General features: G+C 66.5%; 90 protein-coding genes and 1 tRNA gene (1 of these 91 cut by a window edge). 40 read left to right on the forward strand and 51 right to left on the reverse strand.

Going from position 1 to position 92,441, the window contains the following annotated elements; translation table 11 throughout:
- On the forward strand, nucleotides 1-406 hold the final stretch of the coding sequence (locus tag ACWJIO_RS08085) for an efflux RND transporter permease subunit (RefSeq protein ID WP_480312670.1). The gene continues 2,741 nt to the left of window position 1, outside the view; 406 of the gene's 3,147 nt are visible here — the last part of the coding sequence; the start codon falls outside the window, past its left edge; the stop codon is at nucleotides 404-406.
- Nucleotides 407-545: 139 nt separating this feature from the next.
- On the opposite strand, the gene ACWJIO_RS08090 is transcribed toward ACWJIO_RS08085, so the two are convergent.
- Nucleotides 546-1,406, reverse strand: coding sequence for a potassium channel family protein (locus ACWJIO_RS08090; protein WP_480312672.1), 861 nt, complete (start codon nucleotides 1,404-1,406; stop codon nucleotides 546-548).
- A gap of 65 nt (nucleotides 1,407-1,471) precedes the next feature.
- Nucleotides 1,472-2,218, reverse strand: a complete 747-nt coding sequence (locus ACWJIO_RS08095; RefSeq protein WP_480312674.1) for an SDR family NAD(P)-dependent oxidoreductase — start codon at nucleotides 2,216-2,218, stop codon at nucleotides 1,472-1,474.
- A 79-nt stretch (nucleotides 2,219-2,297) separates the two neighbouring features.
- On the opposite strand from ACWJIO_RS08095, the gene ACWJIO_RS08100 reads away from it, so the two are divergent.
- The gene (locus ACWJIO_RS08100) at nucleotides 2,298-3,497 is read left to right on the forward strand and encodes a DUF389 domain-containing protein (protein ID WP_480312675.1); all 1,200 of its coding nucleotides are present in this window, start codon (nucleotides 2,298-2,300) and stop codon (nucleotides 3,495-3,497) included.
- On the opposite strand, the gene ACWJIO_RS08105 is transcribed toward ACWJIO_RS08100, so the two are convergent.
- Both ACWJIO_RS08105 and bchL read right to left on the reverse strand, forming a co-directional pair.
- A complete protein-coding gene (locus tag ACWJIO_RS08105) occupies nucleotides 3,485-5,098 on the reverse strand; it encodes a bifunctional aminoglycoside phosphotransferase/ATP-binding protein (protein WP_480312676.1) in 1,614 nt (537 codons plus the stop codon). The two genes, ACWJIO_RS08100 and ACWJIO_RS08105, sit on opposite strands and share 13 nt — an antisense overlap.
- A gap of 38 nt (nucleotides 5,099-5,136) precedes the next feature.
- Nucleotides 5,137-6,051: a ferredoxin:protochlorophyllide reductase (ATP-dependent) iron-sulfur ATP-binding protein gene (bchL, locus tag ACWJIO_RS08110; RefSeq protein ID WP_480312678.1), complete on the reverse strand. Its 915-nt coding sequence runs from the start codon at nucleotides 6,049-6,051 to the stop codon at nucleotides 5,137-5,139.
- A 173-nt stretch (nucleotides 6,052-6,224) separates the two neighbouring features.
- On the opposite strand from bchL, the gene ACWJIO_RS08115 reads away from it, so the two are divergent.
- The gene (locus ACWJIO_RS08115) at nucleotides 6,225-6,497 is read left to right on the forward strand and encodes a hypothetical protein (protein ID WP_480312680.1); all 273 of its coding nucleotides are present in this window, start codon (nucleotides 6,225-6,227) and stop codon (nucleotides 6,495-6,497) included.
- Here ACWJIO_RS08115 and ACWJIO_RS08120 read toward each other — a convergent pair.
- The 3 genes from ACWJIO_RS08120 to ACWJIO_RS08130 all read right to left on the reverse strand — a co-directional run bounded on the left by ACWJIO_RS08120 (nucleotide 6,467) and on the right by ACWJIO_RS08130 (nucleotide 11,640).
- Complete coding sequence (locus tag ACWJIO_RS08120) at nucleotides 6,467-8,119, reverse strand: ferredoxin:protochlorophyllide reductase (ATP-dependent) subunit B (RefSeq protein ID WP_480312681.1); 1,653 nt, start codon at nucleotides 8,117-8,119, stop codon at nucleotides 6,467-6,469. The two genes, ACWJIO_RS08115 and ACWJIO_RS08120, sit on opposite strands and share 31 nt — an antisense overlap.
- Complete coding sequence (locus tag ACWJIO_RS08125) at nucleotides 8,119-9,429, reverse strand: ferredoxin:protochlorophyllide reductase (ATP-dependent) subunit N (protein WP_480312683.1); 1,311 nt, start codon at nucleotides 9,427-9,429, stop codon at nucleotides 8,119-8,121. Before ACWJIO_RS08125 ends, ACWJIO_RS08120 begins: the two co-directional genes overlap by 1 nt.
- A 129-nt stretch (nucleotides 9,430-9,558) precedes the next feature.
- Nucleotides 9,559-11,640 carry a transglutaminase family protein gene (locus tag ACWJIO_RS08130; RefSeq protein WP_480312684.1) on the reverse strand — a complete coding sequence of 694 codons (2,082 nt, stop codon included), beginning with the start codon at nucleotides 11,638-11,640 and terminating at the stop codon, nucleotides 9,559-9,561.
- A 176-nt stretch (nucleotides 11,641-11,816) separates the two neighbouring features.
- Here ACWJIO_RS08130 and ACWJIO_RS08135 point away from each other — a divergent pair, with 176 nt between their 5' ends.
- Complete coding sequence (locus tag ACWJIO_RS08135; RefSeq protein WP_480312685.1) at nucleotides 11,817-12,944, forward strand: NAD-binding protein; 1,128 nt, start codon at nucleotides 11,817-11,819, stop codon at nucleotides 12,942-12,944.
- A 30-nt stretch (nucleotides 12,945-12,974) separates the two neighbouring features.
- Here ACWJIO_RS08135 and ACWJIO_RS08140 read toward each other — a convergent pair whose 3' ends face one another.
- A complete protein-coding gene (locus ACWJIO_RS08140; RefSeq protein WP_480312687.1) occupies nucleotides 12,975-13,586 on the reverse strand; it encodes a hypothetical protein in 612 nt (203 codons plus the stop codon).
- 120 nt (nucleotides 13,587-13,706) lie between these two features.
- On the opposite strand from ACWJIO_RS08140, the gene ACWJIO_RS08145 reads away from it, so the two are divergent.
- Complete coding sequence (locus ACWJIO_RS08145) at nucleotides 13,707-13,922, forward strand: hypothetical protein (protein ID WP_480312689.1); 216 nt, start codon at nucleotides 13,707-13,709, stop codon at nucleotides 13,920-13,922.
- Between the two features lie 27 nt (nucleotides 13,923-13,949).
- Here the strand turns inward: ACWJIO_RS08145 and ACWJIO_RS08150 are convergent, their stop codons facing one another.
- Nucleotides 13,950-14,897, reverse strand: coding sequence for an EamA family transporter (locus ACWJIO_RS08150; protein ID WP_480312808.1), 948 nt, complete (start codon nucleotides 14,895-14,897; stop codon nucleotides 13,950-13,952).
- Nucleotides 14,894-15,436, reverse strand: coding sequence for a DUF3122 domain-containing protein (locus ACWJIO_RS08155; protein ID WP_480312690.1), 543 nt, complete (start codon nucleotides 15,434-15,436; stop codon nucleotides 14,894-14,896). The genes ACWJIO_RS08150 and ACWJIO_RS08155 overlap by 4 nt, the downstream gene beginning before the upstream one ends.
- A gap of 166 nt (nucleotides 15,437-15,602) precedes the next feature.
- Here ACWJIO_RS08155 and psbA point away from each other — a divergent pair, with 166 nt between their 5' ends.
- From psbA to ACWJIO_RS08170, 3 genes are all read left to right on the forward strand, one after another.
- Nucleotides 15,603-16,682 carry a photosystem II q(b) protein gene (gene psbA / locus ACWJIO_RS08160; protein WP_480312691.1) on the forward strand — a complete coding sequence of 360 codons (1,080 nt, stop codon included), beginning with the start codon at nucleotides 15,603-15,605 and terminating at the stop codon, nucleotides 16,680-16,682.
- A gap of 78 nt (nucleotides 16,683-16,760) precedes the next feature.
- A complete protein-coding gene (locus ACWJIO_RS08165) occupies nucleotides 16,761-17,405 on the forward strand; it encodes a Tll0287-like domain-containing protein (protein ID WP_480312692.1) in 645 nt (214 codons plus the stop codon).
- A 2-nt stretch (nucleotides 17,406-17,407) separates the two neighbouring features.
- Nucleotides 17,408-18,679: an NAD(P)/FAD-dependent oxidoreductase gene (locus ACWJIO_RS08170; RefSeq protein ID WP_480312694.1), complete on the forward strand. Its 1,272-nt coding sequence runs from the start codon at nucleotides 17,408-17,410 to the stop codon at nucleotides 18,677-18,679.
- 10 nt (nucleotides 18,680-18,689) lie between these two features.
- Here the strand turns inward: ACWJIO_RS08170 and ACWJIO_RS08175 are convergent, their stop codons facing one another.
- The 5 genes from ACWJIO_RS08175 to ACWJIO_RS08195 form a co-directional block, all read right to left on the reverse strand.
- Nucleotides 18,690-19,463, reverse strand: a complete 774-nt coding sequence (locus tag ACWJIO_RS08175; protein WP_480312696.1) for an amino acid ABC transporter ATP-binding protein — start codon at nucleotides 19,461-19,463, stop codon at nucleotides 18,690-18,692.
- Nucleotides 19,464-19,496: 33 nt separating this feature from the next.
- Entirely contained in the window at nucleotides 19,497-20,750 is a 1,254-nt protein-coding gene (locus ACWJIO_RS08180; protein ID WP_480312698.1) for an amino acid ABC transporter permease, read from the reverse strand.
- A gap of 1 nt (nucleotide 20,751) precedes the next feature.
- Nucleotides 20,752-21,810, reverse strand: coding sequence for an ABC transporter permease subunit (locus ACWJIO_RS08185; RefSeq protein ID WP_480312700.1), 1,059 nt, complete (start codon nucleotides 21,808-21,810; stop codon nucleotides 20,752-20,754).
- Nucleotides 21,810-22,844: an amino acid ABC transporter substrate-binding protein gene (locus ACWJIO_RS08190; RefSeq protein ID WP_480312809.1), complete on the reverse strand. Its 1,035-nt coding sequence runs from the start codon at nucleotides 22,842-22,844 to the stop codon at nucleotides 21,810-21,812. Before ACWJIO_RS08190 ends, ACWJIO_RS08185 begins: the two co-directional genes overlap by 1 nt.
- 212 nt (nucleotides 22,845-23,056) lie before the next feature.
- A complete protein-coding gene (locus ACWJIO_RS08195) occupies nucleotides 23,057-23,395 on the reverse strand; it encodes an ArsR/SmtB family transcription factor (RefSeq protein ID WP_480312701.1) in 339 nt (112 codons plus the stop codon).
- A gap of 171 nt (nucleotides 23,396-23,566) precedes the next feature.
- On the opposite strand from ACWJIO_RS08195, the gene ACWJIO_RS08200 reads away from it, so the two are divergent.
- Genes ACWJIO_RS08200 through ACWJIO_RS08210 form a run of 3 tightly spaced genes read left to right on the forward strand, consistent with a single transcriptional unit; the run spans nucleotide 23,567 to nucleotide 26,113 of the window.
- Nucleotides 23,567-24,679 carry a rhodanese-like domain-containing protein gene (locus ACWJIO_RS08200; protein WP_480312811.1) on the forward strand — a complete coding sequence of 371 codons (1,113 nt, stop codon included), beginning with the start codon at nucleotides 23,567-23,569 and terminating at the stop codon, nucleotides 24,677-24,679.
- Nucleotides 24,680-24,734: 55 nt separating this feature from the next.
- On the forward strand, nucleotides 24,735-25,289 hold the full coding sequence (locus tag ACWJIO_RS08205) for a rhodanese-like domain-containing protein (protein ID WP_480312702.1): 555 nt from the start codon (nucleotides 24,735-24,737) through the stop codon (nucleotides 25,287-25,289).
- Nucleotides 25,286-26,113 carry a sulfite exporter TauE/SafE family protein gene (locus ACWJIO_RS08210; RefSeq protein ID WP_480312704.1) on the forward strand — a complete coding sequence of 276 codons (828 nt, stop codon included), beginning with the start codon at nucleotides 25,286-25,288 and terminating at the stop codon, nucleotides 26,111-26,113. The genes ACWJIO_RS08205 and ACWJIO_RS08210 overlap by 4 nt, the downstream gene beginning before the upstream one ends.
- On the opposite strand, the gene ACWJIO_RS08215 is transcribed toward ACWJIO_RS08210, so the two are convergent.
- Nucleotides 26,107-27,153 (reverse strand): lytic transglycosylase domain-containing protein, encoded by a 1,047-nt coding sequence (locus ACWJIO_RS08215; protein WP_480312705.1) that lies wholly within the window; start codon nucleotides 27,151-27,153, stop codon nucleotides 26,107-26,109. The genes ACWJIO_RS08210 and ACWJIO_RS08215 overlap by 7 nt on opposite strands.
- 34 nt (nucleotides 27,154-27,187) lie before the next feature.
- On the reverse strand, nucleotides 27,188-28,975 hold the full coding sequence (locus ACWJIO_RS08220; protein WP_480312706.1) for a mechanosensitive ion channel family protein: 1,788 nt from the start codon (nucleotides 28,973-28,975) through the stop codon (nucleotides 27,188-27,190).
- Between the two features lie 83 nt (nucleotides 28,976-29,058).
- Between ACWJIO_RS08220 and ACWJIO_RS08225 the strand changes: the two genes are divergently transcribed.
- Together ACWJIO_RS08225 and def are read left to right on the forward strand one after the other, a co-directional pair.
- The gene (locus ACWJIO_RS08225; RefSeq protein WP_480312707.1) at nucleotides 29,059-29,478 is read left to right on the forward strand and encodes a hypothetical protein; all 420 of its coding nucleotides are present in this window, start codon (nucleotides 29,059-29,061) and stop codon (nucleotides 29,476-29,478) included.
- Between the two features lie 34 nt (nucleotides 29,479-29,512).
- The gene (gene def, locus ACWJIO_RS08230) at nucleotides 29,513-30,055 is read left to right on the forward strand and encodes a peptide deformylase (protein ID WP_480312708.1); all 543 of its coding nucleotides are present in this window, start codon (nucleotides 29,513-29,515) and stop codon (nucleotides 30,053-30,055) included.
- Nucleotides 30,056-30,064: 9 nt separating this feature from the next.
- Here the strand turns inward: def and ACWJIO_RS08235 are convergent, their stop codons facing one another.
- The 13 genes from ACWJIO_RS08235 to ACWJIO_RS08295 all read right to left on the reverse strand — a co-directional run bounded on the left by ACWJIO_RS08235 (nucleotide 30,065) and on the right by ACWJIO_RS08295 (nucleotide 47,146).
- Nucleotides 30,065-30,577, reverse strand: coding sequence for a hypothetical protein (locus tag ACWJIO_RS08235; protein ID WP_480312709.1), 513 nt, complete (start codon nucleotides 30,575-30,577; stop codon nucleotides 30,065-30,067).
- Nucleotides 30,578-30,674: 97 nt separating this feature from the next.
- Nucleotides 30,675-31,523 carry a hypothetical protein gene (locus ACWJIO_RS08240; RefSeq protein WP_480312710.1) on the reverse strand — a complete coding sequence of 283 codons (849 nt, stop codon included), beginning with the start codon at nucleotides 31,521-31,523 and terminating at the stop codon, nucleotides 30,675-30,677.
- 162 nt (nucleotides 31,524-31,685) lie between these two features.
- On the reverse strand, nucleotides 31,686-35,924 hold the full coding sequence (locus tag ACWJIO_RS08245; protein ID WP_480312711.1) for an AMP-binding protein: 4,239 nt from the start codon (nucleotides 35,922-35,924) through the stop codon (nucleotides 31,686-31,688).
- A gap of 1,058 nt (nucleotides 35,925-36,982) precedes the next feature.
- On the reverse strand, nucleotides 36,983-37,492 hold the full coding sequence (locus tag ACWJIO_RS08250; RefSeq protein ID WP_480312712.1) for an FUSC family protein: 510 nt from the start codon (nucleotides 37,490-37,492) through the stop codon (nucleotides 36,983-36,985).
- Between the two features lie 40 nt (nucleotides 37,493-37,532).
- On the reverse strand, nucleotides 37,533-39,353 hold the full coding sequence (locus ACWJIO_RS08255; RefSeq protein ID WP_480312713.1) for an alpha/beta hydrolase family protein: 1,821 nt from the start codon (nucleotides 39,351-39,353) through the stop codon (nucleotides 37,533-37,535).
- Complete coding sequence (locus tag ACWJIO_RS08260; RefSeq protein ID WP_480312714.1) at nucleotides 39,354-40,328, reverse strand: hypothetical protein; 975 nt, start codon at nucleotides 40,326-40,328, stop codon at nucleotides 39,354-39,356.
- 76 nt (nucleotides 40,329-40,404) lie between these two features.
- On the reverse strand, nucleotides 40,405-41,082 hold the full coding sequence (locus ACWJIO_RS08265) for a TIGR02117 family protein (RefSeq protein WP_480312715.1): 678 nt from the start codon (nucleotides 41,080-41,082) through the stop codon (nucleotides 40,405-40,407).
- Between the two features lie 108 nt (nucleotides 41,083-41,190).
- The gene (locus tag ACWJIO_RS08270; RefSeq protein ID WP_480312812.1) at nucleotides 41,191-41,829 is read right to left on the reverse strand and encodes a DUF1349 domain-containing protein; all 639 of its coding nucleotides are present in this window, start codon (nucleotides 41,827-41,829) and stop codon (nucleotides 41,191-41,193) included.
- Between the two features lie 706 nt (nucleotides 41,830-42,535).
- Nucleotides 42,536-43,000: an Hsp20/alpha crystallin family protein gene (locus ACWJIO_RS08275; protein WP_480312717.1), complete on the reverse strand. Its 465-nt coding sequence runs from the start codon at nucleotides 42,998-43,000 to the stop codon at nucleotides 42,536-42,538.
- 702 nt (nucleotides 43,001-43,702) lie between these two features.
- Entirely contained in the window at nucleotides 43,703-44,911 is a 1,209-nt protein-coding gene (locus ACWJIO_RS08280) for an FAD-dependent oxidoreductase (protein WP_480312718.1), read from the reverse strand.
- Nucleotides 44,908-45,954 (reverse strand): glycosyltransferase family 2 protein, encoded by a 1,047-nt coding sequence (locus tag ACWJIO_RS08285; protein ID WP_480312720.1) that lies wholly within the window; start codon nucleotides 45,952-45,954, stop codon nucleotides 44,908-44,910. Before ACWJIO_RS08285 ends, ACWJIO_RS08280 begins: the two co-directional genes overlap by 4 nt.
- A complete protein-coding gene (locus tag ACWJIO_RS08290; protein ID WP_480312722.1) occupies nucleotides 45,951-46,409 on the reverse strand; it encodes a sugar 3,4-ketoisomerase in 459 nt (152 codons plus the stop codon). The genes ACWJIO_RS08285 and ACWJIO_RS08290 overlap by 4 nt, the downstream gene beginning before the upstream one ends.
- On the reverse strand, nucleotides 46,406-47,146 hold the full coding sequence (locus tag ACWJIO_RS08295) for a phytanoyl-CoA dioxygenase family protein (protein WP_480312723.1): 741 nt from the start codon (nucleotides 47,144-47,146) through the stop codon (nucleotides 46,406-46,408). Before ACWJIO_RS08295 ends, ACWJIO_RS08290 begins: the two co-directional genes overlap by 4 nt.
- Nucleotides 47,147-47,253: 107 nt before the next feature.
- On the opposite strand from ACWJIO_RS08295, the gene ACWJIO_RS08300 reads away from it, so the two are divergent.
- The 3 genes from ACWJIO_RS08300 (at nucleotide 47,254) to ACWJIO_RS08310 (ending at nucleotide 49,782) form a co-directional block, all read left to right on the forward strand.
- A complete protein-coding gene (locus ACWJIO_RS08300) occupies nucleotides 47,254-48,045 on the forward strand; it encodes a prohibitin family protein (protein ID WP_480312725.1) in 792 nt (263 codons plus the stop codon).
- Nucleotides 48,046-48,061: 16 nt separating this feature from the next.
- Complete coding sequence (locus ACWJIO_RS08305) at nucleotides 48,062-49,012, forward strand: hypothetical protein (protein WP_480312727.1); 951 nt, start codon at nucleotides 48,062-48,064, stop codon at nucleotides 49,010-49,012.
- A gap of 182 nt (nucleotides 49,013-49,194) precedes the next feature.
- Nucleotides 49,195-49,782 carry a phosphate-starvation-inducible PsiE family protein gene (locus ACWJIO_RS08310; protein ID WP_480312728.1) on the forward strand — a complete coding sequence of 196 codons (588 nt, stop codon included), beginning with the start codon at nucleotides 49,195-49,197 and terminating at the stop codon, nucleotides 49,780-49,782.
- On the opposite strand, the gene ACWJIO_RS08315 is transcribed toward ACWJIO_RS08310, so the two are convergent.
- Complete coding sequence (locus tag ACWJIO_RS08315) at nucleotides 49,769-52,015, reverse strand: FdhF/YdeP family oxidoreductase (RefSeq protein WP_480312729.1); 2,247 nt, start codon at nucleotides 52,013-52,015, stop codon at nucleotides 49,769-49,771. The genes ACWJIO_RS08310 and ACWJIO_RS08315 overlap by 14 nt on opposite strands.
- Nucleotides 52,016-52,169: 154 nt before the next feature.
- Here ACWJIO_RS08315 and ACWJIO_RS08320 point away from each other — a divergent pair, with 154 nt between their 5' ends.
- Entirely contained in the window at nucleotides 52,170-53,462 is a 1,293-nt protein-coding gene (locus ACWJIO_RS08320; RefSeq protein ID WP_480312731.1) for a chloride channel protein, read from the forward strand.
- A gap of 141 nt (nucleotides 53,463-53,603) precedes the next feature.
- On the opposite strand, the gene ACWJIO_RS08325 is transcribed toward ACWJIO_RS08320, so the two are convergent.
- Nucleotides 53,604-53,846 carry a high light inducible protein gene (locus tag ACWJIO_RS08325; RefSeq protein ID WP_480312733.1) on the reverse strand — a complete coding sequence of 81 codons (243 nt, stop codon included), beginning with the start codon at nucleotides 53,844-53,846 and terminating at the stop codon, nucleotides 53,604-53,606.
- Nucleotides 53,847-53,952: 106 nt separating this feature from the next.
- Between ACWJIO_RS08325 and ACWJIO_RS08330 the strand changes: the two genes are divergently transcribed.
- Nucleotides 53,953-54,924: a glutathione S-transferase family protein gene (locus tag ACWJIO_RS08330; RefSeq protein WP_480312734.1), complete on the forward strand. Its 972-nt coding sequence runs from the start codon at nucleotides 53,953-53,955 to the stop codon at nucleotides 54,922-54,924.
- On the opposite strand, the gene ACWJIO_RS08335 is transcribed toward ACWJIO_RS08330, so the two are convergent.
- Nucleotides 54,921-55,697 carry a sterol desaturase family protein gene (locus ACWJIO_RS08335; protein WP_480312735.1) on the reverse strand — a complete coding sequence of 259 codons (777 nt, stop codon included), beginning with the start codon at nucleotides 55,695-55,697 and terminating at the stop codon, nucleotides 54,921-54,923. The genes ACWJIO_RS08330 and ACWJIO_RS08335 overlap by 4 nt on opposite strands.
- 408 nt (nucleotides 55,698-56,105) lie before the next feature.
- Between ACWJIO_RS08335 and ACWJIO_RS08340 the strand changes: the two genes are divergently transcribed.
- Both ACWJIO_RS08340 and ACWJIO_RS08345 read left to right on the forward strand, forming a co-directional pair.
- The gene (locus ACWJIO_RS08340) at nucleotides 56,106-56,495 is read left to right on the forward strand and encodes a hypothetical protein (RefSeq protein ID WP_480312737.1); all 390 of its coding nucleotides are present in this window, start codon (nucleotides 56,106-56,108) and stop codon (nucleotides 56,493-56,495) included.
- A 195-nt stretch (nucleotides 56,496-56,690) separates the two neighbouring features.
- Nucleotides 56,691-56,876 carry an ATP-binding cassette domain-containing protein gene (locus ACWJIO_RS08345; RefSeq protein WP_480312740.1) on the forward strand — a complete coding sequence of 62 codons (186 nt, stop codon included), beginning with the start codon at nucleotides 56,691-56,693 and terminating at the stop codon, nucleotides 56,874-56,876.
- Between the two features lie 23 nt (nucleotides 56,877-56,899).
- Here ACWJIO_RS08345 and ACWJIO_RS08350 read toward each other — a convergent pair whose 3' ends face one another.
- The 4 genes from ACWJIO_RS08350 to ACWJIO_RS08365 all read right to left on the reverse strand — a co-directional run bounded on the left by ACWJIO_RS08350 (nucleotide 56,900) and on the right by ACWJIO_RS08365 (nucleotide 59,595).
- Nucleotides 56,900-57,547, reverse strand: a complete 648-nt coding sequence (locus ACWJIO_RS08350) for a hypothetical protein (protein ID WP_480312742.1) — start codon at nucleotides 57,545-57,547, stop codon at nucleotides 56,900-56,902.
- A gap of 110 nt (nucleotides 57,548-57,657) precedes the next feature.
- Nucleotides 57,658-58,995: a DUF6880 family protein gene (locus ACWJIO_RS08355; RefSeq protein WP_480312744.1), complete on the reverse strand. Its 1,338-nt coding sequence runs from the start codon at nucleotides 58,993-58,995 to the stop codon at nucleotides 57,658-57,660.
- Between the two features lie 4 nt (nucleotides 58,996-58,999).
- Entirely contained in the window at nucleotides 59,000-59,311 is a 312-nt protein-coding gene (locus ACWJIO_RS08360) for a hypothetical protein (protein ID WP_480312816.1), read from the reverse strand.
- Entirely contained in the window at nucleotides 59,218-59,595 is a 378-nt protein-coding gene (locus ACWJIO_RS08365) for a type II toxin-antitoxin system Phd/YefM family antitoxin (protein WP_480312745.1), read from the reverse strand. The genes ACWJIO_RS08360 and ACWJIO_RS08365 overlap by 94 nt, the downstream gene beginning before the upstream one ends.
- Before the next feature lie 161 nt (nucleotides 59,596-59,756).
- On the opposite strand from ACWJIO_RS08365, the gene ACWJIO_RS08370 reads away from it, so the two are divergent.
- Nucleotides 59,757-59,957, forward strand: coding sequence for a hypothetical protein (locus ACWJIO_RS08370; RefSeq protein WP_480312746.1), 201 nt, complete (start codon nucleotides 59,757-59,759; stop codon nucleotides 59,955-59,957).
- A gap of 1,354 nt (nucleotides 59,958-61,311) precedes the next feature.
- Here ACWJIO_RS08370 and ACWJIO_RS08375 read toward each other — a convergent pair.
- The 3 genes from ACWJIO_RS08375 to ACWJIO_RS08385 all read right to left on the reverse strand — a co-directional run bounded on the left by ACWJIO_RS08375 (nucleotide 61,312) and on the right by ACWJIO_RS08385 (nucleotide 63,294).
- A complete protein-coding gene (locus tag ACWJIO_RS08375) occupies nucleotides 61,312-62,100 on the reverse strand; it encodes a hypothetical protein (RefSeq protein WP_480312748.1) in 789 nt (262 codons plus the stop codon).
- Between the two features lie 75 nt (nucleotides 62,101-62,175).
- Nucleotides 62,176-62,874 carry a LuxR C-terminal-related transcriptional regulator gene (locus ACWJIO_RS08380; RefSeq protein ID WP_480312749.1) on the reverse strand — a complete coding sequence of 233 codons (699 nt, stop codon included), beginning with the start codon at nucleotides 62,872-62,874 and terminating at the stop codon, nucleotides 62,176-62,178.
- Between the two features lie 349 nt (nucleotides 62,875-63,223).
- Nucleotides 63,224-63,294: transfer RNA gene (locus ACWJIO_RS08385), tRNA-OTHER, on the reverse strand.
- A gap of 159 nt (nucleotides 63,295-63,453) precedes the next feature.
- Between ACWJIO_RS08385 and ACWJIO_RS08390 the strand changes: the two genes are divergently transcribed.
- The 8 genes from ACWJIO_RS08390 (at nucleotide 63,454) to ACWJIO_RS08425 (ending at nucleotide 69,243) form a co-directional block, all read left to right on the forward strand.
- Nucleotides 63,454-64,629, forward strand: a complete 1,176-nt coding sequence (locus tag ACWJIO_RS08390; RefSeq protein WP_480312751.1) for a hypothetical protein — start codon at nucleotides 63,454-63,456, stop codon at nucleotides 64,627-64,629.
- 238 nt (nucleotides 64,630-64,867) lie between these two features.
- Complete coding sequence (locus tag ACWJIO_RS08395) at nucleotides 64,868-65,329, forward strand: mobile mystery protein A (RefSeq protein ID WP_480312753.1); 462 nt, start codon at nucleotides 64,868-64,870, stop codon at nucleotides 65,327-65,329.
- Complete coding sequence (locus ACWJIO_RS08400; protein ID WP_480312755.1) at nucleotides 65,320-65,913, forward strand: mobile mystery protein B; 594 nt, start codon at nucleotides 65,320-65,322, stop codon at nucleotides 65,911-65,913. Before ACWJIO_RS08395 ends, ACWJIO_RS08400 begins: the two co-directional genes overlap by 10 nt.
- 434 nt (nucleotides 65,914-66,347) lie before the next feature.
- Entirely contained in the window at nucleotides 66,348-66,869 is a 522-nt protein-coding gene (locus tag ACWJIO_RS08405; RefSeq protein WP_480312756.1) for an SLOG family protein, read from the forward strand.
- A 51-nt stretch (nucleotides 66,870-66,920) separates the two neighbouring features.
- On the forward strand, nucleotides 66,921-67,532 hold the full coding sequence (locus tag ACWJIO_RS08410; RefSeq protein WP_480312757.1) for a siphovirus Gp157 family protein: 612 nt from the start codon (nucleotides 66,921-66,923) through the stop codon (nucleotides 67,530-67,532).
- Nucleotides 67,533-67,617: 85 nt separating this feature from the next.
- Complete coding sequence (locus tag ACWJIO_RS08415; RefSeq protein ID WP_480312759.1) at nucleotides 67,618-68,613, forward strand: RAD52 family DNA repair protein; 996 nt, start codon at nucleotides 67,618-67,620, stop codon at nucleotides 68,611-68,613.
- A gap of 58 nt (nucleotides 68,614-68,671) precedes the next feature.
- Nucleotides 68,672-68,950 (forward strand): galactose oxidase, encoded by a 279-nt coding sequence (locus ACWJIO_RS08420; RefSeq protein WP_480312760.1) that lies wholly within the window; start codon nucleotides 68,672-68,674, stop codon nucleotides 68,948-68,950.
- 209 nt (nucleotides 68,951-69,159) lie between these two features.
- The gene (locus ACWJIO_RS08425; RefSeq protein WP_480312813.1) at nucleotides 69,160-69,243 is read left to right on the forward strand and encodes a hypothetical protein; all 84 of its coding nucleotides are present in this window, start codon (nucleotides 69,160-69,162) and stop codon (nucleotides 69,241-69,243) included.
- 49 nt (nucleotides 69,244-69,292) lie between these two features.
- Here the strand turns inward: ACWJIO_RS08425 and ACWJIO_RS08430 are convergent, their stop codons facing one another.
- The 4 genes from ACWJIO_RS08430 to ACWJIO_RS08445 are packed head-to-tail and all read right to left on the reverse strand — an operon-like array spanning nucleotide 69,293 to nucleotide 75,266.
- Nucleotides 69,293-70,372 (reverse strand): DMT family transporter, encoded by a 1,080-nt coding sequence (locus ACWJIO_RS08430; RefSeq protein ID WP_480312762.1) that lies wholly within the window; start codon nucleotides 70,370-70,372, stop codon nucleotides 69,293-69,295.
- A 21-nt stretch (nucleotides 70,373-70,393) separates the two neighbouring features.
- The gene (locus ACWJIO_RS08435) at nucleotides 70,394-71,563 is read right to left on the reverse strand and encodes an efflux RND transporter periplasmic adaptor subunit (RefSeq protein ID WP_480312764.1); all 1,170 of its coding nucleotides are present in this window, start codon (nucleotides 71,561-71,563) and stop codon (nucleotides 70,394-70,396) included.
- Complete coding sequence (locus tag ACWJIO_RS08440) at nucleotides 71,560-74,691, reverse strand: efflux RND transporter permease subunit (protein ID WP_480312766.1); 3,132 nt, start codon at nucleotides 74,689-74,691, stop codon at nucleotides 71,560-71,562. Before ACWJIO_RS08440 ends, ACWJIO_RS08435 begins: the two co-directional genes overlap by 4 nt.
- A complete protein-coding gene (locus tag ACWJIO_RS08445; protein WP_480312768.1) occupies nucleotides 74,688-75,266 on the reverse strand; it encodes a hypothetical protein in 579 nt (192 codons plus the stop codon). The genes ACWJIO_RS08440 and ACWJIO_RS08445 overlap by 4 nt, the downstream gene beginning before the upstream one ends.
- A gap of 109 nt (nucleotides 75,267-75,375) precedes the next feature.
- Between ACWJIO_RS08445 and rppA the strand changes: the two genes are divergently transcribed.
- Both rppA and rppB read left to right on the forward strand, forming a co-directional pair.
- Complete coding sequence (rppA, locus tag ACWJIO_RS08450; RefSeq protein WP_480312815.1) at nucleotides 75,376-76,080, forward strand: two-component system response regulator RppA; 705 nt, start codon at nucleotides 75,376-75,378, stop codon at nucleotides 76,078-76,080.
- Nucleotides 76,077-77,438, forward strand: coding sequence for a two-component system sensor histidine kinase RppB (gene rppB, locus ACWJIO_RS08455; RefSeq protein ID WP_480312769.1), 1,362 nt, complete (start codon nucleotides 76,077-76,079; stop codon nucleotides 77,436-77,438). The genes rppA and rppB overlap by 4 nt, the downstream gene beginning before the upstream one ends.
- A gap of 65 nt (nucleotides 77,439-77,503) precedes the next feature.
- On the opposite strand, the gene ACWJIO_RS08460 is transcribed toward rppB, so the two are convergent.
- Nucleotides 77,504-78,325, reverse strand: coding sequence for an alpha/beta fold hydrolase (locus ACWJIO_RS08460; RefSeq protein ID WP_480312771.1), 822 nt, complete (start codon nucleotides 78,323-78,325; stop codon nucleotides 77,504-77,506).
- A gap of 126 nt (nucleotides 78,326-78,451) precedes the next feature.
- Here ACWJIO_RS08460 and ACWJIO_RS08465 point away from each other — a divergent pair, with 126 nt between their 5' ends.
- From ACWJIO_RS08465 to ACWJIO_RS08485, 5 genes are read left to right on the forward strand one after another with little or no spacing between them, the layout of a single operon-like run.
- A complete protein-coding gene (locus tag ACWJIO_RS08465) occupies nucleotides 78,452-78,655 on the forward strand; it encodes a hypothetical protein (protein ID WP_480312773.1) in 204 nt (67 codons plus the stop codon).
- Between the two features lie 3 nt (nucleotides 78,656-78,658).
- Entirely contained in the window at nucleotides 78,659-79,627 is a 969-nt protein-coding gene (locus tag ACWJIO_RS08470; RefSeq protein ID WP_480312774.1) for a cation diffusion facilitator family transporter, read from the forward strand.
- A gap of 18 nt (nucleotides 79,628-79,645) precedes the next feature.
- Nucleotides 79,646-80,332, forward strand: coding sequence for a response regulator transcription factor (locus ACWJIO_RS08475; RefSeq protein ID WP_323243580.1), 687 nt, complete (start codon nucleotides 79,646-79,648; stop codon nucleotides 80,330-80,332).
- Complete coding sequence (locus tag ACWJIO_RS08480; RefSeq protein WP_480312776.1) at nucleotides 80,298-81,683, forward strand: sensor histidine kinase; 1,386 nt, start codon at nucleotides 80,298-80,300, stop codon at nucleotides 81,681-81,683. The genes ACWJIO_RS08475 and ACWJIO_RS08480 overlap by 35 nt, the downstream gene beginning before the upstream one ends.
- Nucleotides 81,684-81,715: 32 nt before the next feature.
- Complete coding sequence (locus ACWJIO_RS08485; protein ID WP_480312777.1) at nucleotides 81,716-82,369, forward strand: TMEM165/GDT1 family protein; 654 nt, start codon at nucleotides 81,716-81,718, stop codon at nucleotides 82,367-82,369.
- A gap of 522 nt (nucleotides 82,370-82,891) precedes the next feature.
- On the opposite strand, the gene ACWJIO_RS08490 is transcribed toward ACWJIO_RS08485, so the two are convergent.
- Together ACWJIO_RS08490 and ACWJIO_RS08495 are read right to left on the reverse strand one after the other, a co-directional pair.
- A complete protein-coding gene (locus ACWJIO_RS08490; protein WP_480312778.1) occupies nucleotides 82,892-84,202 on the reverse strand; it encodes an Nramp family divalent metal transporter in 1,311 nt (436 codons plus the stop codon).
- 101 nt (nucleotides 84,203-84,303) lie between these two features.
- Nucleotides 84,304-85,146 (reverse strand): vitamin K epoxide reductase family protein, encoded by an 843-nt coding sequence (locus ACWJIO_RS08495; protein ID WP_480312779.1) that lies wholly within the window; start codon nucleotides 85,144-85,146, stop codon nucleotides 84,304-84,306.
- A gap of 202 nt (nucleotides 85,147-85,348) precedes the next feature.
- Between ACWJIO_RS08495 and cadR the strand changes: the two genes are divergently transcribed.
- Nucleotides 85,349-85,765 (forward strand): Cd(II)/Pb(II)-responsive transcriptional regulator, encoded by a 417-nt coding sequence (cadR, locus tag ACWJIO_RS08500; RefSeq protein ID WP_480312780.1) that lies wholly within the window; start codon nucleotides 85,349-85,351, stop codon nucleotides 85,763-85,765.
- 16 nt (nucleotides 85,766-85,781) lie between these two features.
- Here cadR and ACWJIO_RS08505 read toward each other — a convergent pair whose 3' ends face one another.
- The 3 genes from ACWJIO_RS08505 to ACWJIO_RS08515 form a co-directional block, all read right to left on the reverse strand.
- Nucleotides 85,782-87,884 (reverse strand): heavy metal translocating P-type ATPase, encoded by a 2,103-nt coding sequence (locus ACWJIO_RS08505; RefSeq protein ID WP_480312782.1) that lies wholly within the window; start codon nucleotides 87,882-87,884, stop codon nucleotides 85,782-85,784.
- A 198-nt stretch (nucleotides 87,885-88,082) separates the two neighbouring features.
- Nucleotides 88,083-88,493, reverse strand: coding sequence for a hypothetical protein (locus ACWJIO_RS08510; RefSeq protein ID WP_480312784.1), 411 nt, complete (start codon nucleotides 88,491-88,493; stop codon nucleotides 88,083-88,085).
- 108 nt (nucleotides 88,494-88,601) lie between these two features.
- The gene (locus tag ACWJIO_RS08515) at nucleotides 88,602-88,769 is read right to left on the reverse strand and encodes a multicopper oxidase domain-containing protein (protein WP_255460007.1); all 168 of its coding nucleotides are present in this window, start codon (nucleotides 88,767-88,769) and stop codon (nucleotides 88,602-88,604) included.
- Nucleotides 88,770-88,911: 142 nt separating this feature from the next.
- Here ACWJIO_RS08515 and ACWJIO_RS08520 point away from each other — a divergent pair, with 142 nt between their 5' ends.
- The 3 genes from ACWJIO_RS08520 (at nucleotide 88,912) to ACWJIO_RS08530 (ending at nucleotide 91,881) form a co-directional block, all read left to right on the forward strand.
- Complete coding sequence (locus ACWJIO_RS08520; RefSeq protein WP_480312787.1) at nucleotides 88,912-89,649, forward strand: DUF305 domain-containing protein; 738 nt, start codon at nucleotides 88,912-88,914, stop codon at nucleotides 89,647-89,649.
- Nucleotides 89,650-89,957: 308 nt separating this feature from the next.
- The gene (locus ACWJIO_RS08525; RefSeq protein ID WP_480312789.1) at nucleotides 89,958-90,344 is read left to right on the forward strand and encodes a DUF411 domain-containing protein; all 387 of its coding nucleotides are present in this window, start codon (nucleotides 89,958-89,960) and stop codon (nucleotides 90,342-90,344) included.
- Nucleotides 90,345-90,351: 7 nt separating this feature from the next.
- Entirely contained in the window at nucleotides 90,352-91,881 is a 1,530-nt protein-coding gene (locus ACWJIO_RS08530) for a multicopper oxidase family protein (RefSeq protein ID WP_480312791.1), read from the forward strand.
- 35 nt (nucleotides 91,882-91,916) lie between these two features.
- On the opposite strand, the gene ACWJIO_RS08535 is transcribed toward ACWJIO_RS08530, so the two are convergent.
- A partial coding sequence (locus ACWJIO_RS08535) for a cupredoxin domain-containing protein (protein WP_480312793.1) occupies nucleotides 91,917-92,441 on the reverse strand: 525 nt, incomplete at its 5' end.

Here is a 92,441-nt window from a genome sequence, read left to right on the forward strand (position 1 = left end):
CGCCGGCCTGGCGATCCGCGATTTGCCCCTGGATGTGTATGGCCGCGTGGGCCTGCTGGTGCTGGTGAGCCTGGCGGCCAAGAACGGCATCCTGATCGTGGAGTTCGCCAACCAGCGCCTGGCGGCGGGCCTGCCTCTGGATGAGGCGATCCACGGGGCGGCCGTGGCGCGGCTGCGGCCGATCCTGCTCACGGCGATTTCCTCGCTGGCGGGCTTCCTGCCCCTGCTGTTCGCCAGCGGCGCCGGAGCGGCCAGCCGCACCAGCATCGGCACGGTGGTGTTCGCCGGCTTGCTGGTGGCCACGGTGCTGAGCCTGTTCGTGGTTCCGGTGGTGTACCGGATCGTCAAGGGCTGGGAGCTGGGCCGCGCCGAGCGTCTGAAGCCCGCGACTGAAGCCCGCGACTGACGGAGGCGACTGACGGAGGCGACTGAGGGAGGCGACTGATGGCGCTGACTGATGGCGCTGACGGGGCTTACGCGGCCAGGGGAGCAGCTGGCTGGTCTGATCTCAGGGGGCTGGCTGACCTCAGGGGGCTGGTCTGATCTCAGGGGTAGGGTCTCTCCGGCGGGGGTTCAGCCGCTGGTGGCTCCTTGGGCGGTGATGGCCTGACCCTGGCCTGGGGGAAATGGGGGGCCTGCACCGACGGCAGCGTCGGCTCCAGGGGGAGGGGGGGCTCAGCCGCAGGAGGCGATTCGCTGGCCGAGAACCGACTCACCAGCAGCCCCATCACCGCAGCGATGTAGAAGGTGCCCACGATCGCCAGGCCGACGCTGATCATCTGGGCGACGGGCGTGAGTGGAGTGATGTCTCCATACCCCGCGGTGGTGAGGCTCACGAAGGCGAAATAGTTCAGTCGCACGAAGTTGAGGCTCCACACCGGATACAACTGGCCTTCGCCGGTGACGACGGCTGCGGGGAAGCTGGCGTTGCTGAAGCTGTTCGGCTGGATCGTTTCCAGGGCTGAACAGATCAGGCCACCGGCCAGGCCCAGCATCAGATACCCCGCCACACAGCCCCGCAGCACATCGGAAGTCACCCGGCGCTCGAGGGCCAGCCCCCGGATCAGCCGCACCGCACTCCAGAGGCTGAACAGGGCCCAGAGGATCAGCACCGGCAACCCCGAATGCCGCAGTTGCACCGGCGTGAGATACCAGAGCAGGCCGCTGCCGAGGGCTGCCCAGCCCAGCAGCTTGAACAGCTTCCGCGGCATCGCCCCGAAGCGCAAGCGCTCCACCGGATCCCCCAGCCCCAGGATCATCACCACCCCCAGGCCCAGATACCCCACCGATGACAGCCGGTACCACGGCGGCGGCAGGGCCAGGCAGGCCATCACCTGCAGGCAGATCCCGAGCAGCAGCTTGTAGGTGAGGTGCAGCCGCAGCAGTCGGGTGCGCTGGCGCGTCATGACGACCTGGGGAGCAGTCCCCATGCAACACCCGGGCGGGGGCCGCCGCCACAGCCAGGCCGGCCTCAGGGGCTGCTCTCCAGCAGGCAGTTCACCGCCAGCTCAAACGGCACCGCCGAGGCGGGCAGGGCCAGCAGGTGGGCCACGGTGGTGGCGAGATCCTCGGGCTGGGTCATGGCCTCCCTGGCGATTGAGCTCACGGCGGCGGCCATGGCGGTGTTCACCCAGCCGGGGCACAGGGCCGTGACCCGGATGCCTGAGTCCCAGCCCTCGTTGCGCATCGCCTGGCAGAGGCCCATCAGGGCGAACTTGCTCACGCCGTAGGCGGCCAGGCTGCCCTTCACCCGCTTGCCGCTCATCGACACCAGCACCACCAGGCGCCCGTCGCCGCAGGCCTGCAGGTGGGGCCAGGCGGCGCGGCCCAGGCGCCAGGGGCCCATCAGGTTCACATCGAGCAGGCGGGCGATCTCAGCCTCCTCGCCCGGGGCGTAGCGGACCCCGGCCCGCGACAGGAGACCGGCGCTCGGCACCAGGGCCTCCACCCCACCCCAGTGCTCGGCCGTGGCGGCCACCCAGGTCTCGGCGCTGTCGGGCTGATCCGGGGCGGCCAGGGCGTCGTAGGCGTGGATCGAGAGGCTGCCGGCGTCCTCGCTCCAGCCCAGCTGCTGCAACGTGTCGCGCACGGCGGCCGGATCGCGCACCCCCAGGCTGAGCCGGTGTCCCTCAGCGAGCAACTTCAGGGCCACGGCCAGGCCGATGCCGCGGCTGGCCCCACTCACCATCACCGTTCGCTGGGAGGGGGCTGAGGCCATGGAGCAGGGGATCTCTCAGCACCAATCCTCCCCGAGCAGCCACAGCTGACGGATGATGGGCTGCTGGCCCTGCGTCTCCATGACGTCCGAATTTCCTGCCGCCGAACTTCCTGCCGCCGTTCTTCCTGCTGCCGTTCTCACCAGGCAGTTCCGCGCCGAGGCCAGCCTGGATCAGGAGTTCGTGGTGCTCACCACGGCCTCCAGCCTGATCGCCAGCCTCGGCCTGCTCGCCAACAGTGCCGCCGTGGTGATCGGCGCCATGTTGATCGCCCCCTGGATCCTGCCCCTGCGCGCCACCGCCTTCGCGATCCTGCAGGGCCGGCTGTCGCTCGTGGGTCGCGGTCTGCTCACCCTCGCCATCGGGGTGGCCACCACGGTGGTGCTGTCGGCCGGGTTGGGCCTGATGGTGGGGCTGCCGGTGTTCGGCTCCGAGGTGATTGCCCGCACCAGCCCCAACCTGCTGGACCTGGCCATTGCCATCGTGGCCGGGGCCATCGCCACCTACGCCAAGGTGCGCATCAAGGCGGTGGGCTCCCTGGCCGGCACCGCCATCGCCGTGGCCCTTGTGCCGCCGGTGTGTGTGTTCGGGTTGCTGGTGGCGGCCGGCGAATGGCAGCGGGCCCAGGGGGCCGGACTGCTGTTCGCCGCCAACCTGCTGGGCATCCTCAGTGGTGCCCTGGTCACCCTGGGCGTCACCCGGCCGGAACTGCGCCAGCGGTTGCTGAGGAGCCGGCTGGGCTTCGTGAGCCTGCTGCTCACTGGCCTGCTGCTGGTGCCGCTCAGCACCAGTTTCGTGGGCCTGATCGGTCAGGCTCGGCGCCAGGCCTCGCTCAACCGGGTGGAGGTGGCGATCGCCGAGAGCCTGCGCAGCGAAACCATCACCCTCGGCCAGGATTCCGAGCTGGTGGGCATCAGCATCGACTGGGAGCAGAACCCGCCCCTGATCCGTGCCTCGGTGCGGGTGAGCAAGCCCAACCTGCCCACGCCCGAGCAGGTGGCCGCGGTGCAGGACTTCATCAATGAGCGCCAGACGATCCGCTACCGGCTGCTGGTGCAGCGCTCCTCCATCGACGTGATCGGTCCGGAGACCGCCCCCAACCCCAGGGCCGTGGAGGTGCCTCCCGAGCAACCCTCCACCCCCTTCGTGCCCTCTGTGCCGCCCCTGCCGGACGACATCACGCCCGGCACCGAGGCCGACGACCCCAAACTCCCCGACCCCCTCCCGCTGAAAGCACCTGGCCCGAGGCTGCCGGGGGCTGCTGAGCCTCAGGTGCCCTGAAGCAGGCGGCTCTCCAGGTTGGCTGCCAGCCGCGCGATGGCCTCGCTGGCATCGCCTGCCTCTCCCGCCCAGGACATCGGCGGCACCACCAGCACCAGCCGCTGCTCTTCAGCATCGAGGGGCTCCGCCTGGCGCCACTGGGAACGCAGCACGCCGGGGTCGGCATCGGAGGGGTCGCGGCCCTGGCGCAGCCGATCACGCAAGCGCCGCTCCGCCAGCTGCGCCGGAACCGAGAAGCTCAGGATCACCAGGGGTACAGCGGCGGCCCCGGCCACGGCGGCCATCGCCTGGCGGTGGCTGCGGCGCAGGAAGGTGGCATCCACAATCACCCGGAAGCCGGCTGCCAGCAGCGGCGCCACCAGCCGGGGCAGCCGCTGCTCGAACAGCTCGGCCGTGACCTCAGCGGTGTAGAGCTCGCCGCTGCGGCTGGCGGAGCCATCGGGCTGGGGATGGCCCTGCCGCTGGACCCCCCATTGGCCGAACAGGCGCTTGCGCTCCACATCTGAGCGCAGCCGGATGGCGCCGAGCCGCTCCAGCAGCAGGCCGCTGCTGTGGGACTTCCCCGATCCCGACACCCCATGGCAGAGCACCAGGCCCGCCGCAGGCGGCTGGCAGAGGTGCTCGGCCAGCTGCAGATAGCGCTCCACCCGCGCGCTCTCCCCAGCCAGGGCGGCCACCTTGGCCCGCACCAGGGCCCGGTAGCTGCCATACCAGGGCCAGAGCCGCAGGCCGGTGTAGTCGCCGCTCTGATCCAGCCAGCCGTTCAGCAGCCGGAAGGCCAGGGCCTGCTCGCCGCGCTCCTGCAGGTCCATCACCAGGAAGGCCAGGTCGCTGATCGGATCGATCCAGCGCAGGGCGGCGCTGAACTCCAGGCAGTCGAACACCTCGATGCGCCCCTGCCGCAGCAGCATGTTGCCGAGGTGCAGATCGCCGTGGCCTTCCCGCACCTGTCCCCGGGCCAGGCGTTCGCTGAAGCGCTGCCGCAGCTGGCCGAAGCTGCTGCGGATCCAGCCCTGCAGCTGCAGCAGCCGCGGCGCCAGGGCCGCATCGCCGTGCTGCAGCAGGCTGGTGATGTTGGCCTGCACCGGCTCCAGCACCGCCTCTGGGGTGCCGTAGGGCCCATCGGGCGCCGCCTGGGCCGCCTCGGCGTGGAAGCGGGAAAGCCGCTCGGCCAGGGCATCGATCTGCTCGGGGCCCACGGCGCCCCGGGCCAGGGCCGCCGGCAGCAGGGCGTCCTGGGGGAATTCGGCCATGCGCACGGCGTACTCCAGGCTGGCGGGCCCCGGGGATCCAGCCGCATCAGGCTGGGCTCCTGGGCCGGGCTCGGCCTCCACGCCGGCGGCCAGGCGCGGCTGCTCCTGGCTGCCGCCGATGGCCACCACCCCCTGGTAGAGCCCGGGGCTGAGGCGGCGGTTGAGGCGCACTTCTTCGTGGCAGCACTGGCGCCGCCGCTCCAGGCTGCTGAAATTCACGAAGCCGAAATCCACCGGCTTCTTCACCTTGTAGGCGATGTCTCCGGTGAGCAGCACCCAGGAGATGTGGGTCTGCAGCAGCCGGATCGGGCCCACCACCGGATGGGGGTAGGCCTCGGGGCGCAACAACCCCTGGATCAGGGGCGGCAGGGAGCCGTGCTGGTCGATCAGTCGAAACCGAGCAGGTCGAAGATCTCGCGGTCCTTGAGGGATTCGGCCTCCAGGGGCTCCACGTTCTCGAGCATGGCCTGGGCCAGGCGCAGGTATTCCTTCTGCACTTCCTCCACCTCAGGCGTGGGCTCCATCTCGAAGATCGTGCACTTCTTCAGGCGCGACTTGCGGATCGCATCGACGGTCTTGAAGTGGGCCATGGTGCGCAGACCGGTGCGCGCGTTGAACTTGTCGATCTCGTCGGTCTGCTCGGAGCGGTTGGCGATCACGCCGCCGAGCCGCACCTTGTAGTTCTTGGCCTTGGCATTGATGGCCTGCATGATCCGATTCATGGCGAAGATCGAATCGAAATCATTGGCCGTCACGATCAGGCAGTAATCGGCGTGCTGCAGGGGCGCGGCAAAACCGCCACACACCACGTCGCCCAGCACATCGAAGATCACCACATCGGTGTCCTCCAGCAGGTGGTGCTCCTTGAGCAGCTTCACCGTCTGCCCGGTCACGTAGCCGCCACAGCCGGTGCCGGCCGGAGGGCCGCCCGATTCGACGCACTGCACGCCGTTGAAGCCCTCGAACACGAAGTCTTCAGGGCGCAGCTCCTCGCTGTGGAAGTCCACGGTTTCGAGGATGTCGATCACCGTGGGCACCATTTTCTTGGTGAGGGTGAAGGTGCTGTCGTGCTTGGGATCACAGCCGATCTGCAGCACCCGCTTGCCCAGCTTCGAGAAGGCGGCCGAGAGGTTCGAGGAGGTGGTGCTCTTGCCGATCCCCCCCTTGCCGTACACGGCGATCACGAGGGCGCCGGTCTCGATGTGCATGGCCGGGTCCTGATGCACCTGCACACTGCCCTCCCCGTCCTGTCCGGGCGCTTTGGGGGTGGAGGCGGGTGGAGGCGTGAGCGTGCTGGTCATGGAAGCTCCTCGGCAGAAGATTGCCGTTGCTTCCATGCAAGACAGGGCTGGCTGCTGAGAGGGCCTTGAGGCCCCAGGATCACGCAATCCGACACATGGGGGTTCCCTGACAGTGGGGCTGCGATGCAGCCCCTGCCCTGCTGCCAGCGAAAGCCCAGAACGCTGTCATCGCAGTGATCCAGGCCACCCTGATCTGCGACCTGGAGGCCATCGGCGGCGCCCCCGTGGTGAGCAAAACCATCCACTTCGCGTCCTCCTCCGCCAAGCCAGGCCCCGATCCGATCCGGGCGTTCCTGAAGTTCAGCGATGGCCCCAACCTGCAGGTGCTGAACGAGACGCTCAACGCCAAGGCCACCGGCTTCAGCTCCACCATCTCGGCCAAGGGTTGCCCCTGGGCTGTGATCCTGAGCGCAGATCAGCGGCTGAGCTGGGCCTTGGCGTCGTAGAGCGTCTCGGCGTCGATGGCGCCAAGGCCGCGGGCGCGGGCGAAGGCCTCGGTGTTGCGTCGCACCTTGCTGCGCACGAAGAAGGGGATCTTCTGCAGCTCGGCCTCTCCATCGGCGGTCCAGCTCAGCTCGCCTGCGGGGATCTGTTCAGCAGAGCCCTCCTGAGCCACTCCCGCTTCGGCCACCCCCTCCCGAGCCACTCCCACTTCAGCCACCGCCTCGGCCGCAGCGGCTGTTTCGGTCGCGTTTGCGGGACTGGAGGCTCCCCCTCCCAGGTGGCTGCGGTGGCCCTCCACGAATTCGAAGTCGTGGCGGAACATGCCGATCAGGTGCTCCTCCAGACCCATCATCAGCGGGTGCACCCAGCTGTCGAAGAGCTCGTTGGCGCCCTCCCAGCCCATCTGGGGGGCATGGCGGGCCGGCACATCCTGCACATGCAGGGGTGAGCTGATCACGGCACAGGGAATGCCGAGCCGCTTGGCGCTGTGGCGCTCCATCTGGGTGCCGAGCACCAGCTCCGGCATGGCCTCGGCCATGGCCCGCTCCACCTCCAGGTAGTCGTCGCTGATCAGGGCTTCGAGGCCCAGCTCCCGGGCGGCGGCCCGCACATCCCGGGCCAGCTCGCGGCTGTAGCTGCCCAGGCCCACCACCTCAAAGCCCAGCTCCCGGCTGGCCACCCGGGCGGCGGCAATGGCGTGGGTGGCATCGCCGAAGATGAACACCCGCTTGCCGGTGAGGTAGGTGGAGTCGACCGAGCGGGAGTACCAGGGCAGTTGGGAGGAGCTCTCCGGTGCCATCGGCTGCTCCTCGAGGCCGAGCACCTGGCGCAGCTCGCCCAGGAAGTCGCGGGTGGCGCCGATGCCGATCGGCACCGTGCGCACCACCGGCTGGCCGAAGCGCCGCTCCAGCCAGCTGCACACCGGCCCGGCCACCTCCGGATAGAGGCAGACATTGGCATCGGCCGCCGGGATGCGCAGCAGGTCGGCCGGGTGGGCTCCCAGGGGCGCCACCACCCCCACATCGATGCCTTCAGCGCCCAGCAGGCGGGTGAGCTCGCGCACATCGTCGCGGCAGCGGAAGCCCAGCAGGCTGGGGCCGAGCAGGTTGACCCGGGGCCGCCGGCCCTCGGCCCGCCAGCGCTGGGGTGACGGCGGCGGCGTGCCCGGGGCCGGCATCTGGGCCTTGAGCAGGTGCCGCACCAGTTGGTAGAAGGTCTCCGCCGCTCCCCAGTTCTCCTTCTTGGAGTAGGCGGGCAGCTCCAGGCTCACCACCGGGGTGCTGCCCAGGTCCATGCCGGCCGCCAGGGAGCCCGGCTGGTCCTGGATCAGCTCGGCGGTGCAGCTCTCACCCACCAGCAGGGCCTCGGGCTGGAAGCGGTCCACCGCCTCCTGGATCGAGCGCTTCACCAGCTCGGCGGTGTCGCCGCCCAGGTCGCGGGCCTGGAAGGTGGTGTAGGTGACAGGCGGACGCCGCTGTCGCCGCTCGATCATCGTGAACAACAGGTCGGCATAGGTGTCGCCCTGGGGCGCGTGCAGCACCAGGTGCACCCCCTCCATCGAGGCGGCGATGCGCAGGGCCCCCACGTGGGGAGGGCCTTCGTAGGTCCAGAGGGTGAGTTCCATCAGGAAAAACGCAGCAGGTTGCGGCGACGCAGGGGACGGGAGAAGAGCTCGGCCAGATCGCCGGCCTGGTCGCAGCCGTGGATCGGGCTGAACACCAGCTCGATCGACCACTTGGTGGCGATGCCCTCGGCCTCCAGGGGATTGGCCAGGCCCAGGCCGCACACCACCAGATCGGGCCGGGCGGCGCGCACCCGATCGAGCTGGTTCTCCACGTGCTGGCCCTCGGTGAGGGGGGTGCCGGCGGGCAGCAGGGCCAGCTCCGATTCGAGCAGGGCGCGATCCAGATAGGGCGTGCCCACCTCCACCAGCTCCATGCCGCACTCGCGCTGCAGGAAGCGGGCCAGGGAGAGCTCCAGCTGGGAGTCGGGCAGCAGGAACAGCCGCTTGCCCTCAAGGATCTCGCGGTGCGGCGCCACGGCCCGCCGGCCCCGCTCCACCAGGGGATCGATCACCGCGGCCACCCGGGCGTCGTCCAGGCCGAAGGCGGCGGCGGCGGCGGCCATCCAGGCGGCGCTGCCCTCGACGCCGAGGGGATAGGGGGCGGAGATCAGCTGGGCGCCGAGGGCCGTCAGGGCCCGGGCGGTAGCCGAGAGGAAGGGTTGGGCCAGCAGCACGCGCGTGCCGGGGCCGATGGCGGGCAGGTCCCGGGAGTTCCGTGGCGGCAGGCTGCGCACCCGCTCGATGCCCATGCGGCCGAACAGGCTGATCAGCCTGTCTTCCACGGCGTCGGCCAGGGTGCCCACGATCAGCAGTTCCTGCGCTGCTGTGGGGGCCGCCCCCTCAGCGGCAGGGGCGGCCGGCGCCCTGGGCATCAGCGGCACCATCGCCAGCAGGGCCTGGTCCTCGCCCTGGGTGAAGGTGGTTTCGATGCCGCTGCCGGTGTAGTTCAGCACCCGCACCTGGCCAGCGAGGCGCGAGTTGAGGCGCTCGGCGGCCTTGGCCAGGTCGAGCTTGATCACCTCACTGGGGCAGGAGCCCACCAGGAACAGGGTGCGGATCTCGGGGCGGCGCTGCAGCAGGTCGGCCACAAGCCGATCCAGCTCCTCGTTGGCATCGGCGAGGCCGGCCAGGTCGCGCTCCCCCAGGATCGCCGTGCCGAAGCGCGGCTCGGCGAAGATCATCACGCCGGCGGCGCTCTGGATCAGGTGGGCACAGGTGCGCGACCCCACCACCAGAAAGAAGGCATCGGGCATGCGGCGGTGCAGCCACACGATCGAGGTGAGGCCGCAGAACACCTCGCGCTGCCCACTCTCCCTGCGCACGTCCAGGGCCGCCGCTGTGGCCGCCGCCACTGTTGTCGATCCACCCATGCGGTGATCCACTGCTGCGTTGCTACCCACTGCTAGGGGGAATCGGCTCGATTGGCAGCGCCCGGGGCCCCGATTGGCCGGGGATCAGTGGGGTTTGTGATGTGGGCGTGGCCGTGCCAGGGGGCAAGGTCAGGGGACCAGGTCAGGGCCCAGACGCAGGTCCACCGTGCAGGGCCGCTCGCTTCCTGGTTTCCAGGGCGCTGCCAGGGGCCAGGCCAGCGGGGTGGGTTCCACCGGTGTGAAGCTGAGGGCCTCGGGCTCCAGTTCCCACTGGGCCAGGGGCCAGGGGCCAAGGCCTTCGCCGGCAGGGCTGCCGGGGAGCGGCACCAGTTGCAGCACCAGGGGCATCTCGGGCTCGATGCCGGGGTGGAAGCAGGGGTAGAGGGCGCTGGCGCGGTAGCGCACCGCCAGGGGGCCGGGCTGCTGCAGGGGCAGGGGGCGGCCGTTCAGCACCAGGACGTAGTGCTCGGCCAGGGCGCCGGCGCCCAGCAGCTCGAAGCGGCGCAGGGAGCCGTCCACGAAGCGGCTGGTGAAGCCCCCTTCCCGCGGGGTGTCGCAGATCAGGGGCCAGGGCTCCAGGGCCGGCAGCAGAGCGAGTTCGGGAGCGTCCGGCGCGGCGGGGTCGCGCCAGCGCAGCAGCGGCGGGAAGCGCCACTCCCAGATCGTGCGGTAGGGGGCGGCATCGAGGGGCAGGCCGGCAGCCTCCAGATCGGCGAACACGGCCTCGAGGTCGGCCCAGAGCTGGCTGGGCAGCAGCATCCGGTCGTGCAGCGCTCCGCCCCAGGGGCGCAGCTGGCTTGGCCGCCGGGCCGGATCCAGCTGCAGGGCCGCCAGATGGGTCCAGAGCAGGGCGATGGCGGCCATCCAGTCGGCCTGGGGCAGGCTTTCCAGGGCCCGGAACTCGATCAGCCCCAGGCAGCCGGCCGGGGCGCCCGGATTCCAGAACTTGTCGAGGCTGATCTCGCTGCGGTGGTTGTTGCCGGAACGATCGGCATGCAGATGGCGCAGGGTTTCGCCGATCAGCTGGCGCTGCTCGCCGCGGGCCCGCTCCAGCACGGTGTAGGCCAGCTCCAGGTCGAACAGCTCGCCGAGGGCCTCATCGGGCCGGGGAGCCTGGGAGGACGGCCCCACGCTCGAGCCGCTGAACAGATAGGCGAGGCTGGGGTGGTGCTGGAAATAGCGCAGGATTCCCACCAGCCAGTCGGGCCGCGGGAAGAAGGGATGGCGCTGCAGGTCGCGGCTGCCCCAGAGCAGGTGGTTGCCGCCGCCCGTGCCCTGCTGGCCGCCGGCCTCGGTGAGCTTCCAGCTGCGCAGGCCCACCGCGGCGCCGGCCGCCTCGATCAGCCGCAGCCAGTCGCGGTAGGCGCTCCAGCTGTCGCACACGGGCAGGTTCACCTCCAGCACGCCCGGATCGGCGGTGAGGCCCAGCACCTCCCAGCCTTCGCTGGCATCCACCGGCAGCAGGCCGCTGAGATCGGGTTCAGCCAGGGCTGCGGCCGTGAGCGGACAGCTGGCCTCGGCGCTGATGGCCTGCAGCAGTTCCTCCGTGGGCTGCCGCTCCAGGGGCGGCAGGAACAGGCCCCAGCCGGCGGCTCCAAAGCCCCCGTGGCCGATCTCCAGGGTGAGCAGCTGGCAGGGCAGGTCGTCGGGGAAGTGCTCCAGCGGCAACCGCAGGCCGGCCGGCCCCGGGGCGGCGGTGAGGCGACGCTGCTCCAGGGGCAGCTCCCAGCCAGCGCTGCTCCAGCCCTCCTCTTCCTCCCAGGTGAGTGGCACCGCCCAGACGGCGCGCTCTGGATCGCTCTCATCCAGCAGGCGCAGGGGCGCCAGGGCAACGCCAAGGCGATCGCCCAGCCGCTGCAGCCAGGGCTCCCCGGCCGGGGCCGTGAGCCCTGCGCCCGTGGCGGCTGGAGTGGGCCAGGGGGCGATGGGAGCGCCGTGGCGGCCGGTGATCAGCCGCAGCGCCCAGCGGGGGTTCACTTCGCCTTCGTAGCGCTTGCCGCTGCAGTAGAGCAGCGTGCTGCCGGGCCAGGTGCGCTGCTGGATCGCCGCCGCCAGGGCGCGGGCCACGGGCAGCTTGGTGGGGCCATCCGCCGCCACCGACCACTCCAGGCCCTCAGGGTCCAAGGGCACCAGGGTGGGCTCCCCGCCGAGGGTGAGCGCGATTCCGGCAGTCTCCAGCCGCCCCTCAGCCCGCCGGGCGGCTTCCTCCATCCAGGACATCGTGGCGATCGGCGGTGCGGTGGGTGAGGAGAGGGCGCGGCTCCAGGCCGTACCACCGCTCCATCCTGCGCTCTGGCCTGACCGCGTCCTGCTACGACCGTGACCTGCAGCGGCAGCGCACCATTGGTTTAATGGCGCAGCGATCCGGCCCTCGGATCCAGATCTCCATGGCCAGCCTTCGCTGGCGCCCCTGGCGCCGACGCCGTCCACCATCCACCCGGATTCGCCGGCCCTGGCGGGCCCCGCTCGCCCTGGTGGTGCTGGTGAATCTGGCTGCCCTGGGCTATCGCCTCACGGAGGGCTGGGGCTGGGCGGACTGCTACTGGATGGTGGCGATCACGATCAGCACGATCGGCTTCGGCGAGGTGCAGCCCCTCTCGCCAGCCGGCCGGCTGGTGACGGTGCTGCTGATCCTGGGCGGCCTGGTGGTGGTGCAGATCAGCATCCAGGGAGTGCTCGGCCTCTCCGAATCGGGCTATTTCAGGCGCCTGCGTGAGCGCCGTTTCCGCCGCTGGGTCAAGACCATGCAAGACCATGTGATTCTCTGCGGCTACGGCCGCATCGGCCGTGAGATCGCCGAGCAGCTCAGCCGCGAGCGGGTGCCGCTGCTGGTGGTGGAGTTGGACCAGGAGCGCAGCACGGCCGCCCAGGACCGCGGTCTGCCGGTGCTGGTGGCCGACGCCACCCTCGATGAAACCCTGGTGGAGGCGGGCATTCACCAGTGCCGCTCCCTGGTGGCGGCCCTGCCCAGCAACGCCGCCAATCTCTACGTGGTGCTGAGCGCCCGCGGGCTGGCCCCCTCCTGCCGCCTGATCGCCCGCTCCGACAGCGATGAGGCGGAGCGCAAGTTGCGCCTGGCCGGGGCCGACCAGGTGGTGAGCCCCTACGTGAGCGGCGGCCGCACGATGGCCGCCACCGCCCTGCGGCCCCTGGCCGTCACCTTCATGGATCTGCTGGCCGGCAGCGATTGCGAGGTGGAGGAGTTCCGGCTCAGCGCTGAGCCGGGCGACCTGGGTCGGCTGCTGGGCATGAGTCTGGGGGAGCTGCAGCTGGGGCGGCGCACCGGCGCCCTGGTGCTGGCCGTGCAGCCGGCGGCTCCGGCCCAGGAGGTGGTGCGCCAGTACCGGGGCACTTCCTACAAGCTCGAGGAGCAGAGCCTGATCGCCAATCCGGGCAGCGATCACCGCCTGGCGCCGGGGCAGATGTTGGTGGTGATGGGCAGCAAGAACCAGCTGCACGAAGTCACCAGCCTGCTGGGCACCGCCCTGATCAGCATCGAGCACATGGCGAGCTGAGGGTCAGGCTGGCTCAGGGGCGGGCTGCTCTCAGCTCTCGGCCTCTTCGAGGATCTGGCGCTGCAGCTCGATCTGATAGCCCTCCACCATCGCCTCCAGGGAGGCTTCCTCCTCGTCGTCCACCTGCAGGGCTTCCGCCAGGGTGAGATCGGGCACCTGGGCGGTGCCGATCGCGGTGAGGGCCACCCCCAGGGAAGCGCTGTCGCGGTGCCAGATCGAAGCGGCCTCAGCCAGCTTGGTGAGCACCTCGTCGTCCATGGGGTCGCCGCGGCGCTGGGCCAGGGCCACCGCCAGGCGCCGGTCGTCGAACACGGCCGCGGCGGCGAGATGGGCTGCGTGCAGGGCCCCCAGGCTGTAGACGGCCTCGGAGCGGAGGGTGAGCAGGCTCTTGCTGAGCGCCCGCTCCCGCACCCCCTGCCAGGGGGCCGAGGGCAGGCTGTCTTCGTTGGCGCCGGGGGCCTCATCCAGCCCCGCCATCGAGGGCAGCTTGGGGTTGGCCAGGCCGATGCTGGTGAGGGCGGACTCGCCCGGCGCCGCGGCGCCGGCCAGCAGCGCCGGCTGGCGCTCCGCAAGCATGGGATCGCGCTCGGGATCGAGCCGATCGCCAACGCGGCGCAGCCACTGGCCCAGTCGTGCGCGCATGCCCATGCCCTGTTTTGCCTGCCGCTGCCCTCCACTGTGCCCCTCCCGGGCCGGAAGCGCCCGTTGGGGGTCGCTTCGGAGACCCGCACCCCACAACCGGCGGCAGCTTTGTAACGTGTTGTGAACGAACGCGAAAACGACGCCATGGAGACCCTTTCCCTCAGCCGCCAATTCGCCATGGAGGCCCATGCCAGGGCGATCGATTCCTGCGACAACGTCGAGGAGCTGCGCACCGTGGCCAAGAGCCTGCTCCAGGCCTGGCAGCTGCAGGCCTCGATGAGTGAGGACCTCGTGGCCCAGCTGATGGGCCTGCAGCCCCGCCCCGCCGGCCTCTGAGCCCGGCGGCTGGTTCCCAGCCTGGCCTCAGGGCAGCGCGCTCCACAGCACGGTGGCGGCGCCCAGCACCATCACTGCGGCGGCGAGCAGGCGGCGGCGCCCTTCGGCCTCGCCCAGGGCCACCACGCCGATGCCGCTGCCGAACAGGGTGCTGAGCCGTTTGATGGCGATCACATGCACCACGGCGGTGCTCCGGATCGCCTCCATCTGCCACACCGTGCCCACGGCCCCGGCCAGGGCGGCCACCAGCAGGAACGGCAGCACCCGTCCCCAGCCGATCCGGGCTTGGCCGCTGGGCATAGCACTAGCTGGGCCGCTGGCCTGGCCGCCTGGCAGCGACAGCCCCAGCAGGCTGCCGCCGATCACCAGCTGCAGGGAGAGCACCCACAGCACGCTGCCGCCCGCCTGCACCCCCAGCTTGTCCATGGTGGCGGCCACCCCCCAGATCACCGCCACCAGCAGCATCCAGCGGCAACCGGGGCTCGCCCAGAGCTGGCCAAGCCCTGCCATGCCGCCCGCTGACGGCCCTCCCCGGCGGCTGCGGCCCAGCAGCAGGGCCCCCAGCACCAGCAGTCCCACGCCGGCCACCGCGCTCGGGGAGGGCCGCTCCCCCAGCACCCACCAGCCCGCCAGCAGCAGCACCAGGGGGGAGAGGTTGATCAGCGGCAGCACCAGGCTGAGGTCCTCCAGAGCAATCGCGCGGCCATAGCCCCAGAAGGCCAGGGCATTGAGGCTGCCGCCCACGGCCAGGGCCGCCAGGAAGGCCCAGCCATCGAGGGGCTGGCTCTGGGCCAGCAGCAGGGGCAGCCCCAGCAGCAGGGCGGCCAGGGCACTGCTCAGGCCGATCACCCGCAGGGTGCTCCAGCCGGACTGGCGCAGCACCCGGCGCAGGGCCAGATCGCGCAGGGTCTCCAGCACCGCCGTGCCCAGGGCCAGCAGCGCCCAGGGCGCGTAGGGGGTGATGGGGACACTCAGCGCCGGGGCGCCATTCTGGGGGGCGGAGCGGGGAGCCTGTGCAGGGCCTGCACCGGCTCAGGGCCCAGGTGGGCCAAGGCCTCCTCCCCTGTTGGTTTCTCCCCGGTCAGGGGGATGGCCAGCTCCAGCGGCTGGCCATCTCCGGGCCGGGGCACCAGGGCATCCGCATCGAATTGAGCGGTGGCGGCGGGCAGGCCGGTGTCGTCCGGGGCGATCAGCTCGTGGCTGCGGTTCGGCAGGCTCCACTGCTGGCCTGAGGCGTCCCGGACCTGCAGGGGCAGGCTGTGGTGGGGGTTGAGCTGGGGGGAGCGGGCACTGAGGCGCAGGCGGCCGTGCAGCCCACCGTCGGGATCCTCCAGGGAGAAGAGGGTCAGCCCCCAGCGGGCGCCATTGCGGTCGCTGAGGGTCCAGCTGTGCACGTCCACCGGGGTCTGGTCACAGGCGGCGCGGGCGGCTGGAGCGGCGGCGATGACCAGCAGCAGGCCCAGGATGAGCGGCATCGCCTGCTGGAGCAGCGCCCGCAGGGCCTGCCCGGCCAAGGGGCCCCGGCGCCGGCAGCAGTGGTTCATCGTCTTTTATGCGTTAACAGCGATAACAAGCTATCGTTTGCAGCAGGAGCTCGCCGGTTCGGCCCATAGCGGCCCTTCCCAGTCCTTCGGGGCGCTGACGGCGCTGGGCTCCTCGTCCACGCATCGCCTGGATCCCATGACGACAACCTCCCTGCCTCCCTCCCGGACCCCCCTCTGGGAATCCTTCAAGAACTGGATCACCAGCACCGACAACCGCCTCTATGTGGGTTGGTTCGGCGTGCTGATGATCCCCACCCTGCTGGTGGCCACCTGCTGCTTCGTGATCGCCTTCATCGGCTCTCCCCCCGTCGACATCGACGGCGTGCGTGAGCCCGTCTCAGGCGGCCTGCTCTACGGCAACAACATCATCACGGCGGCGGTGGTGCCGAGTTCCAACGCCATCGGTCTGCACCTCTATCCGATCTGGGCCGCCAAAAGCCTCGATGAATGGCTCTACAACGGTGGGCCCTATCAACTGATCATCTTCCACTTCCTGATCGGCATCTTCTGCTGGATGGGCCGTGAGTGGGAACTCAGCTATCGCCTCGGCATGCGCCCCTGGATCGCCGTGGCCTATTCCGCTCCCGTGGCCGCCGCCACCGCCGTGCTGCTGGTGTACTCGATCGGGCAGGGCTCCTTCTCCGACGGCATGCCTCTGGGCATCTCCGGCACCTTCAACTTCATGCTGGTGCTCCAGGCTGAGCACAACGTGCTCATGCACCCCTTCCACATGCTCGGCGTGGCCGGCGTCTTCGGCGGCGCCCTGTTCGCGGCCATGCACGGCTCGCTTGTCACCAGCTCCCTGGTGCGCGAAACCACGGAAACCGAGTCCCAGAACAGGGGTTACAAGTTTGGCCAGGAGGAGGAGACCTACAACATCGTGGCCGCCCACGGTTACTTCGGGCGTCTGATCTTCCAGTACGCCTCCTTCAACAACAGCCGCAGCCTGCACTTCTTCCTGGCCGCCTGGCCGGTGGTGGGCATCTGGTTCGCGGCCCTGGCGGTGGCCAGCTTCTCGTTCAACCTCAACGGCCTCAACTTCAACCACTCCGTGCTCGATGCCCAGGGCCGGGTGATCAACACCTGGGCCGATGTGCTCAACCGCGCCGGCCTCGGCATCGAGGCGATGCACGAGCGCAACGTGCACAACTTCCCCCTCGATCTGGCGGCGGTTGATCGGGCTCCTGTGGCGCTCACGGCGCCAGCTCTCGGCTGATCCTGTCGCGCCCAGATGGCGCCAGCGGGGCGCCCCAGTGGCTCCTTCCTGTTCATCGTTCCCCTGCCTGGCTCTGCCATGGACCTCCTGTTTCCCACTCTGCGGCGCATGCTGCCCCTGATGGCTCTGGCGGCCGCCTTTGCCCTGCTGGCCAGCCTGTTGCTGAGCTTCTGTCCGGCGCCCGCCCTCGCCCTGGAGGCACCAGCCAGCCCGGCCGGTCTGCCGCGGGCCGTCGAGGCGATGGAGCAACTGGATCAGCTGCGCACGCAGCTGGCCTCCAGCCTCGAGGGCAGCAGCGAGGAGCCCACCATGGACACCATGCGGGAGGTGTGCCGGCCCGTGGGTGTGCGGGCCATGGCGATCAGCAAGGAGAACGGCTGGACCGTGCGCCAGGTGGCCAGCAAGTACCGCAACCCCGACCATGCCCCCGCCAACAGCCACGAGAGCCAGCTGATCGATCTGCTGGCCAGGTACCCCGAGATCACCGGCCTGTGGGAGCCGGCCACCGCCGGCCAGACCGCTGGTGTGAACTATTACCGCCGCATCGATGTGCAACCCAGCTGTCTGGCCTGTCATGGAACCAAGGACAGCCGCCCCGGATTCGTGAGCGAGAGGTACCCCGCCGACAAGGCGTTCAACTTCAAGCCCGGCGATCTGCGCGGCATGTATGCCGTGTTCATTCCCGAGGTGCAGGAGGTGCTCAGGGCCTCTGAGGGAGGCTGACCATGCATTGCCAGGTGCTGATCGCGGGAGGCGGAACGGGGGGGATCACGCTGGCCAGCTGGTTGCGCCGCCTGGCCCCCGAGCTCGATGTCACCGTGGTGGAGCCCTCCTCCTCTCACGACTACCAGTCGGGTTGGGTGCTGGTGGCCGGCGGTTTCGTGCCGATGGCTGAAACCGAGCGCAGCGAGGCCTCGGTGATGCCCGAGGGGGTGCGCTGGATCTGCAGCAAGGTGGTGGCCTTCGATCCCGAGCAGCACGCTGTCGAGCTGATCGATGGCCAGCGGATCACCTATGGGGTGCTCGTGGTGGCCCTGGGCCTCGATCTGCTCTGGAGCGCCGTGGACGGCTTGCCGGCGGCCCTGGGTCGCCACGGGGTCTGCAGCATCTACAGCCGCCGCTTTGCGATGTACACCCGCGACTGTCTGCGGCGCTTCCAGGGCGGCACGGCCCTGTTCACCCAGCCCGCCACGGCGATCAAATGCGGGGGGGCACCCCAGAAGATCATGCACATCGCCGATCAGCAGTTCAAGCGCCGCAGTGGCGTGGGCGTGAAGTCCCGGCTGATCTTCTGCACCGCCAAGAGCAACCTCTTCCCCGTGCCTGCCTTCAGCGAGGCGATGGGGGCGATCGCCGCCGCCCATGGCAGCGAGGTGCGCTTCCGCCACGACCTGGTGGCCGTGAACGGCCCCGAGCGCCGGGCCGTGTTCCGGGTCCGGGAGCAGGAAGGCGGCCAGAGCCACGAGCTCGAGCTCGGCTTCGATCTGCTGCACGTGGTGCCGCCGATGGCCGCTCCACGGGTGGTGGCCGAGAGTCCGCTGGCCGTCAATCCCACGGAGGGCTGGGTTGAGGTGGACCCGCACAGCGGCCAGCATCTCCGCTATCCGGATGTGTTCGCCATCGGCGACGTGGGTTCCTTTCCCACCTCCAAGACTGCGGCCGCGGTACGGCTGCAGGCGCCGGTGGTGGCGGCCAATGTGCAGGCGGTGCTGCAGGGGCGAAGCGTGCAGGGGGGCTACGACGGCTACAGCGCCTGCCCGCTGATCACCACGGATCACAGCGTGATGATGGTGGAGTTCGACTACTCCAAGAAGCCCGTGAGCAGCTTTCTGGTGGATCCGGTGAAGGAGCGCTGGTTCGCCTGGCTGCTGGAGCGCTGGGGCTTTCCCTGGATCTACTGGAATCGGATGCTCAAGGCCCAGCCCCACGAGGGTGCCTACCTGAAGCCGTTCACGGGGTTGGCCCGGCGGCTGGGCCTGATGCGCTGGCAGCGCTGAATCCGGCGAATCAGAGGATCTGCTCGAGGAAGCGGCGGCTGCGTTCGTGGCTCGGGTTCGAGAAGAACCGCTCCGGCGGTGCTTCCTCCACCACCTCGCCCCCATCCATCAGCACCACGCGGTGGGCCACCTGCTGGGCAAAGCGCACCTCGTGGGTCACCACCACCATGGTCATGCCCTCGGCGGCCAGGTCCTGCATCACCTCCAGCACCTCGCGCACCATTTCGGGGTCGAGGGCGCTGGTGGGCTCATCGAAGAGCATCAGCTGGGGGTCCATGCACAGCGAGCGGGCGATGGCCACCCGCTGCTGCTGGCCGCCGGAGAGCTGGCCGGGGTATTTGTCCGCCTGCTCGGCGATTCCCACCCGCTCCAGCAGCTGAACAGCCCGCCGCTGCGCCTCGGAGCGGCTGCGGCGGCGCACCAGCACCGGCGCCAGGGTGAGGTTCTGCAGCACCGTGAGGTGGGGGAAGAGGTTGAACTGCTGAAACACCATGCCCACCTCGCGGCGGATGGCGTCGATGTCGCGCAGGTCGGCGGAGAGGGGCCGGCCATCGATGTGGATGCTGCCCTGCTGAAAGTCCTCCAGGGCGTTGAAGGTGCGGATGAAGGTGCTCTTGCCGGAGCCGGAAGGGCCCATGATCACCACCACCTCGCCGCGCTCCACCGTGAGGCTGGCCCCCCTGAGCGCCTGAAAGCCGTTGGGGTACCACTTGTGCACGGCCTCGGCCCGCAGGATCGGGGCCCGGCCGCGGCTCTGGGGACTGGTGGGGGCGCTGGAGTCCATGGGGATCAGAAAGGGCGGGGTTGGAGCGGTGTCTCAGCCACTGGAGCTGTGGCGTGGATCGAGGCGGTGTTCCAGGGCCCGGCTGCCCAGGCCCAGGGCGGTGCAGCAGCCCCAGAACAGCACTGCCAGGGTGAGGTACACCTCGCCGTAGTGGCCCAGGAAGGCGGGGTTGGCCATCACGGCGCGGGCGGTGCCGAGCAGCTCCAGCAGGCCGATCAGCGACAGCAGGGTGGTGTCCTGCAGCAGCGAGATGAACTGGCTCACCATCACCGGCAGGGCCACCCGCAGGGCCTGGGGCAGCACCACGTGCTGCAGGGCCTGCAGCGGCCCGAGGCCGAGGGAACGCGCCGCCTCCAGCTGGCCGGCGGGCACGGCGCTGAGGCCGGCCCGCACCGCCTCGGCCAGGTAGGCCGCCGCGAAGAAGGTGAGCACCCAGGCGGCCCGCCACACCCGCTCCGGGGCCAGCCCGCCCGGCAGCAGAAAGCCGAGGATGTTCTGGCCGAGGAACAGCAGGGTGATCAGCGGCGCCCCGCGGATGAACTCGATGTAGAGCACCGAACCCCAGCGCAGCAGCGGCAGGGCGCTGCGGCGACCGAGGGCCAGCAGCACCCCCAGGGGAAAGCAGAGCAGGATGGCGAAGCTGGCCTCCAGCAGCGTCAGCAGCAGGCCTCCCCACTCGGCGCTGGACACGGGTGTCAGCCCGAAGCCGCCACTGATCAACACCATGCCCAGCAGGTAGAGCCCCGGCCAGAGCAGGGCCAGCCCCCGCAGCGCCCGCGACCCCAGCTCCGGCCCCAGCCGCTGGGCCCAGCGTCCCGTGAGCCAGCGCAGCGCCAGCAGCAGGGCGGCCAGGGCGGCCCAGCGACCGGCGATGGCGGGGCTGAGCTGCAGGGCCCAGGGCGTCCACAGGGCCAGCCCGGCGATCAGGCCACAGGCCCAGCGATCGGAGTTGGGCCAGGGGTTGCCGCGGCGGTCGGGCCGCGGCTGGCTGCGCAGCAGGCCCCAGCTCAGGCCACTGGCGGCGCAGAGCAGGGCGAGCAGCAGCCACAGGCGCCACTGCTGTGGCTGCGGATAGCGCCCCACGGCGAACAGGGTGCTGTTGAGCTGAATCACCGCCCAGTTGGCGGAGCCCAGGGCCCAGCGCAGCAGGGCGAACAGGGCGCTGCCGATCAGGGCGATCAGGGCAAGGCTGAGCACGGTGTCGCCGCGGCTGGCGAACAGCTCCCGCTTCAGGGCAGCCAGCAGGCCCGGCCGGCCGGAGCCGTTGGGGGTGGCGGAGGGCACCATCTCAGCGCTCCCTGATCTGCACGAGCTGGTTGAGGCCGTTCATCAGGGCGGAGATCAGCAGATCGAGCACCAGGTAGGAGGCCAGCAGCAGGATCACCACCTCCACGGCGCGGCCCGTCTGGTTGAGGGTGGTCTCGGCCACGGCGTAGAGGTCGGGAAAGCCCACGGCCACCGCCAGGGAGGAGTTCTTGGCCAGGGAGATGTACTGGGTGTTGAGGCCGGGCACGATCACCCGCAGGGCCTGGGGCAGCACCACATGGCGCAGGGTGGAGAACCAGCCCAGGCCGAGGGAGGCCGCCGCTTCCCACTGCCCCTGGGTCACCGCGGCGATGCCGCCCCGCACCACCTCGGCGATGTAGGCGCCGGAATACACCACCAGGCCGCAGAGCAGGGCGCCGAACTCCACGCTCAGCCGCAGCGGCGCCTGCCAGACGCCGTTCACCAGGCTGGGCCCGACCCAGCTCCAGCCGTTGCCGAAGCCGGCCAGGTAGAGCCCGGACTTGGCCAGGGTGAGCCCAGGCAGCTGGATGGCGGCGGCGCCGTTGGGCAGGGAGAGGAACACCACGAAATACCAGAACACCAGCTGCACCAGCAGCGGGATGTTGCGCACCAGCTCCACGTAGGCCCGCACCAGCCGGCGCAGCAGGCCGTTGCTGCTGAAGTTGGCCATGCCCGCCGCCGTGCCCAGCAGGGTGGCCCCCACCAGGGCCGAAAGCACGGCCCGCAGGGTGTTGGCGAGCCCCGCCAGCAGCGCCCGCCAGTAGGGCATGGTGGCGTCGAAGGGGATGGTGGTTTCGCCGATCGGGAAGCCGGCGGGCTGGCCCAGCCAGCGCCAGGTGAGCAGCAGGCCGGCGGCGGTGAGGTTGCGGATCAGGTTGCCCAGCAGGAACACCGCCACCAGCAGCACCGCCAGGGCCACGGCCGCCTGCACCACCCAGGGCAACACGCGCCGGTTGCGCCACCAGGGCACGGCGGGATCCGCTGAACCGATCGCTGAGCTGGTGTTGGGAGCAACCGGTGCCCCACCTTTGGAGCGGCCGGGGCGGGGGGGCCGCGCCATCAGCGGAAGGGCTGGGCGTACAGCATGCCGCCCTCATTCCAGAGCTTGTTGAGGCCCCGTTCCAGCTTCAGGCGCGAGCTGGTGCCCACGTTGCGCTCGAAGATCTCGCCGTAGTTGCCCACGGCGGCGATCGCCTGCACGGTGAAGTCGGCGGGCAGGCCGAGCTGGCGGCCGAAGTCGCCCTCCACCCCGAAGAAGCGGCGCAGATCGGCCAGGTTGGTGTTGGCCTTGGCCTCGGCGACCTTGGCCTCGAGATTGGCCTGGGTGATGCCCCACTCCTCCGCCTGGATCAGGGCGAAGACCACCCAGCGCAGGGCATCGGCCCAGGCCGGATCGGCATTGGTGCTGGCCGGCGAGAGGGGCTCCTTGCTGAGCACATCGGGCAGCAGCTGGTGCTCATCGGGAGCCGGGAAGCTGCTGCGCTTGCCGGCCAGCTGCGAGCGGTCGCTGGTGACGGCCACGCAGCGGCCACCGAGATAGGCGGCGTAGGTCTGATCGCTGGTCTGGAACTTCAGCGGGGTGTAAGGCACATTGATCTCCCGCATCCGGTCGGCCAGGTTGAGCTCCGTGGTGGTGCCGCTCTCCACGCAGATCGGTTGGCCGGCCAGATCCCGCAGACCGCTGATGCGCCGGCTCACCGGCGCCATCACGCCCTGGCCGTCATAGAAAGTGGTGGGCGCGAAGCTGAGGCCGTTGCCGCCGGCGGCGTCGCGGCTGAGGGTGGCCGTGGTGTTGCGGGCGAGCATGTCCACCTCGCCGCTGGCCAGGGCGGCGAAGCGCTCGCTGGAGTTGAGGTTGCGGTATTCCACCTTGCCGGGATCGCCGAGCACGGCGGCGGCCACGGCCTTGCAGGTGTCCACATCGAGGCCGGAGTAGGTGCCGTCGGCCTCCACAAAGCTGAAGCCCGGCAGGGTGCCCTCCACGCCGCAGACGAGCTTGTCGCGGCCGGTGATGGCGGAGAGCTTCGGGCTCTGGCTGCCGGCCCCCCCCTCGGGCGCGCAGGCCGCCAGGGGGAGCGCCGCGAGCAGCGCCATCAGGGCCAGCCCCGCGGGCTTGCGGGCTCGGGTGGGGCCGGCGGCGGGGCCAGTGCGCTCAGGGGGGCAAGCCATGGCAGCCGCAGGAGAACGGGGGGGCAGGGCTCGGGGCATGGGGATCAGGGCCCCGGGGGCCAGAGGTGGCGGGATCCTGTCATGCCCAGCACGCCTGTGGTGTGGCGATGCAGGCAGGCTGGCCAGGGTCCTTGGCGTCAGACGGCCTTGAGCTGCTGCAGCTGGGCCTCGAGCCGCTGCTTGAGGCGTTTCTGCACCAGGTTGCAGAGGTCGTCGACCAGATCGCTGTCGGCGTGCCATATCGTGCGCACGCCATCGCGCTCGCAGCGCACCAGGGCGGCCCGCTGCAGCTGGCCCAGCTGACGGCTGATGTGGGACTGGGAGAAGCCGGTGGCCTCGATCAGGGAGGCCACATCCATCGGCCCCTGCTTGAGCTGGCAGAGCAGCTGCAGCCGCGCCGGTTCGCTCAGGATCCGGAAGAACTGGCTGAACTCTTCAAGCAACTGGGGGGAGGGCGGTGGGCCCGGGCAAGCCATCGACGCGAATGGAGACGTTTTGTCAATTATGCAGTCTTCGGAAAACAGGCGACTTGCCTTGTGCCCCTCTATGCGGTTATCGTCATAACAGTTTGCAGGAGTTGCCCCGTGACTGCCGCTTTCGCCGCCCAGCCTCTGGTTCAGGACCCCGGTGCCGCGGGCCCGCCTCTCCTGGCCACGGCCCCCGCAGGCCTTCTGGCTGCCGCCGCGGGGGGCGCGCCGCTGTTGCTGCGCCAGCTGTTTGATGCCGCCACCGGCACCTACACCTATCTCCTGGCCGAGGTGGCCAGCGCTCAGGCCCTGATCCTCGATCCTGTCTTCGAGCAGCACGACCGGGACCTCGCCCTGATCCAGGAGCTCGGCCTGGAGCTGGTGGCCAGCCTCGACACCCACGCCCATGCCGACCATGTGACCGGCAGCTGGCTGCTGCACCAGGCCACGGGCTGTGCCATTGCCCTGGCGGCCAGCGCCGGCGCCGAGAACGTGACCCGGCCCCTGGGCCATGGCGACACGGTGGCCTTCGGCGGCCGCCATCTGCAGGTGCGCGCCACCCCCGGCCACACCGCCGGTTGCCTCACCTATGTGCTCGACGACCACAGCGCCGCCTTCAGCGGCGACGCCCTGCTGGTGCGGGGCTGCGGCCGCTGTGATTTCCAGCAGGGCAACGCCCACACCCTGTGGGCCTCGATCACCGAGCAGATCCTCACCCTGCCGGAGGCCTGCCTGCTCTATCCCGGCCACGACTACACCGGCCGTTCGGTCACCTCGGTGGCGGAGGAGCGCGCCTTCAACGCCCGCCTCGGCGGCAGTGCCAGTGAGCGCGATTTCGTGGGCCACATGCAGAACCTGCGCCTGCCCCATCCGCACCGCATTGCCGAGGCCCTGCCCGGCAACCTGCGCTCCGGCCGTCCCCTGCACCCCGAACCTGCGGCCAGCTGGGCCCCGCTCAGCCGCAGCTATGCCGGCCTGCCCGAACTCACCCCCGCCTGGGTGGCGGCCCATGCCGCCGCTCTGACCCTGCTGGATGTGCGCTCCGCCGAGGAGTTCGAGGGGCCCGATGGCCGCATCGCCGGCAGCCTGTTGCTGCCCCTGCCCGAGCTGGAGGCCCGCAGCGCCGGGCTGCCTTCCGACCGGCCCCTGGTGGTGGTGTGCCATTCCGGCAGCCGCTCGGCCCTGGCCACCCAGCACCTGCTGCGCAGCGGCCACCAGCAGGTGGCCAACCTGCGCGGCGGCCTGCAGCGCTGGGGGGATGAGGGCTATCCGCTGGAGCGCAGCAACCCCTGAGGCCCCGTCTCACGCCCAACAGGGCATCTCAACACCCTTTGCACCCACGACAGCCATGACCCTCACCCCTGCCGCAGCTCCATCCACACGCCTCTCCCCAGGACGGGTCTCCGCCCCTGAACTGGCCGATCAGCTCGCCCGGGGGGCCGTCACCGTGGTGGATGTGCGCGAGCCGGTGGAGCTGCTGGGCGGCCACATCGCCGGCAGCCGCAATGTGCCCCTGGCCCGCCTCGCTCGCGAGCCGCTGCCCGAGGGCCCCCTGGTGCTGGTGTGCCACAGCGGCCACCGCAGCACCGCCGCCCGGGAGCAGCTGCTGCGCCTCAACCCCTCCCGGGCCGTGAGCGATCTGGAGGGCGGCATCGAGGCCTGGCAGCAGGCCGGCCTGCCGCTGCTGTCCCGGGCCGGGGCCCCGCTGCCCCTGATGCGGCAGGTGCAGATCGCCGCCGGAGCCCTGGTGCTGCTCGGAGTGATCCTGAGCCAGGCCGTCGCCCCGGCCTGGATGGCTCTGAGCGCTTTCGTGGGAGCCGGGCTGGTGTTCGCCGGCCTCAGTGGCTTCTGCGGCATGGCGCGGCTGCTGGCGCTGATGCCCTGGAACCGGGTGAGCCCGTGACGGCCGCGGCCGTTGAGCTGCTCACGGCCCCCACGCCGCTGCTGCTGGCCGGCGGAGCCCTGATCGGCCTGCTGCTGGCCGTGCTGGGGGCGGGGGGCTCGATCCTGCTGCTGCCCCTGCTGGTGAGCGGCGCGGCCCTGGCCACGCGCGAGGCGGTGCCGCTGTCGCTGCTGGTGGTGGCGCTGCTGGCCCTGGCCAACCTGGGGCCCTACCTGCGCCGCGGCCAGCTGGCGCCTCGGCCAGCCCTGATCCTGGGCCTGCCCGCCCTGGCGGGCAGCTGGGTCGGCGGCAGCCTGGTGAAGGCGGGCCTGATTCCAGAAGTGCTGCAGCTGGGGCTGTTCAGCGTTGCCGCCGTGACGGCCTCCTGGCTGCTGCTGCGCCGGGATGGCCGGCCCGCCGGCCGCTACGGAGGCCTCAGCCGTGCTGCCACGGTGGCTCTGGCCGCCCAGGGTCTGGGGGTGGGCCTGCTTACCGGCATGGCCGGGGTGGGCGGTGGCTTTGCGATCGTGCCGGCCCTGGTGCTGCTCGCCGGACTGCCGATGGCCGTGGCCAGTGGCACCAGCCTGGTGCTGATCGCCGCCAATGCGGCCGTGGCCCTGGTGGCCCTGGGTCACTGGCCCCAGACGACGCTGCCGCTGTTGGTGCCGTTGCTGCTGGGCGGAGCCGCCGGCGGCCTGCTGGGCCAGTGGCTGGCGCCCCACCTGCCGGAGCTGCGGCTGCGCCAGGGCTTTGCGCTGCTGTTGATCGGCTCCGCCCTGCTCACCGGTGCGGAGGCCTGGCAGCGGCAGCAGGCCTCGCCGCTGGCGACTGAGCGGGCTCAGTAGCCCGAGGAGCCAGGCGGCGGCGCGCTGGCCGGCGACTGCTGCAGGAAGGCCCGCAGCGGGATCGGCTTGGCCTGGTTGTAGCCCACGGGCAGCCACAGGTCGCCGGCGGCGGTGGCGAAGTGGATCTCCCAGTGGTAGAGGCCCAGGTAGGCCCGCGGGTCCTCCTCGATCAGGGAGGCGTAGAGCAGCACGGCGCGGCCGTAGTTGTCGCTGTTGTTGTAGCCCCATAGGCCCTTGCGGATGTCCTGGAGGCCGCCGCGGCGCACCAGGTAGCGGCCGGCGGCCTGGATGGCGTCGTGGGGATCGCGGATGTTCCCCTTGCCCACCCCCGCCTGGGCCCAGGTGGTGGGCAGGAACTGCATCGGCCCCTGGGCATTGGCCACCGACACGCCATCGATGCGGCCCATGCCGGTTTCCACCAGGTTCACCGCCGCCAGCACCTCCCAGGCGATGCCGGTGGCGGCCTCCGCCTGCTGATAGAAGCCGATCAGGGTGTCGGCGGGGGGTGGCTGGATGATGCGCCAGGCCGGCAGGGTGGTGGCTTTGGGCCCGCTGCGGTGCATGGCCAGGAAGGCCTGCCGGGCCTCCAGGTGGCGGTCGTAGACGCTCTGCCAGCGGGGATCGAGGCCAGCACGCACCTGGGCCGCCAGGGCTTCCTGGTGGGAGAGCACCCGGTAGATCACCTGTTGCTGGTGGCCCAGCGCGGGCAGCTCCTGGGCCGGGGTCTCAGGGGCGCGCAGGGCGGTCTCCACCGCGCTCAGCAGGGCGGCGATGGCCGCAGGCTCCGCCGGCACAAGGGGGTAATGACGGCCGTCGGCGCTGCGGCTCAGCTCTGCTGCGCTCGGCAGCGCCACGCTGGGCTTCACCACACTGGGGGGAGGCGTCAAGGGCGCGGGAGGCTGCTCTGCACCGGGCACCTGCAGCGCGCCGCCGTTGAGGGAAGAGGCCAGATAGGGGCGCCACCACAGCCCCACGCCCACGGCCAGCAGGCCCACCCCCAGCAGGGAGAGCTGCAGTCGGTGGCGGGGAGTCAGGGGCATCGGCACTCTCGAATGGCAGCCAGGCCTGCTGAGGCTATGGCGTGACAGCGGGGCTAGGGGTCGCAGCCTCGGGCCCCCAGGGCTGGCCCAGGTAGGTCTGGCGCGGGGTGCCCAGACGGATCCCGGCCTGGTGGAGGTTGCGCAGCAGGCGCAGGCGGAATTCCCGGCTCACGGCCCAGTGCTGGCCAGGCGCCGTGTCGATCCAGGTGGTGACGGTGAGGCCCGCATGGCCGATGGCATCGATGCCCAGCACCGCAGGTGGCGCCACAATCACACCGCCCCAGTCGGGGTCCTGCTGCAACTGCTCGCCGGTCCGGTTGGTGACCGCCAGGGCCAGATCCGGGTCGCTGTCCACGTCCACCTCCACACTCACGTTGACCCGCGACCAGTTGCGGGTGAGGTTCTTCACCTGGCTGATGGTGCTGTTCGGCAGGGTGATGAATTCACCGCCGGCACTGCGCAGCTGGGTGACGCGCAGATTCAGACGCTCCACGGCGCCGCTGAGGCCGCCCACGTCGATCACATCACCGATGGCGAACTGGTCTTCGGCCAGGATCAGAAAGCCATTCACCAGATCCCGCACCAGGTTCTGCGCCCCGAAGCTGATCGCCAGGCCGAGCAGTCCACTGATGGCCAGGATCGAGCTGCTGGGAACCCCCAGCACCCCCAGCCCCGACAGCACCCCGGCCACCGAGATCACCACCACCAGCAAGCCCCGGCCCGCATCGAGGATGGTGGAGAAGCGCCGCCGCAGGCGCTTGCTTTGGTCGCTGCCGCCCCCACGGGCGGCGTGCCGGTCGAGCCAGCGGGCTTCGAAGCGATCCAGCAGGCGGATCGAGAAGCGGATCGCCAGGGTGGCGCAGAACCACACCGTGAGCAGCTTCAGGGGGATGTCCACGAGGCCCTTCGTGAACGTGGCGAGGCCCGGCAGCTGTCGCAGCAGCATGTAGGTGCCCCCGTAGAGGAGCACCAGCAGCATCCAGAACAACAGCCACTGCCATAGCCCCCAGAGGCCGAGCCGGCGTCTGAGCCGAACGGTCTTGAGCGTGGCCTCATTGAGGTTGCCGGGCCGACCTTCCGTCCCCTCCTGAGGTGGCGCGGCGTCGTCCTCGTGCAGGGCCTCAAGGCTGGCCTCCAGGCGGCCTTGAAGCACCCGCTCCCGTAGGCGGATGCGGTGCTTGAGCAGCTGGATCAGGGCGGTGCCGACGCCCATCACCAGGAGGATCTGAAGGAATCTCAGCAGGCTGCGGGTCAGGTTTTCAGGCCTGAGCCGGTAGCTGAAGTCGAGAATTTCCTGCTCCAGCCGTTGGCGCCAGGTTTCGGCCAGCTCCTCCACCGGCACGCCGTAGTAGTTCGCATCGGCGTTGGTCACCGAGGCGAGCACGAGCGGGCGGGGGTGCTTGGCGTCCCGCACCGTGATCACGCTCACGTTGTTGAGGGTGGCCTTCTCCACCCGCAGGCTGTCGCCATCCATCTGGCGCTCCACGGCAGCCAGGTCCACCCGCGCCTGGATCTCCCGGGCGCGTTTCTCCACGGGGTGTTGCCCTTCGGTCACCTCGTTGCGGTCCAGAACCGTGGGAGAGGCGATCTTGAACATCACCTCGCCGTCAATGGGGGAGGTGACTTCCGTGACCTCAATATCACCGAAGCGGTTCACACCATCGGGAATGGTGCGGCCATTGCCGCCGGTGAGGGTGTCGCCCAGATTGATCTGGGCCAGGGCCGGCGCCAGGGCCAGCACAGCCAGCAGCAGCCCCAGGGCCACTGGCAGCAGCCTTCGCAGCTGGTGCCCGGCCTGGCGCCCACGCTGACGCAGAGGCACCTGGCTTGGTGCGCTGGAACTCAGCATCGCCGTGGGCCTTCTGGGCCGATGGTGACACATGGGCCCGGCTGCCTGACTGGTGCATGGTGGAGCCTGCGACTCTCTCCGCCATGGCCGATGCCCCCTACCTGGTCGCCCTGGCGCTCTGCACCGTTGCGGGGGAGCGCGCCCTGCCCCTGACCGGCCTCTCGCTGCCGCAGCAGCCAGCCTCAGCGGGACCGGGCCCCGTTGGCGAGCAGCTCGCCCTGGAGCTGTTGCTGCAGCTGTGGCAGCGCAGCGGGGCTGGCTCCCTGCAACGGGCCGAGGACCCCAGCCTGCTGCTGGTGGAACTGCCTCTGGAGCTGATGAGCGAGCGGCTGCCGCTGCTCAAGCGCGATTGGCTGGCCGGTGGCTCCACGGCCGCGTTGCTGTCGGGCCTGGCCAGCCTGAGCCTGCGGGGCTGGACGGTCTCGATCGCCAGGCGCGAGCCGCTTCGCTTCTCGCCCTGGCCTGCCACGCCCTGAGCCGCCAGGCTGGAGCGGTGCTTGCCCGAGGGCCATGGCCATCCGCCCCGTTCTGCGCCTCGGTGACCCACGCCTGCGTCAACAGGCAGCTGCGGTGCCCCCCGGGGCGTTCGGCAGCCCCGGGCTGGAGGCCCTGGTCACGGATCTGCGCGACACCATGGCCGCCCGCGACGGGGCCGGCCTGGCGGCGCCGCAGATCGGTGTGGCCCTGCGGGTGGTGATCTTCGGGATCACCCACAACCGCCGCTATCCCGAGGCACCGCCGATCCCTGAAACAGTGTTGATCAACCCGCAGATCACCCCCCTGGGCGAGGAGCGCGGCAGCGGCTGGGAGGGGTGCCTGAGTGTGCCTGGCCTGCGCGGGGCTGTGCCGCGTTGGAGCCGGATTCGCTATGCAGGCTTCGACCTGGCGGGAGCTGCTGTGGTGAGGGAGGTGGAGGGCTTCCATGCCCGCGTCGTGCAGCACGAGTGCGATCACCTCGATGGCGTGCTGTTCCCCGATCGCGTCGAGCCCCGCAGCGCCCTGGGTTTCACGGAGGAGCTGGTGGGGGCGGGGGTGGTGCCGCAGGCCCGTTAGGTCGTGAGGTCAGGCCGCCTGGGGGCCAGTGCCGGCGCCCTCAAAAAAGCGCCGCAGGTTCACACCGGCGTCGAAGGCGCTGCCGTTGAGCTCCGCCTGCTGCTCGGGGCTGAGGCCATCCCAGAAGGCATGGAACAGGTCGAGCGAGGCCTTGCCCATGCCCACGGCGCCCAGCAGCGTCAGCGGCAGGCTCAGCCAGGGGAACACGAGCAGCACCACCCCGAGGGCTGCGCTCACCACGGCGCCCTGTTTGCTCGATTCCCACACGGTGGCGGCGATGCTCTGGAGCTGGCTGGCGCGATCGATCTCCCCGCGGCGGCGCATCGCCTCGGTGCGCAGCGCGGCCAGCAGGGCCTGGTAGATGGCGTACACCGCCACCCCACCCACGGCGGATTCACTGACGAACTCGGCGCCGCTGAGGGGGCTGCCGCTGCCGTTGAGATCGATCGAGGCAAGCCCCGCCAGTGGCGCCACTTCCCAGCCGGCGCGGGGGATACGGAAGGGATCGCGGTCGCGGCCCATGGCAGAGATGGATCTGAACTCCCATTCTGGCTCAAATAGCTTCCGTGGTGCCAAGTCTGCGGCTGGGTGGCACCAGCTCCTGGCTGGGGAGGTGGGCTCACATCAGAACAGATTCAAATCTCTTCAACAAGAATGTTCCTAGCCTGTTGGAATTGAGGATCGCCATGCTTTCCAGGTAGTCTTGAGATCCATGGGAGGTCAGAATAGGCTTGATCACGTCTACTTCCAAAGCCCTGCATTCATCATAGCCAAGGTCAGGAAGGACGGACCTGAAGACTTCATCGGCAAACTTGACCGCTTCGACCTCCTTCTCGAGAAAACAAAATGTTTTTAATGCCCACCACCTGACGCGCATGTTGAAGATCGTCTGCATGGTTGCCGATATTGGCGAGTCCGTGACCTTGGAAATCATTCGAGTGGGATGTAAATCATAGATCACCTCACTGTTGTCCAACATGCCAACTGCAAAAAAGGTTGATATCAAGTGATTGAGCTGAATGTCAGCCAGCAGTTGGGTGCTTCGTTTTAGCAGGTGCAGCCTGAGCTCATCCGGACAAGCTTTGCTGTTCGCCCGGACTATTTTTTTGTCCCAATAGAGTGCTGCAAAAAAACTCAGCTCATTGTCAGCAGAACCACGAACCGTTCCCCAACCTGCGCAAGGAACAACGGTATATCCAAGTTCCGATAACTTAGAACTAGCAAGATATTCCACTGCGGCCTGTTGATAGCTCATGCCACCTTTGAAGGCTGTGTCATGACCAATGGCAATATCCTCCATTCTTCTACCTTCATAGTCAAACCGAAATGCCCTGGGACCCGTACGGTGTCGCTCTTCAAAGTGAATACGGTAATCCGGAGGGAATCCAGCACCCTTGATCTTGAGATCAACTTGATCGGATAATTTCAGGAAGACAGACCGGGTTCCTGAGGGGGTGAAGTCAGTCACCTTTCCAGAGAACCAATCGACAATCATATCCCGCTCTTTCTGGCTTCCCTGATAGGCCGAGAATGTGGGTACTAGACAAGTTGTCATGCTATTGCTTAGATGAGGATAGTAAATTGACGCATTCCGATGACTTGAGCTGGTTGCTAAGTATTGCCAAAAATCTCAAAAGGTATCCTCAGCTCGAATGTCTCGTCCAGGTTCGAGTGGCTGCGTGATTGGAACCGAAGAATCATTTAGATACTCATAGCCTGTGGATTGATAGGTGGAGTCTGGATCAAGGGTCCTGTAACGCGCTTTGCGCAACTCGCGGTCCGCCTTACTGATCATGCGCAGGTGATAGATGAATAGATCGACGATAGGGGTTGCACCTTGATTGGCATTCAGTGGAATCCAGGAACCATGGAGTTTTCTATCATCAAATTCATGATCATAGCGAGACGCGAACAGACGTGGAACAGTCTTATTCCCCCAGATCCCATCCACTCTGACCTGATCCCAACGATCCCAACACTCCAGCAGTCTCAGTCCCAGGCCCCATTCAGTATGAAGATGTGCTTTACGGAGGATGGGCAATAATCTTGACCTGAAGTTAATTTCTAGTCTTTCATCGGCATCAAGGACAATGAACCAGTCGGCGCCATGCTTGCGTGCTGTCTCGACCAGACGACGCCGATCGCCGGGCTCATCCCAGACATGATCAGGATGATCTGGCTTGTGGATGAGGTCAAGGAGCAAGGGCTGCGTTTCAACAAATTCGCGAGATCCATCCGAGGATCCATCATCAAGAGCAATGACACCGTCAACCTTGTTTTCTAAATGTCGAAAGTATCCGGGAAGATACTTGATCTCATTGCGAAAACGAAGCAAAGCATGGATCACAGGCTTGCCATCAACCTCTTTCTGATACCTCCCCTGATTTGTCTGTCCGCCAATAGATCGTTGGTAGATTCGTCCGGCATTAAAGACAACTTGACCAAAGAATAGTGAATGACGAGCAAAGCGTAAAATCCAACGATCGTCTTTGGTCAGGGCCAGCTTGGCAATCGCTAAACGATCCCGAAGCCCCATCTTGGTTGCGGCGCTCCAAGACACCAGAGAACGTTGACGGCCCGTCCAGGAAAAATAATCCCTCGCTGCTTCATACTGTCGCCCACGCTTGAAGCGATCATGGACAAATGCAATCAAGTTGCGTGGATGTCTATGGGCTGTAACCACTGAAGGGGCCCAAGTGAGTTTCAGTTTTTTGCCAATACGTGTCAAATAATCAGTATCCTCGCCGACTCGGAGATCTTCTCTAAAATAGCCGTAACTACGAAATATTCTGCGTTCAAAACTCATCCCATAGTGGACTGTATCTTCAGTTGGTGTCCCAGGCAGTCTACGGCAATACAGCAGGAGGTGATTGATCCAAGCCCAATAGCATCGATTGCTGCTCGGTACGAGGGCGGATGATACTGCCGCAGCGCCTTCAAGATGAAGCCGTAGCCTTTCGAAGACCCAATTTGGCATGGCAATACAGTCATCTGCGAGATAACTGATGTACGGTGCCGTTGTTGCCTCAATTCCGATGTTACGAGCTGTACCCACAAAGCGTCTCCATTTACGATGGATCACGGCAACGTTCATGCCTGCAGCTTCCAGGCGCTTCTGTGGTGATTTCCCCCCTGTACTGACAACAAGAATCTCGGGTTGAGGGACTTGCAACAAAAGTGAGCGAACGGCATCCACTACATAGGGAGAGTCTCCCACTGAAATCACAACAGAAGCCATCAAAGGCTTGTGGCTCACGGTGCCTTCTGCGTGTGTTGATCGCCGATGTTTGGCAACCACTTTGGCGATGATCCTGCCCAGGGAGGCCACATGTTCGGGGTTGAAAAATCGACCATGGCTGCCCGAAATCTCATGATAGCGATAGCCCTTGCAATAACTCTTCTTGAAGTTTAGGTAGACAGCTTGTTCATTAGTATGGGAAAATGGGTTAAACTCGCTCTCTGCTCCAAAGATCACTGTCACTGGAGAGACGCTATAGGAGCCGATCTCCCGCTCCTCCATCAGGATCAAATGCTGCACATGCCTGCCTGAATAGGTAAGCACTTCAGCCACACGTTGCATGATGCGTGCAGCTTGGCAATTTCCGCCCAATAGGAATGAGCCAGAGGGTTTCAGATCACGCAGTTCACGGGCAAGAATGGTTGCAAGAGTATCAATATTCTCCGGACTATTCTCAAATGAAAGATGTCCAGAACGCATTCCATATAGCGCAATATTCGGTCCTACTTCTGCTGCAAGTCTCTCGAACTCATGAGCGCCTTGAAAACACCAGAATAGTGAAGTTGTATCGGCCTCTAATTCTTTAGGTTGACGCCATCTAAAAACCAGTGACTGACTGTATTTTCGGTAACCGGGCCAGTTCTGAATCAGATCTAATTGACGATTCCAGATGGCTTGCTCACCCAGATTGAACTCCGATGTGGTCGGAAGTCCCGGGAAGCAATCAGAATAGCCACAAACGATCGATTTGTTCTGTGCCTTGACAGTGTTAAATCGGAACAGATCTCCAATTGGAATAGACCGGTCTAGCCAAGACTCCATCTTGCTCAAAAGCTCACCGGCTTTCAGAGAGTCTCCGCCACAGTCGAAAAAGTTCGTATTTCGGTCAAAGGAGGAGTGCCCTAGGACCGCACTCCATAAGCCTGCCAAGTGTTGTTCTGATGGAGAATAGTTAGAACTGTCGTCCCCAGACTGATGATTCTCCACAGATATCAAGGTCAGCGGACGCTCTCCAGGCTTGGTGCCTAGGGCCATGGCTGCCAACTCTCGACGCTTGATCTTGCCGATGGGTGTTCGAGGTAACTGACTGGCTGCAACAAAGTAGATCTTGGTCGGAGCTACTCCCATGAACTCGCCCAGACGGCGGTTAACTTTGCCGGCAAGTTCCATGCGAAATGAATTTGGCATGGCTGAACAAACGAACAGCACATAGCCAGACAATGCCTGCCCAGCTTGGCGATGTTCCTCTGGTTGGATCGCATAAGCATGATCTACGCCGTTGACTTCTTCGGCGGTTAGTTCGATGAAGCGTGATGGATATTTTCGGGCATTCAGAATAATGGTCTCCTTAAGTCGCCCAGTCAGCTCAAGAACTCCATCCTTGAAACGACCTAGGTCACCGGTGTTAATCCAGCCGTCTTCAGAGAAAAGTTGCTTTGTGCCCTCAACATCACCATAATAGCTAGAGGCCATGCTTGGTCCCCGAACTTGGATTAAACCTCCTGACGTCTCAGCAGCCAACTCAAGATTCTGATCCTGGTTGATTCTGATCTCGTGCCCCTGCATGAGATCAGTTAGGGCAAGACTATAGGCTTGAAAGTCTCTTGCCTTGTTGAAGACTTGTCCACTCATGATCGGCCCACATTCAGTGAGACCGTAGCCCTGGGAGTAGCAATTCCGATCAACATTAAACTCATCAAGCACCTCGCTAAATGCCAGTAGAGTTTCAGACTGAATCGCTTCGGCTCCCATGCCAATGGCCTTGATGCATGATAAGTCAATTCCTGCTAAGGCCGAGAGACCAGCCTTTTTGATCGCACTGGTTACCAGTCGCATCCCAAAATTTGTCATTGAACAGTGGCTAACCCGATGCTGATCGGCCAGTCTCAGCCAAATCAAAGGATCTTTGATAAACGATGTTGGATGAATGATGATCTTCTTTTTCGCATTCGGGCTGCAGCCAGAAAGTCCCATGGTGTGGTTAACCGGCGCCCAAGATAAATAAATCACATGACTTCTAATTGTAGAGCTATCTGGCCACCACCTTGCACGCACTGCCCGATCGGATAATTCGACAAGCGAGGGTTGCCCAGTGGTTCCCGAGGTGGGGATCAGAATTCTGGGCGCTGTGGCTAGAGATCGATGGATCATCGGTGGCGTCAAGCCATCGGTCCAAACATTGTCTAACGAGATCCACTGGGCTTGAGGAGCATTGCTGAGTAGAACAGTTGTGGCACGTGATGCCTCATTGTCGATGATGTAGAGACTTGGATGGGACTCTATTCGGGACAATATATGTTCAAGAACACGCTTATCAGCTTTCGAATTCTCCGTTTCTGTTTCAATTGGTAGTGCAATATAGTCTCCAAGAATGCATGCCCACAGGATGGAAACAAATGCAATCCTGCTATGGCATTTGATGATAATAATGCTTCCTGGCGCTACGTTCAGTGCCTGAAGTGTGGCCAAGTGACGCAAGGCCTGCTCCAGCACTTGTGCATAGTCTGTGCGCTCGAGGTGTCCATCCTCGTGGCCCAGCAGGTATTCCCCTTTGGCTCTCGTGGCCTCAAGAAGGCATTCACTTGCAGTTTTCATACCTTTCCCAGAAAGTTGGCTGATCACTTCTTTCACGGCATTGTTACTCTTCACTACAATGGCGGCAGGGCCTGTGGCTAGTAGGCATTCGCGCAGGAATTCTGGCTGGGAACTGCCCTTCGTTCCTGCCCTTCAGCCGGCGGTGAAGGCGACGTGAAAAGTGCAATCTCGCCGTGTCGTCTGCTAATCATCTAATTGCCATAATACTTTGATCCAGGTCGCCAAGGCAAGCATTGTCAAAAGCTGCAATGCGCCAACATCGGGTTCCGATGAGCACAGACTTCGCTCATCAGGAGGCATCTGCGTTGAGAAGGCAGGTTGTCCTCAGCATTGGGCCGGTGGCGGCAAGCCACAGGGCAAGAAAGGCCTGAATCTTGCCCATGTCACCCTTCACTTGCCTCTCCTGTTCTTCTCCGCGTGCTTGAGGCCCATCGTGCTGACCCTGGCTGAGGTGGTCTCAAGCTGGGTGAAGTTGAGCCAACTCTCCTGCACGTGCCGTTCTCCTTGCTGGCCGCCCCGAGTTCTTGTCTCGTCGCATGGTTTCCTTCCGCTTAGACGGGGAATCGGAACCTCTGGTGCCCACTAAAGTAGAACACACTGCCCCTGTTATCAGGCTTCGATTACGGTCTTCTGATGTCTTGGAGCATGGTGATTCTGATCGTGGCTCCTGCTTTGACTGCTTGGATATGTCATGAAGCCATTTCGGGTTGTCAGCCGACTGTTCGGGATCCATGTTGCTGCGCCACTGGTCCTGTCTTGGACCCCCGGGCTGCCTAGGCTCGAATCTTTGCCTTGTTGTCAATGCTGGGACCCCCTTCCTGGATCAAGCAGTCAAGCCAGCTACTTGCCGCAATGAAGTCAACTTTCTCTTCTCTGGCTTCTTCACTATATCTCACAAGCGATACACTTGCTTTTCTGCGTGTCTGCTTGGGCCAATTGATAGCCGTGGTCAACTGTCTTTCACGGTGAAGACTACTACAGACACACAGTTGCTCGAATGATTGTGTCTGGCTGCGAAGCTGTCTGGCTCAGGAGCTGATTCGGCTGAGGCTATTCCTGCCCAGCTGTTGATCGCCTAGCCGCTGACCGGCACTTCATCTCTTTGTGGAGCGGCCGCCCCCTGCCAGCGTCTGATCCCCCGGCCATAGGGCCGTTGTGGCGAGGCCAACCACGATCCCCAGTGACACTTCCAGCAGCCGGTGCAGGCCCACCAGCCAGGTGGGCTGCCCACTCGTCACCAGGACCACGACAGCCAAGGTGACGCCACCAAACCGGTAAGCCGCCAGATTGAGTTTCAGCACGCCACACAGCAGGCCCACCACGAACACACCAATCGCAAACGCCAGGCTTGCTGGCGCGATGGAGCTGGCCAGCAGTGCGCCGAAGCATGAACCCAGCATTGTGCCGATCAGCCGATCTTTCGAAACAGCCCAGGCGGCTCCGAGGCTGGACTGCATCACAATCAGGGTGGTGATGGGAGCCCAGTAGGCATCAGGAAGACGAGCCAGGGTGGCCAGCCCCAGTGCCAGCGTCGCAGCCACTGTGGTGCGGGCCGAGTGCAGGGCCCAGGCGCGCATCGTGGCTGTCGCAATCCAGGAAACCATGCGCTGACTCATGCCTTCTGGCCTGGAATGGAGGATCGCCTCAGCGGCGGCGCAGCAGTGAAGCGGTGCGGGTCTGGTTGACCAGGGAGCGGCCGAGGTAGGCGGCGGCCTTGTCGAAACCCGCGACCGGCCCGTAGATGAACAGGCGGCCCGAAAGCGATGCCTTGTTTCTCAGACCATCAATGTAGATCCATTCCATCGCGGCGGCCGGCGAGAGCAGCTGGCAGTAGTGAAAGCCCCTGGCTGCCGCAATCAGGCTGTCGAGTGGGGTCTTCATCACCGTGGCGCTCACCCCAAGCACCAACCCCTCGGGCTGCTGCTCATAGCGGTAGCTGGGGTAACTCCAGATCCACAGGGGACCAATGGCCGGGCGCACCGTGTCGCTCTGCATCACCATCGGCTGACCCAGGGCCTCAAACCGTCGGCGGCTGTGCTCATCACTCTGACCCAGGGTCCAGCGGAATACGGCCTCGTTGATCGGCTGGGCGCGGGAAGGCCCGTCCGTGCTGGTGAAGTCTGGATCCGGCACGCCCCCATGGCTCCAGAAGGACTGGCGCGAGTTCAGTTTGCTGCGCAGCGAAAAGGCGGCGATCGGGAAGAAGCCGGTGTCCAGCACCGTGAACAGGCCATACAGGGCCTGGGTGACACTGGTGACCGCCACCTGGCAGGGGTTTGGGGGCACACAGTGGGCCGAGATCTGGGGAACGTGGACCGGAGGCTTGGCGAAAGGGTTGTAGGTGTAGCTGCGGTGGAAGCTGTCGAGGGCTGTGAGGCCAAAGCGCGTGGGAGATTCCGGCTCGCCTGCCATCAGCCCATTGGCGTGCTCCTGAATCCAGGGGGAGTAAGGCGTGCAGCAGGGATCGGTGCGGCTGTTGGTTTCTGCGGTGTCGTAGCAGGCCGGCTTGAAGCCGTTGTAGCCCTCCATCTGCAGGGCCGCGATCAGGGGGGCCAGCCAGCTGGCGCTGTGGGCCACCGCCTCCTCCAGCACGGGACTGACGCTGGCGGACCCCTCGTTCAGGCAGCTGGGCAGGAAGGCGGCCACCAGCTCAGCGATGCGCTCGTGCGCCGCCGCTTCGTCCGCGGTGGGCACCAGATCGAAGGCCTTCACGTAGGGCACGGGCTCGCCGGAGGCGAACTGCATATGGCTCACTCCCTCGAGCGTCACCACCGGAAACTGCTCGGGCTGGCTCTGAGGGGCGGCGTTGATCCGTTGCAGCCAGGTCGCCACGGCGAAGCGGCTGATCCGGGCCAGCCCATCGAGCGTGCCGGCCAGGGTGAGGGTGGGCCGTGGGTAGTCGATCAGGGTGCGGCCCTGGGCATCGAGCCCGCTGAGATTCCAGCGGCCCAGGAATGACCCCATCAACACCTGGCCGATCCCCTGCTCGGGGAAGGCCTTGAGGAATTTCTGAATGGCGATGCCCCCCACTGAGTGGGCGACGAACAGACAGGGGCTGCCGGCCGCCATGCCGCGCTGCTCCAGCGCGCGGCGGGCCTGGGCCACCACCAGTGGGGTTTCACGCGGAATGGGCGAGTCGCCGAGGAAGCGCGGCAACGCCACCCAGAGTCGCCGCGAGGCGCAGTGGCGCTGGATCGCTTCGGCCACGGGGCGGTAGCGCTCGGGCGGGATCCCTTCCCCCTGGATGAACACCACCGCGAGCTCCGGCCCGGTGGCCTCGGTGGGTTCCAGCACCAGCGGCTCCCCGTTCCACCCGAGGCGATAGGCGAGCAGAATGAGGCCCATCAGCAGCAGCAGCCCGCCGCTCCACCAGGCGGCCGGGGGAAACAGCCAGGCCAGCAGCAGGGTGAGGGCCAGCAGGGCCGCGACCAGTGGTGATCCGAGCCAGAACAAGCGGTTGATCACTCAATGCACCCCCACGTTGACCATGTGCCAATAGAAGAGGCCATACAATCCCAACCCCAGCGTGAGCAGCACAAAGGCGATGAAGTGTTGCCATTGGTTGAAGGAAGATTCGGCCACCCAGCCTTCGTAGGCGCCTCCGGCGGCCACCGTGAGGGGGGCCAGCAGAGCCAGCCAGGGCACCAGCCAGGCCGGCACCACGGCGGCGAGCCAGGGCAGCAGGGTGGGGGGCCAGGCCTCGGCGATGGTGGGGCCAAAGAAGTGGTGGCAGGCGATCAGATTGGCGAGCGCATTGAGTGCAAACACGATCAGCAATGACCAGGAGAGCGGCAGCACCGGCCGCGCTTCCCCGTCGACGACGCGGAAAAACCTCGTGCGCGGTTCCGAAGGACCCAACAGGGCAATGGCGATGCCTCCGAACACCAGCAGCAAGGGCAGGGGCTGGGCACCAAACACGCCGAGGGTGAAAAAGCCGAGCCCGGCGGTCTGGAAGCTGAACAACATCTGGTAGGCCACAGCCCGCAGCCAGGCGTTGTTGAAATTCGGCACCAGCACCTGGGCCACATCCTGGGATGGCGCGTTCTGCTGGAGGCCGAGGATGTTGCGGAAGGGAGTGATCTGCCAGCCTTCATACTCGTGCATCAGGATGCCGCTGATGCCGCCGCCGAACACCTGGCAGGCCATGCCCAGTTGCAGCCAGAACACCCGCATCAGATCGCCATCCAGATGGGTGGCGATCAGATCGGCATGCACGAAAATGTAGGCGAGAATCCAGAAACCCAGGGGGAAGGAGGCCCAGTGGATCAACTCCACCAGGTTGAGCACCAGGGGGCGTGCCGTGCGGGCAAGGGCGGGGCTGAGGGAGGTCTTTGGAGCGGCCTTCTGAAAGGCCCAGGGAAGCGGCGGGTACACCAGGTCTGGCAGGTCCAGCGGCGAGCCGGCAACTGGAGCCCGGGCAGAGCGGGTGGAAGGGGGCATGCCGAAATCTCAATGCAGAATCATTTCTGAGGAGAGTAATCGGATACTGCCGCAAAGCGATCAGCAAACATACTCACTAACCAGGGTCTTCAGGACTGGGCCTTGAAGTACAGTGCTGTCGAAGTGCTCGAATGGAACGCATCACACTTCCGGATGTCAGGGTGAGTGGTGGTGACAGATCGATTCCAGCACTGTTCAACCCTCCTGAAATCCATGTGTTACATGTGTTCAGCAAGGAATAGTTTCCCCGCCCGGCATAGAACTGACTATTGCCGTAGAGGCCCCGGCCCAGTTGTATCACGTTACCGCGCTGGTCGCGGGCAAAACTGTTCGACACATAGGTGACGAGTGACTCAACTTGCTCTTTGGTGAGACACGTGTTGAGAACCTCCATGGATTGAAAATATCGCGTTGGGGAGCCTGGAACTGCTGCAATATGCAGCACAGATCCTGTTGAGCGAACGATGGCCTGAGCGGCTAGTTCGGCCGAGGGGGCCGGGGCTTGGTAAAACTCCCTATCTCCCCAGCCGATTTCATAGTAGCCGGTAGAATCGAAGCGCTTCCCGAGTTCAGGAATGGCCTCATTCAGATGACTTGCTGGAATGATCAGGCCGGCATGCCAGCCATGATTCACCACATACACGAGATACGACCGCACGGCATCAGCTGGCGCATGTGAGGGTTGCACAAAGGAAGGGGCTTGCGTGCATGCCGTGACTGCCACCGCTGCCAACAGAATTCCAGTCAGTTTCATGGTGCTAGGGCATGACCATGCACTGCTGCATTGACGTGGAAACCAGTGGTGCTAGCGATTGGCCGTGGGGATGCATCCACCCGTGATTAAGACCTGCTTTCATTCTATTCACAACGCACAATGTGCTGTCCAGGTGCATGACTCAAGCGTAAGCTGTGTAAACTTGGCCTTGAATGTCGAGTTACCTGGGCTACAGGCATAAAGGCCAAACCTGATGCTGTTTTTCGTTTGTATGGGTGGGTTGACTCTGCCCATTGCTTCTGTCGTTGCGCCTAGTGAGTGCATGTGAAAAATCCGCATCTGAGTGAATCTGTTTCCATTCAGTGAGTACTCGACCAAGAAATCCGGGCCGCGGCGACTAAGGCGATACCAGATCTCGGAACGACTGCTGATGTCTGTTGTTGACCAGTCCGAATAGCCATGGTTGGTGACCACGCAGCCAACCCTGGAAAAGTTGGCGTTCTCGTATTCAATGGAACACTTGAACCAATGATCTTGATCGCTATAGATGATCAAGCCGCATTGGTCAAATTGTTGTCGGTACTGAAAATTTGCTTTGGATGTGAATGTGAAATTCTGATTGGACTTGAAGAGCAGCGCTGGCGCATTATTATTTCTGAAACCATAGTAGGTTCTCTGCCACAAGTCCGTGTTGGGCTCCGTGGTAATCTCAACGCTGGCGCGTGTAACTGTGTACTGTTTTGGCGTGTTAATCCATTCTCCTGTAGCCAAATCCAGGTCCAGCATGAGGTCGCTACTGAGGGACTGCAACAGGTCATTCAGACCCCGATCGCTGAATTCTGACAGCAGACAAGGGCATGGATGCAGGCAGCGGTATCAAAGCAGGCAATGGCATGAAAGTAGGCACTGGCGTTGAGTGTTCGGATCCGCTAAGGGAAAACTTCCTGGGAAGGCTTGCTGGGCAGGAGTCTAGGTCACTGATCTGATCAGAAGCACGCTCTCCGGTTCCAAGTCCATCCGGCAAGTGGATCTCCAAAGGATCATCACTGTTGCTTGCTGGCACCGCTTGGAATGGCTTCTAGCCGGCCTTTGTGCTGCACGAAGTCTTCTTGATCACGTTGATCAGCGGTTGGCATCAGTCGTTTCTGATCTCAACCGCGGTTTCAGTGTTGAATCGTGATTGATTCTTCCAATGGTGCTGTCTGCCAGGCGATCTTAAGGTTTCAGCAGATGGACACAACGAAGCAAAAGGCGAAGTGTTCACGACGACTCCCCCGCTTCTGGATCCGTGCCTGCCCCATCTCCCCATGGCCATTGAGCCAGGCTGGGGCCTGATGCCTTGAGGCGACCAGGTGCGCTGTTGGCGTTGTTCGCCTGGCCTGGCGCCAGGCGCCCGGCACGAAAAGCCCCCGGGACCAACCGGGGGCTCAGTGTTCTCAGACCTGTTGCGGTTCCTTGCTCCTGTTCGGGGACGATGGGACGCCCCAAACTGTCAACCCTCCACTTTCACCGACACGCTGGTGTGTTGCGGGGCCTTCGGCGCCGTCACGGTGAGCACGCCGTCGCGGTAGACGGCGCTGATCCTCTGGGGATCAATCGGTGTTGAGAAGCGGAAGCTGCGGCTCCAGGTGCCGTAACGGAACTCGCTGATCAGCAGTTGCCGCTGGCTTGGGGCAGCGGCTTCAGGTTGGGGCCCAGCCTCGGGGCTTGGCGCGTTCTGAGGCGTCGAGTCCTGCGCGGAGCGCCGCTCGGCGCTGATCTGCAGGGTGCGTTCAGTGGCCTTGACGTCGATGGCGTCGCGGTCAACGCCTGGAAGTTCCAGGCCGATCACGTAGGCCTCGGTGTTGTCGTGCACCTCAGCGGCGGGCACGCGCCCGGCCTCCTGACGTTGCTGGGAGAGCTGTTCTTCGAGCCGATCGAACAGTTCAAAGGGAGAAGTGGTGCGCAGATTGAGCATGGTTCTGGTGGCGAAGTTGCTTGTGTGCGGGGTCTCATCGCCCCCGTGCAACAACCATCGCCCAGCTGCCCAGATGCTGGCATGGGGTGAACCGAACGTTCTGATTCGGCCCTCACGACAACTGTCGGCTCACCCCCATTGTCAGGGCGGAGAACCGAATCATGGCGTCTTGATCGGCCAGGCTTCTTGCTGATCAGGCCATCGTTCTGACCAACAACAAAGCCCGCAGTGGGGCTGCAGGCTTGGCCTGCCGCTGCGGACCGTCCGATCGCAACGGCAGGGTGTTGGGTTGGGGGAGCCGCTGGCGCTGGCACCTGGGGCCAGGTGTCCAAAGGGACGTTCCGCTGGGATCCGGGGCACCTGGGGACCAGGTCGAGGACAGGTCCGTTAAGCGATGCGGTGGATGGCGAAGGCTGGAGGTGGGGGCGGCGAAGCTGGCAAGGCAGCTTCACAGCCCTTCAGCCTGCGACAGGCCTGGAACGTCGGTGATCCGTTGAGAGTGTTGGAGCAGGGGCCGGATCGTCAGCGCGCTCCTGCTGTCTGCTGCGGGGGGGTGTCTTCCATCGGTGGAGCCTCCGAATCCCGATGGGTTGAGCTTGGTTCAGGTGTGCAGGTGCTGTCCATTGAGCCCCTGCAGCCGTCATGGGTCTTCACCGGCGGCCATGGTCCTTCATCAAGAAGGTTTTCAATCCGGCCCTGACCTCAGCCCAGGATCCTGGCGACGAGCTGGGTGGCCAGCAGGGGCGCGGAGGAGTACTTGCCGGTGTCCACCGAGAGGAAGCGGCCGCGGGCCTGCATCCCGAAGCGATCGCGGCGATGCAGGGTTGCCGCGGGGTCGGCCAGGGAGCCCCGGCCCTGGGCGAACACCCAGCCGCCTCGCACCTCCACCCGCTCGGCCCCATCCAGATAGGCGGCCATCCAGGGCGCCACCCGTTCCAGCCCGCTGCGCGTGGCGGCGATCAGCGCATCCGGGTCGCCATGAGTCGGCTGCGGTGGCGCCAACGCCTCACTCTCCACCAGCAGCCCCGCCTCGTACCAGGACAGATAGAAGCGCCGGCCGTCGTAGTTCTTGACGTCGCCGAAGGGGCCGAAGCCGATCACCGCCGAGGCCAGATCCGTGGGCTGGGCCGTGCTGCCGAACAGGGACACCCGGTAGCGGTGCGACCAGCCCGGAGCTGGGGGAAGGCCGGCCTTGAGATCCAGCGCCAGCCGTCCTTCCCACAGGGCATTGATCACCCAGCCGAAGGGCCCATCCGCCGCGCCACCGGCCTCCACCTGCCAGGGCCCGTCGTCACTGTTCAGCGGGCTGGCTCCGGTGACCCGACTGCCCAGACGCAGCTCGATCAGTGGTTCGGCCCGCAAGGCGGCGCTGAGCTGATCGGCCAGCCAGCAGGTGTCCACGGAGCGCTCCGGTGCGCTGAAGCCCGCGCTCACCAGCCCGGGGACCACCAGGCTGGCCAGCCGCCCTTCGTCCAGGCGGCTGACGCTCGCCTCGGAGAGGTCCACCAGGTAGTGGCGGCCCTCGGCTCTGTCGCGCAGCTCCCGGGTCAGCGCCTCAAAGTGGGCCGCCACTGCGGCGATGTCCACCACCGAGTCACGGTGCACCAGGTAGATGTCGTCGTGGCGGGTGGTGTGGGGGGTCAGGCTGGTGCCGATCACGGACTCCACGATCGGCGCGAAGGCCAGGCCACCGCTCAGCACCTGCCGGGCCGACTCCCCGCTGGGGTCTGCTGCGTAGAGGTAGCCCAGGTGGATCTTGCCCTCATTCCAGCGGCTGGCCCCCTGCAGCGGCTCCTGGCGCCCCTCGAACAGGGTCACCGCCATCCCCCGCCTGGCCAGCAGCAGGGCCGTGAGCGATCCCATGATCCCGGCGCCGAGCACGGCCACCCGCTCGGCCCGAGCCACTGTCATCCCTGCTGCCGCCAATCCAGCCGCGGATCGTGACGGCTGGCGGCCAGGGCCCGCTCTGCCCAGCTGGCCGTCTCGTCGGGCAGCCCGTCCTGGTCCCAGGTCACGGTGTCCAGCCTGGTGAAGGCCGGATGCAGTTCCGAGGGGGTCTGAAACAGGGGCTGCCCGGCCTCGTCTTCCAGCTGGCGGAGCCGCGGCAACTGGTTGAGCAGCAAGGCCTTGAGCAGGGCCCGCTGCAGCGGCCCTGGCTCCACCCGCTCCAGCACCAGGGCGGCCATGGTGTTCAGGTTGCGGCGGCAGCCCTCGAAGGCCCGCTCGGGCGGCATCGACCGCCAGCCATCGGTGAGGCCACCCGGCCTCAGCTGCCAGCGCAGGTAGAGGGTTTCGGCAACCGCCAGGGCCGGCCCTGCCGCGATCAGCCGGGCCAGGAAGGGCTCATTGGCCCACAGCCCGCCCGGGGCATCCTCCGGCAGGCGCAGGTCAGCCACGGCCGCCGAACGCAGCAGGCTGCGCAGGGGCGAGCCCCGTTCAGGGGCCAGGAAGAACGTGAGCAGCCTGGCGGCCACGCCGCCCCCATAACTCCTGGCGCTGGAGAGGTGGTCGCTTGCCCCGAAGTGGCCCATGTCGCCATGGGCACTGGCGGCATCGGGGTTGGCCTCCAGCACCTGCAGCAATGTCTCGGTGTACTGCGGCACGATGATGTCGTCGTGCATGTAGAGAAAGCAGTAGGGCGTTGCGACGCGCTCCAGCAGCGCGTTCACATTGCCGGCCCAGCCGCGCCGCTGCTGCTGCTCGATCAGCTCGACTCGCGGATCCAGGGCCGCGTGCCGCCGGACCTGGCCAGCCGTGTCGTCCTGGCCCCTGTCCACGGACACCAGGATGCGGCAGGCCTGGTGGGTCTGCCCGCGGGCAAAGTGCAGGGTGCGATCGATGAACTTCTCCGCCTCAAAGCTGGGGATCAGGATCGAGACCTCCGGCCCTGCCCCAATGCCTGCCCGTGGCAGCAGCCGGTGCAGCGCAGTGGCAAGGGCGGCACGGCGGCTCAAGGCGGTGCGTCCAGGTAGTCGCCCGGATCGTAAGGGGTGTCACACACCACCAGAAGGCAGGGTGCCGTTCCGGCATAGATCTGCTCGGCCCACACCCCGGCCTGGATCAGGCAGGCGTTGTGGCGTTCATCGAGCACAAAGGTGGCCGTGTCGCCGCTGCAGGCCAGGTTCACGGTGATGCGTCCGGAGCTGCGGATCAGCAACTGCTGGCCGTGGCGGTGGGCATGGCCGCCCCGCCGGGCCCCCCCTTCGGTGTGGACCAGAAACAGGCGCAGCGGCCTCAGGTTCAGATCCGCAAAGGTGCAGGGGGTGAGCAGCCCACCGCTGGAGTTGATGCCGTGCAGCTGCAGCCATTGGGCCCGCTGGCCGAAGGCGCTGCGCAGGAGCTGCGGTTTGGGAACGGCTGCGGCGGGACGCCGTCCGGGGCCGTCGACACCAGCCGCAGACGAGCTCATGATCCCCGCACCGCCGGAGCGGGAACGAGAGGGTTGAGGCCCCAGCGATCCTGGCCTCGCACCAGCTGGGCACCCAGGCCTGCAAAGGCGTGGGCCATGCGGTTGAAGTCGACGCGCACCCAGGCGGGCACGTAGCGGGCGCCCAGGCCGATGCGCCGTTGGCCCGAGGCGCTGGTTGGGGAGCTGTGCACCATCCAGCGATCGAAGAGCACAAACTCCCCCGGGGCGAGGCAGATCGGCACGGCGCGTTCCGCCTCGCCCGCCTCCAGCTCGATCGCCTGGGCGAAGCGGCCTCCGGTGCTGCAGGCCCGATGCTGCCGCTGACGCAGGTGAGATCCAGGCACCATGCGCATGCAGCCATTGCCCTCATGGGCGTGGTCGATGGCGATCCAGGCACTCACGCACTGCATCGGATCCAGCGGCCAGAACGCCCCATCCTGGTGCCATGGCACGGCAGGGACCCCTGGGACCTTCTCAAACAGGCGGCTGTGCCAGAGCAGCAGGTCTTCGCCCAGCAGAGCGGCCACCCGCTCCAGCACCGCCGGAGCCGTGGCCAGGCCATGAACCGGAGCGCAGTCGATGTGCCGATGCAACTGCGGGTCCTGGGTGGGGCCGGCACTGCCGAGGAGCGGCTCGAGGGTGGCCAGCAGTGGCGTGGCCCATTGCCCCTGGCCTCGGCTGCAGATCAGGAAACCCTGCTGCTCGAACTGTCGGCGCTCCGCCGCGGTGAGTGACATGGCCTTCACCCTCCCCGGCCCTGCAGGGGGTGAGGCTAGGTCGGGCCCTGCAGCCCATCTGTCTAGGGTCTGGGCTCACCCGGCACTCCGTCTTCATGCAAGGTTCCATGCGTCCAGCCGGTGGAGGGGGGCTCGGCTCGGCCTTTCAGCTGATCATTGCGGGGGCGCTCGCCCTGCTGATTCTGGTGAGCCAGACCATCTTCATCGTGCCGGCCGGCACCGTGGCGGTGGTGACCACCCTGGGCAAGGTGACCGGTGGACAGCGCAATCCGGGAGCCAATTTCAAGATTCCCCTGGTGCAGGCCATTTCCTTTTTTGACGTGCGCACCCAGGTGCGCCCCGAGCAGTTCTCCACCCTCACCAAAGACCTGCAGGTGATCGAGGCCACCGCCACCGTGAAGTACGCCGTGAAGCCCACCGAGGCGGGGCGAATCTTTGAAACGATCGCCACCGACAACTCCCAGATCTATGCGCGGGTGATCCAGCCTTCCTTGCTAAAGGCGCTCAAATCGGTGTTCTCGCAATACGAGTTGGTGACGATCGCCACGGAGTGGAACAGCATCTCCGAGCTGGTGCAGGACAAGGTGGCCGGTGAACTCAGCAAGTTCAACTACGTGATCGTGCAGGGCCTCGACCTCACCGGTCTGCAGATCGCCGAGGAATACCGGGCCGCGATCGAGCAGAAGCAGATCGCTGAACAGCAACTGCTGCGCGCCCAGACGGAAGTGAAGATCGCCGACCAGGAGGCCAAGCGCTACGAGATCCTCAACCAGAGCCTCGATGACCAGGTGCTCTACAAGCTCTTCCTCGACAAGTGGGACGGCCAGACCTCCGTGGTGCCCGCCCTGCCGGGGCTGGCTGGCGGCAGCCCCTCGGTGATCGTCAACGGCCGTCGTTGAGGGCGGAGCATCGGTCATGACCGGTCTGCTGGCCCTTTTGGCCTACGTGGTGCTCAAGGGCCTGGAGAGCACGGTGGTGCGTGGTCTGCAGCTGCAGGGCGCCGCCCATCCCATCGATGGCGCCAACCCGATCAGTGCCTGCAACCTCTTTTTCTTCGCCCTGGTGGTGGTGGGGGCCAGCAGCGTGGCCATCGACCGGCGGGGGATCCGCCGCCAGTTGCCCCGGCTGAGCCCGGCTCAACTGCGCTGGCTGGGGCTGGACATGCTGGCCGGGAGCCTGGTGGGGCCGTTCGGCAGTTACGTGGCGATCGAGGCCCTGGCGGTGATCGAGAAGACGCTGCTGTTCAGCCTGGTGCTGCCGGCTTCGGCGCTGCTGTCCCTGCTGTGGCTGGGTGAACCGCTGCCGCGCCGCTTCTGGCTCACCAGTGGTCTGATTGCCGCCGGCCTGGCCCTGGCCTCCCTGGGCTCGGGCATGCCGATGGCCAGCGGCCGTCTGGCTGGGCTGGGCTGGGGCCTGGCGGGGGTGGTGGGCTTCTCCTGCAGCGCCGTGACGGCCCGCCGGCTCGGCCGCGAGGGCCTGGGGATCGGCCTCACCACCGGCCTGCCCTCCCTGGTGGCGGCCCTGCTGTTTCTGGTGCTGGGCCTGGTGCTCTACGGGCCGGAGCACTTCATGCACCTGCAGCTCTGGTGGGTGGCGGGGGTGATCGGCCTCTACGCCATCACCCTGGTGCTGGGCAGTGAGTGGAGCCTGCGCCTCTGCTACGAGCACTTCAGCGTGGCGCGGGTGGCGATCGTGGGGTCCCTGACGATCGCAGTGGCGGTGCTGAGTGCGGCGGCCCTGCTGGGGGAGGCCGCGGGGCCGACGGTGCTGCTCGGCACGGGGGTCGTGGTGGGAGGCGTGATGCTGGCCAGTGGCGGCTGGCCGTCCCGCCAGGCCCAGCCGCCCAGGCCCAGGCCGCTGGCCTGATCCAGGGCTTTCGGGGCACGGCTGGTGCCGGGCATGGCCATCACTGCGATCATCAGGACTGATCGGAAATTCATTGACCCATAAGAAAACTGCCGGTTAACGTTCCGTCACCAACTCCAGGGCGTTCGCCTCTCCGCCTCAGCGCGGGCCGCGGATGTTCCGTCCTCTGAGCTGATTCAGTGATGACCAGCAGTGCCGCCCAGCTCCCCGCCGAACGACCACCCACCGCCGCCGTCAAGCCCATCTCCCCTGTTCCCCCCGTCGCCAAGGAGCCCCCTGTTGCCCCGGAACCCCCGGTCAAACTGGCCTGGTATCAGCAGTTGCGCCGCGTCCAGATCGTGCAGTCGTTGGAGGCGGTTCAGGACCTGATCGCCATCACCCTGTGCATGGGCATCTTCTGCGTGATGGTGCTGCAGATGAAGGTGTTGTTCTCTTCGCTGCTGCAGGAGCCGCAGTTCCATGAAATCACGGCAGACATCCTGTTCATCCTCATCCTGGTGGAGCTATTCCGCCTGCTGATCATCTATCTGCAGGAGCAGAGGGTGTCGATCGGGGTGTCGGTGGAGATTGCGATCGTGTCGGTGTTGCGGGAAGTGATCGTGAATGGCGTACTGGAAACCGACTGGCACCAGATCCTGGCCGTGTGCCTGTTCCTGGTCACCATGGCGGTGCTGCTGGTGGTGCGCGTCTGGCTGCCACCCACCTTTGAAGGGGTGGATCCTGAATCCAAGGTGTCGGCCCGTCTCAAAGCCGAACTCAAGGGCCACTGACCCCAGCCCGCACCAGCACGGGCACCCGCTTGAAGGCCGGGGTGCCCGAGCGGGGATCCACCCGGGGGGTCATCAGCACGTTCACCTCCGGGTAGAACATCAGCGCCGCCCCCTCGCGGATCTCGCCGGGAATGATCTCCACGGCTTCCAGGCTGCCGGCCTCCCCCTGCACCGTCACCCGCTGGTGGGCCTCCAGGCCTGCGCGGGCCAGGTCGCCCCGGTTCATCAGGATGGTGTTGCGGTGGGGCATGCCCCGGTAGGCATCGCCGGGTTGGTACACCACGGTGTTGTGCTGGGAGTAGCTGCGGGCGGTGATCAAGGCCAGCACCAGGCCCTTCTCGCGAGGGGCCAGGCCCCCGAAGTGATCGGGCCCCGGCAACGACAGCGCCGGCAGGGGCGTGGGCCGCATCCGCGCCCGCCCTGACGGGGTGGGGAAGTGGGGTCTGTCGAACACCCGCCCCTCCACGCTGAATTCCCTGTTGGTGGAGTCGATGGCGGCGATCGGGCCGTAGCCCGGCACGGTGCGGGCGATCAGCTCGCGGATGTAGGCGGGATCCTGCAGGCGGCCCCAGTCCAAGGGCTCACTGCCCATCAGCCGCCGGGCCAGCTCCGCCAGGAAACCCACCTCGCTGATCAGATCGGCCTGCTTGAGGTGGGTGCTGCCGGGTTCGTTCAGCCGCACGAAGTTGTTGCCCGACTCGGTGGTGGTGCGGTGCGGCGTTTCGAAGCGGTTGAACACCGGCAGCAGCAGGGTGGTCTGGGCCGCCAGGCCATGGAAATGGCCCTGGTTGGGCTTGGTGGCCAGATACATCACCGTGTCGATGCGGCCCAGGGCGCGGCGGGCCTGCTGCGAATCGGGATTGGCGCCCCAGAGGTTGCCCCCCAGACAGAGCAGCGTGTCCACGGCCCCGCTGTCGGCGGCCTCGATCAGGGCGCGGGTGTCGTAGCCGGGTACCCGGCTGAGGGGGCGCCCCAGCAGGGCTTCGAGGGCCTCCTGCATCGCCGCCCGCAGCTTCACCGACACCCCCATCGAGCCGAAGCCCTGCACGTTGGAGTGGCCCCGGATCGGCATCGTGCCCGCCCCGGGCCGGCCGGCATTGCCGCTCAGCAGGGCGGTGTTGGCGATCGCCTGCACATTGGCGGTGCCGTTCACGTGGTGGGTGATGCCCATCGCCCAGGCGAACACCACGCCTCGGGCGCGGCTGATCATGGCGGCGGCCTGCTCGATCTCCTCGCGGCTGAGGCCGCAGCAGGCGCAGATCGCCTCCCAGGAGGTGGCCTGCAGCGGCTCCAGCACTTCCTGCCAGTTCTCGGTGTGGGCCTTGAGGAAGTCCCACTGGATCGAGCCGGCCTCCAGCAACGCCTTCTGGATGCCCAGGAACACCGCCGTGTCGCTGCCCGGCACCGGTTGCAGGAACAGCGAGGCGATCTCCGACCCCCGCAGCATCGACTTGATCGGAAAGGCGGGCGAGCCGAACTTGAGCAGCCCCACCTCCAGCACCGGGTTGATCACCAGCACCGTGCCGCCCCGCTCCCGCAGCCGGATCAGCTCATTCATCAGCCGCGGGTGGTTGGCCGGCGCGTTGGAGCCCACCAGCACCACGCAGTCGGCCTGCTGCAGGCTCTCCAGGCTCACCATCGAGGTGCCCGAGCCGAACACCTCGGCCAGCCCCACGGTGGAGGGGGCGTGGCAGAGGTCGGAGCAGTCGGCCAGGTTGTTGGAGCCCCAGGCCCGCAGCAGCAGCTGCAGCAGGTAGGCGGCCTCGTTGGAGGAGCGGCCGGAGCTGTAGGAGGCCACCCGTTCCGGCGGGCGGCGGAAGGCGGCCTCCGCCAGCTCGAACACGTCGTCCCAGCCGAGCCGTTCGTAGTGGCTGCGGCCCTCGCGCAGGATCAAGGGGTGGCTGAGGCGGCCGAGGCGGTCAGCCTCCAGGGAGCTGAGCTGTTGCAGCTCCTGAAGGCTGCGCTGGCCGAACACGGCCTCGGGCACCGCCGGCTGCAGTTCGGCGCTGATCGCCTCCACGCTCTTGAGGCAGCGCTGCAGGGGCTCGCCCAGCTCGTCCCGGAAGCCGCCGTTCTGGCCGCCGGTGCCCCAGGCACAGGAGAGGCAGGCACTCTTGTGCAGCAGGGTCTGCCAGAGCAGGGGGCCCTTCGGCGAGAGGGTGGCCCTGGCCCAGCCGTCGATCACCGGCCAACCGCCGCCGACGCTGGGGGACCCGGGCTCGTCTGTCTTCACGACATTGCCTCTGGTGCCAATGGATTCAGCATGGCGCGCGCCGCTGCGGGCAGGCTGGCCCTGTGGCTGCCGGAACCTCCAGCGCGTTGGATCGACACATCCCCTAGGCGTTCAGCCGCCCCAACGGCATGATCGCCGTGCCCTCCAGCAGCCGATGACCGGCCCTCGCCGCTCCCCTGCCCAGAGCCTGCGCGCTGCGCTGGCCTGGTCGCTGACTCTGCTGCTGGCGGGTGGTGTGATCGGCCTGGTGGAGCTTCCCTACCAGTGGCTCTCGGAGCTGGGCTTTCGTTTGCAGCAGCTCTGGAGTGGCGGAGGGCTGGCGCAGCGGCCCTGGCTGCTGTTGCTGCCGCTGTTGGGCACAGGTCTGTTCCTGCCCCTGGCCTGGGGGCCGCTGGCGGCCGGCCGCGGCGGCGGCATCACCGGCGTGCTGGTGCTGCAGGACGCCGTCGGGGAGGAGGAGCGCCAAAGGGCCAGCGCCAGCCTTGATCTGAAGCATCAGCTGGCACGCCTGCCACTGGTGGCCCTCACCCATCTGGCTGGCCTCAGCGTGGGAACGGAATCGCCCTCTGCGGCCCTGGGGGCCTCGACGCTGCTGGCCCTGCGCCAGCGCTTGCCCTTGCTGCGCCAGGTGCCCCTGGCCCTGCTGGCCGCCATCGGCGGCGGCGCCGGCCTCGGGGCGGCGTTTCGCTCGCCACTGCTGGGGGCCGCCTATGCCCTGGAAGAACTCAGCGCCGTGCATGGCCTGCCGCTGGTGGTGCCCACCCTGATCCTCGCCGGCATCGGCGGCGCGCTCAATTCACGGCTGGGCCAGCCGGCCCGGCTGGCGGAGGGCATGGGGGCGGCTCTGGAGTTCCGTCTGCTGCCGCTGGCGCTGCTGATCACCGTGATCACAGCGTTGCTGGGGGTGCTGCTGGTGCGGCTGCTGCTTCCCCTGGCGGGAGAGCTGGCCCGGCAGCTGCGGGGCCGCTCCGCCTGGCTCAGCGGCCTTGGCGTTGTGCTGGCCCTGGCGCTGCTGGCCGTGCTCAGCGGTGGCCTCAGCCTCAACGACGGCTCGCTGGTGCTGGGACCTGCCCTGGCCGGTGCCCCCACAACGGCCTGGTGGGGCGCCGGTCCGCGGTTGCTAGGGCCTCTGCTGAGCATCGCGATCGGAGCCCCCGGCGGCCTCATGCACGATTCGATGAGCCTCGGGGCCGTGCTGGTGACGCCCTGGCTGGGCGGTCTGCCGCCGCAGCAACAGGCGGCCCTGGCGGGGGTGGCGGCTGCTGCCCTGTTCAGCGGCGCCTGCCGCACGCCGCTGTTCTGCGCCCTGTTCGTGTTCACCCTTCAGGGCAATGGGGCCCTGCTGCCCTGGCTGCTCACGGCCTCGGCGATTGCCGCCGCCCTGGGCGGCTGGCTGGGCGGCCCCAGCTGGAACGAGGCGCAGAGGGCAGCCTTCCGGGCCCCCTGAGCCGGCAAGCGTTCAGGCGATGAGCACCAGCACCCGGGCAAAGCCCAGGGCCAGCCCGATCTGGCGCAGGGGCAGGCCCAGCACGGTGGAGGCCAGCTCGATGGCGAGGGTGAGGATCACGGTGGAGCAGGTGGGCGGGGCTCAGAAGCAGAAGGGCAGCAGGTTGGTCCTGCAGGCCGCATAGCCATCCACCAGGGCGCCGAGGCCGATCTGGTGGGCGATGCCGAAGCCGGTGAGCCCTTCCACCACCACGCCGATCACCAGCCCCACCATGGCGGCCCGGCCGTTGAAGCGCTCGGCGCTCTGCAGCTGCTCGAGGTGCCGTTGCTGTAGCTCCTGGCTGTCAAGGGATGCGGGGCGCTGGCCGGCGGAACTGGAGGTCATGGCGTTTCGTAAAGCAATGCAACGAAACGTAACACGCCGTTCTCATGGGCCGTCCCCTTGGCCGGCTGGAGGGGGCCATTACGGTCGACCCAGCGACGGCACTCCGATGGGCCTGTTGGTGGAGGGTGTGTGGCGCGACCAGTGGTACGACACGAGCCAGAGCGGCGGGCGCTTCGAGCGTTCCCGCGCGGCGTTCCGCCACTGGATCACCCCCGATGGCCAGGCCGGCCCCTCCGGCCAGGCCGGTTTTGAGGCCGAGCCAGGTCGCTACCACCTCTATGTGTCGCTGGCCTGCCCCTGGGCCCACCGCACCCTGATCGTCCGTGCCCTCAAGGGTCTGGAGACGCTCATTCCTGTGTCGGTGGTGCACTGGTTCATGGGGGATCAGGGCTGGACCTTCAACCCAGGCGAGGGCGTGGTGGGCGACCCGAATGAGGGGGCCCAGGTGCTGCATCAGCTCTACACCCTGGCTGATTCCAGCTACAGCGGCAGGGTCACGGTTCCCGTGCTGTGGGACAAGCAGCAGCGCACGATCGTGAGCAATGAATCATCTGAAATCATTCGGATGTTCAACTCCAGCTTTGATCAGCTCGGTGCCCTGCCGGGTGATTTCTACCCCCACTCACTGCGGCAGGAGATTGATGCCATCAATGATCAGGTGTACCGGCAGGTGAACAACGGCGTGTATCGCTGTGGCTTCGCCACCAGCCAGCAGGCCTACGAAGAAGCCCTGCAGCCGCTGTTCGCCCTGTTGGATCAGCTGGAGCAGCGCCTTTCAGGCCAGCGCTATCTCGTGGGGGACGTGATCACCGAGGCGGACTGGCGCCTGTTCACCACCCTGCTTCGTTTTGATCCGGTGTATGTGGGTCACTTCAAGTGCAACCTGCGGCGGCTGGTGGACTATCCCCAGCTCTGGGCCTACAGCCGTGAGCTCTACCAAGTGCCGGGGGTGGCCGAAACGGTGAATTTCAATCACATCAAGCGCCACTATTACCAGAGCCACGCCACCATCAATCCCACCGGTGTGGTGCCCCTGGGGCCTGATCTGGATTGGCTGGAGCCCCACGGGCGCGGCTAGGGGAGGATCGCTCCGCCCCTGGCCTGAAGCCGCTGGGCGTAGGTGGCGTCTTCGGTGCCGAAGACCCTGTCCCACAGGGTGAAGTAGAGCCCGTAGTGCAAGCCCTGGCGACGGTGGTGGATCGAGTGGTGGGCCGGGCCGATCAGCCAGCGCCCCAGCCAGTGGTGCGGAAAGCGCAACGGCAGGTGATCGAGGCCGAGGTGGTTCACGATCGCCCAGATGGTCATGGTGGTGAGCACCGCCAGCAGCGTCACCGGGTGCAGGGGCAGCAGCATCACCACCGCCACCAGAAACAGCGCCTGAACGGCCGCTTCCAGGGGGTCAAAGGCAAAGGACGTCCAGGGGGTGGGCTGGCGGCTGCGGTGATGGCCCTGGTGGAACCAGGGGTAGAGGGCGGGGTGATGGAAGAGCCGGTGGCTGGCGTAGAAGAAGGCGTCCTGCAGGATCAGCACGGCGCCATAGCTGAGCCCGAGGTACCACCAGCCGTACTGCTCCGGTTGGCTGTAGAGCCGGGTAAGCCCCATGGTCTGCAGTGTGATCAACCCCGCCGTCGCCAGGGCAAACACGCCGGCCGAGAGCACAGAGAGGTAAATGTCACGGCGGATTCCATCGCCGACCTGCTCGGAGCGCGCGTACAGCAGCCACCAGGAGACACCGGCCATCACGAAATAACGAATCAGAATGATGGCAAAGATGCTGAATCCGTAAAAGGCGAGAGAGTGATCAGCGAGGCGAGCTGTGAGGGCTTCTGCTTGGCTCAGTGGCGTGGTCATGGTTTCCTATTTCCCCTTCTTCGAGCCGTGACCATCCTAGGTGGGGCTCCAGTTCTTGAGTTGTCTCCTGAGCGCGTACGCACGAGGTGTCTTTGGGCTCAACCTCCGCCTGGTGCAGAGCCGACCCTGACCTGCATCAAGCCCCTGCCGGCGAGCATCAACGGACCGGCCAGCCTCTGCAGGACCCCTGCTCCCGCCCGTTACCCCGCCCATGAGCCGATCGCGGCGCGCCTCGAACAACAGGGCTCAGTGCCTTTCTGTGAACGTCGGTCGCTGGCCCAATGGCCCTGGTTTGAGAACCACCTCCACGCTCCCATCACTTCGGAGTTTCTGGCTGATCAGATCTGGCGGCTGAGTCGCGGTGATCCAGCTTGAAACTCCATCGGGGAGAACACCCATGGCCTCGGGATGGATGGTGCCTGTCAGGTCAGCTTCACCGGCAGCGATGGCAGCACCGGCCTGATCGCCGATGTGTGGCTGAGCACAAGCCCAGCGGCTGTTGATCCGATCACCGGGCTGAGCATCGGCAGCACGGCCGCCCCCGCTGATGCAGCCATCGCCACTGACCCCCTGGCTGAGCCGGCGCCTGCAGGCTTGCCGGTCGTGGAACCACCAGCCAGCGAGCCGCCCGGCACTGAGCCGCCCGGCACGGAGCCGGTCTCATCGGAATCGCTGAGCCTTCCGGCCCTGCAGCCCGAACCGCTGCTGCCGCCCTCCCAACCGGCGCCATCGCTGCTGAGGGGTGGCCCGTTCAGCAGCCCTGATCCCCTGGCGGCGCCTGACGCAGAGCTGCTCTGAGCAGGCTGTTGTCCAGGCGCACGAACGTCGCTCGGCCAAGGGGCTGGCCACCGGCGAGCGCCTGGGGCTGCTGGAGGCTTCAGGGGCGGGCAAGACGCTGTTGCAGCGAGCGATGGCCCTGCTGGATCCGCTTCAGGCAGGCTCGATCCGCCCCCAGGGGCGACCGCCGCAGGGCTGGGGACTGGCCCCCCTGGCGTGTTCAGGAGCTACGACGCCGAGAGGCTCTCCGGTGGTGAGCTGCAGCTGTTGAGGCTGCTGCGGGCCCTGCAGTTCGACCCCAGCGTGATGCTGCTGGATGAACCCACGGCCTCCCTCGATGGTGCCATCTTCACGATCAACGCGGTGATGGTGATGGGCCCCTTGCGCCTGGGTCGCGACTGACCCCATATCAGCCCCGCCACAAATCAGCCCGGCCACAAAAACGTATTGAAGTAGCGCGTGCCGATGCTGTTCTGATAGCCCAGGGTGTTTTTCTCTGACAAGCTCACGACGGCGCCCAGTCGGTCGGCCGTTTTGACGCATTGCTGGAATGTCTGGGCTGTGTAGCATTGAATATCCAGCTGATTGCATCCCCTGGGAGGCACCAGGCCAACCTGGAAGGGCTGGATGCTGCAGAAGATCGGTTTGGTGTAGAGCTGGCGAAGCCGATAGAAATCGTAGAGCGTGTAATTGGCAAAAAAGTGATCATCCACCTGGATGCCGTCGCCGTGGCGTGCTTCATGCAATAGGTCGGGCACGCTCAGGGAGCGGTATTGGGGCGATTGAACCCACACCACCGGCATCAACCCCTGCTGGCGGGCCTCCCGGGCCACCTGCTGTTGCGTGGCATCAGAGACCTTGCGGTAGTCGAGAAAGACCACGCGATAGCGCACGGCTCGAATCCGAGCCATCAGCTCGCCCATCCTGTTGGTGGAGCTGTAATACCAGATCTGGGGCTGCGACAGCCATGTGCCGTTGGGTGCTGCCGTCGCCAGCAGCGGCGCCAGGGCCAGGGCGAAGATCGAAGCCTGGCAGGTGATGGATCTGAACCTGTGGAACAGCTGCAGCGACATGGAAAAGATCTCGTTGGTCTGCTCTGGATGAAGACGCCTGGTGGGTGTCGTGCTGAGTGTCGTGCTGAGTGTCGTGCTGAGTCTGCAAATCATCGCCCTTGACCTCTCCATCACTCCAGCCTTTCCCAGAACTGCCAGGTTCCCCCGAACCTGTCATGAAGGCTCTCGAGGTAGGTGGCATGGTCCGGCTGCCCCTGCCAGTTGTCGATGCGGGCCGCCAGCTGGTCGCAGTGACGCAGGTGCTCGGCGGCGTAGCGGTAGCGCTTGGTGCGCCCCATCTCCAGCGCGAAGAACACCAGTGGCCGCAGCAGCAGGGTGGCCGCCAACGGGTGGTGGGCACTGAGGCGCTCGGCGGCGGCGCAGTGAATCGTGTAAGCCTCCCCATCCCACTCGCGTGCATGAGCCAATACATGGCGGGCTGCGCGGGAGATGGCCAGCCATGCCACCAGGAACTGCAGCCCCCGCAGGCTCTCCGGATGCTGCCCGGCCAGCTGCAGGGCCCGCTCCTCGGCCTCCACATCCTCAAAGTCGTTCAGGCGCTGGAGGTACTCGCGCAGGTGGGGGATCGAGAGGCTGTGGCTGAACCACTGCCAGCGCATCTCCTGGGCTTCCGCCCGGCGATTGAGGGCCTCAAGCACGGCGATGCGGCTGTCGTGCCACGCCGACTCCTCGAGATCTGCGACCTCTTCCGTGGCTGCATCGAGAATCTGCAGGGCTTGCTCCGCCCGCTCGCACCTCAGCAGCTGCTGGGCCACGCCGGCGGCGATGTCGCGCCAGCGCAGATCCTCAGCATCGAACTGGGCCAGGTAGCCCTCCACATCGCCCCGGGCCAGAGCGATCTGGAGCAGGTGTGTGTCGCCGTCGCGGCTGCCACGCTGGCGGCAACTGCTCTCCAGCAGCTTCAGGCCCCTTTTGCCAAGGGCCTCGGTGAGTGCCGGCACCAGCGCATCGAACTGCTCATGGCCGTTCTCGGCCAGCAGCTCGGCAACCTGCTCCACCAGGGCTTCCGGCTGCAGCTGGGCGGCCTGGGCCAGCGGCCCGAGCTGCTTGGCGGCCCGCTCGAACACCCCCACCACCGTGTCGCTGCTGCCTGTGCAACGCTCCAGCACCCCTTCGGAGAGTTCCAGCAAGCGCAACAGCAGATCGCAGGCCTGCCTGGGGTCAGCGGCGGCGATCGGGCCGCTGATCGCCTGGAGCTGGGCTTCCAGATCACTCAGCAGAGCCTTGCGTTTGCGTGAGTCAACCAAGGTGCTGGCCCGATCGATCGCGGCCAGACGCTTGCGCACGTCCTGGGCGGCGGCATCGATCCCCTCGGCGGTGGCCAGGGCAAGCCGTAGCCGCCGCTGAACCACGGCGTTGCCACCGCTCACCTCGATCAGCAGCTCCGCGAGCGCGGCAGCCCCCAGGGCTTCCAGGTTGCTCGCATTGAGGCTGCGCTTGCTGGCCACTGGGCTACGACTTGCTTTCGCCCAGCAGCGTGGTCAGCTCAACGTGCAGCAGCCGCGAGGCCGCCCACTTCTGGCGATCGATCAGCAGCAGCTGGTCGCGGCTCACCGCCAGCCCCCAGCGGGGCGGGATCTCTTGGCCACGCAGTCGCTCGCTGTTCAGTTCGTTCCAGGTTTCGCTTTCCTGCACCAGGGCCAGGGAGGGGTCGTGGATCTGCTGGCCGCTCACCGCCAGCTCCAGCGGATCACCAGGCTCACCGTTGGCCTTGGCCACCGCTTCCAGCAGGGGCGCCTGGAACGCCTCGCCGCCGATCGGCACGGGTTCTGCCCGCCAGCTGAAGGGGTTGCCCAGGGCCTCGCTGAGCGGCCGGAAGAACAGCTCAGTTCGCGGCTCGGCGTGGCGATGCCCTCCAGGATCACTTCACGCATCCCCGGAAGCGACACCACGTGCAGGGTTTCATGAATCGCCCGCCAGCTGTCTTCCGAAAGGACCACGGCATTGCCGCGCTTGCCGGTGATCTGTCCGGCCTCGTGGGATTGGCCCACTTCATCGATCAGCATGTAGGGCTGTTTACAGGCTTCTGTCGCCGTCATGCTGGGCATCGCTGACCCATTGCCGTGCCTGAAACCGTACTGAGGTTTGAGCCGCCTGCGCGGCGTGAGGTGCTGCCAGGGGTCGTAACTGCAAGGGAGAGCCCTGCAGTCCGTCACCCCTGACCGATGAGCAGAGGCTGCTTGTGATCCGCCGGGAGAAGGCCGAGGCGATGACCCAGGCCCAGGATCTCCACCAGGCGCTGGAGGCCTTCGAGGCGAAGGAGTGTGCCCTGCATGAGCTCCTCAGCGAGCTGGAGCAAGCCAAGGAGGAATCCGGCTTCTGGGGCATCGTCTACCTGAGCCGGCTGATCGAGAAGCTGCGCCAGCTGGTGGGTGGCAGCGGCCAGGCCGACAACCAGGCCAATGGCTGATCTCAGCCGCCGCTTTGCGGCATTGATGGCCCGCATGGCCCGCTCCGATGCCGACCTGTTCCGCACGCTTGGCGAGCAGAATGCCGCCGTGCGTGGCCTGCTGCGAGGATCCCGGAAACAGCACGGTCCGCTGCGGCCCTGGCCCCCTCGCCGCTGCTGTGGGTTGAGGGGTGCAGCCAGGCACGGCTCAAGGCCCGCTTCCGCACCCTGTCTCCCGCCCGGGCCTTTCTCGAACAGAAGCTGGGGCCACCCAGCGCTGGAGTCGGTCGTTTGACCTCGGCGGACGTGGAGGAGACCTTCAGCCGCGGCAGCTGGCCCGTGGGCAAGGGCAGTGCAGCTCAGGTCCGTGGCAACGCAGTCGGCAACACGGCTGTCCTCGCCGCCATGGAGCAGCGCCTTGTCGAGCGCTTCGACCGGATGGAACTGCAGTGGGATCAGATTGAGATCCTGATGCCGCAGGTGCTGCAAGCCCGCCTTGAGGGCAGAAGCGGCGATCAACCGCGATGGCGGAACGCGAACATGCCCCCTTTGAGCCCTACTGGGATGTCGCCCTCGTTGGCGTCCCCGAGCACCGCGCCGCGGGTCAGCCCAATGGGCTCAGTCACATCGCAAACGGCCTCATCTTTGCTGTTCCGGCGGCAGGCGCCCCCCACCAGGCAACCAGTGCGATCCAGCAACCCCCTCCCGGCTGAGGCTGATGGAGCGGTACCTGCAGACAGACCGAGTGCAATCCCGCCGCCTTTCAAACCTGCCACTCAGCAGGGGGTGGGGGGAATGGCCCAGAACCGAGGTGTGCATGACCGTCGCAGGGCGCCGCATGGCCGGGAGGGGGGCCGTCCTGGCCTCGGGAGTCGCTCCAGCGCTCGGCCAGCTCCAGCAGGGCCGCCACGCCCGCCGGCACGGGTGGCCTACCCCGAAGTGGTGAGGATCGATCCGGTGATCGCCTGGAGCTGGGATTCCAGATCACTCACCAGAATCAGGCTGTTGCGGACGTCCTGAGATCCGCCGTCGATCCTCTCTGTCGCGGTCAGAGCACGTCGCAGCCGTTGCTGGATGAGGGTCTTGCCAAAGCGCACCCCTTGGGGCTGAAGGCTGGGGAGGGGCCCTGCCGCAGCAAGGCTGCACGAGGCGGAGGATCCTCCAGGTGAGGCAGCCGGAACGCCTCGCCGGCCGCAGCCGGTTGCAAGAACACTGCCTGAGGGCGTCCGGAACAGTGCGAGGCCACCCCCAGGGCTGTTCAGCGCCTCCCGGTGCGCAACGTGTCTCCGCAGGTCGCCGATGTGGTTGTCGAGCAGGGCGATCCTGGCAGCGCCATCGAGGACCTCTGGTCGAGAGCCGCCTCCTTGCGCACCAACTAGATACGAAGAAGCTTGACAAAACCAGACACGTCTTCCTTGATTGATTCCAACCCCAGAAGGGAAGGTATGTCATGCCGGGCATTGGCAAAAGACTGGCTTGCCATTTCTGTCTCTGGGTCTGCTGATTCCCCAGCACAATCTTGTTCCTGACCTCGCCCGGAGCCAGCCTTGCCAAGCAGAGTCATGGTCAGTAGTTCTTTGTAGGACATGCTGTGATGACCTCTTTTGTGTTTGGCTCTGCCGTCTAGGCTAATCAAAAGATGCACGAAATGAGTTAATGCTTCTTCAAGCCCCCTGCGAGTCTCCGTGTTCATCGCCTCGTCATAGACCTGACAGATGCTCAGCATCTGTACAATATTCTCGCCAGCTTTCCCCTTCATCGTAAAGAATTCGATGCTGCTTTCCTCGTGGGGAATGCCCTTGACTTCTTCCAGGTGTTGCATCTTTGCCAGACTGTCGTGATTGTAGATATCGCCAATCTTGTTAGAAATGTACTTGTATGTATCGAAAATGAACCCGCTCAATTCCTGGCAAAGCGACACGTTTCGCTCTACTGAAAATGATATCCCCAAGGCCAATAGGGTGGCTGCAACGCAGTTGTCTACGTTGATTTCAAGGTCATCTTGTGCCTGAAAAACTGCTTGACAGGCTTCAATTGCATCCTGCAGTTCCCCTTGGCAGATCTTGAAAAAACGTTCTGTGTGGGTATGCATCTCGACTGCGCTAAGGAGAAACAGGTTGGTCGTCCTTGAGGTCTCTTCACCATCCCTCAAGACCGCGCCCACGTGCATCCCCCAAATGGGTGATTTTCTTGGCCAAGCTCCGCCGGGATTCAGCGCCTGCCTTGGTCTTCCAGGCGTCTAGGGGTTCTCTTGCAGGGCGGACTCGAGGCTGATCAGCCCTGCGGCAATGGAGCGCACCACGGCCTGGGTTCGATTGTCAACATTAAGCTTCTGGTAGATGTGCTTCACATGAGTCTTCACCGTTTCCACGCTCACCACGAGCTGCTTGCTGATCTGCTGGTGGCTCAGGCCCAGCATCAACTGGTTGAGAATTTCCCGTTCCCTTGCGGTCAGATGTTCCACTCTAGGGGGGGGGCCTTCTTTGCGCAGGACCTCCGCAACGGAATGTGGGTAGTAGATCCCACCTCCGGCGACGACCCGAAGGGCAGGCATGAAGCGTTCTGACTGATAGCAGATCCCGTCACAGCCCCTAGCCAGCGCTTCCCGCACCAAGGCTTCACTTGAATCGTCGATAACAAGCAGCGTCTTGATGGAAGGATTCAGCGCCTTGGTTTGCCCCACCAAGGAAAGGCCTGTTCCCTGTTGCAAGACCTGGCTGGCAATCAGCAGTGTGGGCTGATGCTTCCTGACCAGCTCAAAGCCCTCCTGCTCAGTGGTGGCAGCACCAACCAGGCTCTTGTGCACGGGTGTGATGCACATGAAGGCTCCAAGCCACTTCATGTGCTCCAGGCAGGCCACCGTGGTGTGATGGGCCAGAAGCTCCTCCAATTCCTCCAGCAATGCAGAAATTCCCGGGATGAAAGGCGAAAGGTCCAAAGCCGGGTCGGCGTCGTGAGGAAATCATCGCTGGATCCGCGTCCGATGCCTGCTGTTTGCAGACCAAGCGATTGCCCCAGCTCCATGCCGAGTGCCTTCTACCCAGAGGATGCTGGTTCTGAGCGGGCCGAGACCCTTGTGGCCATGATCGAGACGAGCTCTGAGGAGGCCGCGGGACTTCGGCCTTGACCTTGGCCATTCAGGGCGTCCAAGCCAGCTGGAGCGCCTTCCTGTCGGGTGTCTGGCAAACCAGGCGAAATCCGGGGCGCCAAGCACTGGCGGCTGTGGTCCGCCCCTGTGGTCCCCTTGTTGTGCAACCCATGCCCCGGAACACCATGGGATCACTGAATCGGGGCGACAGGATTCGAACCTGCGACCTAGTGCTCCCAAAGCCCTCTTTTTTGGGTTTTTCGGACCCCGCTCCACTGCTGCGATCTCAGTCAAAACCCCTTGCTACAGCAAGCTTCTGGGCTGCAAGAGCGTGACAGGCGATGCCCAGCCATGCCAGGCTTTTGGGGTCGATTTGCTCACATATTTGCTCACATGGGCAGTTCTAGGGCCTCGAGCACGTGGGCGTCGGTGCTGCGCTCCGGCCTGCGCCTCTCCCTTGCCCAGCGGGGCACGAGCAGCGGCTGGCGCGTCTCTGATTTCCGGGGTCGCACCCGCCTCACGGTGGATGGGAGGTCCGGGCGGCAGCAGGTGCTCTTGCCCATCGAGTGGAGCCATGAACAGGCCGATGCCATTCGAGACGCCGTCTTGGCAATCCACGGCGCGTACCTCGCTGGCTCCTCTCTGGATCAAGCGATCGACGCCGCGCTGGCGGGCGATGAGCAGGCCGGAGACTCCGGTACTGGGCCAATCGACTGGCCTGCCCTGGTGGAGCGGTTCAAGGCGAGAAAGCTGAGCAGCGGCGCCATCAAGCCTCAGACCTGGAACAGCGTGTATCAGCGCCGTATGGCTGAACTGCTGGCTGTCTTCGAGGGGAAGCGACCGCCAACCAACCCCCGGGAGCTACTGGAAGCCGTGACGGCCCGCTGGGCCAAGCAACCCGGAGCCCGTGGCCGGCAGATCCAGGTGCAGCAGACCGCAGCGCTCCTGCGCTGGGGCGTTGATAACGGCACATTGGGCCCGGAATGGGCGCCACCGCTCGATCTTGATCCCTACGTCGGCCGCAAGCGAGCAGCGAAAACCATCACCACCCCGCTGGAGGTGAAGCACATCCTGGAGTTGGTGGATGCCATCCCCGACCCACGGTGGAGGTTTGCCTTCCAGCTGCTGGCGGCCTATGGCCTGAGGCCGGAGGAGCTCCAGCACCTTCAGATCCGAGGCGATCGCCTGTGGTGCGAATACCGAAAAAGCACCAGTCGGGGCGAGACCCAACCCAGGCCCTTGCGTCTCCTTCCCTGTGATGACTGGGCTGAGGGCTGGCATCTGCTGGAGACGTTCAAGAGCCAGCCATTGCCGCCGATGCGGCCTGGCTATGGCGCCGAGGATCTGGGCCTCTACATGCGCAGGCGGCGCCGCTGGCAGGAACTGCGCCAGGACTACGAAGCAGCCGGCGAAAAGCTCGTTCTCTATTCGGCGCGGCATGGCTATGCGCACCGTGCCCACCTGATCTGTGAACTGCCTCCCAAGGTCGCCGCTGCCGCCATGGGCCACAGCGTCGAGACCCACCTGGCGGCTTACAGCAAGTGGTGTGGTGATGACGTGGTGGACGACGCTTTTGAGCGGGCCGCGAAACGTCTTGGGCGATGAGCATTGCGGATGCGAACCCCAACACCCCGCGGATGCTGTTGGCCGAGCTCCTCAGCGGCCCCTGAGGCTGAACCGTCCCGCAACCAGATCGCAGAAGCATGTGCAGAGAGAGTCTGAGCAACCTATCGCTCCCGCAATCTCACCATTAGGCAACCCATCGCTCTCCTTCGCCAGCAAGTGCAAGGAGTGATAGGTTGCTTTTAGTGCACCCTCTCAGGGCTGATCGCTCCCATCCACCATGAATGCCAAGGAGCTACGGCTGGCCCAGATGGATGCGGTGCTGCAAGAGGCTGCGAGTCACCCGCTGCCGCCACGTCCGCCAGCAGGCTGGCTGCGGGCCATCCGCGAGACCCTGGGGATGACATCTGCTGTGCTGGCAGGACGCCTTGGCGTGACGGCTTCTGGGGCGCGCAAGCTGGAGCAGGCCGAGGCGGCCGATGCCATCACCCTCGGCACCCTGCGGCGGGTGGCTGAGGCCCTCGACTGCGACCTGCAGTACGCCCTTGTACCCAGGCGCCCGCTGCGGGAGATGAGACGGCAGCAGGCCCTGAGGCTGGCGCAACAGTGGCAGCAACGGGCCGGTCGCACCATGGCGCTGGAGGCCCAGCCCATTGATGCGCCATCCGAGGCAACAGAGGAGCGCCTTGAGGCCATGGCCCAGGAGATCCTCCACACCAGCGGCAGCCGGCTGTGGGATTAAACGAGGACCTGCCGGCCGGGGCTACGCCCCTCGACGGGGATGAGCTGGAGGGGCTGCTGCCCACCCATCTGGTGAACCGCAGCCAACTCAATGAATGGGAGCAACAGAACATCGAAGCTGCTCTGCTCTGGCTGTCCCGCCAGCGACGGCCCCGGCCGCTGGAAGAAAGCTGGCTGCGACGCCTGCACCGCGAGATGTTTGGCCAAAGCTGGCGTTGGGCCGGTCAGTACCGGAGCAGCGACAAGAGCATCGGCGCCGACTGGCGGCAGATCCGGATGCAAGTCCCGGCCCTGCTGGCCGACATCGCCTTCCAGGTGGAGCACCGGGTGGATGTGGTGGATCTGATCGCCATCCGTTTCCATCACCGGCTGGTCTCCATCCACCCCTTCCCCAACGGCAACGGTCGCCACGCCCGCCTGATCGCTGACGCGTTGATCGAGCAGCTGGGTGCACCTCGCTTCTCCTGGGGCGGCAGCAGTTCCCTGGTGAATGCCTCAGCTCTGAGGCAGCAGTACATCAGCGCTCTTCAGCGAGCTGACCGCGGTGATCTCACTGGACTGCTGGCTTTTGCCCGAGCGAGCTGAGCAGGCACCGCAGGGCTCCGGTCGGCGACGGCCGTCCTTCAGCGTGCCACGGCTGCGCCGTGGCGTGCATCGGCCAGCCGCCGCCGCCCTCCGCTCCGGGGCCGGTGAGGGGGTGCAGGCATGGCTGTCCTCCCGCGGCTGCGGTAGCCGGGCCTTCGCCCGCGTTGATGAAGAAGAGGAAGGCCCCAAATTGCCTCGCGCGGCTGCGCGGCCAGCTGGGCATTCCGTGCTGAATCTGATGGCCTTGCTTATCAGCTTTCCGATCCACCAGCGGATGGCTTTGCTTTGCGTAGATCCATTGCCCCGCAGCTGCTCTGCTCGCTGCTCAGTGCGTTTGTACTGGTAAGATAAGAGCTGCGCCAAAGGCCACGAGCCCATCGCCTGCGGCAACGAAATCCTCGGACAACTTGCCCCATTCGTTTGCTCTGTAGCCCATGAGCTTGTTCTCTGCTGCAGTGGCCCAGGCCGCTGCATTGCCTTCCCTTGGCCTCCTGCCGCCGCCAGCGTTGGCCCATCGCTCGGTCGTCATCGTCGCTGCCGGTGGCCGTGATCTCGTCTGGCCCCAGGAGCGCATCGCCTCCGCCCTGCTCCAGCGCAGCGGTGGCCGGCCTGTCCATCTGCTGCTCCATGGCGGGGCCCGTGGCGCTGATCGCGCCATCGGCCGTGCCGCCCAGCAGCTCGGCTGGGGGGTCCAGGCCCTCGCTGCTGATTGGCGCCGCCATGGCCGCGCTGCCGGTCCGATCCGCAATCGCCTTCTGCTGGAGCAGGCCCTGGTCGAGGCCCAGGCTCACACCTCCCCAGCGTTCAGCGCCTCGGTGCTGGTGATCGCCTTCCCCGGTGGGGCAGGCACGGCCTCGCTGGTGCAGCAGGCCCGCCGCTGCTCCTCCCGTTCGCCGGTGCCGGTGGTGGTGATGGAAGTGCCGCCGTCGTTCGCGCCAGAGCCCCTCGCCACTTGAGCGGCAGTCGCCGCCCCGTTCGTCTTGTCCCTTATCCCCATTCACCACCCCATGGCCGTTCTCACTGCCCCTGCCGCTCCTTCCCTCCCTCAAGCCGCCGGGCCGTCTTGCACCCTCCAGCGCTCCGGCTCTCTCTGGCAGCTGGGCATCGAGGCCCAGGAGCTCACCACCGCCATCGGCCAGCTCGCCGAGCAGCTGGAAGCCGATGACGACGATTCCCGCGCACAGGCACTCGCCGAGCTGGAGGCTGCCCTGCTTGCAGAGGAAGGCAACAAGGCCGCCCTCGCCGCCAAGGCCGATGCCACCTGCTGGGTGATCGAGCACCTGCGTGGTCAGGCCGCCTACCGCCAGCAGCAGGCCAAGCGTCTCACTGAGCTCTCTCGATCCGATGCCTCCCGGGCCGACGCCCTCGAGGACTCCCTGGTCCTGGTCCTCACCCGGCTGCAGCCCACCGCCACCCGGTTCTCCTTTCCGAATCACGAGCTCAGCTCCCGCAAGTCCCAGGCCGTCGAGATCGACGACGAGGACGCCCTCGATCCCCAGTGGCTGAGCTTCTCCACCACCAGCAAGCCGGACAAGGCCGCCATCAAGGAGGCCCTCAAAGCCGGCCAACTCATCCCCGGTGCCCAGCTCCTCTCCCGCCGCTCCTGGCGCATCTGTTGAACGGGGCATAAGCCCCTCGCAACTGGGGTCCTTGCTGGGCAGCCGGGGCCCCCTTCGCTCCTCACACCCTTTCGCTTCCATCGCCATGACCGTCGCCGCTCCTTCCGCCAACGGGACCCGCACCACCAGCCGCCCCGCTCCTCCTCGACCGAGCCAGAGGCCGCCCTCGGCCCTGGAGCTGATCCGCTCAACTGACCGCGCTGTGGAGGCTCCAGCACCAACCTCGGCACCGGAAGCCCCCCAGGCTCCGCCTGCTGGCTTCTCCCCCGAGCAGCTCGCGGCGCTCTCCGCCCCGCTCGATCGAGCCAACGTCCGCCAGCGGGAGCAGGGCCGCAGCCGGGTGAGCTACCTGGAGGGTTGGCAGGTGATCGCGGAAGCCAACCGCATCTTTGGTTTCGACGGCTGGCAGCGCCAGACCATCGCCGTCCGCTGCGTCGCCCAGGCCGAGCGGCTGATCGGCAGAGATCAGAAGCCCGGTTGGGGCGTCACCTACACCGCTCGTGTGCGCGTCACCGTCACCGCCGGCAGGCTGACACCCCTGGTTCGGGAGGGCAGCGGCGCCGGCCACGGCATCGACGTGGACCTGGGCCAGGCCCATGAATCCGCCCTCAAGGAGGCCGAGACCGATGCCATGAAGCGGGCGCTGATGACCTTCGGGAATCCGTTTGGCCTTGCCCTCTATGACAAGCGCCAGCGAGAGGTCAGCAGTGCTGCGGGCCAGGGTGATGGGCCCCAGCGGCCTGGTGGGCAGCGGTCTTCTCTGAGTCGGCCGGAGGCTGGTTCTTCCTCCGCCGCCGCTGCTTCCCCAGCTCAGGGTCGCACCCAGGCCACGGCCCCGACGCCACCCCCATCTGCCCCGGCCGACCTCGGCCAGGTGCCCCTCGATACCAAGACGATCCAGCACCTCCACAGCACCCTGCGGGCCCTGCCACGGCCACTCCTGGAGAGCCTCACCCGGGCCTTCCGCAAGCGGTTCCAGGTGCCCGAGGAGGCGGCGACGATCGCCGATCGGATCAACCAGAAGTGCCACCACGACTGGATTGAGACCTTCCTGGTGCAGCACCAGGCCAGCAGCGACTGAGGGCCTGGCGCCAAAGCGCATCCCCTGTTAGTACAGGTGTACGCCTATCGTGGTTGCCATGGTGCCGGTCCCGCTCTCCCGTCTGCAGCCTTCCCGCACCGACGAGATCGAGGACTGGCCCTACCTCGATGAGGGCACCCTGCAGAAGACCCGCAGCCGCAAGGTCTGCATGACCTGCCACTGGTTCCGCCACCACGCCGGGGTGAACTGCATCCCGGTGCTCACCTGTCAGCTGCACCAAGGGCTGATCGCGCATGGTGAGCACCTCACCAGCCGCTGCCAGGGCTGGACCGACGACTTGGTGCGGCAGAAGGGCTGGGCGCCGGAGGTGGCCTGAGCGGCATATGAACTTCACCGACAGGCCCGGCCGGCCGCCGCTCTCACCCCGGGAAGGCTGGCTGAGCGACGGCCGCCAGGTGCTGCACTTCATGCCATGGCGTTACGACCGCTGGAGCCAGAGCCTGGAGGTGACCCTCGGGGAGCTCATACCCAGCGGAGGGCCAGCACTATTCCAAGCTGCGCAGGGAGCTCACAGGCGAGCAGGCGATCCGGCTCTGGGCCCAGAAGCGGCAGCAGGGCTGGCAGGTCTGTGCGCCGCATTGGGAACTTTCGCCGCTGCCGCCGGGCTGATTCGACCTCCTGCTGTCGCATGCCCCAGCAGGCGAGAGCCGATGCCTGCTCAGTGGCGATGGCGGTGATGGGTGTCGCTGACGTGTGGGTGTGCGTGCTCCAGCTCCCCGTGGCAATGCTCATGGGCGTGCCAGAAGGGCTGATCGGCAGCGACACCCTCCAGCTCCTCGGGTTGATGGCGGTGCTCGTGATGGGGATCGCCGCCGAGTGGATCGTGCCGGTGGCGATGGGCATGACGGAGCACGTCATGGCGATGCCAGTGGCTGTGCTGCTCCAGCAGCAGCAGCAGAACACCCGCGGCCATCAGGCCAGCGGCCACCAGCAACTGGGGCGTGAAGGCCTCGCGCAGGATGACCAGGGAGAACAGGGCACCCACGAACGGCGCGGTGGAGAACAGCACCGCCTCGCGGGCAGCACCGAGATCGCGCAGGGCCAGCAGATCCAGCCAGATCGAAATGCCGTAGCCCAGGGCCCCGATCGCCAGCAATGCCAACATGACTGGCAGCGCCGGGAAGGGGTACCCGAGCAGCAACGCCAGCGCCAGCATCGGCAGCGACGCGCCCGCGGCCTTGCAGGTGGCGATCTGGATCGGATTGCGCAGGCTGAGGCTCTGGCTGAGGTTGTTATCGATACCCCAGGCCAACGTGGCCAAAGCGATCAGGGCACTGCCCCCTGCATTGGCTCCGCTGAGGGAGCCCTCGGAGAGCAGCACCGCCGCGGCGATCGTGAGCCCAGCAGAAAGCAGTCCCCGCCGGCCTAAGTGCTCTCGCCCCAGCAGCACGGCGATCGCCAGGGTGAACACCGCCTCCAGGTTGAGCAGCAGCGAGCTGGAGGCCGCGGGCAGGCGCGCCAGGCCCATCACCAGGGCCACCGGTCCCACCACGCCGCCGAGCAGGGTGAGGGCCGCGAGCGCTGGCCAGTCCTGCCTGCCTACGGAGGTTTCGGCCTCGGTGTCTCGGAACAGCCGCACCGCCAGTAGGGCCAGGGTGGCGCCCCCATAGAGCAGCCCGGCGATACTCAGAGCCGAGCCAGAACCAGTCACGGTGCTGATCAGCGGGGCGCTGATGCCGAATAGGACGGCGGCCGCCAGGCCAGCCAGCTGTCCACGTCGGAGAGAAGACCAGGCCATCGACTGCTTTCGGACGCTCGATCAGTTCTCGCTTAGTCGCCGTTCCCCGGCCAGGGCATCACGCAGTTTTGCCGTGTTCCCACTCAGCAGGATCTCGCTGCCGCGCACGCCTTGCAGGATTTCAACGCGCTCAGCGGACTGCTGGCCCACCACCACCGGAACTGGCTCCACCACGCCCCGTTGATAGCGGAACACCACCGCCATGCCATTGACCAACTGAACAGCATCCGCCGGCACCGTGAACCGTTGCGCGGAGGCCGGCACCTGGACAAAGGCCGTCACAGCCGTGCCGGCAGGGGGCATGGGCGCATCCACCGTCTCGGCGCGCACCACGGTGACACGATTTCCACTGCCGCTGTCGGGGACCACCGCCAAGACGCGAGCCCGCAGATCCCGCGATCCTGCTCTCACCCGCAGTCGCTGGCCGATCTCCAGGTTGGTGGCCAGCACCGGCGACACCAGGAAGCGCAATTCGCTGCCGCGAGCATCGCTGATCTGGGCCACCTCATCGCCGGTCTGGAGCACTGACCCGGGGGATGTCTTCACGGCGGCGATCTGGCCACGGATCGGGCTGCGAATCAGCAGGCGTCCCATGGCATCGGGCTGTCCCATCGCCATGGCCTTGGCTGCCGCCGCCCTGGCGGCATTGGCTGCGGTGACGCTGGCGATGCGGCGGCTCTCCAATTCCTGGGCCGAGAGCGCCCCCTGCCGGGCCATCGGTAGGGCCAGGCGGTACTGATAAGCCAGGGACTGCGCCGTGGCCTGGGCTGTATCCGCATCGGCTCGCACCACCGCCGCGTCGGGGCTCTGAATTTCAGCGATCGGCTCACCGGCCTGGACGGCAGCGCCTGGTGCCACCAGCAGGCGAACGATGCGGCCGGCCACCTGCATGCTTGCACTGGAGCGCGCTCCGACGGCTGCGTCCACAAACCCGGAAATCGGACGTGCGGTGCCCGTGCTCAGATCTGGGCGAATGGTGCTGAGCCCCGAGCGCCGCAGTTGCTCTTCACTGAAGGCAAGGGAGCCGCTGCGCGTGGTGCTTGCTGATTCTTTAGCCACGGGCACGGTGGCTGGGCCCGGCTGGAGGCGCCCCAGCGCGATGCCCAGCAACAGGGATCCCCCGAGGGCCAAAGGAAGCAGCACCTGGGGCTGACGCAGACGATCCTTGATGCGATGCAGGCTCGGGTTCATGGATGGGACGCAACGAGGGAGGGCGACGGAGCTGCGACAGGAGGCAACAGCCAACGGCCAAAGCGCACGTACAGCGCGGGCAGCACCAGCAGCGTCAGCGCCGTGGAGGTGATCAGGCCGCCCAGCACCACAACGGCCAGGGGCTGCAGGATTTCGTTGCCGGCCCCGAACGCCAGCGCCAACGGCAAGGCGCCAAGGGCCGAGGAGAGGGCTGTCATCAGGATGGCGTTGAGGCGCTCCAGGCTTCCCTCACGGATCACCTCGCCCAGGGGTTGCCCTGCGCCGTGGCGGCGGTTGTAGTTGTCCACCAGCAACAACCCATTGCGCACGGCGATGCCAAACAGCGTGATGAAGCCGATCAACGAGGCGATCGATAGCACTCCTCCCGTGAGCAACACCGCCACCACACCTCCGATCAGGGCCAGGGGCAGGTTGAGCATGATCGCCACTGTGGCGGGCACTGATTTCACCGAAATCACCATCAGCACACCGATCACCACTGCGGCAACAGCGCTGTAGAAGACCAGAGACGCGGTTGCCCGTTCTTCTGATTCGAACTGGCCGCCGTAGCGGATCGTGTAGCCCTGAGGCAGTGGCACCTCACGGGCAATGGTGCGCTGGATGTCTTTGACGACAGTGCCGAGGGGCCGGCCGCTGACGTTGGTGGAGACCACGATCATGCGGGAGACGTCCTCCCGGTTGACGACGTTGGAGCCGAGGCCTTCGTCGATCCAGGCGACGCTGCCCAGGGGCACCGTCATGCCATTGGAGAAGGCCACCGGCACCGAGCGAATGGCCTCCAGGTTTGCGCGCGCGTCCGGCTGGAGCTGCACCAGCACATCGCTGCGCACGCCGGCTTCCACCACGTGGCCCACCACCTTGCCGTTGAGGGCAATCTCCACGGCCTGCGACAGCTTTTCAATGCTGAGGCCAAGGGCCGAGGCCAGGGGGCGGTCGTAGTGGATCTGCACCTGGGGGATGGGCAGCTGGGGCTCCAACTGCAGATCCACCACTCCGGTGATCGGCTTGATCGCTGTCTCCACGGCCTCGCCGATGCGGCGCAGCTCGCCCAGATCGGTGCCGTAGATCTTGATCGCGATGGCACTGCGGACCCCGGAGAGCACCTCATCCATGCGGTGGGAGATGAAGCCGCCGATGTTGGAAGCCACGCCCGGCAGCTTCTGAAACGCCTGCCGCAGTTCAGCAATGGCGGCTGGGCGGTTGGCCATCGCCTGATCGCTGAGTTCCACATCCACATGGGCAAGGTTCACACCCGCACCATCGGCATCACCAGGCGCGCGGCCGGTGCGCACCTGCACCCACTCGAACAGAGGGTTGTTCTGCAGCGAACGGGTCAGGGCCAGGCCGGCCCGATTGGTCATCTCCAGCGACACCCCGGGGTAAAGCACCATCGAATTCACCAGCGACTTTTCACGGAACTCGGGCAGAAACACCCGCCCCAGTGCCGGCAGGATGAGGGTGGTGGCGATCACCAGAGCAAGGGCCATGGCCAGCACCCGCTGCGGGGAGGCCACCGCCAGATCCAGCACAGGGCGATAGAGGCGCTGGGCCTGGTTGGCGATCCAGGTGTTTTCCTCCGGCAGCTGAACCGGCGCCAGCAGGATGGCGCAGAGGGCTGGTGACAGGGTCACCGCCACCAGGGTGGAGGCGCCGATGCAGAGCAAGTAAGCCAGGCCCATGGGCGCAAAGATCCGTCCTTCCACGCCGGTGAGCGAGAAGATCGGCGCGAACACCACCGCAATGATCACGGTGGAGAACAGCACGGGCTGGCGCACCTCCACCGAGGTGTCAAACACCACTTGCAGCGGTGATTTGGGCGTGCTGCTCGCCTGGTTGCGGCATAGGCCCCGGTAGCAGTTCTCCATGTCGACGATCGAGTCGTCGACCACCGAGCCGATCGCCACCACCAGCCCGCCCAGGGTCATGGTGTTGATCCCCAGCCCAAGCGCTTTCATCAGCATCAGGCCGATCAGCAGCGAAAGCGGAATGGCGCTGAGGCTGATTATGGCGGCGCGCCAGTTCATCAGGAACAGCACGATCACCACCGAGACGATCACCACCCCCTGCAGCAGCGACTCGCTCACATTGCGGATGGCGCTGTCAATGAAGTTGCTCTGCCGAAAGGTGACGTGGGTCTGCACATCCGCCGGCAGGGTTCGGTTCAGTTCGGCCAGGCGTCGCTCCACCGCGCGGGTCACGGTGGGTGTGTCCACGTCGGGCTGCTTGGTCACCATCAGCACGGCGGCGGGCTTGCCGTTGAAGCTGGCGTCACCCCGTTTGAGCGCCGCGTCGCGTTTGACCTCCGCCAGGGTGGAAAGCAGCACCGGTTGCCCCTGCTCGTTGCGCACCGCTGCATCAGCCAGGTCGCTGACTTGCTCGATCTGTCCCATCGGGCGGATCAGCCGCTCCTGGCCGCCGGCAATCAGGAAGCCTCCGGGGCTGGTGGCCATGGCATTGGAGACCCCCTCCATTACTGCTTGGAGCGAGACGTTCTGCACCTGCAGTTCCTGGGGGTCGATCAGCACCTGGAACTGCTGCTCATCACCCCCGTAGATCGTCACCTGGGCCACACCAGGGACCGCCAGGATGGCCTGGCGATAGGAGCGCAGCAACAGCTGCTGCAGATCCATCAAGGATGTGGCGCCATCGCCTTTCACCGTGAAGGCCACCTGCAGGATCGTGCCGAGCGGTGACACAAGCGGCGACAACTCCGGTGCGGCGGCATTGGCGGGAAGCTGGGAGCTCACCTGCTGCAACCGCTCCGCCACCGACTGGCGAGCGCGGTAGATGTCGGCGTTCTGGTGGAACACCACCTGCACCATCGACAGGCCCGCCTTGGAGGAGGAGCGCACCGTCTCCACGCCGGGGATGCCGTTCACGGCCGATTCAATCGGCAGGGTGATCCGGGCTTCCACCTCCTCAGGCGAGAGGCCATCAGCGCTGGTCTGTACATCCACCTGCGGCGGCGCAAAGGGCGGAAACACATCCAGCGGCATCTGGCTCACGGCCAGCAGGCCCCAGAGACTGATGACCACCGCAGCGGCCACGATCAGCCAACGACGGGCGATCGAGAACCGCAGCGTGGTGTTGAGCAGCTTTTCGATCATTCGCCCTGCTTGCCGCGGCGGTTGATCAGCACCGCCCCTGCGGCCACCACCGCGGCAACACCGGCTGTGCCAGCGATCAACGGCAGGTTGCCGCTGGAGTTGGAACCGTCCTCGGCCTTGGCAACAGCACCGGCATCAGCCGCAGGAGCCTCCACCTGCTGGGTCTTCTTCGATTCGGCGTAGAGCGAGAGCACCCCCGACAGCACCACGTCATCGGTGGGATCGATTCCCTCCGTCACGACCACGCGGTCTCCCTGGTTGGCTCCGGTCTGCACGAAGACTGGGTCGTAGGTCTTCTCGGTCTGCACGAACAGCAGGGACTTGCCATCGGCATCCACCAGTGCAGTGGCGGGCACGGTGAGGCCATCAGGTCCTTGTTCGGGCTTGGCCGTGGCCACACCCAGGAGCCCATCGCTGTCGGCATTGCGCTTCACCTGGCGCACATCCCCCTGCTGCTGGAACTCATCACCGTGGCCCACGTGGGCCCTGGCTAGCGGTGATGCCGTGGCGATGGCGAGCAGGGCAGCGGTGGAGAGGCTGGCTCGAGCGGCCAGCTGCAGGAATCGGTTGACCAAGGCCCATGGGAACGGTGGATGGGCGGAGGATGGCGCAACCGCGATGAAAAACAGGTGAAATCGCCGGCACTCACTAGCATCTGCCATCCGGAGCCCACCCCTGATGTTGCTGCGGATCCTGCTGGTGGAAGACGAAGAGGATCTGGCTGCCGCTGTCCAGACGGTGCTGCAACGCCAGGGCCATGTGGTGGATCACTGCCCCGACGGTCTGGAGGGTTGGACCCTGCTGAGCGGTGAGCTTGCCCGTTACGACCTCGCCATCCTCGATTGGATGCTGCCGGATCTGAGCGGTGTTGACCTTTGCCGGCGCGCTCGGGCCGCTGGCATGGGGCTACCGGTGTTATTGCTCACGGCCCGCGCCGAGACGGCCGATCGGGTGGAGGGCCTCGATGCGGGTGCTGATGACTACCTCAGCAAACCTTTTGCGATGGAGGAGCTGCTGGCGAGGATCAGGGCCCTGCAGCGGCGCCACCCCGGCTACCGGGAGCCCTTGTTGGCAGCCGGTAGTTATCGATTGGATCCCAATGTAGGCACGCTGCTGGTCACGACCACCACCGGTGAGGTGCGCGTGGAACTGTCGGCCAAGGAGCAGCAGTTGATGGCCTATTTCCTGAAGCATCCAGGCCAGATCATTCCCGGCTCACGGCTGCGCCATCAACTGTGGGATCTGCATCAGGACCCGGTGAGCAACGTGGTGGCTGCCCAGGTGCGGCTGCTGCGGCGCAAGCTGGCGGCCCACGGCCTTCCCTCGCCGATCGAAACGGTGCCCAGCAAGGGGTATCGGCTCGCCCCGCCTGCGACCGCGGAGACGTGAGCCATCACCGTTCCTCAACGCCAAGATTGCTGTGGCGCGCCCGCTTGCGCCTGGCAGGCCTGTCGTTGCTGGTGATGGGCACACTGCTCTATGCAGCCGGCTTTGCCATGGGCCGGTTGCTGATGCAGACCCAGGAAACGGCGATCAGGCGTGAATTGCAGAGCCTCGCCGGCACGCTGCACGACAGTCTCAAGCCCGCCTTGCCGCCGGAAGCCCGGCCCTCCGGCGCCCTGGCTGCGGTGCTGCCGGGCCTCTGCCTGGCAGGCAAGCCCTGCATTCCGCCGACGGATCTGATCCATCGGCATGCGATCAGTGCAAGCGATCCCGACCGCTACAAGCTGCGAGTGTTCAATCACCACGGGGTTCTGATCGCCAACTCCCCTGGCGCCTTGCCGGTGAGGCCGAAACCTGGGCTGCTGGGCTGGGCATTGACCGGTGAGCGGGCCGGAGAACGCTGGGGCACCTATGCGATTCACCTGCATCACTCCCATGGCCCCGGCGAACCGATCTGGGGCTACCTGCAGATCTCAAGCAGCCTGGAGCACCTCGATGCCGAAGCGAACCGCTTGTGGTGGCTGGGCCATGGGGTCTTCCTTCTGGCGATGGTGGGGGTAGCCGTAGCCAGCTGGTGGTTGGCGGGGCTGGCCATGGCTCCTCTGCTGGAGGCCTACCGGCGCCAGGAACAATTCAGCGCTGATGTGGCCCATGAACTGCGAACACCACTGGCCAACCTGTTGGCCGTCGTGGAGGCGGAGCGCAGCACAGCCGATCCTTCCACCAGCAACAGGCAGGTGACCAGTCTGGATCGGGTTCTGGCCCAGGGGCGGAGGCTGCAGCAGCTGATTGCTGATCTGCTGCTGCTCGCGAGCCTGGAGCGATCCTCGCCTCAAGGCCTCAAGGAGGTTTGTGATCTCACCGAGATCGTGATGGATGTGGTGGAGGAGTTCAGTGAAGTGGCCGCTGCTGCTCAGGTCAGCCTCAAGGCGGAGCACCTCAGCCCTTGCGCCAGGGTTCTGGGCGTTGAATCGGAGCTCAGCAGACTCGTGATCAACCTGCTCAACAATGCCATTCACTACACCCCGGCAGACGGTGTTGTCGACGTGAGGCTGGACAAGCAGGGCCGGGAGGTTGTGCTGGCCATCAGCGACAGTGGCCCTGGAATCCCCGTCGATCAGCAGGCGAGGATCTTCGATCGCTTTACCCGGCTTGATGCCGCCCGCTCCCGGCAGCAGGGGGGCACGGGCCTGGGGTTAGCCATCGCTCAGGCGATCGCACGTCGCCATGGCGGCGGGATCACTGTTCGGTCCGCATCAGGGCAGGGAGCCGTGTTCATGGTCCGGTTGTCAGCTGGCCACTGACTTGCCTCTCACCCGGCTGATCAGGCCCACCAGCCACGCCCCACGGGGCAGGGAGACCAGATTTCTCAGCATCGGCGGAGCAGGGCGGCCAGCTCCCGCCCGCATTCCTCATGGGCCCCGAGCCGGCCGGGGAGATGCAGGGTGTGATCGGCCACCGCCGCCAGGGCCTGCATCGCTGCAAGGGATTTCGGTGGCGCCTGATCCGCGATCACCACCTTCAGCGGATTCTGCAGCGCTGCTGCTGCCGAAAGCCAGCCGTCCGGGGTGGCGTAGGGATCAAGGCCCCCGGTCACAAAGGCGGCGCTGGCGAAGCGTGCCCCCGGCTGGCGGGAGATCCGCTGCCGCACGGCAAGGCCCTCAGGGCTCAGGCCGGGACCGGCCACATCCACGTGGCGGCGGCTCATCCAGCCGAGCATGCCCTTGGTGGTGTTGAGCCGGTAGAGCAGGGGCCCGAGCAGCGGCGCCTCCACCAGGGAACGGATCGCCGGGAACGCGCGGCTACGGCGGCCAGCCATTGTCGGCAGCGGCCCCCGCCAGGTGGGGGCCACCAACACCCACTCGCGAAACTCCAGGCCATGGCGCTCAGCGGCGATCAGGGCGATGCCGGCGGCATGGCCAGCGGCGATCAGGCCGCAGTCGGTCGGGCAGACCTCGCGTCGGACATCAGCCAGGAACAGGGCCAGGAGCTGGGCGTCATACGGCAGCCGAGGCCGATCACTCTCCCCGAACCCTGGCCAGTCAAGGCTGATCAGCCGGGGGCGCTCGGATGGCTCACCCGGGCCTTCGGTAATGGCATCGCAGAAGGTCTGCCATTCCTGACGGCTGGAGATCGTGCTCAGCGCCGGCAGCAGCAACCAGGCCGGGCCGCTGCCCCCCTGGTCCGTCATGGCGATTTCAAGGGTTCGCCCGCCATGACGCCAGAGGTAGGAACGGTGGTGAGCGGATCTGGAGGATTGGACGGCAGCGGCCAAGGGAGGGCAGACCAACTTCACGTACATGTATACAGTTCGGTAATGACCACGGGGGTGTCCATGGCCGTCAAGCGCTGTTCCTCCAGCCGAGAAGGCAAGGTGCTGCTCTCCTGCTGGATTCCAGAAGAGCTGCGCATGGAGCTCGATCGGGTCTGGGCCGCCAAGGGCCTCAGGCCCCATGGCCGCACCCAGCAGGGGATGGAGGAGATGATCGCCCTCTACCTGACGGCCCAGCAGGAGACCTGAGCCATGGGCGGCCAGCACGGGCACGGAGCAGAACCTCACGATCACCCCCATGGGCCTGGCGATGATCACCATCACGACCACAGCCATGGCCACCAACCAGACGGTCGCGCCGGAAGGGCCTTCCGCTGGAGCATCGCCCTCAACAGCGGCCTCACTGCCCTGCAGCTGGTGGTGGGCTTTGGCTTCGGCTCGCTGGCGCTGATCGGCGATGCCCTCCACAACCTCGGCGATGTGGTCGGCCTGGCCCTGGGCTGGGGGGCGGATCGTCTCAGCCGCCGGCCGGCCCGCGGGCGCTTCACCTACGGATTCGGCCGCAGCACCCAGATCGTGTCGCTGGTGAACGGCCTGCTGATCTTCGCGGCCGGTGCGGTGGTGGTGGTGGAAGCGATCCAGCGTCTGTTCAACCCGGTGCCGCTGATCGTGGGCCCGGTGGCCTGGGCGGCGGCCGCCGGCATCGCCATCAACCTGCTCTCGGCCCGCCTGTTCGGCCACGACCACCACCACGACCTCAACCAGCGGGCGGCGGTGCTGCATCTACTCACCGATGCCGCCGTCTCGGTGGCGGTGCTGCTGAGCGCCCTGGTGGTGGGGGCCACCAGCTGGCTGTGGCTCGATGCCGTCACGGCCATCGGCGTGGGGGCCGCGGTGATCTGGAGCGCCCTGGGCCTGTTGCGCGAAGCGCTCGCCCTCACCCTCGACGCCGCCCCGCGCCATGTCGATCTCATGGAGGTGGAGCAGGCTCTCGCGTCGCTGCCTTCAGTGCTTGAGGTGGAGGAACTCCATGTCTGGGGGCTGAGCACCTCCCGCACAGCCCTTACCGCTCATATGGTGATTGATCCCGATCGCCTGCAGCGTGAGGGTCTCAGCCGGGATCAGCTCCTGGCCTCGGCCCGGCGACGGCTGGAAGCGTTTGGAATCGGCAAGAGCACGCTGCAACTTGAGAGCGCGGCTCAGACGGATGCAGCCCTCTGATCAGGGAGTGGGACGGCCATGAAGCTCCTGCTCGTCGAGGACGACCCGACCCTCCAGGACGCGATGCAACGGCTGCTGCTCCAGTGGGGCTATGGCCTTGAGGTCGCCGGCACGGGGGGCGAGGCGATGGGTTGGCTGGAGCAGGAGCGCTTCGATCTGGTGCTGCTCGATCTCGGCTTGCCCGACACCGACGGCCTGAGGCTCTGCCGGCAGCTGCGCCGGCTGCCGTGCCATCAGCCGCTGGTGCTGATGCTCACCGCCCGTGATGGACGCACCGACAAGCTGCTCGGCTTCGAGGGAGGCGCCGATGACTACGTCGTCAAGCCTTTCGATCCCGAGCTGTTGCGGGTGCGGCTGGCGGCCCTGCTGCGCCGCGCCAATCGCCCCCTGCAGAGCCAGTTGTGCTGGGGGCCGCTGGCGCTCCAGCCCGGTCAGACCGTGGCGCTGGTGCGTGGGCATCCCCTGGAGCTCACCCCCAAGGAGGCCCTGCTGCTGGAGCAGCTGCTGCGCGCCCGCGGCGCCAGCTGCCGCAAGAGTGAGCTGCTGCACGCCTGCGGCGATGGCCGCCGCGTCGTCGGCGAGGACGCCCTACGGGCCCACATGCGCAACCTGCGTCAGAAGCTCACTGCCGCTGGCTGTGATCCGAACCTGATCGAAACGGTGTATGGCCATGGCTACCGGCTCCACGCAAGCGCTACCGACTGATCCGCTGCAGCTCAAACGCCGGCTCCTCCTGCAGGGTGGCGGCTTCGCGTTGCTGCTGCTGCTGTCCTTCTCCGGCACCCTCTATTGGGGCATCGCTGTGCAGCGGGGCGAGGACCAGCGCACCGAGCTGCGCCAGCTGGCCGCCACGGCCGCGGCCCAGCTGCCCCTGATCGCCCATGAGATGGGCGAGGCGGAAGGGCGTGCCAAGTTCCGGGCCGGTCCGCAGCGGATCGCCGTTCCGGCGTTGGTTCAGCAGCGGGTGCAATGGTTCGACACGACAGGCCAGTTGCTCAGCGAACAGGGCTTCCTGGCCGTGCCGGCCATGCAAGAGGCACTGCCGCAGTCCACCTCCACCCCGAGCTGGCAGCGCTGGCCGGGTGGCGTCAGCCTCGTTCAGGTGGTCCAAACGGAGCCGCTGCACGCTGGGGCCGATCCCAGTGGGAACAACCTCCCCCAGGCGGCGGGCGCAACTTCGACGGAACAACGGCTTGGTTACGTGCGGGTGGCCCTCTCGGACCGTGCCGCTCTCGCCGATCTGGAACGGCTGCGCCGCGGTCTGCTGCTAGGTGGCATCGTCACCGCTCTGGCGGCTCTGTTGGCGGGCCGCCGCATGCTGCGGGCTGCCTTCCTCCCCATGCAGGAGCAGCTGCGTGCCTTGCAGCGCTTCACCGCCGATGCCTCCCACGAGTTGCGCCATCCACTCACGGCCCTGCGCACCCTGCTGGCGGGGGTGCCGCTGGAACTGCGCCCACACCCCGGCCTGGCCTGGCCTGAGCTCGACCGCCTCAGCCGTCGGATGGGCGAGCTGCTGGAGGATCTGCTGACCCTGGCCCGGCTGCAGCAGAGCTGCGACGGCAGTGACGGGCGACCTCGGGACTGGCAGCGGTTCGATCTGCTGGAACTGCTGGAGGATCTCATCCGCTGCTACGCACCCCAGGCGGCCGCGCGCGCGATCCAGCTGCGGCTCAGTCCCGCGCCGGAAGAGCACAGCGTTCTGGTGGAGGGCGACAGCGAGGAACTGCTGCGCCTGTTCACCAACCTGGTGCTCAATGCCATTCGCCACAGCCCCGAGGGAGGCCGGGTGAGCCTCGACGTGACAACGACGAAACGGCAGGTGCAGGTGGCAGTACGCGATCAGGGGCCCGGCATCCCGGCGGCCCAGCGGGAGCAGGTGTTCGATCGCTTCTGGAGTGGCGCCGATCGCGGCGGGCACAGCGGGCTGGGACTGGCAATCGGCCGCGCCATCGCCCGCCGCCACGGCGGTGAGCTACGCCTCGGCGAGAGCCGGCCCGGCCTGTGCGTACTGCTGGTGGAGCTGCCAACTGCCGTGGATCCGCCGCAAACCTCATGACTTCTTCATGAGCTGCGGCGCAACCTGCGGCGATGAGCACTCCTCTTCCTTCCGATCCAGCGGTGGCAGCTTTTGGGGCAAGCTTCACCGCCATCACCCTGGCCGAACTGGGTGACAAGACCTTCTTCATGGCGCTGATCCTGGCGGCGCGTCACCGCGGCCGGGATGTCTTCATCGGCGCCTTTGCAGCCCTTACGGCCGTCACCCTGATCTCGCTGGGTCTGGGCTACGGCCTGCGGGAGCTGCTGCCCGCCACGGTGGTGCCGTGGCTGGCGGCGGCGCTGTTCGTCGGTTTTGGTCTCAAGCTGCTCGTCGACGCCCAGGGCATGGAGGCGAATGAGGCGGACGAGGAGGAGCAGGAAGCCCAGCAGGCCATTGATGAGGCGGAGAGCCGGCGCCGCATCAGCACCACCTGGGCGGTGATCTGGGAGGCCTTCGTGCTGGTGTTCATCGCCGAGCTGGGCGATCGCACCCAGTTCACCACCATCTTTCTGGCCACCGCACCGGCCTTCACCTTCGCGGGCCTGCTGGCGGGCACCCTGGTCGGCCACGCCCTGGTCACCTGGCTGGCGGTGGGGGCCGGCAAGTGGATCGGAGGTCGCATCAGCGAACAGTTGCTCTATCGGCTGAGCGGTGGCCTGTTCATCGCCTTTGGGCTGTTCGCGTTCAAACAGGCCCTGGGCTGAACGGATCAGCAGGGTCCAGGCTGAGCTGGCGGGATGCCGCCTTGGGGCGTCTCGGTGAGAAGGCGCCTGACCACCTCCCGTCAACCTCTCTCCCCCAATGGTCTTCGCCTCCCCCCGCGCCACTACATGCTGCTGTCGACGGCTGGCGCGGCCGGCTCTGCACGAACCAGAAGTCCAGCACCTCGCTGACCTGGTGGCGCTGACCAGCCATCAGAGCAGGCCCAAATGGGGAAAACACTGGCCAGCTCGATGCCCTTGCACTCTTCCTGATCTTCATGTCGCTGACCCTGCTGCTGCGCTTCCCCTGGGGCGTGTTGCCCCTGATCGGTGTCTCCGCACTCGTGGGATTGGAGCGCGGTTTGCTGCAGCTTGTGGTGGTATGGGGCTCCAGGCATCCAGCCGCTTGGTCACCGTGGTGCCTCTGGTATCAGCTCAACGACTCAGTGGCCTTGGATGCTCAGATCGTGTCCCAGTGTTTTTTGCTCGTCATGGGTCTGAGGAGAGGCTGCTTTTGTCAACGGTTCAGACGCCCCGCAACACCGCGCTCAGCATCGAGAGGTTGATCAGCACAATCACGCTGGCGCAGATCCAGCCCGCGGCCTGCAACCAGAGCGGTGCTTTCAGATCGCCCATCAGGCCCCGGCGGCCGCAGAACCACACCAGCGGGATCACCGCGAAGGGCAACTGCAGAGACAGCACCACCTGGCTCAGCACCAGCAGATTTGTTGTGGCCCGTTCACCGAACAGGATCACTGTGGCCATCGCCGGGATCAGCGCGAGACCGCGGGTGAGCAGCCGCCGCTTCCAGTCCGGCAGACGGATCTGCAGGAACCCCTCCATCACGATCTGGCCGGCCATGGTGGCGGTGAGCGTCGAGCTCTGGCCCGCCGCCAGCAGGGCCACGCCGAACAGCACGCTGGCGAGCGACGTGCCCAGCATCGGCGTCAGCAGCCGGTAGGCCTCGCTCAGATCCGTGACCGGCTGCGGTAGCCGTCCGTAGAAGCTGCCGGCGGCCAGCACCAGGATCGAGACATTGATCAGAAAGGCCAGACTGAGGGCGATCAGGGTGTCCCAGGTGCTGAAGGCCAGGGCCCTGCGCGTTGCTCCCTTCGCCGCGCTCCAGTGGCGGGTCTGCACCAGCGAGGAATGGAGATAGAGGTTGTGGGGCATCACCGTGGCCCCGAGGATGCCGGCGGCCAGAAACAGCTGCTGCCCGTCCCTGAGGCTGGCGACCTGAGGGATGAAGCCGTGGCCCATCTGGCTCCAATTGGGCTGCAGCAAGAACATCTCCACCGCGAAACACCCCCCCACCAGGGCGACCAGGGCGATTACCAGGGCCTCCAGCCGGCGGATCCCGAAGCGCTGCAGCGCCAGCAGCAGCAGCGTGTCGGCGGCCGTGAGGCCCACCCCCCAGGGCAAGGGCAGGCCGAAGAGCAGCTGCAGGGCAATGGCGCTGCCTACCAGCTCGGCCAGGTCGCAGGCAATGATCGCCACTTCGGCCAGCAGCCAGAGGGGGATCCGCCAGAACCGCGGCAGCAGACGGCTGCAGGCCTGGGCCAGATCCAGCCCCGTCGCGATGCCCAGGCGGCAGCAGAGCGACTGGAGCACCATCGCCATCAGGCTGGAGAGCCCGATCACCCAGAGCAGGCGATAGCCGAACTGGGAGCCGGCCGCCAGATCCGTGGCCCAGTTGCCCGGATCCATGTAGCCCACGGCTACCAGGTAGCCGGGGCCAAGCACCCGTAGGAAGGTGCGCAACATGCCCAGGCCGGCAGGCACCTCCACCGTCTGGGCATTGGTGCGCGCGGCCGTGCCGAGCGGTGCATCAGGCATGAAGCGACGCCAGCGGAGTTGGAGGGTAAGGCGAGGGTGGCGGCGATCCTGCTGGGGCATGGCTGGGCTGACCCCGCCCTGGGGAAGGGATCACGGCCTGCTCAGAAGTCACGCGGACCGGTGTAGCCACTGAGATCAGCGAGGGTGTTCAGCGGCTTGACGCCCGAATCCACGACGCCCTTGATCTGCCAGCTGGGATAGCCCTGAACCCCCTGCTGCTTGCACAGCTGCGCCTGGCTGTTGGCGCCGTCTTCGGCGCACTCGATCACCTGGAGCTTGGCGGCGGCCTCCTTGCCGAAGGCCTCCTTCTGGTCATGGCAGTGGGGGCACCAGTACGCCGTGAACACCCGGGCGCCGACGCTGCTCAGATGCTCTGCCAGGGCAATCTTGGCCGGCGAACTGGCGCTGATGACAGCTGGAGCCGCCCGTCCGCTTTGGGCGACAGACTGGTCCGTCGATGCTGCCCAGCCCAGCCCCAGCAGACCAACAAGGAGGACTGTCATCACTCCGCGAAAGATCAGTTGGCTGCGGTCGATCCAGCCACCTCCAACAAGGCTCAACAGGAACAGCGCGAGGCTGAGGGCGGCCGACACCACACAGAAGGTGCAGAAGGCCTTGATCTCGAAGACCAGGAGCCCCATCAGCACCAGGCTGAAGACGGCCATGCCGCAGCTGACGAGGAACAGAGCCCAGCGATTGCCCTCCGAGGCTGGGGCGCGCAGACCTCCTCGCAGCAACGGCATCAGGGCCAGCAGGAGCACCGTGGCGTAGGCCAGGAACCCAAAGAGAGAAAGTGGCTGGCCCAGCAGCGTGCCCCAGGCGCTGCCGAGCACCTTGTCGCAGCCATCGCTACCGCCCGGACAGGACAGGCTGCCGATCCAACCCCAGCGCTTGGCGGTGATCGAGCCGGTATCGATCATGCCGATCGTGGCGAGCACGGCCATGGTGAGGCGCACCCAGGGCCGGCCTGGCTCCTGGCTAGATCGACGGCTGGAGAGAGGTTTGGTTCGCGTAGCGCTGCTCACAGGGGGAGAGAACGGCTGAGATACGGCCATTGAAAAGCCTGAAGTGGCTTCAGGGTCAAGGGCCTAGCGTTGCGCCAGGGAGGCTTGTCCGCCCGACTTGCCAACCCAAGGGGATGAATCCATGCAGATCGGCGAGTTGGCCCGGTCCACCGGGGTCAAGATCGAAACCATCCGCTATTACGAACGCGAGCACTTGCTGCCGCTGCCACAGCGCACGGATGGCAACTATCGCCTCTATTCGCCGCGGCATGTGGAGCAGTTGCGCTTCATCCGCTACTGCCGCAGCCTTGACATGAGCCTGGAGGAGGTCCGCATCCTGATCAAGGTGCTCGACACACCGTCCGGAAGCTGTCTGACGGTGAATGCCCTGCTGGACGAGAAGATCGCCGAGGTCGATGCCCGCGTGAATGAGTTGCACAAACTCCAGGATCAGCTACGGCAGCTCAGAGGGCTTTGTCAGCAACCGGATGAGGTGAAGACCTGTGGCATCCTCATGGAGTTGAACCGTTCGGCTCGCATCGACAAGGCTCAGATCTGATCGTTCCCGACCAGGCTCAGCCCTTGATCTTGCCAAGCCTGGGGGTGCGGAGCAGCCGCAGGCCATTGGCGATCACGATCAGGCTGGTGCCCATGTCCGCGAAGACCGCCATCCACATCGTGGCGTTACCGGCCACGGTGAGCACCAGAAAAAGGGCCTTGATCCCCAGCGCCAGCGCGATGTTCTGGCGCAGGATGCGGAAAGTGCGGCGAGAGAGGGCGATCGTTTCCGGTACGCGCATCAGATCGTCGTTCATGATCACCACATCGGCGGCTTCGATGGCGATGTGGGTGCCGCTAGCCCCCATCGCAAAACCGATGTCCGCCTGGGCCAGGGCCGGCGCATCGTTGATGCCATCGCCGGCCATGGCTGCGAATCCATAGTGAGCCTGCAGATCGGCCACCGCCTCGAGCTTGTACTGGGGCAGCAGGTTGCTCTTCACCTGCTCGATGCCGGCCAGGGCCGCAATCGCACCGGCGGTGGCTGCGTTGTCACCCGTGAGCATCACCGGTGTGACGCCCAGGACTCGCAGGGCCGCCATGGCGGCAGTCGAGCTGGGCCGAACGGTATCGGCGACGGCGATCAAGGCGAGTACGCCGCTGTCATCGGCCAGCAGGCTGAGCGAGCGACCTTGGCGCTCGTGGACCTGCATCGATGCTTCCAGTGCGCTGGTGCAGAGTCCCAGCTCCTCGATCCAGCGGTGGTTGGCCAGCATCAGCGGCCGCCCCGCAATCACGCCGCGCACCCCCCTTCCGGGGAGGGCCTCGAAGGCCTCCACGGCCAGCCGCTCGCCATCGAGGCCTGCGGCGATGGCCCGCGACACCGGATGGTCGGAGCGCTCCGCCAGGCTGCTGGCCAGCTGTTTCAGAGCGCCAGCGTCAGCCGCTTGTTGCTGAGGGGAAAAGGCCACCAGCTGGGGCTGGCCCAGGGTGATCGTGCCGGTCTTGTCGAGCGCCAGCACCTTGATCTTGCGGGCCTCCTCGATGTAGAGACCGCCTTTGATGATGATGCCGCGGCGGGCGGCGGTGGCCAGGCCGCTCACCACCGTGACCGGAGTGGCGATCACCAGCGCACAAGGGCAGGCGATCACCAGCAGCACCAGCGCCTTGTAGATCGCCTGCATGGGTGTGAAACCCAGCAAGGGTGGCGCCAGCAGAGCAACGGCCAGGGCCACCACGAACACCGCCGGGGTGTAGCGGGCCGCGAAGCGATCCACGAAGCGCTGGATCGGCGCACGGGAGGCCTGGGCTTCCTCCACGGCCTGGATGATGCGCGCCAGGGTGCTGAGCGAGGCAGGCGACGTCACCTGGATCTCCAGGGCGCCACCCTGGTTGATGGTGCCCGCAAACACCTCATCACCTGGGCCTTTGTCGACCGGCAGGCTTTCGCCGGTGATCGGCGCCTGGTTGATCGCACTCTCGCCGCGGAGCACCGTGCCATCGAGCGGCAGGCGCTCGCCCGGGCGAACGCGCACCACATCTCCGATGGCCACAGCACTGGCGGAAACTCTTTGCCAGCGGCCATCGCTCTGGCGAATCTCCGCCTCATCGGGGGCCAGGGCCATCAGGCTGGTGATCGCCTGGCGGGCCCGCTCCACGGCCCGCGCTTCGATCGCCTCGGCCACGGCATAGAGCGCCATCACCATGGCGGCTTCCGGAAAGCGGCCGATCAGGAAGGCGCCCGTGACCGCCACGCTCATCAGCGCATTGATGTTCAGCCGGCCCTGGCGCAGGGCCGCGAGGCCCTTGCGAAACACGGAGAAGCCCGCCAGGGCGATCGCGGCGAGGGCGATCCCGATCTCCACCAGTTCATGGCCCGGGTAGGCGGGAACGACCAGATGCAGCAGCTCCGCCGTGAGCGCCAATGCCAGGGAACCCCCCAGGCGGATTCGTTCAAGGCGCCGTTCGGCGCGGGTCTGGGCGGCGGACGGCCGGTGATCGGCGCTGATCGGCTCCGGGTTGAATCCCAGCCGGCGGATCGCCGCAAGGGCGGAGTTGAGCGCTGCTGCTTCGGCATCGATCGCCAGAACGCGCTCGGCCAGCAGGAACCTCAGGCCGCGGATGCCGTCAACACCTGCGAGGGCATGGCGGATCTCGCCTTCCTCCGTGGCGCAATCCATCGCGCTGATCCGAAACAGCGCTTCCCTGGCGGTTGCCGGCTCCGGTTGCGGCGCCGTGGTGGCTCCAGCCGTCTGCCCGCTGGTTCCGCTGCTGCAGCAATGTTCCGCCATGGTCAGGTCATCCAGACCCCAGCAAACAGCCTGTAGTCACTTCAGGGTCAAGGGTCTGGGCGGCACCGGGTGCCCGCAGGCTGTTGATCAACGCAGATAGGGACACTCCCGATCCCGCAATTCCTGATCCAGCCCATCGGCTTGCCGGGCCAGCTCGGCTCCAGCCGCCGTGTAGAACCTGAACTGCCTCCGGTTGACGTAGAGAACCCGCTGGCTGCGCAGCAGCTGTTCTTCCGCCTTGTGGCGGCACTCGAGCAGGGCCTGGTAGTCGATGGTCGGCTCGATGCGGTCGTTGGCATTGGCCCCATCGGCCTGCTGGCTGAGGACAGGGCAGATCCGCTCACGGATGGTTCTAACCAGGGCGATTTCGGCCTTCATCGCCTGCTCGGCCAGGGCATTGCGTTGATCCAGCAGGTTCCGACACGCCTCCAATTCAGCCGCCAGCACCGGAGCTGTCAGCCAACAGCAGGCCAGCGAGAGGGTCAGGACGTGGCGCATCAACGTGATCGAGGTTGTGGCAGTTGGAAACAGTGCGACCTGCGAAATCGAGAACGCTCAGCCGAAGGCGCACCTCCCCTCTCCCGAGCGCACCAGCACCTTGTCATTTCAGTGGCGCTGGGATTCGGCGCGGCCAACACGGGTGGTCACCTGGAAGGGATTGAGGTGCAGATGGATGGGGTAATCCATGACATCGTCATTGATGATCAACCAGTCTTCCGTGCTTTCGAGGACAACACGGATTTCAATGCGATCGGGATCGAAGGACTGGCCCACCCACGCCCAGCACCTGTTGGCGCTTGAGGGGAGAGTCAAGTCTTGGAGGACCGGCATCGGCCGGCGCGGATTTGCTGCGCCCTTGCCCTTGACTCTCCAGACAACAGGAGACTATACGGTGAGGTGGCCTCAACCTGCCGCCATGCGCCCTTCCCGCTTCACGCCAACCTTGATCGGTCTCGCCTCTGCACTCACCGTGGCAGTTCCTGCCCTGGCCCAGATGCCCGGTGGCATGAATCACGAAGGACACCAAGGCATGCCAGGGATGATGGACATGCCTGGGAAGTCTGCCCCTGCTGGATCCGCCCCTGCCCAAGGCGCCCATGCTCATGACGTGGGCCCGGCTGGCTCCACCTACGACCTGCGCTTCATCGACGGCATGGTGCAGCACCACACGGGAGCCCTGCGCATGAGCGAGTTCGTCTTCGGGATCGGCCAGCCCGGTGTTGGGGCGCTCGGAAATTCAATCTGGAGGGATCAGGCCAAAGAGATCCGGGCGATGGGGCTGTGGCGCAAGGCCTGGTATCCCCAGGCCCCCGTTTATCCAGTGACGCTGGCGAGCGGCGGCGATCCAAACAGCCTCGCGGGCCTCACACGCATGAGCCAGGCCCAGATCGACGGCATGCGGATGATGGGCGACGGACCCACAAAGGAGAACCGGGTGGTGTGGTTCCTTGAGGGCATGATCGAGCACCACGCGGGGGCGTTGATGATGGCCCACGATGCCCGGGCCAAGAGCACCAACCCCACCATCCAGCGCTTCGCGCGGGAGGTGATCGTGGCCCAGAGGGGCGAGATCATCGAGCTGCGGCGCATGCTGGCGGTGGAGGGATTGCGCAAACCGGAGTACTACAAATACGACAGGCTCTTTGCCCTCTGAGCCCTCCAGGCAGCCGGGCGCCCGCAAAGGAGTGGCTCTGCTTGAAGGCCAACAGATCAGTCATCCCTTGACTCTCCAGTCGGATGGAGTCTTTAAAATGAGTTCAATCCTTCACCCATTGCCTAGGAATGGACGTGCCGCAACCCGATCCAGATCATTCCACCTCTGGCGGTGCGACCGCGACGCACCGCCAGAGGTGGCTGCTGGCCACGGTCCTGGCCGGGCTCTCCGTGGTTGGCATCGGCTACTGGCTCTCGCCGTCCACCGTCAGGACGTCACTGGCTCGGGGCGCGGCGTCTACTGACGCCTTGGCACCCAGCCGCCAGGTGACGGCCTACCGCACGGCCAGCTGCGGTTGCTGCAAGGGGTGGCTCGACCACCTGCGTGCCAACGGCTTCAGCGTGAAGGATCACGTTGTGGCCGACCTGGAAGCGGTCAAGAGCTCATTGAACGTCCCAGGAGACCTGGCGTCCTGTCACACCGCCAAGGTGGCTGGTTTTGTGATCGAAGGGCACGTCCCTGCCGAGGCGATCGATCAGCTGCTGCGGCAGCGACCGGCGGTGGTGGGAATCGCCGTGCCGGGAATGCCCCTCGGTTCGCCGGGCATGGAATCATCCCTGCGTAGCGAGTCCTACACGGTTTACTCCTTCGGTCGCGATGGCTCCCGCCGCACCTTCCTGCAGATCGAGGCCTGAGGGAGAGATGGTCTTGCATCTTGGTCGCCGTTCCTTTCTTGCCATGGTCGGCGGTGCTTCAGCCATCGCCACCGGCTCAGCCCTGCTGGGACGCTCCGCCCAGGTTCGATCCCAAGGCAGCCCCCCCGCCACAGCCCCGTCCCGTCTGCGTTCCAGCGGCGGACGCCTGGAGCTGGACCTGGTGGCGCAGGACACCAAGGTGGCGATCCCGGGCGGCCCGTCCAGGGCCCTCACCTACAACGGCCTGCTGCCTGGGCCCCTGCTGGAGGCCGAGCCCGGCGATACCGTGCGGATCGAGCTGGTCAACCGCCTGTCTCGCCCCACCAACCTGCATTACCACGGCCTCCACATCTCTCCTGGCGGTAGTGCTGACAACGTGTTCGTGAGCGTGGCCCCCGGCGCAAGCCACAGCTACGCCTTCACCCTGCCGGGCGACCATCCCGCCGGCACCTTCTATTACCACCCCCACCACCACGGCACCACGGCCGATCAGGTGTTCGGCGGCCTCGGAGGGGTGTTCATCGTGCGCGGTGCCCTGGATCAGATCGCCGAGGTGCAGGCCGCCGAGGAGCAGGTGCTCTTCCTCAAGGATCTTCCCCGGCAGGGGGGCTTCAGCCCGATGGGCATGGGGATGATGCTGGGGCGTGAGGGCGAGGTGCTCACCGTCAACGGCCAGGTGAACCCGGCGCTTTCGATCCCCTCAGGGGGTCTGCTGCGGTTGCGGATCGTGAACGCCTCCAATGCCCGCTTCTGGCGGCTGGCCCTCGAGGATCACCCCTTCCACCTGCTCGCCACCGATGGCGGTGCCATTGAGGCGCCGGTGGAGCTGCCGGAACTGCTGCTGGCCCCCGGCGAGCGGGCTGAGGTGCTGGTGCGGGGCGAGCGGACGGGCGGTCGTTACCGGCTGCTGAACCTTCCTTACGCCAGGGGTGCCGGCGGAATGATGGGCGGTATGGGCAGCCGCATGGGCATGGGCATGGGCATGGGCAGAGGAATGGGAATGGGTAGAGGAATGGGAATGGGAATGGGCAGAGGAAGGATGGGATCAGGCTTTGAGCAGCAGGCTCCGGTGCCGATCGCCACCCTGAACTACGCGGGCTCGGTGACGCCTCTGCCGCTGCCCGAGCGCCTGCTGCCGGTGGAGCCCCTGCCGGCGCCGGTGCGCCGCCGCCGCTTCGTGCTCAACCACGGCATGGCCCCCGGCATGGGCATGGTGTTCCTGATCAATGGCCGGGCCTACGAGCACGGCCGCACCGACACCTCCGTGCGCCTCGGTGACACCGAGGAGTGGGACCTGGTGAACGACGGAGTGATGGATCACCCCTTTCACGTGCACATCAACCCCTTCCAGGTGATCAGCCGCAACGGCACGCCGGAGCCGTGGCGCGCCTGGAGAGATGTGGTGCTGCTGCGTCCAGGCGAAACCGTGCGGATTCGCACCCGGTTCGATGATTTCGCCGGACGCACGGTGTATCACTGCCACTTCCTCGATCACGAGGAGCTGGGCATGATGGGCACCCTGGAGATCAGCGCCTGAGCGCTCGCGACCAACCTGGAACGCGCCGCCCCGGGTCACTCCACCTCAAGGCTGCCCCGCACCATGTTCATGCCGCAGTGGAAGGGATAGGTGCCGGCAGCCCTGGCCGGCAAGTCCACGGAGGTGGTGGCATCCAGGGGCAGATCGAGGGATTGGTGGAAATCGGGGAAGATCACCTTCGCCACGCAGCCGCTCGGATCGATCCGGTGAAAGCTGAGCCGCACCGGCTGGCCGGCCTTCACCCGGATCTGCGAGGGGGCATAGCCGCCGTCCACGGTGATGGTGATCTCCTGCAGGCCGTGCTCCCCCTCGCGGGCCGCCACGCCACCACCATGGCGGCCGAGGAACCACCACAGCTCCCAGATGATCAGCGCCATCCCTGCGCCGGCCACCAGGACCTTCAGCAGCACAGGCTGCTCGATGCTGCGCCAGAGCGGCTCGGCGGTGGAGGCGCTGGTGGCAGCGGTGACGGCGACGGCTAGGGCAGGCAGGGGCGACATCAGGGCTGGGAGCGTCATCAGGCCGCCCTCGGCAGGGGCGCAGGCCGGAAGCGGCGCAGC

The organism is Paraciimarium castrense LEGE 11436 (assembly GCF_056633055.1).

Bases quoted from the DNA above. Each gene is read 5' to 3' on its own strand.
- ACWJIO_RS08335 (WP_480312735.1), bottom strand. From the start codon at position 55,697: ATGACCACGCCACTGAGCCAAGCAGAAGCCCTCACAGCTCGCCTCGCT.
- ACWJIO_RS08495 (WP_480312779.1), bottom strand. From the start codon at position 85,146: ATGGCCGTGCTCGCCACGATCGGCATGATCGATACCGGCTCGATCACC.
- ACWJIO_RS08205 (WP_480312702.1), top strand. From the start codon at position 24,735: ATGACCCTCACCCCTGCCGCAGCTCCATCCACACGCCTCTCCCCAGGA.
- ACWJIO_RS08530 (WP_480312791.1), top strand. From the start codon at position 90,352: ATGGTCTTGCATCTTGGTCGCCGTTCCTTTCTTGCCATGGTCGGCGGT.
- ACWJIO_RS08215 (WP_480312705.1), bottom strand. From the start codon at position 27,153: ATGCCCCTGACTCCCCGCCACCGACTGCAGCTCTCCCTGCTGGGGGTG.
- ACWJIO_RS08190 (WP_480312809.1), bottom strand. From the start codon at position 22,844: ATGGCGCTGCTCGCGGCGCTCCCCCTGGCGGCCTGCGCGCCCGAGGGG.
- ACWJIO_RS08440 (WP_480312766.1), bottom strand. From the start codon at position 74,691: ATGATCGAAAAGCTGCTCAACACCACGCTGCGGTTCTCGATCGCCCGT.
- ACWJIO_RS08430 (WP_480312762.1), bottom strand. From the start codon at position 70,372: ATGGCCTGGTCTTCTCTCCGACGTGGACAGCTGGCTGGCCTGGCGGCC.
- ACWJIO_RS08510 (WP_480312784.1), bottom strand. From the start codon at position 88,493: ATGCGCCACGTCCTGACCCTCTCGCTGGCCTGCTGTTGGCTGACAGCT.
- ACWJIO_RS08490 (WP_480312778.1), bottom strand. From the start codon at position 84,202: ATGCCTGATGCACCGCTCGGCACGGCCGCGCGCACCAATGCCCAGACG.
- ACWJIO_RS08365 (WP_480312745.1), bottom strand. From the start codon at position 59,595: ATGCCCAGCATGACGGCGACAGAAGCCTGTAAACAGCCCTACATGCTG.
- ACWJIO_RS08120 (WP_480312681.1), bottom strand. From the start codon at position 8,119: ATGGAACTCACCCTCTGGACCTACGAAGGCCCTCCCCACGTGGGGGCC.
- ACWJIO_RS08305 (WP_480312727.1), top strand. From the start codon at position 48,062: ATGACCGGTCTGCTGGCCCTTTTGGCCTACGTGGTGCTCAAGGGCCTG.
- ACWJIO_RS08170 (WP_480312694.1), top strand. From the start codon at position 17,408: ATGCATTGCCAGGTGCTGATCGCGGGAGGCGGAACGGGGGGGATCACG.
- ACWJIO_RS08095 (WP_480312674.1), bottom strand. From the start codon at position 2,218: ATGGCCTCAGCCCCCTCCCAGCGAACGGTGATGGTGAGTGGGGCCAGC.
- ACWJIO_RS08295 (WP_480312723.1), bottom strand. From the start codon at position 47,146: ATGTCACTCACCGCGGCGGAGCGCCGACAGTTCGAGCAGCAGGGTTTC.
- ACWJIO_RS08180 (WP_480312698.1), bottom strand. From the start codon at position 20,750: ATGGTGCCCTCCGCCACCCCCAACGGCTCCGGCCGGCCGGGCCTGCTG.
- ACWJIO_RS08260 (WP_480312714.1), bottom strand. From the start codon at position 40,328: ATGCCCCCTTCCACCCGCTCTGCCCGGGCTCCAGTTGCCGGCTCGCCG.
- ACWJIO_RS08235 (WP_480312709.1), bottom strand. From the start codon at position 30,577: ATGGGCCGCGACCGCGATCCCTTCCGTATCCCCCGCGCCGGCTGGGAA.
- ACWJIO_RS08265 (WP_480312715.1), bottom strand. From the start codon at position 41,082: ATGAAACTGACTGGAATTCTGTTGGCAGCGGTGGCAGTCACGGCATGC.
- ACWJIO_RS08280 (WP_480312718.1), bottom strand. From the start codon at position 44,911: ATGACAGTGGCTCGGGCCGAGCGGGTGGCCGTGCTCGGCGCCGGGATC.
- ACWJIO_RS08135 (WP_480312685.1), top strand. From the start codon at position 11,817: ATGGCCAGCCTTCGCTGGCGCCCCTGGCGCCGACGCCGTCCACCATCC.
- ACWJIO_RS08485 (WP_480312777.1), top strand. From the start codon at position 81,716: ATGAGCACTCCTCTTCCTTCCGATCCAGCGGTGGCAGCTTTTGGGGCA.
- ACWJIO_RS08270 (WP_480312812.1), bottom strand. From the start codon at position 41,829: ATGCTGGACCTGGATTTGGCTACAGGAGAATGGATTAACACGCCAAAA.
- ACWJIO_RS08140 (WP_480312687.1), bottom strand. From the start codon at position 13,586: ATGCGCGCACGACTGGGCCAGTGGCTGCGCCGCGTTGGCGATCGGCTC.
- ACWJIO_RS08520 (WP_480312787.1), top strand. From the start codon at position 88,912: ATGCGCCCTTCCCGCTTCACGCCAACCTTGATCGGTCTCGCCTCTGCA.
- ACWJIO_RS08175 (WP_480312696.1), bottom strand. From the start codon at position 19,463: ATGGACTCCAGCGCCCCCACCAGTCCCCAGAGCCGCGGCCGGGCCCCG.
- ACWJIO_RS08395 (WP_480312753.1), top strand. From the start codon at position 64,868: ATGAATGCCAAGGAGCTACGGCTGGCCCAGATGGATGCGGTGCTGCAA.
- ACWJIO_RS08130 (WP_480312684.1), bottom strand. From the start codon at position 11,640: ATGGAGGAAGCCGCCCGGCGGGCTGAGGGGCGGCTGGAGACTGCCGGA.
- ACWJIO_RS08340 (WP_480312737.1), top strand. From the start codon at position 56,106: ATGGATGGTGCCTGTCAGGTCAGCTTCACCGGCAGCGATGGCAGCACC.
- ACWJIO_RS08330 (WP_480312734.1), top strand. From the start codon at position 53,953: ATGGGCCTGTTGGTGGAGGGTGTGTGGCGCGACCAGTGGTACGACACG.
- ACWJIO_RS08435 (WP_480312764.1), bottom strand. From the start codon at position 71,563: ATGAACCCGAGCCTGCATCGCATCAAGGATCGTCTGCGTCAGCCCCAG.
- ACWJIO_RS08470 (WP_480312774.1), top strand. From the start codon at position 78,659: ATGGGCGGCCAGCACGGGCACGGAGCAGAACCTCACGATCACCCCCAT.
- def (WP_480312708.1), top strand. From the start codon at position 29,513: ATGGCCATCCGCCCCGTTCTGCGCCTCGGTGACCCACGCCTGCGTCAA.
- cadR (WP_480312780.1), top strand. From the start codon at position 85,349: ATGCAGATCGGCGAGTTGGCCCGGTCCACCGGGGTCAAGATCGAAACC.
- ACWJIO_RS08275 (WP_480312717.1), bottom strand. From the start codon at position 43,000: ATGCTCAATCTGCGCACCACTTCTCCCTTTGAACTGTTCGATCGGCTC.
- ACWJIO_RS08465 (WP_480312773.1), top strand. From the start codon at position 78,452: ATGACCACGGGGGTGTCCATGGCCGTCAAGCGCTGTTCCTCCAGCCGA.
- ACWJIO_RS08165 (WP_480312692.1), top strand. From the start codon at position 16,761: ATGGACCTCCTGTTTCCCACTCTGCGGCGCATGCTGCCCCTGATGGCT.
- ACWJIO_RS08460 (WP_480312771.1), bottom strand. From the start codon at position 78,325: ATGACGGACCAGGGGGGCAGCGGCCCGGCCTGGTTGCTGCTGCCGGCG.
- psbA (WP_480312691.1), top strand. From the start codon at position 15,603: ATGACGACAACCTCCCTGCCTCCCTCCCGGACCCCCCTCTGGGAATCC.
- bchL (WP_480312678.1), bottom strand. From the start codon at position 6,051: ATGACCAGCACGCTCACGCCTCCACCCGCCTCCACCCCCAAAGCGCCC.
- ACWJIO_RS08370 (WP_480312746.1), top strand. From the start codon at position 59,757: ATGACCCAGGCCCAGGATCTCCACCAGGCGCTGGAGGCCTTCGAGGCG.
- ACWJIO_RS08320 (WP_480312731.1), top strand. From the start codon at position 52,170: ATGACCGGCCCTCGCCGCTCCCCTGCCCAGAGCCTGCGCGCTGCGCTG.
- ACWJIO_RS08420 (WP_480312760.1), top strand. From the start codon at position 68,672: ATGGTGCCGGTCCCGCTCTCCCGTCTGCAGCCTTCCCGCACCGACGAG.
- ACWJIO_RS08410 (WP_480312757.1), top strand. From the start codon at position 66,921: ATGGCCGTTCTCACTGCCCCTGCCGCTCCTTCCCTCCCTCAAGCCGCC.
- ACWJIO_RS08505 (WP_480312782.1), bottom strand. From the start codon at position 87,884: ATGGATTGCGCCACGGAGGAAGGCGAGATCCGCCATGCCCTCGCAGGT.
- ACWJIO_RS08300 (WP_480312725.1), top strand. From the start codon at position 47,254: ATGCGTCCAGCCGGTGGAGGGGGGCTCGGCTCGGCCTTTCAGCTGATC.
- ACWJIO_RS08475 (WP_323243580.1), top strand. From the start codon at position 79,646: ATGAAGCTCCTGCTCGTCGAGGACGACCCGACCCTCCAGGACGCGATG.
- ACWJIO_RS08480 (WP_480312776.1), top strand. From the start codon at position 80,298: ATGGCTACCGGCTCCACGCAAGCGCTACCGACTGATCCGCTGCAGCTC.
- ACWJIO_RS08350 (WP_480312742.1), bottom strand. From the start codon at position 57,547: ATGTCGCTGCAGCTGTTCCACAGGTTCAGATCCATCACCTGCCAGGCT.
- ACWJIO_RS08415 (WP_480312759.1), top strand. From the start codon at position 67,618: ATGACCGTCGCCGCTCCTTCCGCCAACGGGACCCGCACCACCAGCCGC.
- ACWJIO_RS08100 (WP_480312675.1), top strand. From the start codon at position 2,298: ATGACGTCCGAATTTCCTGCCGCCGAACTTCCTGCCGCCGTTCTTCCT.
- ACWJIO_RS08405 (WP_480312756.1), top strand. From the start codon at position 66,348: ATGAGCTTGTTCTCTGCTGCAGTGGCCCAGGCCGCTGCATTGCCTTCC.
- ACWJIO_RS08125 (WP_480312683.1), bottom strand. From the start codon at position 9,429: ATGGGTGGATCGACAACAGTGGCGGCGGCCACAGCGGCGGCCCTGGAC.
- ACWJIO_RS08250 (WP_480312712.1), bottom strand. From the start codon at position 37,492: ATGGTTTCCTGGATTGCGACAGCCACGATGCGCGCCTGGGCCCTGCAC.
- ACWJIO_RS08225 (WP_480312707.1), top strand. From the start codon at position 29,059: ATGGTGGAGCCTGCGACTCTCTCCGCCATGGCCGATGCCCCCTACCTG.
- ACWJIO_RS08310 (WP_480312728.1), top strand. From the start codon at position 49,195: ATGACCAGCAGTGCCGCCCAGCTCCCCGCCGAACGACCACCCACCGCC.
- ACWJIO_RS08195 (WP_480312701.1), bottom strand. From the start codon at position 23,395: ATGGCTTGCCCGGGCCCACCGCCCTCCCCCCAGTTGCTTGAAGAGTTC.
- ACWJIO_RS08090 (WP_480312672.1), bottom strand. From the start codon at position 1,406: ATGACGCGCCAGCGCACCCGACTGCTGCGGCTGCACCTCACCTACAAG.
- ACWJIO_RS08185 (WP_480312700.1), bottom strand. From the start codon at position 21,810: ATGGCGCGGCCCCCCCGCCCCGGCCGCTCCAAAGGTGGGGCACCGGTT.
- ACWJIO_RS08290 (WP_480312722.1), bottom strand. From the start codon at position 46,409: ATGAGCTCGTCTGCGGCTGGTGTCGACGGCCCCGGACGGCGTCCCGCC.
- ACWJIO_RS08325 (WP_480312733.1), bottom strand. From the start codon at position 53,846: ATGACCTCCAGTTCCGCCGGCCAGCGCCCCGCATCCCTTGACAGCCAG.